Annotated in this window: 104 protein-coding genes and 2 tRNA genes (2 of these 106 only partly in view); 54 read left to right on the top strand and 52 right to left on the bottom strand. The window is 63.0% G+C overall.

Going from position 1 to position 113,726, the window contains the following annotated elements:
• The 5 genes from ACTXGA_RS15845 to ACTXGA_RS15825 all read right to left on the bottom strand — a co-directional run.
• Positions 1-67: the 5' end (the start) of a TRAP transporter small permease gene (locus tag ACTXGA_RS15845; RefSeq protein ID WP_443395294.1), read on the bottom strand. Its footprint begins 461 nt before the window's first position; the window shows 67 of its 528 coding nt (coding positions 1-67); its start codon is at positions 65-67; the stop codon falls past the left edge of the window.
• Positions 68-121: 54 nt separating this feature from the next.
• A complete protein-coding gene (locus tag ACTXGA_RS15840) occupies positions 122-1,096 on the bottom strand; it encodes a TRAP transporter substrate-binding protein (RefSeq protein ID WP_443395292.1) in 975 nt (324 codons plus the stop codon).
• A gap of 23 nt (positions 1,097-1,119) precedes the next feature.
• Positions 1,120-2,403, bottom strand: a complete 1,284-nt coding sequence (locus ACTXGA_RS15835; protein WP_443395290.1) for a TRAP transporter large permease — start codon at positions 2,401-2,403, stop codon at positions 1,120-1,122.
• 4 nt (positions 2,404-2,407) lie between these two features.
• Positions 2,408-3,937 carry an amidase gene (locus ACTXGA_RS15830; protein WP_443395288.1) on the bottom strand — a complete coding sequence of 510 codons (1,530 nt, stop codon included), beginning with the start codon at positions 3,935-3,937 and terminating at the stop codon, positions 2,408-2,410.
• Positions 3,938-4,059: 122 nt separating this feature from the next.
• On the bottom strand, positions 4,060-5,094 hold the full coding sequence (locus ACTXGA_RS15825; protein WP_443395286.1) for a LysR substrate-binding domain-containing protein: 1,035 nt from the start codon (positions 5,092-5,094) through the stop codon (positions 4,060-4,062).
• 1,064 nt (positions 5,095-6,158) lie between these two features.
• On the opposite strand from ACTXGA_RS15825, the gene ACTXGA_RS15820 reads away from it, so the two are divergent.
• From ACTXGA_RS15820 to ACTXGA_RS15810, 3 genes are all read left to right on the top strand, one after another.
• Positions 6,159-6,392 (top strand): helix-turn-helix domain-containing protein, encoded by a 234-nt coding sequence (locus ACTXGA_RS15820; protein ID WP_443395284.1) that lies wholly within the window; start codon positions 6,159-6,161, stop codon positions 6,390-6,392.
• A gap of 239 nt (positions 6,393-6,631) precedes the next feature.
• Positions 6,632-8,875 (top strand): hypothetical protein, encoded by a 2,244-nt coding sequence (locus ACTXGA_RS15815; RefSeq protein ID WP_443395282.1) that lies wholly within the window; start codon positions 6,632-6,634, stop codon positions 8,873-8,875.
• A 3-nt stretch (positions 8,876-8,878) separates the two neighbouring features.
• Positions 8,879-10,336, top strand: coding sequence for a hypothetical protein (locus ACTXGA_RS15810; protein ID WP_443395280.1), 1,458 nt, complete (start codon positions 8,879-8,881; stop codon positions 10,334-10,336).
• A gap of 171 nt (positions 10,337-10,507) precedes the next feature.
• Here the strand turns inward: ACTXGA_RS15810 and ACTXGA_RS15805 are convergent, their stop codons facing one another.
• Entirely contained in the window at positions 10,508-10,858 is a 351-nt protein-coding gene (locus ACTXGA_RS15805) for a hypothetical protein (RefSeq protein ID WP_443395278.1), read from the bottom strand.
• A 23-nt stretch (positions 10,859-10,881) separates the two neighbouring features.
• Between ACTXGA_RS15805 and ACTXGA_RS15800 the strand changes: the two genes are divergently transcribed.
• The gene (locus ACTXGA_RS15800; protein ID WP_443395277.1) at positions 10,882-11,310 is read left to right on the top strand and encodes a hypothetical protein; all 429 of its coding nucleotides are present in this window, start codon (positions 10,882-10,884) and stop codon (positions 11,308-11,310) included.
• 65 nt (positions 11,311-11,375) lie between these two features.
• Here ACTXGA_RS15800 and ACTXGA_RS15795 read toward each other — a convergent pair whose 3' ends face one another.
• The 3 genes from ACTXGA_RS15795 to ACTXGA_RS15785 all read right to left on the bottom strand — a co-directional run bounded on the left by ACTXGA_RS15795 (position 11,376) and on the right by ACTXGA_RS15785 (position 14,702).
• Entirely contained in the window at positions 11,376-13,364 is a 1,989-nt protein-coding gene (locus tag ACTXGA_RS15795) for a site-specific integrase (RefSeq protein ID WP_443395275.1), read from the bottom strand.
• Between the two features lie 268 nt (positions 13,365-13,632).
• Positions 13,633-13,707: transfer RNA gene (locus ACTXGA_RS15790), tRNA-Asn, on the bottom strand.
• Between the two features lie 80 nt (positions 13,708-13,787).
• Positions 13,788-14,702 (bottom strand): MBL fold metallo-hydrolase, encoded by a 915-nt coding sequence (locus tag ACTXGA_RS15785; RefSeq protein WP_443395273.1) that lies wholly within the window; start codon positions 14,700-14,702, stop codon positions 13,788-13,790.
• A 54-nt stretch (positions 14,703-14,756) separates the two neighbouring features.
• Here ACTXGA_RS15785 and ACTXGA_RS15780 point away from each other — a divergent pair, with 54 nt between their 5' ends.
• Positions 14,757-16,046 carry an ATP-binding protein gene (locus ACTXGA_RS15780; protein ID WP_443395271.1) on the top strand — a complete coding sequence of 430 codons (1,290 nt, stop codon included), beginning with the start codon at positions 14,757-14,759 and terminating at the stop codon, positions 16,044-16,046.
• A gap of 161 nt (positions 16,047-16,207) precedes the next feature.
• Positions 16,208-16,483, top strand: a complete 276-nt coding sequence (locus ACTXGA_RS15775) for a hypothetical protein (RefSeq protein ID WP_443395269.1) — start codon at positions 16,208-16,210, stop codon at positions 16,481-16,483.
• 68 nt (positions 16,484-16,551) lie between these two features.
• On the opposite strand, the gene ACTXGA_RS15770 is transcribed toward ACTXGA_RS15775, so the two are convergent.
• A complete protein-coding gene (locus tag ACTXGA_RS15770; protein ID WP_443395267.1) occupies positions 16,552-16,665 on the bottom strand; it encodes an entericidin EcnA/B family protein in 114 nt (37 codons plus the stop codon).
• A gap of 143 nt (positions 16,666-16,808) precedes the next feature.
• The gene (locus tag ACTXGA_RS15765; protein ID WP_443395266.1) at positions 16,809-18,626 is read right to left on the bottom strand and encodes an extracellular solute-binding protein; all 1,818 of its coding nucleotides are present in this window, start codon (positions 18,624-18,626) and stop codon (positions 16,809-16,811) included.
• 370 nt (positions 18,627-18,996) lie between these two features.
• On the opposite strand from ACTXGA_RS15765, the gene ACTXGA_RS15760 reads away from it, so the two are divergent.
• Both ACTXGA_RS15760 and ACTXGA_RS15755 read left to right on the top strand, forming a co-directional pair.
• Positions 18,997-19,770, top strand: a complete 774-nt coding sequence (locus ACTXGA_RS15760; RefSeq protein ID WP_443395264.1) for a 3-hydroxybutyrate dehydrogenase — start codon at positions 18,997-18,999, stop codon at positions 19,768-19,770.
• A gap of 89 nt (positions 19,771-19,859) precedes the next feature.
• Positions 19,860-20,900, top strand: a complete 1,041-nt coding sequence (locus ACTXGA_RS15755) for a patatin-like phospholipase family protein (RefSeq protein WP_443395262.1) — start codon at positions 19,860-19,862, stop codon at positions 20,898-20,900.
• A gap of 93 nt (positions 20,901-20,993) precedes the next feature.
• Here the strand turns inward: ACTXGA_RS15755 and ACTXGA_RS15750 are convergent, their stop codons facing one another.
• The 4 genes from ACTXGA_RS15750 to ACTXGA_RS15735 form a co-directional block, all read right to left on the bottom strand.
• Positions 20,994-21,773 (bottom strand): DUF502 domain-containing protein, encoded by a 780-nt coding sequence (locus tag ACTXGA_RS15750; protein WP_443395261.1) that lies wholly within the window; start codon positions 21,771-21,773, stop codon positions 20,994-20,996.
• Between the two features lie 78 nt (positions 21,774-21,851).
• A complete protein-coding gene (locus ACTXGA_RS15745) occupies positions 21,852-22,766 on the bottom strand; it encodes a pseudouridine-5'-phosphate glycosidase (protein WP_443395259.1) in 915 nt (304 codons plus the stop codon).
• Positions 22,763-23,656 carry a PfkB family carbohydrate kinase gene (locus ACTXGA_RS15740; RefSeq protein WP_443395257.1) on the bottom strand — a complete coding sequence of 298 codons (894 nt, stop codon included), beginning with the start codon at positions 23,654-23,656 and terminating at the stop codon, positions 22,763-22,765. The genes ACTXGA_RS15745 and ACTXGA_RS15740 overlap by 4 nt, the downstream gene beginning before the upstream one ends.
• Before the next feature lie 54 nt (positions 23,657-23,710).
• A complete protein-coding gene (locus ACTXGA_RS15735) occupies positions 23,711-24,601 on the bottom strand; it encodes a LysR substrate-binding domain-containing protein (RefSeq protein ID WP_443395256.1) in 891 nt (296 codons plus the stop codon).
• Between the two features lie 100 nt (positions 24,602-24,701).
• On the opposite strand from ACTXGA_RS15735, the gene ACTXGA_RS15730 reads away from it, so the two are divergent.
• From ACTXGA_RS15730 to ACTXGA_RS15715, 4 genes are all read left to right on the top strand, one after another.
• Entirely contained in the window at positions 24,702-25,925 is a 1,224-nt protein-coding gene (locus tag ACTXGA_RS15730) for an acyl-CoA dehydrogenase (protein ID WP_443395310.1), read from the top strand.
• Positions 25,926-26,021: 96 nt separating this feature from the next.
• A complete protein-coding gene (locus ACTXGA_RS15725; protein ID WP_443395254.1) occupies positions 26,022-27,365 on the top strand; it encodes an NAD(P)H-dependent oxidoreductase in 1,344 nt (447 codons plus the stop codon).
• Positions 27,366-27,533: 168 nt separating this feature from the next.
• The gene (aroQ, locus tag ACTXGA_RS15720; RefSeq protein ID WP_443395252.1) at positions 27,534-27,974 is read left to right on the top strand and encodes a type II 3-dehydroquinate dehydratase; all 441 of its coding nucleotides are present in this window, start codon (positions 27,534-27,536) and stop codon (positions 27,972-27,974) included.
• Positions 27,974-28,738, top strand: coding sequence for a helix-turn-helix transcriptional regulator (locus tag ACTXGA_RS15715; protein WP_443395250.1), 765 nt, complete (start codon positions 27,974-27,976; stop codon positions 28,736-28,738). Before aroQ ends, ACTXGA_RS15715 begins: the two co-directional genes overlap by 1 nt.
• 699 nt (positions 28,739-29,437) lie before the next feature.
• On the opposite strand, the gene tsf is transcribed toward ACTXGA_RS15715, so the two are convergent.
• The 14 genes from tsf to ACTXGA_RS15645 form a co-directional block, all read right to left on the bottom strand.
• Positions 29,438-30,313: a translation elongation factor Ts gene (tsf, locus tag ACTXGA_RS15710; RefSeq protein WP_443395248.1), complete on the bottom strand. Its 876-nt coding sequence runs from the start codon at positions 30,311-30,313 to the stop codon at positions 29,438-29,440.
• A gap of 105 nt (positions 30,314-30,418) precedes the next feature.
• Complete coding sequence (rpsB, locus tag ACTXGA_RS15705; RefSeq protein WP_443395246.1) at positions 30,419-31,186, bottom strand: 30S ribosomal protein S2; 768 nt, start codon at positions 31,184-31,186, stop codon at positions 30,419-30,421.
• Positions 31,187-31,374: 188 nt separating this feature from the next.
• Positions 31,375-33,003 carry an FAD-dependent oxidoreductase gene (locus ACTXGA_RS15700; protein ID WP_443395245.1) on the bottom strand — a complete coding sequence of 543 codons (1,629 nt, stop codon included), beginning with the start codon at positions 33,001-33,003 and terminating at the stop codon, positions 31,375-31,377.
• Positions 33,004-33,333: 330 nt separating this feature from the next.
• Positions 33,334-34,635: a HupE/UreJ family protein gene (locus tag ACTXGA_RS15695; protein ID WP_443395243.1), complete on the bottom strand. Its 1,302-nt coding sequence runs from the start codon at positions 34,633-34,635 to the stop codon at positions 33,334-33,336.
• Positions 34,636-34,711: 76 nt separating this feature from the next.
• Positions 34,712-35,305 (bottom strand): rhodanese-like domain-containing protein, encoded by a 594-nt coding sequence (locus ACTXGA_RS15690; RefSeq protein ID WP_443395241.1) that lies wholly within the window; start codon positions 35,303-35,305, stop codon positions 34,712-34,714.
• Positions 35,306-35,581: 276 nt separating this feature from the next.
• The gene (phoB, locus tag ACTXGA_RS15685; RefSeq protein WP_443395240.1) at positions 35,582-36,271 is read right to left on the bottom strand and encodes a phosphate regulon transcriptional regulator PhoB; all 690 of its coding nucleotides are present in this window, start codon (positions 36,269-36,271) and stop codon (positions 35,582-35,584) included.
• 4 nt (positions 36,272-36,275) lie between these two features.
• Entirely contained in the window at positions 36,276-37,025 is a 750-nt protein-coding gene (gene phoU / locus ACTXGA_RS15680; RefSeq protein WP_443395238.1) for a phosphate signaling complex protein PhoU, read from the bottom strand.
• Positions 37,026-37,029: 4 nt separating this feature from the next.
• Positions 37,030-37,827, bottom strand: coding sequence for a phosphate ABC transporter ATP-binding protein PstB (pstB, locus tag ACTXGA_RS15675; RefSeq protein WP_443395236.1), 798 nt, complete (start codon positions 37,825-37,827; stop codon positions 37,030-37,032).
• 33 nt (positions 37,828-37,860) lie between these two features.
• On the bottom strand, positions 37,861-39,189 hold the full coding sequence (gene pstA / locus ACTXGA_RS15670) for a phosphate ABC transporter permease PstA (protein WP_443395234.1): 1,329 nt from the start codon (positions 39,187-39,189) through the stop codon (positions 37,861-37,863).
• Entirely contained in the window at positions 39,189-40,661 is a 1,473-nt protein-coding gene (gene pstC, locus ACTXGA_RS15665; protein WP_443395232.1) for a phosphate ABC transporter permease subunit PstC, read from the bottom strand. The genes pstA and pstC overlap by 1 nt, the downstream gene beginning before the upstream one ends.
• 106 nt (positions 40,662-40,767) lie before the next feature.
• Positions 40,768-41,808: a substrate-binding domain-containing protein gene (locus tag ACTXGA_RS15660; protein WP_443395230.1), complete on the bottom strand. Its 1,041-nt coding sequence runs from the start codon at positions 41,806-41,808 to the stop codon at positions 40,768-40,770.
• A gap of 320 nt (positions 41,809-42,128) precedes the next feature.
• Entirely contained in the window at positions 42,129-43,094 is a 966-nt protein-coding gene (locus tag ACTXGA_RS15655; protein WP_443395228.1) for a sterol desaturase family protein, read from the bottom strand.
• A gap of 102 nt (positions 43,095-43,196) precedes the next feature.
• Positions 43,197-44,237 (bottom strand): sensor histidine kinase, encoded by a 1,041-nt coding sequence (locus ACTXGA_RS15650; RefSeq protein WP_443395308.1) that lies wholly within the window; start codon positions 44,235-44,237, stop codon positions 43,197-43,199.
• Position 44,238: 1 nt separating this feature from the next.
• On the bottom strand, positions 44,239-45,423 hold the full coding sequence (locus tag ACTXGA_RS15645; RefSeq protein ID WP_443395226.1) for a trans-sulfuration enzyme family protein: 1,185 nt from the start codon (positions 45,421-45,423) through the stop codon (positions 44,239-44,241).
• Positions 45,424-45,716: 293 nt separating this feature from the next.
• Between ACTXGA_RS15645 and ACTXGA_RS15640 the strand changes: the two genes are divergently transcribed.
• Positions 45,717-46,190 (top strand): hypothetical protein, encoded by a 474-nt coding sequence (locus ACTXGA_RS15640; protein WP_443395224.1) that lies wholly within the window; start codon positions 45,717-45,719, stop codon positions 46,188-46,190.
• Positions 46,191-46,211: 21 nt separating this feature from the next.
• Here the strand turns inward: ACTXGA_RS15640 and ACTXGA_RS15635 are convergent, their stop codons facing one another.
• Genes ACTXGA_RS15635 through ACTXGA_RS15625 form a run of 3 tightly spaced genes read right to left on the bottom strand, consistent with a single transcriptional unit; the run spans position 46,212 to position 48,278 of the window.
• Positions 46,212-46,733: a gamma carbonic anhydrase family protein gene (locus tag ACTXGA_RS15635; RefSeq protein WP_443395223.1), complete on the bottom strand. Its 522-nt coding sequence runs from the start codon at positions 46,731-46,733 to the stop codon at positions 46,212-46,214.
• Positions 46,730-47,380: a guanylate kinase gene (gene gmk, locus ACTXGA_RS15630; protein ID WP_443395221.1), complete on the bottom strand. Its 651-nt coding sequence runs from the start codon at positions 47,378-47,380 to the stop codon at positions 46,730-46,732. Before gmk ends, ACTXGA_RS15635 begins: the two co-directional genes overlap by 4 nt.
• Before the next feature lie 7 nt (positions 47,381-47,387).
• The gene (locus ACTXGA_RS15625) at positions 47,388-48,278 is read right to left on the bottom strand and encodes a YicC/YloC family endoribonuclease (protein WP_443395219.1); all 891 of its coding nucleotides are present in this window, start codon (positions 48,276-48,278) and stop codon (positions 47,388-47,390) included.
• A 169-nt stretch (positions 48,279-48,447) separates the two neighbouring features.
• Between ACTXGA_RS15625 and ACTXGA_RS15620 the strand changes: the two genes are divergently transcribed.
• Positions 48,448-49,185: a PAS domain-containing protein gene (locus ACTXGA_RS15620; protein ID WP_443395217.1), complete on the top strand. Its 738-nt coding sequence runs from the start codon at positions 48,448-48,450 to the stop codon at positions 49,183-49,185.
• Positions 49,186-49,320: 135 nt separating this feature from the next.
• Here ACTXGA_RS15620 and ACTXGA_RS15615 read toward each other — a convergent pair whose 3' ends face one another.
• Positions 49,321-50,301 carry a LysR family transcriptional regulator gene (locus ACTXGA_RS15615; RefSeq protein ID WP_443395215.1) on the bottom strand — a complete coding sequence of 327 codons (981 nt, stop codon included), beginning with the start codon at positions 50,299-50,301 and terminating at the stop codon, positions 49,321-49,323.
• A 218-nt stretch (positions 50,302-50,519) separates the two neighbouring features.
• Between ACTXGA_RS15615 and ACTXGA_RS15610 the strand changes: the two genes are divergently transcribed.
• From ACTXGA_RS15610 to ACTXGA_RS15595, 4 genes are all read left to right on the top strand, one after another.
• Positions 50,520-51,857: an aminotransferase family protein gene (locus tag ACTXGA_RS15610; protein ID WP_443395213.1), complete on the top strand. Its 1,338-nt coding sequence runs from the start codon at positions 50,520-50,522 to the stop codon at positions 51,855-51,857.
• Between the two features lies 1 nt (position 51,858).
• On the top strand, positions 51,859-52,785 hold the full coding sequence (kce, locus tag ACTXGA_RS15605) for a 3,5-dioxohexanoate:acetyl-CoA acetone transferase (protein WP_443395212.1): 927 nt from the start codon (positions 51,859-51,861) through the stop codon (positions 52,783-52,785).
• Positions 52,786-52,870: 85 nt separating this feature from the next.
• Positions 52,871-53,896, top strand: a complete 1,026-nt coding sequence (locus ACTXGA_RS15600; RefSeq protein ID WP_443395210.1) for a histone deacetylase family protein — start codon at positions 52,871-52,873, stop codon at positions 53,894-53,896.
• Positions 53,893-54,993, top strand: coding sequence for an NAD(P)/FAD-dependent oxidoreductase (locus tag ACTXGA_RS15595; protein ID WP_443395209.1), 1,101 nt, complete (start codon positions 53,893-53,895; stop codon positions 54,991-54,993). Before ACTXGA_RS15600 ends, ACTXGA_RS15595 begins: the two co-directional genes overlap by 4 nt.
• A 92-nt stretch (positions 54,994-55,085) precedes the next feature.
• On the opposite strand, the gene ACTXGA_RS15590 is transcribed toward ACTXGA_RS15595, so the two are convergent.
• On the bottom strand, positions 55,086-56,456 hold the full coding sequence (locus tag ACTXGA_RS15590) for a class II 3-deoxy-7-phosphoheptulonate synthase (RefSeq protein WP_443395207.1): 1,371 nt from the start codon (positions 56,454-56,456) through the stop codon (positions 55,086-55,088).
• A 176-nt stretch (positions 56,457-56,632) separates the two neighbouring features.
• Here ACTXGA_RS15590 and ACTXGA_RS15585 point away from each other — a divergent pair, with 176 nt between their 5' ends.
• Both ACTXGA_RS15585 and ACTXGA_RS15580 read left to right on the top strand, forming a co-directional pair.
• The gene (locus ACTXGA_RS15585) at positions 56,633-57,643 is read left to right on the top strand and encodes a GlxA family transcriptional regulator (protein WP_443395205.1); all 1,011 of its coding nucleotides are present in this window, start codon (positions 56,633-56,635) and stop codon (positions 57,641-57,643) included.
• Complete coding sequence (locus tag ACTXGA_RS15580; protein WP_443395204.1) at positions 57,640-58,137, top strand: GNAT family N-acetyltransferase; 498 nt, start codon at positions 57,640-57,642, stop codon at positions 58,135-58,137. The genes ACTXGA_RS15585 and ACTXGA_RS15580 overlap by 4 nt, the downstream gene beginning before the upstream one ends.
• Before the next feature lie 43 nt (positions 58,138-58,180).
• Here the strand turns inward: ACTXGA_RS15580 and qhpR are convergent, their stop codons facing one another.
• The 7 genes from qhpR to peaA form a co-directional block, all read right to left on the bottom strand.
• Complete coding sequence (gene qhpR, locus ACTXGA_RS15575) at positions 58,181-59,119, bottom strand: AraC-like transcriptional regulator QhpR (protein WP_443395202.1); 939 nt, start codon at positions 59,117-59,119, stop codon at positions 58,181-58,183.
• 156 nt (positions 59,120-59,275) lie between these two features.
• Positions 59,276-60,985 (bottom strand): ABC transporter transmembrane domain-containing protein, encoded by a 1,710-nt coding sequence (locus tag ACTXGA_RS15570; protein WP_443395200.1) that lies wholly within the window; start codon positions 60,983-60,985, stop codon positions 59,276-59,278.
• The gene (gene qhpE, locus ACTXGA_RS15565) at positions 60,982-61,635 is read right to left on the bottom strand and encodes a subtilisin-like serine protease QhpE (RefSeq protein WP_443395198.1); all 654 of its coding nucleotides are present in this window, start codon (positions 61,633-61,635) and stop codon (positions 60,982-60,984) included. The genes ACTXGA_RS15570 and qhpE overlap by 4 nt, the downstream gene beginning before the upstream one ends.
• Entirely contained in the window at positions 61,635-62,717 is a 1,083-nt protein-coding gene (peaD, locus tag ACTXGA_RS15560; protein WP_443395196.1) for a quinohemoprotein amine dehydrogenase subunit beta, read from the bottom strand. The genes qhpE and peaD overlap by 1 nt, the downstream gene beginning before the upstream one ends.
• Before the next feature lie 5 nt (positions 62,718-62,722).
• A complete protein-coding gene (qhpC, locus tag ACTXGA_RS15555; protein WP_420325341.1) occupies positions 62,723-63,049 on the bottom strand; it encodes a quinohemoprotein amine dehydrogenase subunit gamma in 327 nt (108 codons plus the stop codon).
• Positions 63,046-64,527 (bottom strand): quinohemoprotein amine dehydrogenase maturation protein, encoded by a 1,482-nt coding sequence (gene peaB / locus ACTXGA_RS15550; RefSeq protein ID WP_443395194.1) that lies wholly within the window; start codon positions 64,525-64,527, stop codon positions 63,046-63,048. The genes qhpC and peaB overlap by 4 nt, the downstream gene beginning before the upstream one ends.
• 9 nt (positions 64,528-64,536) lie before the next feature.
• A complete protein-coding gene (peaA, locus tag ACTXGA_RS15545) occupies positions 64,537-66,093 on the bottom strand; it encodes a quinohemoprotein amine dehydrogenase subunit alpha (protein ID WP_443395192.1) in 1,557 nt (518 codons plus the stop codon).
• Positions 66,094-66,258: 165 nt separating this feature from the next.
• Between peaA and qhpG the strand changes: the two genes are divergently transcribed.
• On the top strand, positions 66,259-67,551 hold the full coding sequence (qhpG, locus tag ACTXGA_RS15540) for a flavin-dependent monooxygenase QhpG (RefSeq protein ID WP_443395190.1): 1,293 nt from the start codon (positions 66,259-66,261) through the stop codon (positions 67,549-67,551).
• A gap of 21 nt (positions 67,552-67,572) precedes the next feature.
• Here qhpG and ACTXGA_RS15535 read toward each other — a convergent pair whose 3' ends face one another.
• The gene (locus tag ACTXGA_RS15535) at positions 67,573-68,340 is read right to left on the bottom strand and encodes a DeoR/GlpR family DNA-binding transcription regulator (RefSeq protein WP_443395188.1); all 768 of its coding nucleotides are present in this window, start codon (positions 68,338-68,340) and stop codon (positions 67,573-67,575) included.
• A 258-nt stretch (positions 68,341-68,598) separates the two neighbouring features.
• Between ACTXGA_RS15535 and glpD the strand changes: the two genes are divergently transcribed.
• The 13 genes from glpD to ACTXGA_RS15470 all read left to right on the top strand — a co-directional run bounded on the left by glpD (position 68,599) and on the right by ACTXGA_RS15470 (position 81,503).
• Positions 68,599-70,173, top strand: coding sequence for a glycerol-3-phosphate dehydrogenase (gene glpD, locus ACTXGA_RS15530; RefSeq protein WP_443395186.1), 1,575 nt, complete (start codon positions 68,599-68,601; stop codon positions 70,171-70,173).
• 36 nt (positions 70,174-70,209) lie between these two features.
• Positions 70,210-71,298 carry an ABC transporter ATP-binding protein gene (locus ACTXGA_RS15525; protein WP_443395184.1) on the top strand — a complete coding sequence of 363 codons (1,089 nt, stop codon included), beginning with the start codon at positions 70,210-70,212 and terminating at the stop codon, positions 71,296-71,298.
• An 11-nt stretch (positions 71,299-71,309) separates the two neighbouring features.
• The gene (locus tag ACTXGA_RS15520) at positions 71,310-72,386 is read left to right on the top strand and encodes an ABC transporter ATP-binding protein (RefSeq protein ID WP_443395182.1); all 1,077 of its coding nucleotides are present in this window, start codon (positions 71,310-71,312) and stop codon (positions 72,384-72,386) included.
• A complete protein-coding gene (locus ACTXGA_RS15515) occupies positions 72,386-73,255 on the top strand; it encodes a carbohydrate ABC transporter permease (protein WP_443395180.1) in 870 nt (289 codons plus the stop codon). Before ACTXGA_RS15520 ends, ACTXGA_RS15515 begins: the two co-directional genes overlap by 1 nt.
• Positions 73,256-73,258: 3 nt before the next feature.
• Entirely contained in the window at positions 73,259-74,110 is an 852-nt protein-coding gene (locus tag ACTXGA_RS15510; protein WP_443395179.1) for a carbohydrate ABC transporter permease, read from the top strand.
• A 23-nt stretch (positions 74,111-74,133) separates the two neighbouring features.
• Positions 74,134-74,406 carry a DUF2160 domain-containing protein gene (locus tag ACTXGA_RS15505; protein WP_443395177.1) on the top strand — a complete coding sequence of 91 codons (273 nt, stop codon included), beginning with the start codon at positions 74,134-74,136 and terminating at the stop codon, positions 74,404-74,406.
• Between the two features lie 83 nt (positions 74,407-74,489).
• Positions 74,490-76,202 carry an ABC transporter substrate-binding protein gene (locus ACTXGA_RS15500; protein WP_443395175.1) on the top strand — a complete coding sequence of 571 codons (1,713 nt, stop codon included), beginning with the start codon at positions 74,490-74,492 and terminating at the stop codon, positions 76,200-76,202.
• Between the two features lie 101 nt (positions 76,203-76,303).
• The gene (gene glpK, locus ACTXGA_RS15495; protein ID WP_443395173.1) at positions 76,304-77,791 is read left to right on the top strand and encodes a glycerol kinase GlpK; all 1,488 of its coding nucleotides are present in this window, start codon (positions 76,304-76,306) and stop codon (positions 77,789-77,791) included.
• Positions 77,792-77,828: 37 nt separating this feature from the next.
• Entirely contained in the window at positions 77,829-78,995 is a 1,167-nt protein-coding gene (locus tag ACTXGA_RS15490) for an iron-containing alcohol dehydrogenase (RefSeq protein ID WP_443395171.1), read from the top strand.
• Positions 78,996-79,127: 132 nt separating this feature from the next.
• A complete protein-coding gene (locus ACTXGA_RS15485) occupies positions 79,128-79,955 on the top strand; it encodes an NAD(P)H-binding protein (RefSeq protein WP_443395169.1) in 828 nt (275 codons plus the stop codon).
• A 30-nt stretch (positions 79,956-79,985) separates the two neighbouring features.
• Positions 79,986-80,414, top strand: a complete 429-nt coding sequence (locus ACTXGA_RS15480; protein ID WP_443395167.1) for a DUF4345 domain-containing protein — start codon at positions 79,986-79,988, stop codon at positions 80,412-80,414.
• A 58-nt stretch (positions 80,415-80,472) separates the two neighbouring features.
• On the top strand, positions 80,473-80,976 hold the full coding sequence (locus ACTXGA_RS15475; protein ID WP_443395165.1) for an anthrone oxygenase family protein: 504 nt from the start codon (positions 80,473-80,475) through the stop codon (positions 80,974-80,976).
• Positions 80,977-80,993: 17 nt separating this feature from the next.
• Positions 80,994-81,503 carry a P-loop nucleotide/nucleoside kinase family protein gene (locus tag ACTXGA_RS15470; RefSeq protein WP_443395163.1) on the top strand — a complete coding sequence of 170 codons (510 nt, stop codon included), beginning with the start codon at positions 80,994-80,996 and terminating at the stop codon, positions 81,501-81,503.
• Between the two features lie 299 nt (positions 81,504-81,802).
• Here ACTXGA_RS15470 and ACTXGA_RS15465 read toward each other — a convergent pair whose 3' ends face one another.
• Complete coding sequence (locus ACTXGA_RS15465) at positions 81,803-82,909, bottom strand: PQQ-dependent sugar dehydrogenase (RefSeq protein ID WP_443395161.1); 1,107 nt, start codon at positions 82,907-82,909, stop codon at positions 81,803-81,805.
• Between the two features lie 151 nt (positions 82,910-83,060).
• On the opposite strand from ACTXGA_RS15465, the gene ACTXGA_RS15460 reads away from it, so the two are divergent.
• The 8 genes from ACTXGA_RS15460 to ACTXGA_RS15425 all read left to right on the top strand — a co-directional run bounded on the left by ACTXGA_RS15460 (position 83,061) and on the right by ACTXGA_RS15425 (position 89,873).
• Positions 83,061-84,245: an ABC transporter substrate-binding protein gene (locus tag ACTXGA_RS15460; RefSeq protein ID WP_443395159.1), complete on the top strand. Its 1,185-nt coding sequence runs from the start codon at positions 83,061-83,063 to the stop codon at positions 84,243-84,245.
• Positions 84,246-84,340: 95 nt separating this feature from the next.
• The gene (locus ACTXGA_RS15455; protein ID WP_443395157.1) at positions 84,341-85,126 is read left to right on the top strand and encodes an ABC transporter ATP-binding protein; all 786 of its coding nucleotides are present in this window, start codon (positions 84,341-84,343) and stop codon (positions 85,124-85,126) included.
• Positions 85,127-85,268: 142 nt separating this feature from the next.
• On the top strand, positions 85,269-86,096 hold the full coding sequence (locus ACTXGA_RS15450) for an ABC transporter ATP-binding protein (protein ID WP_443395155.1): 828 nt from the start codon (positions 85,269-85,271) through the stop codon (positions 86,094-86,096).
• Between the two features lie 4 nt (positions 86,097-86,100).
• The gene (locus tag ACTXGA_RS15445; RefSeq protein ID WP_443395153.1) at positions 86,101-86,478 is read left to right on the top strand and encodes a hypothetical protein; all 378 of its coding nucleotides are present in this window, start codon (positions 86,101-86,103) and stop codon (positions 86,476-86,478) included.
• A complete protein-coding gene (locus ACTXGA_RS15440) occupies positions 86,475-86,873 on the top strand; it encodes a hypothetical protein (RefSeq protein ID WP_443395152.1) in 399 nt (132 codons plus the stop codon). Before ACTXGA_RS15445 ends, ACTXGA_RS15440 begins: the two co-directional genes overlap by 4 nt.
• A gap of 103 nt (positions 86,874-86,976) precedes the next feature.
• The gene (locus tag ACTXGA_RS15435) at positions 86,977-87,987 is read left to right on the top strand and encodes a branched-chain amino acid ABC transporter permease (protein ID WP_443395150.1); all 1,011 of its coding nucleotides are present in this window, start codon (positions 86,977-86,979) and stop codon (positions 87,985-87,987) included.
• A complete protein-coding gene (locus ACTXGA_RS15430; protein ID WP_443395148.1) occupies positions 87,984-89,276 on the top strand; it encodes a branched-chain amino acid ABC transporter permease in 1,293 nt (430 codons plus the stop codon). Before ACTXGA_RS15435 ends, ACTXGA_RS15430 begins: the two co-directional genes overlap by 4 nt.
• Positions 89,277-89,639: 363 nt before the next feature.
• Complete coding sequence (locus ACTXGA_RS15425) at positions 89,640-89,873, top strand: hypothetical protein (RefSeq protein WP_443395146.1); 234 nt, start codon at positions 89,640-89,642, stop codon at positions 89,871-89,873.
• A 21-nt stretch (positions 89,874-89,894) separates the two neighbouring features.
• Here the strand turns inward: ACTXGA_RS15425 and ACTXGA_RS15420 are convergent, their stop codons facing one another.
• Positions 89,895-90,515, bottom strand: a complete 621-nt coding sequence (locus tag ACTXGA_RS15420; RefSeq protein WP_443395144.1) for a helix-turn-helix domain-containing protein — start codon at positions 90,513-90,515, stop codon at positions 89,895-89,897.
• An 83-nt stretch (positions 90,516-90,598) separates the two neighbouring features.
• Between ACTXGA_RS15420 and ACTXGA_RS15415 the strand changes: the two genes are divergently transcribed.
• From ACTXGA_RS15415 to ACTXGA_RS15400, 4 genes are read left to right on the top strand one after another with little or no spacing between them, the layout of a single operon-like run.
• Complete coding sequence (locus ACTXGA_RS15415; protein ID WP_443395142.1) at positions 90,599-92,134, top strand: class I adenylate-forming enzyme family protein; 1,536 nt, start codon at positions 90,599-90,601, stop codon at positions 92,132-92,134.
• 21 nt (positions 92,135-92,155) lie between these two features.
• Positions 92,156-92,800: a DsbA family oxidoreductase gene (locus ACTXGA_RS15410; RefSeq protein WP_443395140.1), complete on the top strand. Its 645-nt coding sequence runs from the start codon at positions 92,156-92,158 to the stop codon at positions 92,798-92,800.
• Entirely contained in the window at positions 92,797-93,156 is a 360-nt protein-coding gene (locus tag ACTXGA_RS15405) for a potassium channel family protein (RefSeq protein ID WP_443395138.1), read from the top strand. The genes ACTXGA_RS15410 and ACTXGA_RS15405 overlap by 4 nt, the downstream gene beginning before the upstream one ends.
• A 57-nt stretch (positions 93,157-93,213) precedes the next feature.
• Positions 93,214-94,461: a multidrug effflux MFS transporter gene (locus ACTXGA_RS15400; protein WP_443395136.1), complete on the top strand. Its 1,248-nt coding sequence runs from the start codon at positions 93,214-93,216 to the stop codon at positions 94,459-94,461.
• Positions 94,462-94,468: 7 nt separating this feature from the next.
• Here ACTXGA_RS15400 and ACTXGA_RS15395 read toward each other — a convergent pair whose 3' ends face one another.
• Complete coding sequence (locus ACTXGA_RS15395) at positions 94,469-96,019, bottom strand: methyl-accepting chemotaxis protein (RefSeq protein WP_443395134.1); 1,551 nt, start codon at positions 96,017-96,019, stop codon at positions 94,469-94,471.
• A gap of 244 nt (positions 96,020-96,263) precedes the next feature.
• Here ACTXGA_RS15395 and ACTXGA_RS15390 point away from each other — a divergent pair, with 244 nt between their 5' ends.
• Complete coding sequence (locus tag ACTXGA_RS15390) at positions 96,264-97,478, top strand: NADP-dependent isocitrate dehydrogenase (RefSeq protein WP_443395132.1); 1,215 nt, start codon at positions 96,264-96,266, stop codon at positions 97,476-97,478.
• 150 nt (positions 97,479-97,628) lie between these two features.
• A complete protein-coding gene (locus tag ACTXGA_RS15385; protein ID WP_443395131.1) occupies positions 97,629-99,149 on the top strand; it encodes a peptidoglycan-binding protein in 1,521 nt (506 codons plus the stop codon).
• A 61-nt stretch (positions 99,150-99,210) separates the two neighbouring features.
• On the opposite strand, the gene ACTXGA_RS15380 is transcribed toward ACTXGA_RS15385, so the two are convergent.
• The 7 genes from ACTXGA_RS15380 to pdxH all read right to left on the bottom strand — a co-directional run bounded on the left by ACTXGA_RS15380 (position 99,211) and on the right by pdxH (position 106,860).
• Entirely contained in the window at positions 99,211-99,468 is a 258-nt protein-coding gene (locus ACTXGA_RS15380; RefSeq protein WP_443395129.1) for a hypothetical protein, read from the bottom strand.
• Positions 99,469-99,933: 465 nt separating this feature from the next.
• Positions 99,934-100,224, bottom strand: coding sequence for a hypothetical protein (locus ACTXGA_RS15375; RefSeq protein WP_443395128.1), 291 nt, complete (start codon positions 100,222-100,224; stop codon positions 99,934-99,936).
• Between the two features lie 11 nt (positions 100,225-100,235).
• Positions 100,236-103,907: a vitamin B12-dependent ribonucleotide reductase gene (locus ACTXGA_RS15370; protein WP_443395126.1), complete on the bottom strand. Its 3,672-nt coding sequence runs from the start codon at positions 103,905-103,907 to the stop codon at positions 100,236-100,238.
• A gap of 697 nt (positions 103,908-104,604) precedes the next feature.
• Positions 104,605-104,681 (bottom strand) — tRNA-Pro (locus ACTXGA_RS15365).
• Positions 104,682-104,736: 55 nt separating this feature from the next.
• Positions 104,737-105,399 carry a DUF192 domain-containing protein gene (locus ACTXGA_RS15360; RefSeq protein ID WP_443395124.1) on the bottom strand — a complete coding sequence of 221 codons (663 nt, stop codon included), beginning with the start codon at positions 105,397-105,399 and terminating at the stop codon, positions 104,737-104,739.
• Positions 105,400-105,560: 161 nt separating this feature from the next.
• Complete coding sequence (locus ACTXGA_RS15355; protein WP_443395306.1) at positions 105,561-106,094, bottom strand: cold-shock protein; 534 nt, start codon at positions 106,092-106,094, stop codon at positions 105,561-105,563.
• 160 nt (positions 106,095-106,254) lie between these two features.
• On the bottom strand, positions 106,255-106,860 hold the full coding sequence (gene pdxH, locus ACTXGA_RS15350; protein ID WP_443395123.1) for a pyridoxamine 5'-phosphate oxidase: 606 nt from the start codon (positions 106,858-106,860) through the stop codon (positions 106,255-106,257).
• A gap of 115 nt (positions 106,861-106,975) precedes the next feature.
• Here pdxH and fabI point away from each other — a divergent pair, with 115 nt between their 5' ends.
• The 6 genes from fabI to trpE form a co-directional block, all read left to right on the top strand.
• On the top strand, positions 106,976-107,782 hold the full coding sequence (gene fabI, locus ACTXGA_RS15345; RefSeq protein WP_443395121.1) for an enoyl-ACP reductase FabI: 807 nt from the start codon (positions 106,976-106,978) through the stop codon (positions 107,780-107,782).
• Between the two features lie 111 nt (positions 107,783-107,893).
• Complete coding sequence (locus ACTXGA_RS15340; RefSeq protein ID WP_443395119.1) at positions 107,894-108,496, top strand: LysE family translocator; 603 nt, start codon at positions 107,894-107,896, stop codon at positions 108,494-108,496.
• Between the two features lie 68 nt (positions 108,497-108,564).
• Entirely contained in the window at positions 108,565-109,083 is a 519-nt protein-coding gene (gene gpt, locus ACTXGA_RS15335; protein ID WP_443395117.1) for a xanthine phosphoribosyltransferase, read from the top strand.
• A 134-nt stretch (positions 109,084-109,217) separates the two neighbouring features.
• Complete coding sequence (locus ACTXGA_RS15330) at positions 109,218-110,414, top strand: aminotransferase (protein ID WP_443395115.1); 1,197 nt, start codon at positions 109,218-109,220, stop codon at positions 110,412-110,414.
• 30 nt (positions 110,415-110,444) lie between these two features.
• Positions 110,445-112,292: a peptidylprolyl isomerase gene (locus ACTXGA_RS15325; RefSeq protein ID WP_443395113.1), complete on the top strand. Its 1,848-nt coding sequence runs from the start codon at positions 110,445-110,447 to the stop codon at positions 112,290-112,292.
• A 6-nt stretch (positions 112,293-112,298) separates the two neighbouring features.
• Positions 112,299-113,726, top strand: the 5' portion of a protein-coding gene (trpE, locus tag ACTXGA_RS15320) for an anthranilate synthase component I (protein WP_443395111.1). It continues 87 nt past the right edge of the window; the window shows 1,428 of its 1,515 coding nt (coding positions 1-1,428); its start codon is at positions 112,299-112,301; the stop codon falls past the right edge of the window.

The raw sequence follows: 113,726 nt of genomic DNA, 5'->3' as shown, positions 1-113,726 counted from the left end.
CGAAGACGGCGGCCCCTCGTGCGACGCGGTGAACGCTGTTGCTTGCTGCGATGATGGCATTGCGCATGTGTCATATCCTGCCGAAGGAGCCGGACCTCGTCAAAGGTCCGGCGATTGCGGGTCAGCGGTTGGAGTCGGACAATTCGGTCCAGACTTTCACATCCTCGGAAGGCATCAGGCCGGAATCGTAGACCGGCTTGGACGCCTCGCGGAAGACCGCGCGTTCTTCCGGGGTCAAACGCTGGACGGTCACGCCCTTTTCTTCCAGAGCGGCAAGGCCACGTTCAGAGGCTTCTGCCAACCACGCGCGGGCCGCTGCATCGGCCGTTTCGACGGCGCTGTCCACGGTGGCCCTGTCGGCCTCCGACAACCCGTCATACCAGTCCTTCGAGACCAGAACAGCGCGCAGCGGAATGATCACACCGGCATCCGAGAAGTTCTTGACGAAATCGGTCTGGCCGAACATCACCGGCACGAAGGGCGAGTTCAGGTAGCCGTTGATCACGCCGGTTTGCAGACCCGCAGGCACTTCGCCCCACGGCACGATGGTGCCGCTGGACCCCCAAGCCTGGTACATGGCGATCTGCGCATCGTCGAGCGCGCGCATCCGCAGGTCCGACATGTCGGCGGGCGAGCGGACAACCGCGTCGGTGGTGATGATGCCCGACAGCGGCCCAAGCGGCGCCAGCGCCAGCACGACCACATCCTGATCGGCCAGCTTTTCGTTGACTTGGTCTAGGACCTTGCCCGCCTCCAGCACACGGTCCATGTGGTCGATATCGTCGAAGATATACGGCAGACGGACGCCATAGATGAACGGGTCGACCTGCGCGATGGCGCGCACATCCGACAGCGATACTTCAAGCAGCCCGGTCGACACCTGGTCGAACTTCTCGGCTTCGTTGCCGACCGCGCCGCGCGGCAGCTCGCGGACGTCAATCCCGGCTTCGATCAGCGCCGCCCCGAACGCATGCGCCCAGTTGTAAGAGCCGCTGGTGTCCAGATCCGGCGCGCTGTCCAGGGCGATCTTGACTTCCGCGCTGACGGCTGTGGACATCGCCAGCAATGCCGCCAGTGAGAGTGCTTTGAGTTTCATGATTTCCTCCTCCTTTTTCGATTCTAATTGACTGAGAAACCGAGCAGGCGCGGCAATGTGAGGGAAATCGCGGGCCAATAGACCAGCGCCATCAAAAGCATCACCTGAACGACAATGAAGGGCAGGGCTGCATAGGCCAGCCGCCAGTAGTTGAGATTGGTTAGCGCCGAGACGACTACGAGGCACTTGCCCAGCGGCGGCGTGATCAACCCGACACACAGGTTGAAACACAGGACGATACCCAGCTGGATCGGGCTGATGCCCTGTTCCAGCGCTTGCGGCGCGAAAAGCGGAATAAGCAGTGTCAGGGCAACCGGCGTGTCCATGAACATGCCCGCGATCAGGAAGATCGCGACAAGGAAGAAGAGATACTTCGTGCCGGTCAGCCCGAAGCTATCTACCCAATCTGCCAGGGCGCTCGACCACCCCAGTTGCCCGGCCAGGTAGCCAAGCACCGAAATCGCGGCAAGAATGATGAAGATCGTGCCGGTCATCTTGGCCGTTGCTTCGACCGCGTCAAAGATCATGCGCAGGGACAGACCCTTGTAGAACTGGCCCGCCATCAGCGCGACAAGCACCGCGATGGCCGACCCCTCCGTCGGCGTCGCCAGACCAAAGACCAGCGACCCAAGGATCACCACCGGCAGGCAAAGCGCCGGCGCCGCGTTGAGCAGGCTGGGCAGGAACGGCGGCAGATCGTCCGACTTTCCGCCGGGATGTCCTTTGACGGCGGCAATCCCTGCATTCAGCGCCATCAGCGACGCGGCCAGCAGCAGGCCCGGCACCACGCCCGCGATGAACAGTGCGGCCACAGATGCACCGGTCAGGCCGCCATAGATGATCATGATGATCGAGGGCGGAATGATCGGCCCGATCATCGACGAGGCCGCCGTGATGGCCCCCGCATAATAGGGGTCGTATCCGCGCGCTTTCATCTCGGGCACGAAGGTGCGTGACAGGGCCGCGCTGTCCGCGATGGCCGAGCCCGAGATCCCCGCAAAGAACACGCTGGTCAGGATGTTGACATGGCCCAGCCCGCCGCGAAAGCGACCGACGATGGACATGGCAAAGTCGATCAGGCTGCGGGTGACGCCCGCGCGGCCCATGATCTCGGCCGTCAGGATGAACAGCGGCATCGCCATGAAGGCAAAGACGTCGAGTTGTGCAAAGATGCGCTGCGGCAGGATCGACAGGAACTGGCTCTTGTCCAACGCCACAAAGGTCAGCACCGAAACGGCGCCCATCAGATAGGCAAAGGCCGTTCCGCTGATCAGCAGTACGATAAAGATGATCGGGATCAGGTACATGGGTCTACACCGCCGTTCGCATTGTGGCCGTCTCGGTCCGGTCCGTGCCGTTCACGATGGGCGGGTGGGTCACGATGGACCGCAAGTCGATCTCAGGTGGCGCAAGGCCCGCCATGTCAGGGCAGGGTCGCGCGGTTTCCGCGTCGGCGGCAAAGAAGGTCTCGACCGCCTTGGCGGTGGCCAGCATCGCTTCGTCACTGCGGACTGGCCCCAGCAGCTGTAGCCCAAACGGCATACCGTGGGGATCGCGACCGCAAGGCAGCGTGATCGATGGCCCGCCCGCCAGCGATCCGCGATAGGTCAGCGCCAGCCAGCGGTAATAGATGTCCATGCTCTGTCCCTCGATCTCCGTGGCATGGCCTTGGGTCCATGGGAACGGCGACACCGGCGCCGTGGGCAGCAGGATCACGTCGACATCCCGCATCACCGCATTGAACCGGCGCAGGATGCGCGTCTGTTCGGCATGGGCCCAGGCCCGGTCAGCCAGCGACATGGACAGCCCCAGTTCGACATTGGTCGCAATATCGGGACCAAATGCGTCGGGGTCGGATTTGATAACCTCGCCGAAAGCCGAGACAAAGCTTTCGGCCCGCAGGATGTCAAAACAGCGGTCCATGTCTCCAAGCGCCAGATCCACTGCGCGGCAGTCCTGAACATGCGGCGCGATCTTCTCGACACGCGCGCGGAACGTCGCCCGAATGGCGGGGTCCACCGGCGCGCCGCCGAAATCCTCACTGAAACCCACGCGCAGGTTTGAGAGATCGACCGCCGGCAGCGTCGCAAAACGGTCCGGCGCGGCCGGTGAAGACAGCGGATCGTCGGCGTCAAACCCTTGGCAGACCCGCAACATCAGAACCAGATCATCCATCGTGCGCGCCATCGGACCCAGCACCGAAATGCCCGACCATCCCAATGGCCGCGTCGGATGGGCAATGACGTCGACGGACGGGCGATACCCGACGATACCGCACAGTGCGGCAGGCAATCTCAGAGACCCGCCAGTGTCCGACCCAGTGCAGAGCGGCAAAAGGTCCGCTGCAAGGGCCGCCGCCGCCCCCCCCGAGGAACCGCCAGCGATCAAATTGGCGTCAAACGGGTTGCCCGTCGCGCCCCAGACCGGGTTGCGGCTGTTGCCGCCAGCACCGCATTCGGGAACATTGGTCTTGGCCAGAATGATCGCCCCCGCCGCGCGCAGTCGCGCCACCATGGGCATATCGTCCTGTGGACGGTTGGCGCGCATCCGCGGACTTCCATGGGTGGTCAGCAACCCCTTGGTGTCCTGAAGATCCTTCACACCAACCGGCAATCCGTCCAGCGGCCCCTTGGGCGTTCCGGCCCGCCACCGGCCTGTCGCCTGAACCGCCTCTCCGACCGCACGTTCCGCGTCGATTGCGGTCAGGGCGTTCACCTTGGGATTGACCTGTGAAATCCGCTCCAGACAGGCCGCCAGATACTCACTGGGCGTCAGCCTGTGATCCGCGAACCGCTGCAAAACCTCGTGGGCGGACAGGGCCATCAGTGCAGCCGCTCTCATACGCTCACCCACGATGCGCCAAGCGCGATCGAACCTGCCATCGTAATCCCTCCCCAGATAACGATTTCGGTTATGATAAGGCGGATCAAAGACAAGGAATATTGAATATTGGGACTGGAACCTTAACCAAAAGGAATGGTGTGAAGGTCTTCCGTCGCTTTTTGCAGGCATTTCAGGAAGAACGCCAAGGTGGGATTCGTGTCCAGCTGGTCGCCGCGCCAAAAGCAGCGCGCCTCGGACAACAGGCCGCACGTGTCCAGCGGCAGCAAAACGATGTCGCCACGCGCCGCATGCGTCTGGGCAAGCCGTTGCGGCAAGAGCCCCAGCGCGGGTATCGCCTCAAGCAGCGCGAGGTTCAGCGTCAACGACAACGAAGCAATGGTATTGGCTGGCGGCGTCAGCCCATTCTCGGCAAAGAGCGCATCAATCGCGCGCCGTGCAACCGAATTGGCCTGAGGCAGAATCCACGGGAAATCGACCAGATCGCGCCATTCCAGCTCAGACCGATTTGCCAGACTATGGTTGCGCCCGGCCACCACCACGACCGGTTCTGCAAAAAGGCTTAGCTGGTCGATGCCGGGCAATTCCTGAGGCTGCCAAATCCGGGCAATCAGCACATCCAGAGCGCCTGCCTCCAACTCGGGAAGAAGTTCGACGAAATGCCCCTCTTTGATCGAAATGCTGGCCTGCGGCGTGCTGCTTTTGAACAGCGCAATGGCTCCGGGCAACAGGGTTGGCGCAACCGAGCTGACAGCCCCGACCGAAACAGAGCCGGAAACCCCGCTCGCCATGGCCTCGATATCAAAGGCGGCCCGGTCAAGCTGGTTGAGTGCCTGCTTGGCGTGATCCGCCAGCCGTTGCCCGATCGGGGTCAGAAACAGCCGGTTCCGGTCGCGCGTGACAATCGGAGCCCCGACGATCCTTTCCAGTTCCGCAATCTGCTTTGACACCGCAGGCTGGGTGACGTTGAGCGCCTCAGACACCCGCGCAACCAGCTTCAGGTCGGACAGGGCAGTAATGACGCGCAAGTGGCGCAGCGTTATTTTCTTCTGGAAATCATTGTTTGAAATAGCCGCTACTCGCTGGGTGTGGGTGACTGGATGTGACCCAATACCACAACACCTGCGCAAAGATCGATATCGGGAAGGGTCGTTCACGATGGCTGAGATGCACAAACTCGTGGAAATACTGCGCCACGCAGGCATCGCGGATTTGGGCCACCGTCGTTGCAGAAATTCTCGTGCCGTTGATTGTCCACTTCGGTGAAGGATTTCTGATGCGGGCCGTGGCTTGAGGTTGCCCCTGCTGCGGCGGCCCGATGCGCATCGTCGAGATCTTCCGCCGCGGTCAGAAGCCGTCATCTCGCGCACCACCTCGGGAGCACGCCGTATGACGAAGCGCCCGTCCTTGTCGCGAGAATTGTGCCGGCGCCCATTCGAGTTCCAAGCCGAACCCGGCTTGCCCCGTGCCGTGATTGGATCGCAAACATCCGAATACAAGCGCCGCCCGCGCCCAAAGATCATCATTGCCGCCGGTCAAGAAGTCTCTGCTAACCTTCGATTCCGGCCCGATCAGCGGCAAGACACCTCCGTCGCCAAAAAACCTCAGCACACTTTCCCCACAGACAGCGCCAAGCCCCCCGCGGCTTCCTCCTTCCGAGGTTTGTCAACGCGGGCCGAGGCACGCACGACGCCCGCCGTCACGCAGCGGCCCACATCGAAAAACCTTCAGGAAAGTTGAAGTTCACTGCAAACGCGAATGCGTCCCTGTCCGACAGAGGAAGCCGACTTTTTTCCATCCAGGCTCAGTCAGGAGCATGGCGCGAGCGGCGGCAAGTGTGCCCGAGCACTTGAACGTCAAAGATCTGGCCGAGCGCCGACTGTGTAAGATCGTGTTTCCCAATACCCACCTCAGTTTCGACATTGAGTGAACGGGCATGCAAAATTGCCCCCCGTAGCGGGGTAATCGGCGTCCAAAAGTGACCCACTTACACTGATGTGGAAGATGCTCCCGAGGTCATCGGGGAGCGCAGGGTGGGATGTTGGTCATGGAGACGATAGCGAAGATCCGGTGGGCGTATTTTCAGGACAAGAAACCGATCAAGCAGATCTGCCGGGAACTGCGGGTTTCGCGCACCCACTGACGGGAAACAAACCTGAATTTTTGATCCGTCACAAACGTGCGCATCTCCTTTTCGACTGAGGTCGAAAGGAGAACAAAAATGATCGTAAGTCCGGATGACACTTTCTCCGCCCGCGAAGCGGCCGAGTTTTTGCGCAAGTCCGAGCGGCAAATACAGCGGTACCTCGCAGAGGGTCGGTTGCATGGCAAACGCCCCAACGGGCGCTGGCAAATCACCGCGCTGTCACTGTGGAAATTCCAAGGCATCGAGCAGGAAATGCAGTCGATCTGGGTCGATTATTGCGTTCGTATGTCGAAAAAGGACGTTGAATAAAATGACGTATTTTCAATGTGTTATTATTTCCGGGGAAAATGGCCGGTCTCCATTGGGTCGGAATGTAGACCACCCCTTTTGCCCCGATGTCGTCCCGTGTCGCTCCCTGTCAGCCAGCGGCGGGAAGGGGGGCTCTTTGTCTGCCCCTGTCGGCAGTTTCCGGGGTGTTCGCCAGGCGCGTTTTGTTTCGAACGCACCTGGCGAACACCCCGGAGACTTGCCAAGAAAGGACAATTGCTATGTTTGATGATCGCGAATTTCACGGGACGACCACGGACCTCATCGCCGTGTTGCGTCTGACACCGATGAATGCCGCAACGCGGTTCGCGACAATCAGCTCGGTGCGGAAGTTTCGTGAGACGCTGATGCCGGTTGGCGATCCTTCCGTCGAAGAGCTCTTTCACGTCTGCAGCACGATCACGCCTGAGCAGCGGGACGAACTCGGCCCGCGACAAAGCCAGATCATGAGTGATCTCCGCCGCGCGCAGCGCGCCTGGGCGGACTCCGCGCGGCGGTCGCTGGCATTGCGATTGCGTGGTCGCCTGCCCACGCTTTCCGACGCGATTGATGCCGTCGAGAGCGTTTGCCAGCCAGACGCTGCCAAGCGTGCCGTGCAGGCAATCCAACAACTCGCGACCTCGGAAGCCACCGCTCCGGACCAGATCGTTGCAACATCCGTTGTCATCGAACCGATATTGCGCCGGTTGCGCCCCGAAGATCTGCAAGTGCAGTCAGCGAAGTCTCTCGTCAACAAGCTGTCGCAGATCCGCGCCGCGGTGAAGCTCGTCGATCCGAATGCTATCGGCGGGCGAGAAGCCGACGTCAAAGCTCTGCCGCACCAATGGCGGGTGCTGCTCGCCAAGCTTGCTGAGCGCACGCCACCCCATGCGAAATCAGAAGCTGCGATCTTTCGCAGGCTCGCTCTGCGCGCTGATCAGAACAACCTGAGTTCCGAAGACATCGATGCGGCGTTTCTCGCTGAGTTTTCGGCGCAGGAAATCGCGAGCAAATCTGACAGTCATCCCGAGAAACTGCGCCGTGCGGGACGGATCTGGAACAACCTGATTTCGGAAGAAAATCTGCGTGCCGCGCTCTTTCAGCCCTTGGGACGGCAGGATCGCCTACCGGATGTGAGTTGGTCAACTGTGCCGGACGCGATCCGGGCACGGGTCGATGCGCTGACGGACCAGATGGTTGCGCCGCAGGGCGACCTCAATTGGTCCTCATTTGTCGATGAGGACGACGATCTTGGGCTTGGCGAATTGCGCGGCAAAACCGGGACGCAGCCGAAGCTTGCCCGTGAACCGGGAACGCAGCGCAACCTGCGCGATGCCGTCAAGCGGGTCTGGCATGCGGCGGAAAGGGACGCTGTAGTTCGAGACAAACCGCGCACACTGGAGGACCTGTTCCGACCGGAGTGTCTTTTGGCGGCGGTCGCCGCGATCCGTGGCAAGCGTCGGGCGCGCATCGAAGCGCGCGGACAGAACTGGGAGCCTCACAAGAAGGGGCGCTATGAATGCTCTGTCGTTCAGGCGCTCTACAGCGTCGGAAAGTCCTGCGCTCTGCCGGAAGATTTGCTTGAGCCGGTTCGTGCCCTGACACTGAAACTCGATCCCAGTGTCGTTGGCAGCAAGCTGAAAGCGGACGGCTCCGTTGGCTACGTCTACGAAGAGCGCAAGATCGGGCGTCATCACGACGAGATGTTGCGCCAGTTCAACGATGACTCGGCGCTGTCGCGCTGGTTCCATGCGCCGGGCACGCTCTGGCGTGAAGCGGAAAGCTGGGTCAAACGCGGCAAGTCGCGTCCGACCCTGGCGCAGGCCGCGCTGGCGCGATCGGCATTGATCGCGCAGTTGTCACAACGTGTCACGCCGATGCGCCGCACGAATATCGCGCGCCTGCGCGCCTTCGGCGAGCAGTCTCATTTGAGCCTGCCAATCGGTACAGGGGAGGGGCGATTGATCCTGCCAGCCGCCGAAATGAAAAACCTGCGATCGGTGCACGTCACCATCGATCCGGAAACGGTACGGATGCTGAAACGCTTCATCGAAATCTATCATCCGGTGTTCGCCGAAAATGCAGATGTGCATGCCGAGAACGAGCATCTCTTCCCCGGCGCCTGCACGGACCGCAAGGAACGCGGCGAAAATGGCGGTTATGCGGCCGGTTTCGGCTATATGACAAAAGAAAAACTGAGCGGCCGCTTCAGACAGCATGTCTGGAAACATTGCCAGCTCAAGATGGACATGCAGGTGATGCGCCATATCGCAGGAAAAGTGATCCTCGACATGGATCCGAGCGCCATGGGACTTGTGCAAGAAGTCCTCGGTCACAAGAAGATCGAGACGACGCGGGCTTATTACGCCGAAGTCAGCAAGATCGTCGCGCAAAAGAACTACCTGAAATTGCTCGATCAATACAGCCGTCGCGTGATGTCGCACGTCGACTTTCGCATCGATCTTGAACAGCAGATGGAGCGTTGAACGATGCCAAAACACCGGCTTTCCCTCGCCCCGTCAAATTGGCCGGACGACATACGTGCGCGGTTTGACGCGGCTTTTGCCAATGCTTCGAAATACCAAAGGCCGCGGCTCGAGCAAGGCCTCGGCCGCTGGCTTCGGGCCGCTGCACGGGACGATCTGCCGCCGGACTTGATCACGCCAGCGCTGATCGAACGCAGGTGTGAAGATTTACGACCGGAAATGTCATCGGCGATGCGGCAGGCATTGCAGTCCGTATTTCCCGATGCCAATGCATTCGGGCGTGAGACCAGAGTCGAGGTCGAGAGCAAGCGCGCGGCGCTTATCCGAGAGATCGCGCGGAACTGGCACCGCCTGCCGCCGCACTGGCAGAATGCGGCGAAGCCGAAACTGCATTTCTGCCCCGAGGGCTTGAACGACGGGCTTTTGGTTGAGGCGTGGTCTGTCGATACATTGCAGTCGCGATTGGCGTCCACATGGGCATTCTTCGACTTCTGCCGCGCCAATGATCTGACCGAAGACGTGACCCCGGCGACGCTGAAAAAACGGCTGGATAACCGCCAGTCCGCTTTCCGACGCGGCGAGGTTTCGATCGCGACCGTGCATGGCGAGGTTCAGCGTTTGAAACTCCTGGGCCGTGCTTTGTTCGCGGACCGCGATTGGAACTGGATCGATCCGGTGCTGAAGCTGTTGAAGAAGCAAGCTGCACTGCAACCGTCGCGCAACGACGGCCGACTCGTCGATCTCGCCGAATTGCGGTTGGCGGCGCAAAGCTGTTACGATGTTGCCCTGCGCCGTCATCTTGCACATCCGGGACGCAGAGCCCGGGAGTCCGCGAACAAGCTCGCCCGGACCGGGCTTTCGCTCAGTCTGCTCGTGAATTCGCCGATCAGGCTCGAGTCGCTTGCAACGCTCGATCTGAAGGAAAATTTCGATCCGGATCTGACGTCGCTGTATCTTTCCGCGCGTGAGACAAAAGACAAGAAGCGCGACCAGCGTGTGTTGACGCCCGATGTGCGGCGCCAACTGCGGGACTACGTCGCGCACCATCGCACCACCGTCGCTCCCGTGCAGGAAACGGCGCTGTTCGTCGGCAGCCGCGGCAAGCCGGTCGCACCGGGCTATCTGAGCCAATCCGTTGGGGATCAGTGCCTGCGACTGTTTGGAAAACGTGTCACGCCGCAGGTGATCCGAAACATCATCGCAGGTTTCATCGTCTCGCAGGCGCCCGAGCAGGCCGCGCTTGCCAGCGAAGTGCTCAATCACGCTCAGGCCGCAACAACGGAAACCTATCGCGCCAGCGCCGTGCAGGTCCAAGCCGCACGCAAGCTGCGGGAAGCCACCGACGCCGGCCGTGAAAGCCTCGATGCCGGGCCGCCAGCGGCTTCGAAACGCGCTGATCGAGAACGTTCGAGCAGTATAACGCGGAGCCGGCAGACACCCCGGCAAAAAAGAAAGACATAGAAAAGGGGCGTGCCGGTTTGTCGTTTGTTTGTAGCAGCTCTTCTTTGCGAGAGCCGCGACAATCAAACGGCGTCACCGCACAACAAAAGGAGTAAGCAAAACCCGGAAATTACCCAATAAAATCAACAGTCGGAAGCCAAAGTGTTGTCACCGCCCGCATCTCGCGGACGGCTAAGAAGTAAGAAAAATATGTTTGACTTTCCTTCCACACACACAGCCATTCACCGCTTCGCTCATGAGCACGGCGAGGCACTGCAGAATGCTGCGATCCTGCTTGGCGGTCCGGCATGGCTCAAGCGCACGCAACGCTTGATCGACGCACTGTCGCTGGAGCCGCGCATGACGCGGAAAATTCGACAGGAGGCGCAGGCGCTGTAGGGCCTGCGCAGTCTCGAACACGTTCATGATTTCGATCGGCCAGGGTCTTGGTACTTCGGTGAGCTTGATCTGGAAGCGCCTTACATCGCTGAGATCTGCGTGCTGACCGAGGCCTTGGCCCAGGCGATCGAAGCCGTCGAACATGTCAACGGCCAGGAGGGCTGCGCATGAGCAATATTCCGGCAGATGAAAAACTGATCGAACGCATCGAAGATGCGCTTGACGAAGCTGAAAAGCTGAAAACCGGGATCGAAGCCGCGCTTGAAACCGGCTTCTTTCCAAGTGCGATGGCGCGTGCTGCCAAGCAGGTCTCTACCGAGATTGGTCATCAGACCATTTTCGGCACAATTAACGTCAAGACCCTGCGCGACTTCGCAGAGGATCTGGCCAGGGCTGCTGAGTCTGAACGCCGGACCGTCTGCGTCCAGGACGACTACGGCATCGCACCGCCGCGCATCGAGCACGAGTACTCCCAGGCGGGGGCTGAGTTGCTCACTTTGCGCACCACCACCAAGGCGCTGGCTGACCGCATCAATAGTGTTCGCTGGCTTCTCGACGCCCGCCGCATCGCCGCGGAACTGCTCGAAAGCTGCTGAATGCCGCCGCCCCAAAAAAACGCGCTGCTCCCCGTCTTCGAGACAGGGGGGCAGCGCTTTACGTATCATGACGTTTTCGCGGCCCTGGCCTGCCGATGCACATCAAGATCCGAAACTCCGCGTAGCCTGAGGGTCCCGAACGGCCTGCGCACCATCGAGACATCGTAGACCACTGCATCGACACGTTCGCGTAGTCGTGCGATCGGGAAGCCCTCCGGCGCATAGTGCTTGATGCCCGTGTCATTCTCCACATGTCCAAGCATGTACCGCCTCTGACTGTCCAGGCATTCCGTGGAAATCAGGGCTTGGTTGAAAGTCGTTCGGAAGGCATGAAAATCGAGCCCGCGCTGGTAGACCTTTATTTCTTTTCGATACCGCGTGAACTCCTTCGAGAACGGCTCCGTGAAGGTCTCCTTTGCACCGCTCCTCTCAAGCCATGGAAATAGCCGCGGTTCGGCCTCGCGTTTGCGCAGGGCGAACCGCTCCAACAAGCCGAGGTCGATCAAGTTTCGATGGACCGGAACGATGCGCCGCGCTGCGGCGCTCTTCAGACTCTGGCCAAGGCCCTGCTGCAGAACAAGACACGGGATGCCCTCTAACTCACGAATATCGTCCGTTGCCAATTGCAGGATCTCCTCGCTGCGCAACCCGGCGTGCAGGGCAATCAACGGCGCCCAGAACATGGGGTCGCCAGGATCTACTTCCAGTTCCTGTTGGAAGATCCGGCTGCGCAGGAGGATTGGCAATTTCTGGGACCAGGTTTCACGCTTGTTGTCTTCCTGCATCATTTCCCGACGGGCCAGTTCGCGGGAATCCCAGATGTGGTCACTCATGATATTGGTCGCGAGGTAGCCCTTCGCCACCGCGAATTTCATGATTCTCTGTGCGTCTTGCATATGACGGTAGATGGTTCCGACACGCAGGCGCGGCAGCCGTGAGATATGGACGTCGAATTCGGTCTTGCCGGGGCTTGAGCCGAGATTCTTGTGTCGCGCGCGCGTCAAAGCTTCGTTCCTGGCATCCTGCCGGTCGGCTTCATCGGCGATGTCTCGCAGGCTGCGTTTGTCGTCGGTCCTGTCGCCGTAACCGCGGGGCAGGCGAACAACGATGGACCAGAAGTCGGTCAACATCTTGTCAGTCAGCTCCGCAAGGTCTTTGCCACCCAGGCCTTTTTCAAGAAGATTGATCGTGGAGCGCACGTTGGGGGCCGAGTTCCTTTCCCAGCTCTTGCCCGTTTTTGCATTCGGGATCTCGGTTCGCTTGAAAGTGGCGTGCCCTTTGCAACGGAGCGCCACGTATTCCTCGCCGATGCTGCGGAGCCCTCGAGCGGATCTCGACACCTTGGGCTTTTGCTTGGACGCCACCGCTCCTGGCCGTGGCGCCGTGTCCGTTTGCCGAGGCGGCCGTGTTGACGCAGAGATTGGTTCTTCCGGGGCCTCGGCGTCGTTCGAGGCTTCGCCATTCCCCGTCTCATGGATCCCGACAGGTTGTCGGCACGCCTCTGCCGCCATCGGATTTTCCGGCGTGATGCCGATCATTTTCAGCCCTGCCGCCACATCAGTTTGCCGCGTCTCGACAGGGCTGGGCCTTTCATGGGCGGTGTGCAAGATGGCCCCCTGGAACTGTTGGGCAACCGGCCTTGCCGCGGGCAGATAGCGGCCGCCTGTTCCGAACTGCCCCTTGTCCCTGCGCATGTTCTCTTCGCCCGCTTCGATCATGGCTTCAAGGGCCCGCATGGCGAGGCTCTGATAATCCCCGTCGGACAGGTCCAGTTCAATCCCAAGTCGTTGCGCCGTGGCCTGCAGAGGCGCCTTGGCGATGTCGCGATCCCGTAGCAGAACAGCCTGTCGCAGCGTGGACAGAGCGGCCTCGGCACAGGCTTGTTCATAATGGGCGGCTTCCAAGGTGCGGGCGGGCGCCATCTCGCGGGCGAGATCGGCCGCTTCGATCTGAAAACGGCACAGGCTGACAAGCAGGCTTTCCATCTCCGCAGGTGTCATCGACATGGTTTTCTCCGCACAGGCGGCGAAAGCCAGGTCGGTGAGATCTGTCAATCTCCGGGCGATGGCCTCCGCGTCGCGGGGAACATCGGTACGTAGTGGAAAAAGCAGAAACCGGGTTTGATGAAAAAATCCAGGTTCGCAGCGGCAGGACCCCTGGGGCCACCTGCGCCGCCAATAGTAGAGGCGGCCGCGGCGTTCGAGGTATCTGTATCTTGGTTTACACGGCATGACCCGCTCCACTGTGCCAAGCGGAGTGCCAAATCGTCGAACAGCTACTCCCGAAGGAGTTTTCTGTTCTAATACAGGCAGTTGGAAGATTTGGCTCCGGCGGTAGGGATCGAACCTACGACCAATTGATTAACAGTCAACTGCTCTACCGCTGAGCTACGCCGGACCATGCGGGCGATATAGCAATGTCGAATCCGGGCGTCCAGAGGGTTTCGCAACAAAAATGCGGAAAGATGAGTACCGGGGTCAAACGCGGCGAAATTTTGCGGAAGCACTGAGATTTCCCTCTGGCTCCACCCGGGATTTTTCAAAAAGGTCAATGAGATGCGCGAGAACGTTCCGTTCTGCCGCCGGCAAGAGCGCGACTGGTGTCTCGGTGTAGATCTGCCGGGCCAGGGAGCCAGCACTGGCAGGACCACTGGCCAGTGCGGCCAATATTGCGGCTTCGCGCCCGCGCCGGTGCGCCAGCAAAGTGCCGATCCGTGCCATCGGATCGCCCACTGGCGCGCCATGCCCGGCATGGAAGACAGACCATGGCTGTGCCTTTAGTCGCTCCAGTGACGTCATGAAGGCGGTCAAATCCCCATCAGGGGGAGAGACAAGGGATGTGGCCCACCCCATCACCAGATCGCCGGAGAACAGGGCGTTCTCCCAGGCAAAGGAGAGATGATTGGCCATGTGGCCGGGGGTATGCAGCGCTTGGATGCGCCAGCCGTCACCCTCTACGATGTCCTTGTCCGCCAACGGCATGTCGGGTCGGAATGCCCGATCAACGCCTTCGCCTCCGCCGACGACGCCCTCGGCGGCCAGCGTCTGCATCACGGCGCTTCGGCCGGCCTCGGCCGGTCCGAAACCGAACACGAGGGCGCCGGTTTCCTGCGACAAGCGCCGCGCCAGCGGGGAATGATCCAGATGCGCATGGGTGACGAGAATATGGGTCAGTTCCTGTCCCGGCTCGATCGCCGACAGCAATGCGTCGAGGTGGGTGTCATCATCCGGCCCCGGATCGATCACGGCAAGCCCGCGGGTCCCCAGAAGGTAGCTGTTGGTGCCGCGATAGGTCATCGGCGACGGATTGGGCGCCAGAACGCGCCGAAGCCCCGGGGCCAGAACCTCGGGCACGCCCGGCTGAGGGCGAAAATCTGGCTGCGGGTTTTGCATCGGGACAGTCCTTTCGCGATGGCGGGGCAGGGCGGTGCGGGATAGGGTTAGCGCATGTTCTTCCAGTGGCTCAAACGATATATGCCGCGAAGCCTGTATGGGCGGGCGGCGCTGATCCTGGTTCTGCCGGTGGTGACCCTGCAACTGGTGGTGTCGGTTGTGTTTATCCAGCGGCATTTCGAAGACGTGACAGAACAATTGTCGGGGGAGTTGGCGCGGGCAGTGAACCTGGCCGTCGGAACGCTGCCTGACAGCATGGACCGGTCGGTTCTGGGCATCCGCCTGGTGCCCGTGCCGATCTCCCTTCTTCCCGAAAGCAACTCCAGACGCTGGTACGACTTGACCGGTCGTCTGGTGATCCGCGAACTGTCCGAACGAGTGCCCGGGGTCGAACGCATCCTGTTGCCCGACGACCGCGACGTGATCCTCTATGTCAGTCGCGACGATCAGCTTTACCGGATGACGCTGGATCGGCGGCGCGCCTCGGCGTCGAACCCGCACCAGTTGTTCGTGAACATGCTGTTCTTTGGCGCCCTCATGACGCTGATCGCCTTTCTGTACCTGCGCAACCAATTGCGCCCGATCACCCGTCTTTCGGATGCGGCAGAGGCTTTCGGCAAGGGTCGCATCGTGCCGTACAAACCGGCGGGGGCCACCGAGGTCCGCTCTGCCGGGCATGCCTTTCTGGACATGCGCTCGCGGATCGAACGGCATATCGAACAGCGGACAATGATGTTGTCCGGCGTCAGCCACGATCTGCGCACGCCGATCACGCGGTTGCGGCTGGGTCTGTCGTTGCTGGATGATCCCGACCGCGAGCCGCTGGAGCGGGATGTGGAAGAGATGCAAAGGCTGATCGACGCCTTTCTAGACTTTGCGCGCGGCGACGCCGAAACCGCCGAGTCAGAGCCGACGGATCCCTTTTCGATGATCAGGGACATCGTCGAAAATGCTCGCCGGTCCGGTCAGGACGTTTCGGTCGGAGAGATGACGGGCGAGGGGACGGTCATGCTGCGGCCTCGCGCGATGCGCCGGGCGGTCGAAAACCTTGTGGGCAATGCGGGCCGTTATGCCCGGACCTGCCGGGTGTCGGTCGTGCTGACGGACACATCGCTCCGGATCCGGGTAGAGGACGATGGTCCCGGCATCCCGGTCGAGCGGCGCGAGGATGCGCTGCGCCCCTTTGTCCGCCTCGATCCCGCCCGCAATCAGGACCGCGGATCGGGCGTGGGTCTGGGGTTGGCAATCGCGGCCGACATCGCGCGCGCGCATGGCGGAGTACTGAGACTGGGCGAGAGCGAGAGCCTGGGCGGGTTGAAAGCCGAGATCGTGGTCGCGCAGTAACCGCCAGGTTCGACCGCATTTTCAGTCAATCCGCATCATTCGCCACGGATTCGCCACCGCCCGGTCACGGGCTGGAAAGGCCTTTGCGTCACCTTGCACGCAGCATGGCGCCATTGTCCGGCGCCGGGGCCTTTGCAGTCACAAACCGAACGGAGCCTTCCATGTCCCTGATCCCCCTTGCCGCCGCTGCCCTCTCACTTGCCTCGCTGAGCGATGATGGCGCGGAGACACCCAAGCACCTCTACCTTGCACAGGCGCAGCCCTTTGTCGGCACGCAGGGTGTCATGGTTCCGCAGGGCGACTACATGACCACCGCCGATGGATGCACCTATCGCCGTACGCAGGCCCCGGGCCATCCCGTGCGCTGGATCATCGTCCTGAACCCGCACCACATCGGCAAAGGCGTCTCCAGAAAAAACTGCAAGGGCATGCTGTAAGCCGGACAGCAAAAAGGCCCCGGAAGTGGGGCCTTTTCAGATTGCCTGCGGAGAACGGTCGGGTTGGCTCAGAACCAGCCCTGCACCGTGCGCGCACCGGAGGAGATGTCTTGGCCAATACCGTCCACGGTGCCACAGGATGCCAGCCCAAGGGCCAGCCCGATTATCAGAATTGCTCGCATAGTCTGCCTCTTTTGCGGTCTTTTCGCCGTTGATACGGGGCAGTGTAGCGCAAATCGGGGAGAGTTTGAATCCCCCCGGGACTTCGTCGGCACCCATCGCGCCGGACATTGGCGGAAATCGGCGGATGTCTCCCCGGACGGGGTTATTCCTCCCACCACCAGACATCGGGCTGGAAGCCGATCCAGTCGCCGTAGATCGGCAGATACTCTGGGTATTTCAGCTCTTTGGCGTAGGCGATCCGGCTGACAGCATAGCGGTCCTGCACCGGGATCACGTAGCGGCCCGTGGTCAGCACCCGATCCAACGCCCGTGTCGCCGCAAGAAACTCGTCGCGGGTCTGCGCGCCCAGCAATGTCGCTATCATCGCTTCGGCGGCAGGGGACTTGATGCCCATCCAGTTGCGCGATCCTTCCTGATCCGCCGCCTCGGACCCCCAGTATAGGTACTGTTCGTTGCCGGGGCTGAGCGACAGACCGCGCCGGAAGGTCGTCATGTCGAAATCGAACTTGTTGGTGCGTTCGGTATACTGCGCGGGGTCGATGGTGGTGATCGTCGCCGCGATCCCCATGCGTTCCAGAGCGCGCAGGTAGATATCGGCCATCGACACGTTTTCTCCCTGACCCTGCTGGATCAGGATATCGAAGGTGAAGGGCTGGCCTTCGGCGTTTTTCAGAACGCCGTCCTGCACGGTCCAGCCCGCCTCGGCCATCAGGTCCAATGCTTTGGCGATGTTCTTGCGGTTACGGGCCGACCCATCCGAGACCGGCAGTTCATAGCCTTCCAGCGCACCGGGCAGCAGTTCATCCTTGAACGGTTCCAGCAACGTGCGCACCAGCCCCTCTGCCGGACCGGGCCGCATGCCAAGTTGAGAGTTCCCGTAATAGGAGGTGATCCGCGGCTGTGCGCCACCGGTCAACGTGTCGTTGATATACTCAAAGTTGAAGGCATGGATCAGAGCGTCGCGCACGCGCCAATCAGCAAACTGAGGACGGCGTGTGTTCATCACAAAGCCGGAGATGCCGGTGGGACGCGCGTGCGGGATTTCCGTCTTGACGATCCTGCCGGAAGTCACGGCCGGGAAATCGTATTGGGTCTTCCATTTCTCGGCGTTGGTCTCGCGGATGGTATTGATGATCCCGGCCTTGAAGGCCTCGAACAGGGCGGTGTCATCGGCAAAGAATTCCAGCCGGATGGTATCGACATTGTTGGTGCCACGGCGAAACGGCACATCCTTTCCCCAATAATCGTCGTCCCGGGTCAGTTCGACATACCGACCGGCCTCATAATCCCCAATGACGTAGGGAGCAGAGGTGATCGGCACGATGTCGAGGCTGGAGTTTTCGAAATCCAGCCCGTCCCATTGCGCCTTTTTCAGAACCGGCCGCATGCCGACCAACAGCGCCAGTTCCGGGTTGTCCTCGTTGAAGGCAAAGCGGACCGACTGCGGGCCGGTCTGTTCCATGCTTTCGATCTTGTCCCACAGGCCGCGGTAACGCGGGTGGCCCTTGGTCCCCAGCGTCTCATAGGACCACATGACATCCTCGACCGTCACCGGGCTGCCATCCGAAAATTTCGCCTCGGTCCGCAGGGTGAATTCGACCCATTCCCGATTCGGGCCAACCTCTATCGATTCGGCTAATAGGCCGTAAAGGGAAAAGGGTTCATCGTAACTGCGACCCATAAGGCTCTCATAAGCCAAAAAACGCAATTGCCAGGGAGAAGAGCCTTTGAGGATGTGCGGATTGAGGCTGTCGTAGCTGCCCAGTTCGCCTGTGACGACCTTTCCGCCGGTCGGCGCCTCTGGATTGGCATAGGGGAGCGACACAAAATCGGGTGGGAGCTGCGGTGCCCCATACATAGCTATGCCATGCTGCGGTTCCGCCCAGAGTGACCCGGCGGAAAGAATCGCCCCGGCCGCGACGTAATGCGCGGCCAGTTTTCGGAAAAAATTTATGTACATTTTGTGGACGGTCCCTGTCTGCCCTTGTTTTCTTGCGCCTGAGCGTATCGCTCCTTTTACGCCTTTTCAAACTTTTAGCTTGGACTCGGGCGCTGAAACGCTTATACAAAGAGCACTGCTCGATAGGTTTCTTGCCTGTATGAAACCTGCCTCAATGACTTAACCCCGGCTTCGGCCGGGGTTTTTTTCTGCCTGATCTAAAGGCACCCATCACCCGGATTTTCACCCCTTCCTGCGTCCTGTCGACGCCTGCGCGACAAGCCGCCGGCGGCGCGCAGATTTCCTTGCGCCATGTCGATTGTGCAGGTGCAGAACCGGATTGGCCGTTCTATGTTGCGGGTGCAAACACATCTGACATCGGAGGGCAGACATGCCGCTGCAGGGAAAGACCGCCGTCATCACCGGATCCAATTCAGGCATCGGGCTGGGCATCGCGCATGAAATGGCCAAGGCCGGGGCATCGGTTGTGATCAACTCGTTCACCGACCGGGACGAAGACCACGCGCTTGCCGCGGAAATCGCCAAGGAACATGGCGTCGAGGCACGCTATATCAAGGCGGACATGTCCAAGGCCGCGGAGTGCCGCGCCCTGATCGAGCAGGCCGGCGCCTGCGACATCCTGATCAACAATGCGGGCATCCAGCACGTGGCGCCGATCGACCAGTTCCCGACCGAAAAATGGGACGCGATCATCGCGATCAACCTGTCGTCTGCCTTTCACACCACCGCCGCCGCGTTGCCGATGATGCGCTCTGCCGGTTGGGGCCGGGTGGTCAACATCGCCTCTGCCCACGGTCTGACTGCTTCTCCCTATAAAAGTGCCTATATCGCCGCCAAGCACGGCATCGTTGGCCTGACCAAGACCACCGCGCTGGAAACCGCAGAGGAACCGATCACCGCCAATGCGATCTGCCCGGGCTACGTCTTGACCCCGCTGGTTGAGGCGCAGATCCCCGACACCATGAAGGAATACGACATGGACCGCGAAACGGTGATCCGCGAGGTCATGCTGAAGCGGCAGCCGTCCAAGCAATTCGCCACGGTCGAGCAGATGGGCGGCACCGCCGTCTTCCTGTGTTCCGACGCCGCGGCGCAGATCACCGGCACGACGATCAGCGTCGACGGCGGCTGGACCGCGCTTTGATGTGAGACGGGGCAGGGGGCGCTGCCCCCATCCCTTGCGGGACTCCCCCTGAGATATTTTTGAAACCAAAGAAGACAGGGCCCGGTACATTGGCAGAGAAATTGCGGATCAACCTTGCCCTTCAGGGCGGCGGCGCGCACGGGGCCTTTACCTGGGGCGTGCTGGATCGCCTGCTTGAAGACCCGGATATCGAGATCGCGGCAATCTCGGGCACCTCGGCGGGGGCACTGAACGGCGCAGCACTGAAGGCCGGGATGCTGGTTGGCGGGGCCGAGGGCGCGCGGGAGAACCTGGACTGGCTCTGGGGACAGATCGGCGCGCTGGACGATATGGGCGTGCCGGAGTGGCTGGACGCCTGGCTGCCGCATCCCGAGGTCGTCAGCAAGGGCATCGAGTATTCGTGGCCTTATAGCTGGGGTGAGGCTGTGGGACGGATGATTTCGCCCTATTCCTGGGGCCCCCTGTACCGCAACCCTCTGGAACGGATCGTGGAGCGGTTCGATTTCGACCGGGTCTGTGCCCACAGGGGCCCGGATTTCCACGTCTGTGCCACGCAGGTGCGCGATGGAAAGATCCGGGTGTTTTCCGGTGACGCGATCACGCCGCAGGTCATCATGGCCTCTGCCTGTCTGCCGACGCTGTTTCAGGCGGTGGAGTTGGAAGACCCGCAGACCGGCACGATCGAGCCGTTCTGGGACGGCGGCTATACCGGCAATCCGGCGCTGTTCCCTCTGTTTCAGAAACATCTGCCCGACGATCTGGTGGTGGTGAACATCAACCCGCTCAAGCGCAACAAGGTGCCGATCAGCCCGCCGGAGATCCAGAACCGCATCAATGAGATCAGCTTCAATTCGTCGTTGCTGCGGGAATTGCGGGCCATCGATTTCGTGCAGCGGCTGCTGAGTTCGGGCGCGTTGCAGCCCGGGACGATGAAGCGTCCCCTCGTTCACATGATTGCCGATGATGCGCTGATGAACTCGCTGTCCGTGGCGACGAAGATGGTGCCGGTGCCGAGCGTTCTGGCCCAGCTGAAGCAGGCCGGGCGGCGGGCGGCGGGGGTGTTTCTGGACGAGCACAAGGGGGACATCGGGCAGCGTCAGACCGTCGATCTGCGGGCGATGTTTGGCTGACCGAAATGGGGTGTCCACGCGTGGACACCAAGGTGCCCTAACGAAATCAAGGGCTTCCAGAGACGAATTTACACTTTCTTAGGAAAGCGCTGCTCAGGACGCCTTGCGGAATTGTGCCTCAAGCGCCTGTTTGGCGTCTTGACCGTTGGGGTAAACCAGCCCGGCCGAGATCACCAATTTGGCCGCGTCCTCCAGCGACATGTCCAGTTCGATCACGTCTTCCTTGGGGAAGAACAGCAGAAAGCCCGAGGTCGGGTTGGGCGTTGTGGGGATGAAGATCGACAAGAGTTCGCCCGTCACCATGGCCTTTTTCACGATCTCGCCCTTGGCATGGGTCGAGATGAAGCCGATGGCCCAGATCCCCTTGCGCGGGTATTCTATCAGGCAGGCCTTTTCGAAGCTGCGTTCGCTTTGCGCAAAGATCGTCTCTGCCAGTTGCTTGAGACCCGAATAGATCGAGCGCACAACCGGGGTGCGCTGTACGAGGCTTTCGGCGAAGCTGATCATCGAGCGACCGATCAGCCCCTTGGCGATCCAGCCGACGATGATGGTGAACAGCAGGAAGACGACAACGCCAAGGCCGCGCACGTTGATTTCGACCCGGCCATCACCGTTGGCGTCCAGCCAGTCAAACAGCCACGGAATGCGCGGCCCGTCCGGGCCGACCATCCAGCGATTGAGGAGCGCGTTGGGTTGATAGGCGTCCGGCACGAAGGGCCAGACGAAGCCGTCGACCCAGCCGACGACCGTCCAGATCAGCCAGACGGTCAGTCCCACGGGGGCGATGACGACAATGCCGGTCAGAAAGGAGTTGCGCAGGCGGGTAAACAGGCCTGCGCGTTTGGGTGTCTCAGGCTCGAAGGGCGTGGTCATTGATTATCCCGGAACGCGTGCAGCGAAAGTAGGCGCTGCTGCAACGCTCTACAATGGCCCTTTGCGGCTTTCTGAGGCTCAGGCGGGCAGGACGCTCAATTCCTGTGCGACAGCCGCGCCCAGACGGGCGTTGTTGAGAACCAGGGCGATGTTGGATTCCAGCGACCGCCCCTCTGTCAGTTCAAAGATGCGCTGGAGCAGGTAGGGTGTCAGGGACTTACCCGCGATGCCATGCCGTTCGGCGTCACGCGTGGCCTCTGCGATGACCGGGGCAAGGGTTTCGCGCGGGATTTCCGCCTCTGGCGGGATCGGGTTGGCCACCAACTGGCCGCCCGGCAGGCCAAGCTGCGCCCGCATCCGGTGGGCGGCGGCAATCTCGCGCGGGGTGTCGGCGCGCAACGGCGCGCGCAGCCCGGCCTCGCGCGACCAGAAGGCCGGAAGCTGATCCTGCCCATAGGCCATGACCGGCACACCAAGGGTTTCCAGCACTTCCAGCGTCTTGGGCAGGTCGAGGATGGCCTTGGCCCCGGCGGCGATGACGGTCACCGGGGTCTGCGCCAGTTCCTGCAGATCGGCGGAGATGTCGAAAGAGTTTTCGGCACCGCGATGCACGCCGCCGATGCCGCCGGTTGCGAAACATTCGATCCCGGCCAGACGGGCGGCGATCATCGTCGCGGCGACGGTGGTCGATCCGGTGCCGCCGCGCGCCATGCAGACGGCCATATCCGCCCGCGACAGCTTGGCCACATGGCGGGCCTGCGCCAGCGTTTCCAGTTCTGCATCCTCTAGACCCACGTGCAGTTTGCCGTTCAGCACGGCGATGGTGGCGGGCGTCGCACCGCCATCGCGCACCGTCGCCTCGACCCGGCGCGCCACGTCCAGGTTCTGTGGCCAGGGCATGCCGTGGGTGACGATGGTGCTTTCCAGCGCGACGACGGGACGGCCATCTGCCTGAGCCTCGGCCACGGCGGCGGAGCGGTGCAATTCAATCATTCGGTCTCTCCCGAGACATAGGTGGCGGCGATGCGCAGCGCGCGGTTCAGGGCGGCGGGCCGGTCGTGGCCAAGGCGTTCGGCGGCGATATGAGCGGCCATGAAAGTGTCGCCTGCGCCGGTGATCCGGCTGACGCGGACCTGCGGCGGCACCTCTGTCACGAGGCCCGAGGCATCGGCGTCACAGCAGGGCGCGCCGCCGTTGGTCACAAGGACGCGTTTCGCGCCCGCCTGAACCAGTCGGGCGGCGGCCTCTGGCGCGTTGTCGAAATGCGTGCCGCAGAGCAATCCGGCCTCTTCGAGGTTCACGTAGAGCGTGCCGCGCCCCGATGACAGAAAAGCCGAGAGGCGGCGCGCCTTGCCGGGGCTGGCGGGAGCCACGCGAAGATCGGCCTTCGCAAAGGCCGGGTGGCAGGCGATTTCGGCCAGGAGCGCCTCTGTCAGGTTGCCATCCAGCGCGATCTGTCCGGGGTAGGGGCTGTCGGTATTACCCAGCACCCCGCCGATCAGCGGCGCAAGGATGCGGTCGCCTGCGGCCTCCAGCGAATGGGCGTCGGCGATGGCGGCGATCAGCCCGTTCTCGGCCTCGACCGCCATATAGACATCCGTGGGCAGGTCTTCGGCGCGGGTCAGATGCGCGGTTTGCAGTCCCAGCGCCTCACATGCGGCGACCAGTTCATGGCCCTCGGCGTCCTGTCCGACACAGGACAGCAACGCAGGTTTCAGCCCCAGACCGGCCAGTGTCATGGCAATGTTCAGCGCCACGCCGCCGGGGATCCGGGTGATGCGGCCCGGCATGTCATTGCCTTCGCGCATCGGCGCCTCACACCGTCCGATCACGTCCCAGAGGACGGAACCGATGCACAGGATGTCAGGCGCTTGAGCAGTCATGATTGCCGTTTTGACGTGCCGCGCAGTCCGGTGCAAGCGGTGATCTTGCGTCGTCTAGCGCGGCAGCATTTCCTCTTCATCCGTGCAAAGTGACAACCAGTCGCGAAAGGCCCTCACACCGGGACCGGGCGGGCGGTCAGCGGGCCAGACGAGGTAATAGGCGCCAAGGCTGACGGGCGGGGCGTCGTAGGCGCGGCGCAGGGACCCGGAAGCACGTTCCTGATCCGTCAGGTAATCGGGCAAAAGCGCCACGCCCAGCCCGTGCAGGACCGCCTGCTGAATGGCGGTGAACTGGTCGAAGGTGGGGCCGGGCAGGGGTGCGGGATCGGCCCCCTGCAGGGCGAACCAGCGCGCCCATGCCTCTGGCCGGGTCTGGATGTGCAAGAGCGGGAGGCGGCGCAGGGCGTCCAGCGGGACCGGCCCATCGGGCAAGAGACCGGGCGCGGCCAGCGGCTGCACGGTTTCGGTCATCAGCCGCAGGTGATGCGTGTCCGGCCAGTCCGGCGCGCCGAAATGCAACGCCGCATCAAAGGGTTCTGCGGCAAAGCTGAAGGGCCGCAGGCGGGTTGTCATGTTCACCGTCACCTCTGGATGGCGGCGCGTGAAATCCGGCAGGCGCGGCAACAGCCAGCGCATGCCGAAGCTGGGCAGAATGGCCAGGTTCAGCGCGCCGCCCGAGGGGTCCAGCCGAAGCGCCATGGCCGCCTGCGTCAGCCGGTCCAGCGTGTCCCGCACGCTGGCCGCGAATTCCCGCGCCTGAGGTGTCAGCCGCAAGGACCTGTTTTGTCTCAGAAAAAGAGAAACACCGAGGTGATCCTCCAGCGTGCGCAACTGGCGCGAGACCGCGCTTTGCGTCAGGTTCAATTCCTGCGCGGCGGCTGTGGCGCTGCCCAGACGGTCCAGCGCCTCTAGCGCGCGCAGCGCAGGCAAGGGCGGCAGATGCATTCCATTTCCTCATGCTTTGCTGCGGAATTGTCGTTTTTCCATGCGCGAAAGGCAAGCTATGCTGCGGGCAACACAGGATCAGGAGGACGCGATGAACGAGATGCGCGATGTGAAACCCACGCTGAAGGCCAAGGATGCCCCGGACCTTGGCGGGTTCGATTGGGAGGATCCGTTCCGCCTGAACGATCAACTCTCCGAGGAAGAACGGATGCTGGCAGAGGGTGCCCGCGCCTTTGCGCAGGAGAAACTGGCACCAAGGATTGTCGATGCCTTTCAGCAGGAAACCGTGGCGCCCGAGGTATTTGCCGAAATGGGCGGCATGGGCCTGTTGGGCATCACGGTGCCCGAGGAATACGGCGGTCTGGGCAGTTCCTACGTGTCCTACGGCCTTGTGGCGCGCGAAATCGAGCGGGTGGATTCCGGCTATCGGTCCATGATGTCGGTGCAGTCCAGTCTCGTGATGTACCCGATCTACGCCTATGGGTCCGAGGAGCAGCGCAAGAAATATCTGCCGAAACTGGCCAGCGGCGAGTGGATCGGCTGTTTCGGCCTGACCGAACCGGACGCGGGCAGCGATCCGGGCAGCATGAAAACCCGCGCCGAAAAGATCGATGGCGGCTATCGCCTGACCGGGGCCAAGATGTGGATTTCCAACGCGCCGATCGCCGATGTCTTTGTCGTCTGGGCCAAGTCGGATGCGCATGACGGCAAGATCCGCGGCTTTGTGCTGGAAAAGGGCGCCAAGGGGCTGAGCGCGCCCAAGATTGGCAACAAGCTTTCCCTGCGGGCCTCTGTCACCGGTGAAGTGGTGCTGGATGGCGTCGAGGTAGGTGAAGACGCGCTTTTGCCGCATATTCAAGGGCTTAAAGGACCTTTTGGATGTTTGAACCGGGCACGCTACGGAATCGCCTGGGGCGCACTTGGCGCGGCGGAGTTCTGCTGGCACGCGGCGCGGCAATACGGGCTGGACCGCAAGCAGTTCGGCAAACCCATCGCGCAGACCCAGTTGTTCCAGAAGAAACTGGCCGACATGCAGACCGAAATCGCCCTTGGCCTGCAAGGCTGCCTGCGGGTCGGTCGCCTGATAGACGAGGCCCAGGGCGCGCCCGAGATGATCTCGATCCTGAAACGCAACAACTGCGGCAAGGCGCTGGAGATTGCGCGCATGGCCCGTGACATGCATGGCGGCAACGGGATTTCGGCCGAATTCCAAGTGATCCGCCACATGCTGAACCTTGAAACGGTGAACACCTATGAGGGCACACACGATGTGCATGCATTGATCCTTGGCCGTGCGCAGACCGGGTTGCAGGCGTTTTTCTGAAACCCGACTGGCAAGACCGTGAAAAAGGGCAGGGCGCAGGCCTTGCCCTTTTGTATTTTGCGGCGTGTTATCGGCCTGCCACAGGGAGGACAGGCGATGAATTTGCATGCAATGCTGGCCGCGCGCGCGGGTCAGGGAAAACCGGTGCGCGTGGGGTTGATCGGCGCGGGCAAGTTCGGGTCGATGGTGCTGGCACAGGCGCGCAAGATCGACGGCTATCACATTGTTGGCGTTGCAGATCTTGATCCAGGCAAGGCGCGTGCATCGCTGGCGCGCACCGGCTGGGAGGACGAGGAATACGCCGCAACCTCCTTGTCCGACGCGATGGATACCGGACGCACCTTTGTCACGGACGACGCCAAGGCGCTTTGCGATTTCGAAGGGATTGAATGCATCATCGAGGCGACAGGCCATCCGCTGGCTGGTACGCGTCATGCTCTGGCGGCCATCGAGGGGATGAAGCACATCGTCATGGTCAATGTCGAAGCGGACGTGATGGTGGGCCCGATCCTTGGGCGCATGGCTCGTGAGCGGGGGCTGGTCTATTCCATGGCCTACGGCGACCAACCCGCGTTCATCTGCGAGCTTGTGGATTGGGTACGTTCCTGCGGCTTTGAATTAACTTCCGCCGGCAAGGGTATGAATTTTCGCCCGGAATACCGATACAGTACGCCGGATACGGTTTGGGGCTACTTCGGTTGGTCCGAAGAGTTCGTCGCCGAGGGCGACTTTAACCCCAAGATGTATAACTCCTTTACCGATGGCACCAAGGCCGCGATCGAAATGGCGGCAGTGGCCAATGGCACGGGGCTGGATTGTCCGGATGACGGGTTGGCGTTCTATCCCACGGGGCTCCACGACCTCGCGGGCGTGTTCAAACCGGCCAGCGAGGGCGGACGGTTGCCGAAAGCGGGTCTTGTCGACATTGCCGCCAGCATGGAACCGGACGGCCGCCGTGTGGTGAACAACATCCAATACGGGATGTTCGTGACGTTCCGCGCGCCGGATGAGTACACGCGCGGCTGTTTCGAGCAATACGGGCTGCTGACCGATGACAGCGGGTGGTACGGGTCCATGTGGCGGCCATTCCACCTGATCGGGCTGGAAACCAGCGTTTCGGTGCTGTCGGCAATACTGCGGGGGGAACCGACGGGCAGTTCGATGACGTTCCGAGGCGATGCCGTGGCGACCGCAAAGCGCAATCTGAAGGCCGGTGAGTACTTGGACGGCGAAGGCGGGTTTGCCACCTGGGCCAAGGCGATCCCGGCGGCGCAATCTGTGGCGGTGGATGCCTTGCCGATGGGGCTGGCGCATCATGTGGAGTTGGTGCGGGATGTGCCGCAGGATCACATCGTGCGCATGTCGGATGTGCGGTTCACCGACGATCTGGACGTTGTTTCCTTGCGCAAAAGGCAGGTAGAGGAGATGTCGCCAACGTGACGTCCATAACTCTTATAATCTGTATTATGTAAATATTGTCTGTATGGGGAACGGTAGACAAGCGTCCCCCATGCAACGACTTTCCCGAAATCCAGACTTTTGCACGGCGATGCGCTGGACAGACCATAGACCGGACTTTTACCACTCGATCAAAGCCGGAGCACCCATATGACCTCGATCCTTGTCCTGAATGGACCCAACCTGAACCTGCTGGGCACCCGCCAGCCGGAAATCTATGGCCACACCACGCTGGCCGATGTCGAGGACATGAGCCGCGCCCACGGCGCTGCGCGCGGCGTCGATGTGGAATGCGCGCAGTCCAACCACGAAGGCGCTCTGGTCACCCATATCCACGAGGCACGCGGCAAACATGCCGGGATCGTGCTGAACGCCGGTGCCTATACACATACGTCGATTGCCCTGATGGATGCCATCAAGGGCACCGAGGTGCCGACCGTCGAACTACACTTGTCGAACGTGCATGCCCGCGAAAGCTTTCGTCATCACTCTTACATCTCACCTGTCGCAATCGGGGTCATAGCCGGATTTGGTGCAAACGGGTATAAACTGGCAATTGACGCCCTGCTGGGCCATCTGGGGACCACGTGATGAAGGATGATCTGCGCGACTATCTCATCGATCTGACCAATACGGACGATGTTCAGGCCCTCTGGGAGCGGCATTGCGCCAAGATGGACAGCTACGGTTTCGACCGGCTGATCTATGGCTTTACCCGGTTCCTCACCGCCAACAGCTTTGGCGACCCGAATGACCTGATCGTGCTGACCAACCACACGCCGGCCTATCGCAAGGGTTTTGTCGAGGACGGGTTGTACCGTTACGCGCCGATGGTCCGTTGGGCGCTGGAGAATGAGGGGCATTGCAGCTGGCGCGCGCTGGCCGATCAGATCAGTGAAGGCACGCTGGACGATCGCGCGGCCAAGGTCGTGGCCTTCAACCTGCAGCACAAGGTTCACGCAGGCTACACGATCAGTTTCCAATCGGTCTCACACCGGGCCAAGGGCGCGATTTCCCTGACCACGCGTGAGGACATGAGCCAGGACGACGCTGACAAGGTCTGGGCCCAGCATGGCCAGGACATCGTGCTGCTGAACAACCTCACGCATCTCAAGATCCTCACCCTGCCCTTGCCGCTGGCCGGTCAGAACCTGACGCCGCGCCAGCGCGAGGCACTGGAATGGGTTGGCGACGGCAAGACCATGCAGGACATTGCCACGATCATGGGCCTGACGCAGGCGACGATCGAAAAGCATCTGCGCCTTGCGCGTGAAACGCTGAACGTCGAAACCACGGCGCAGGCCGTGGCCAAGGCCGCGTTCCACAACCAGATGTACATCCTCGAAGCGCAGTAAATCGCAATACATGTCATTTGACACAGATTCTCTCAAGCCACCGGTTTGGGGTGCGAAACCTATACGAAAGTAAACATTTCCAGGGTGACGCCCCCAATTGTCCCTTCACGCGGGCCCATTCCGCCGCAATTGCACCGGTCGTCGATCGAAATTTTCGGGGGTGCCATAAGTTTCGCCGTCCCAAGGGTTTAGCGATCTTTCACCGCGTAATTTAAGCGTGAATTTTTCGATTTTACTCTTCGGTCAGGAAAACCGTACTTCCTTTACGGAGGGTAAATTGCGATTGTTCAGATGTTCCGTGAGTGGTGGCTTTGGCCATGGAACATTGGCAACGCAACCCGCGTATTTCCGGGCTCTGCAGAGCCTACGGTGCAAGCCGACGCTGGTCCGGCGGTGCAATTAACGCATCGTCGGCCAGCACTCTTCGGGGTCCCCGGATCTCATCCCCAATGTCTCACCGGGGGCCCCGATCCTTTCATGATGGCAGGCAGAGCCCTATCGCGAAACCAGAAATTGGTTTTCGCCGCTCAACCTGCGGAAATTAGCCTATCGAAGTGATAAAAGCCGCGACTTACCGCCAAGCCGTGGCCAAGCGCCACGCTTTTTGCGGGCGGAAGAGGTAAAGCTGCCCCCTGCCCCGCAAAAGAAAACGGCGCGGGAAATCCCGCGCCGTTCCGATTCGTAGCGTCCGGGAAAGGATCAGCCCTGAGCGGCCTTGGCCACCTCGGCTGCGAAATCCTCTTCCTTCTTCTCGATGCCTTCACCGACCTGCATCCGGATAAAGCCGAGGATCTCGGCGCCGGCGTCATCAGCGGCCTGCTGCACGGTCTTGTCGGTGTCGAGCGCGAACTGCTGGTTCACCAGCGTCACTTCGGCCATGAATTTCTTCATGCGGCCGACGATCATCTTCTCGATCACGGCGTCGGGCTTGCCCGATTCCTTGGCGATGTCGATCTGGACCTGCTTTTCCTTCTCGACAACGGCCGGATCGAGGTCCGCTTCGTTCAGAGCGGCCGGGTTCGCGGCGGCGATGTGCATCGCAACCTGCTTGCCGAACTCTTCGGAGCCGCCCTTCAGCGCGACCAGCACGCCGATCTGGCCCATGCCCGCGGTGGCAGCGTTGTGCACATAGGCTGCAACGATCTCGCCTTCGATCTTCGCCATGCGGCGCAGCGACATGTTCTCGCCGATGGTGGCGATTTTGTCGGTGATCAGCGTCTCGACAGTTTTGCCGCCAACTTCGGCCGCTTTCAGCGCCTCGACGTCATCGACCTTCAGCGCGGCGCCGGCAATGCCTGCGACCATGCTCTGGAAGTCGGCGTTCTTGGCGACGAAGTCGGTTTCCGAGTTCACCTCGACAGCAACACCGGTGCCGCCGTCGATCTGAACGGCCACAAGGCCCTCTGCCGCGGTGCGGCCCGATTTCTTGGCGGCCTTGGCGAGACCCTTGGTCCGCAGCCAGTCAACGGCTGCTTCCATGTCGCCATCGGTCTCGACCAACGCTTTCTTGGCATCCATCATGCCCGCGCCGGTCATTTCGCGCAGTTCTTTCACCTGTGCAGCAGTGATCGCCATGATTTGGCTCTCCTCATATCTAACTTGGCTTGGGGCGCGCATGCGGGCGGCCTGTCAGCCACCCGCCTATTGTCACGCGCACATGTCGCTATTGCGACAGTAAGATCAGGCTTCGCCGGACTCGGCCAGCAGCTCTTCTGCCGGGGCATCTTCGAGCGCGCCCAGGTCAACGCCGGCTGCTTCCATCTGGCCGGTCATGCCGTCCAGAGCCGCGCGGCTGACCAGATCGCAGTACAGCGCAATGGCGCGGGCCGCGTCGTCGTTGCCGGGGATGATGTAATCGATGCCGTCGGGCGAGCAGTTGGTGTCGACGATCGCAACAACCGGGATGCCCAGCTTGTTGGCTTCGGCAACGGCCAGTGCTTCTTTCTTGACGTCGATGACGAACAGCATGTCCGGCACGCCGCCCATTTCACGGATCCCGCCCAGCGATGCCTGCAGCTTCGTCTGGTCACGCTCCATGTTCAGGCGCTCTTTCTTGGTCAGGCCCTCGGCGCCGGATTCCATCTGCTCGTCGATGGTCCGCAGGCGGTCGATGGACTGCTTGACGGTCTGCCAGTTGGTCAGCGTGCCGCCCAGCCAGCGGTGGTTCATGTAGTACTGGGCGCATTTCTCGGCTGCTTCGGCGATCGGCTGAGCCGCCTGACGCTTGGTGCCGACGAACAGCACGCGGCCGCCCTTGGCGACACATTCGCGGATCGCGTTCAGAGCAGCGTCCAGCATCGGGACGGTCTGCGTCAGGTCCATGATGTGGATGCCGTTGCGCGCACCGTAGATGAACTCGCCCATGCGGGGGTTCCAGCGCTGCGTCTGGTGGCCAAAGTGAACGCCAGCTTCAAGCAGCTGACGCATGGTGAACTCAGGAAGAGCCATGCCTTGTATCCTTTCCGGTTTCTATCCTCGGCGGGGGATCAAGGCATCTGCCTCAACCGGTGGACCATTGGGGATGTCTGTCCAAGTGGCCCGCCCCCGCCTGCGGGGTTCGTGGCGCTGCCCTTACAGCGGTTTGGCGGGGGGTTCAACCCCCCCGCCGTTCTGCTGGGCCTTCTAACTTTGTCGCGTCAGGCAGCGCGTCCGGTTTCCGGCGTCCAGTCGATGCCATAGACCCGCTGCATCCGGTCCTGGAAATAGTCGCGCAGCACCGGGAAGCCCTCTGCCAGTTTCAGGAATTCATCCCGGTCCAGCACCAGAACCTTGGTGTCTTCCAACGCCCGCACTGTGCCCGCGCGGCGGTTGTGACCAAGGATCAGACGTTCTCCGAAATGCCCACCTGCGCCCAGCGTCCATGTCCTGGGTTCGCCGGTCGTCTCGTCCTCGTAGTTCAACTGCACGCTGCCGGACAGAACGGTGTATACGCCATCGGCGCGATTGCCCTTTTCGAACACACGGTCACCGGCCCGAAAGTGAACATAGCGCGCGGCGCTCGGGCGGTCTGCCCGGATCTGCACAACCGAACGCGGGCTGAGCGCGTCCAGCAGCCAGTTCAGCAGGACCCGCACCTTGGTGCCCACACCCGGCAGGAACGCCGCGTAATAGGCCCGCCACAGCAGCCATGCCGGAAATCCGGAAAAGTTCATTCCCCAGACCTGTGCCACGCCGCGTCGCGCCCCCAGCGAAGCCAAGGCCCCCTGCGAGACATACTGGAACGGCGCAAGGGGTTTGCCCTTGATCGCGGCCTCGATATTGGCCGCCACAGTGCGCGCTTCGCGCACGGCGAATTGTGCGGTTGGCGGTGCGAAATCACCGCGTTCCGTCGCGCCGTCCTTCATCGGGATCATGGCGCAGTCTCCCAGCGACCACACGTTGTCATGGCCTTTGACGCGCAGGCTACGCTCGACATCGATCCGTCCCTGGACCTTGGGCAGGTCCATCGCGGAAACCACCGGAGACGGCGCATTGCCGATGGTGGCCACGATGGTGCGCGTCGGAATTTCCTCGCCGGTGGTAGTGATAAGCCGCGTGCCGGTGGCCGAGGCGACACCGGTGTTCAGCAACACCTCGATCCCGCGCTCCTGCAGCTTCTTCGCTGCGTAGGTTCCCAGCTTTTCCGGCAGTTCGCCCAGAACGCGCCCGGCGAATTCCACCACTTTCACGCGCACTTCCTCTGGCGAGATATTGGGATAGTATTTCAGCGATCGGTCGATGAGTTCCTTCATCTCGCCAACTGTCTCGACACCTGAGAACCCTGCCCCGACGACGCAGAAGGTCAGTGCTTCTTGCTTGACCTCGGGCAGTTGCGTGATCTCGGCATGTTCCAGTCTTTCGATCACATGCGCCCGCAGACACCGCGCGTCTTCAAGGGTTTTCATGGTCAGCGCGTGATCGCTCAGGCCCTGCGTCCGGCTGAGATCAACACGCTGTCCCATCGCCACAACAAGGTGATCGTAGGGCACCTCGGTCGGGCGGCGCTGAACGCCCTGAAAGACCGTCACGATCCGGCGCTCAAAATCCACATTGTCGACCCGCGCCTTGCGGACGAAGATATTGCGCAACAAAAAGCGCAGCGGTGACACGGCGTGCGGCGCGGCAATCGACCCGGCGGCCACCTCCGGCAGCAGCGGCTGGAAAACAAAATAATTTTCGTCATTGATCAGCTCGACCTCGGCACTGTCACCAAGGCGCTTCTTGATCTCGCGCGCCGCGAACATGCCGGCGAAACCGCCCCCCAAAATCAGAATACGTTGCGGCATATCCAATCCTCCTTCGAGATTGCGGTGCTATGGACGCTGCGCGATTGCTGCGCCGCAGCATGTGCGCGGTTTAATGAACTTCGTGACGTCAGGCAAGAAAATTGAGCGTTTTCAATTGCATACGATGGAATACCGCGGGCGCCCGGAAATAAATCACGGAAAGTTACGTTTTATGCCAAAGGGCTAGCGACCAAGGCGGCATCCCGCAAATCCGCGCGGTGTTGCAAGAAATGTTAGCGCCCAAACAAGAACCGCCCCGAAGGGCGGCTCTGGCTGTCGCGAAGACAGCCGGTGATTCGAAGCTCGGGCTTCATGGCGGGCCGTCGCAGGTTACAGAAACACCCGCTCCACGAACCAGTAGGCCCCTACGGCGGCAATCGCCAGCGACGCAGGAACCGCGACGAAGTGGCGATAGGCTCGCACGTCATCCACGAAGGTCGCCGCCAGCAGACACAAGAGGCACAGCCCCGCCACCGGCCAGAGGAACACCGGGGCGCTTGCACCCATCATGCCGGTGAAGCCGGGACCGTTCAGCAGGAACCCACCCGCGACGAAAGCCAGAGCAAGTATGCCATAGACGATTTGCCCGGTGCGCAGATCTGTGCGCCCGCTGTCCACTCGCTGCGCGAGATAGACCAGCAGAAAGGCCGCCGCGATCACCGACAGTTGGCCCAGTTCCACACCCACGTTGAACCCGATCAGTGCCGGGATGAATTGTTCGGCGGGCAGGCCGAATTCGCCCAGCACGGAGGCAAAGCCAAGCCCATGCAGCAGCCCAAAGGCAAAGATCACCGCCGGGCGCCATTTGTGCAGCTTGTCGGAGATGATGTTCTCGACGGCCACATAGACAATGGAGGCGGCAATGATCGGCTCGACGATGCTGCCGGGAATGTTCACATACCCCAGCGCGCCAAGCGCCAGAGTGACCGTATGCGCCAGCGTAAAGGCCGAGATCTGCCACAGCAGCGGACCCAGTCGTGTGGACAGGAAGAACAGGCCCAGCACGAACAGGATATGGTCCAGCCCCATCGGAACGATATGTTCGAACCCGACCGGGATGTAATAGGCAAAGGCGCCCAGACCCGACATGGCATTGCCGCCTGCGATGGCGATGGGGTCCGAAGTGCCGCCGGTCAGATAGCCGGTGAACCCGTCCTCCACATCCATCTGGCGCAGGATCAGCGTCCCGTATTCCGAGGGCCAGCTGACGGTCAGCGTTTCGGCACCGCCAGGCAGGTCGCCATTCAGGAACAGCCGCGATTCACGCGGCAAAGTCACGTCCGGCACGCTGTCGACCTGAATATCCGCAGCGCTCAGCGGCACCGCCTGCCCCTCTGCGCTGATTGTCACCTGCGACAGCACTTGGCCCAGGCTCGCCTCGATCTCGGACTTCAGCGTATCCGGCTCCAGTGCCCGCAGCGTGTCGACCTTGTCGGCATCGTCGGACTCGTTGGTATCGTCCAGCCCCTCCAGATCGACACCGGCCAGAACCGGTTCCATGCTCAGACGCAGAACCAGAGACACCCGGCCGTCCTCGGTGGTCAGATCGCCAATCGCGGGACGGACTTCATGCGCCACCGCGCTGCCCATCCAAAGCAGCATCGCCACGACGGCCAGCCAGAATCGTGTCATGTGGTTCTCCTTCACTTGCAACGGAGAATGACGCGCCGCAGTCTCAATTCAAGCCCGTTCCCGAGCTTTCCCGGCGTTAGCCGGAGGGGTCGGTCACGGTCAGACCAAGCACGCGCCAGCTTTGCATCCCGCCGCGGTAGTAGAAGATCCGTTCCGCCGGATAGCCTGCTTCGATCATGTTGCGGATCGCGGTTGGCGACTGGCCGCACCACAGCCCGTTGCAGAACAGCGCCACCGGGCGCGCCTCGGCGCAGTCCCAGCCTTCGAAATCCACCTCGCAGCCCAGCTGGCCCATTTCGTCGATGATGTAGGTATAGGGAATGTTGATCGCGCCGGGGATGCTGCCGGAGCTGAACCAGTCGGAGGTTCGGCTGTCGATCACCACGGCCTCCGGATCCTGCAGCATGGCGATCAGTTCCAATTCACCGATCGTGGTCACCCCCTCGGCGGGTGTCATGGGCTGAATGCAGAAATTGGGACAGGGGCGCGAGGTCCGGGCCCATTCGCCGGTGATCTGGTGGTCCGTGTCCTGAATGCGTTTAATGACCACGGGGCCGGATGGGGTCTGAATCTCGACCTCTGCGAGGCCCTTGCCGATCCCAACCTCATCGGCGGCCAGTGATGTGGCTTGCAGAAAGGCGGCGGTGAATATCAGGGGTACTATGCGCATGGCGGCCTCCGGTCTGGATCATGTCCGTCCAGCCTACACATTCCGGAGAGACGATGCGACCGGTGAGCATGGGGAGACGTGTAGTTTGCCGAAGCGGTCATGAGCCGGGAAACCGGGGGCACAGAAACTGCCCCCCGGGGCTCCGTCCGTGCGAGACTTGAAAGGTTCACTGGACTTTTCATCCGGCTGCGCCGGAACCGTCCACCCCGGGGCTCTGCCCGTTCGAGACTTGAAAGGCCCACTGGACCTTTCATCCGGCTGCGCCGGAACCGTCTCTCACCCCAGCGCGTAGCCGGCGCCGCGCACCGTGCGCAAAGGATCGTCGCCCCCATTCTGGCACAGCGCCTTGCGCAGCCGTCCAATGTGGACGTCCACGGTGCGGGTATCGACATAGATGTCGCGCCCCCAGACCCGGTCCAACAGTTGTTCACGCGACCAGACGCGGCCCGGCTTTTCCATGAAGGTGGTCAGCAGGCGAAACTCGGTCGGGCCCAGTTTCAGACCCTTGCCGCCGCGCGTCACGCGATGCGTCTCTGAATCGAGCACGATGTCCTCATACTCCAGTTGCAGACCCGCCGCCGCCGGACGTGTACGCCGCAACTGCGCCCGCACCCGAGCCATCAGTTCGATCACCGAATAGGGTTTGACGACATAATCATCCGCCCCGGTTTCCAGCCCGCGCACGCGGTCGACCTCTTCGGACCGCGCCGAAAGCATGATGATCGGCACGTTGCGCGTATCGGGGCGCGTCTTTATCTGGCGGCAGACCTCGATTCCCGAGACATTGGGCAGCATCCAGTCCAGAACGATGATATCCGGCGATTCCTCTTCCAGAAGCACCAGAGCCTCTTCGCCGTTTTCGGCGCGGGCAACGCGAAACCCCTCCGCTTCGAGATTGTAGGTCAGGACTTCGCGTTGGGCAGCCTCATCCTCGACCACCAGAACCGTCGGCTGATCTGCAGACATGTGCTCAGTCCCCGTCCTCATCCCCAAGCGGCGCATCCGGTGCAAGGCTGGCATCCGTCGAGGTACGGTCCGCCTTGACCCGGACATCTTCGGGTTTGTGGCCCGAGGTCAGGAAAATCACCTGCTCGCAGATCGAGGTCACGTGGTCGCCCATGCGTTCGATGTTCTTGGCGATGAAATGCAGATGCATGCAGGCAGTGATGTTGCGCGGATCTTCCAGCATGAAGGTCAGGAATTCGCGGAACAGCGTGTTGTACATCTGGTCGACGTCGCGGTCGCGTTCGATCACGTCCTCGGCCAGTGCCTGATCGCGCTGAATATAGGCGTCCAGCGCGTCCTTGAGCATCAGTTCCACCTCGCGCGCCATGCGGCGCAGCGACGTGGCGGTGCCGCCGACGGGCTGCATCTGCACAAGGACGGAGGTCCGTTTGGCGATGTTTTTCGACAGGTCACCAATGCGTTCAAGGTTGGCCGACATGCGCATGACCGACAGCACGACCCGCAGGTCCGATGCGATGGGCGCGCGCAGGGCGATCACCCGGGCGGCCTCTTCGTTCAGCGCCTCTTCCATGGCGTCGATGGCGGCATCGCCGTGACGCACCTGTTCGGCCAGATCCTCGTCGCGGGTTTCCAGAGATTTGGCGGACCGGATGATCGCGGCCTCCACAAGGCCGCCCATCTTCATGATCTGCGCCTGAATCCCTTCAAGGTCCCGGTCAAAGGCGCTTGCGATATGCTGTTTCAGTTCAGACATTTTCTTATCCGATCCGTCCGGTGATGTAGGATTCCGTCCGGGGATCCACCGGGTTGGTGAAGATCTTGCCGGTTTCGCCAAATTCCACGAGGTTGCCGAGGTGGAAAAAGGCGGTTTTCTGGCTGACGCGCGCGGCCTGCTGCATCGAGTGGGTCACGATGACCACCGAATACTGCGAACGCAACTCGTCGATCAGTTCCTCGACCTGGCTAGTTGCGATCGGGTCCAGCGCCGAGCAGGGCTCATCCATCAACAGGACCTCCGGCTCGGTGGCGATGGCGCGGGCGATGCACAGGCGCTGTTGCTGGCCCCCGGACAGGCCGGTGCCCGGCGCGTCCAGGCGATCCTTGACCTCATCCCAGATGGCGCCACGGCGCAGGGACTTTTCAACGATCTCGTCCAGATCGGCCTTGGACCGGGCCAGACCGTGGATGCGGGGGCCGTAGGCGACGTTGTCATAGATCGACTTGGGAAAGGGGTTCGGTTTCTGGAACACCATGCCGACCTTGGCGCGCAGTTGCACCGGATCGACGCGCTTGTCGTAGATGTTTTCGCCGTCGATCTGGATGTCACCTTCGACACGGCAGATGTCGATGGTGTCGTTCATCCGGTTCAGGCAACGCAGGAATGTGGACTTGCCGCAGCCCGACGGGCCGATGAAGGCGGTTACGGTCTTGTCTTCGATGTCGACGTCCACGTCCTTGATGGCGTGGTTCGTGCCGTAATACACCTGAACCTTGCGGGCGCTGATCTTGGTTTCCTTCTGGTCCACGTGTCTCTCCGTGTGCGGTGCGTCGTACATTGTCTTATTCTCCTTATCCGCGGCGCTTCGGCCTTACCAGCGGCGCTCGAAGCGGCGGCGCAGAATGATGGCGATGATATTCATGGTCAGGAGGAAGATGAGAAGGATGATGATCCCGCCCCAGGCCTTTTCATAGAACGCCTGATCGGCGCGGGCGGCCCAGGTGTAGATCTGCGCCGGCATGGCCGAGTTCGCCTCGGTAAAGCCCGCGATCAGGCCGTCCGGATAGGCGCGGGCGACAAAGCCCACCATGCCGATCAGCAAGAGCGGAGCGGTTTCCCCCAGCGCCTGCGCCAGACCGATGATGGTGCCGGTCAGGATGCCCGGCATGGCCAGCGGCAGGACGTGGTGGAACACCGACTGCATCTTCGAGGCCCCTACCCCCAGTGCGGCATCGCGGATCGACGGCGGCACCGCCTTCAGCGAGGCACGGGTCGAGATGATGATCGTCGGCAGCGTCATCAGCGTCAGCACCAGCCCACCGACCAGCGGCGCGGATTGCGGCAGGTGGGCAAACTGGATGAACACCGCAAGGCCAAGGATACCGAAGACGATCGACGGCACCGCGGCGAGGTTCGAGATGTTCACCTCGATCAGGTCGGTCCATCGGTTCTGCGGTGCGAATTCCTCAAGGTAGATGGAGGCGGCGACGCCGATGGGCAGCGACAGGAACAGCACCACCAGCATCATGAAGAAGGACCCCACGACAGAGACGCCGATCCCGGCGCCGCCGGGGTTGTCCACACCCGAGTCCGCCCCGGTGATGAACCCCCAGTCAAAAGTCGTGGTGATGATGCCCGCCTCGGCCAGGGCGTCGACAAGATCCAGATCGGCCAGCGTCAGGAACCGGCTGTCGGTGAACCCGTCACGTTTGACCCGGCCCTTGAAATAGCCGTCGACCCGCGAAGATGCGTTCAGCTTGAACTGCACCGGTTCGCCCAGTTGGTTCTCGTTCGCGCGATAGTATTCACGCAGGGTGCCGCCGGCCTTGCCCATGATCCGTTCGATAGAGTCCTCGTCGAAATCGACCTGGATGTTCCGGGCATTCAGCTCTTTGTTCAGGGCCGAAATGAAAATCTCCGAATAGGCCTTGGTCTTGAACATCTGCTTTTCGGCAGCGTCATATTCGTCCTGCGTCAGGGTAAAGTTCAGGCTGACCACCGTCGTCGTGAAGGCGGGCGCACCGGAGCGCACGATAGAAACCGCCAGAATGGCGAGAAACAGAAGGCCGGTTGCAATGGCGGCGATGCCATAGGCCTTGAACCGCTTTTCGGCTGCGTTGCGCTTTTTCGTGTGCACATCCTCGGCCGTGAGCGAGATCTTCCGGCGCGGTGCGGGGCTGTCCATGCTTGCGTCGGTCATTAGTCGTACTGCTCCCGGTATTTGCGCACGATGTAGAGGGCGAAGACGTTCAGCCCCAGCGTCAGGATGAAGAGGGTCATGCCAAGGGCGAAGGCAACCAGCGCCTCGGGCGAGGCAAAGTCGCTGTCGCCGGTCAGCTGGGACACGATCTTGGCGGTCACCGTGGTCATCGCCTCGAAGGGGTTGAGGCTAAGCCGCGCGGCAGCGCCGGCGCCCAGAACCACGATCATGGTCTCGCCGATGGCGCGGCTGGCGGCCAGAAGAACGGCGCCCACAATGCCCGGCAGGGCGGCGGGCAGGATCACCTGCTTGATGGTTTCCGATTTGGTGGCACCAAGGCCATACGACCCGTCGCGCATCGCCTGCGGCACCGCGTTGATGATGTCATCAGACAGCGAGCTGACGAAGGGTATCAGCATGATGCCCATTGTGATGCCTGCGGTGATGACCGCACGCTGACCGGCCATCCAGCCAAGGCTGTCGGGACCAAAGACCGTCAGCAGCAGCGGTCCGACCGTCAGCAGCGCAAACAGGCCGTAAACGATGGTCGGGATACCGGCCAGAACCTCCAACATCGGTTTGGCAATCCCGCGCACGGTGGGCGTGGCGTATTCGGACAGGTAGATCGCCGCGAAGAGCCCGATCGGAACCGCGACCAGCAGCGCCACGAGGGAGATGTAGAAGGTGCCCCAGAGCAGCGGCAGAATTCCAAGGCTGGACGATCCGCCACGGCCGGAAAAGCTGGGCGCCCATTCCAGCAGCGTAAAGAACTCTGCCGCAGGATAGAGGCGGAAGAACTCGATGGTGTTGAACAGCAGCGAAAAGATGATGCCGATGGTCGTCAGAACGGCGATGGAGGCCGCCGCGATCAAGAGCGCCAGCACCCCCTGCTCGACCACGTTGCGGGCGCGGAATTCCTTGTTGGTTTCCCTTATCCCCCAGAACGCACCGAACAGCGACAGCAGAATGACGACACCGGCCATCAGCATGTTGCCGGTCGCGTTCAGCTGCCGGTATTCCTGCGCCGCCACCAGCATCGGCTTGGTCACAGTCGAGGTGACGATCTGACCGGCGTCTTTCAGCCGTGTGGTCATATCCTCAAGATCGGCATCCGGGTTGCGGGCAAAACTGTCACTCATCGCGCCCTGCGCGACGGAGTTTTCCAGCCCCTCGGCGGTGCGGCGAACCTCTGACAGCACCAGTCCGAGGCTGGAGCCTTCCTTGATCGCCGTGTCCGGGATCATGCCGGAGATCACGCTGTTGACGTAGAAGGGTTGCGCGATCAGCCAGACGACCAGCGCCAGCATGGCCGGGACCAGCGACTTCAGCGCCACGTTCGAGCCATAGTAGGACGGCAGCGAATGCAGGTCGCGCCTGTCGCCCCCGGCGCTTTGCATCGCGCGGCGCGACCCGAGGATATACCCCAAGGCCGCCAGCGCGAGCACGATCACGATGAGCCAGATAACAGGCATATGCCCCCCGAGTTCCGAAGTTGAGAAAAGGTCGTAAAAGGAAGGGGGGCGGCGGAATATGCCGCCCCCGTACAGGTCAGGCGAAATCGAACCCTTGCGGGCTGGATTACATGCCGCCGCCCATGACAACCTCGTCAGCGATCATCTGCTGGGTCTTGGCCAGCTCGGGATCGGCAACCAGACCGTATTGGGCCAGCGGGCCGTCGGGGCCTGCGATCTGTTCGTGGGTGAAGAACTGGGCGTATTCCTTCAGGCCGGGGATCACGCCGATGTGCGCTTTCTTGACGTAGAAATACAGCGGGCGCGACACCGGGTATTCACCGGTCGAGATGGTCTCGGTCGAGGGGGTGACACCGGCCATGGTGGCAACCTTCAGCTTGTCGGTGTTGTTCTCGTAGAACGCCAGACCGAAGACGCCGATGCCGTGCTGGTTGGCGTCGATGGACGCCAGCGTCTCGGTATAATCGCCGTCGATGTCGACAGACCGGCCGTCGGTGCGCACCTCAAGGCAGGCGTCTTCGGCGTCGTCTTCGGACATGCCGCCGTCGATCATTGCCTGCATCGCGCCGGTTTCTTCACAACCAACCGCGATCACTTTTTCTTCAAAGACTTCGCGGGTGCCGTGCTTGGTGCCCGGGATGAAGGCGAGGATTTCGGCGTCCGGCAGATCGGCGTTGAAATCGGACCACTTGGTGTAGGGGTTGTCGACCAGTTCGCCGTCAACCATGACCTTCGGCGCCAGAGCGTTGAAGATGTCGGACTGGCTGAAGGCGGTGTAGGCCGGGCCGTCGGTCTGCGAGGCAAAGACGATGCCGTCATAGCCGATGCGGACTTCGATGATGTCGGTCACGCCGTTTTCGGCACAGGCCTTGATTTCCTTTTCGCGGATCTTGCGCGACGCGTTTGCAATGTCGGTGTGCTCGGTGCCGACGCCCTGGCAGAAACGCTTGAGGCCAGCGGAGGAACCGCCCGATTCAACAACCGGCGTCGGGAAGTCGGTGTTGTCACCGAACAGTTCCGCCACGATGGAGGCATAGGGCAGAACGGTCGACGAACCGGCAACCTGAACGTTGTCACGTGCGGCAGCCGAAGTGGCTGCGACAGCAGCGATCGCCAGAGCGGAGGCGGACAGTTTAGCGAATTTCATAGGGTGCTCCCTGAGCTTAGGAATCGATCATCCCCACGATGACCTCTGTGCCGGAGCGCTAAAGGTTGCGCGCAATGCTTTTGTGACAGGTATGTAACGGTTTTATGACAACGCGCGGAAACGGCGGATTTGTCTGAAATCAGCCCTGAAAAAAGTGGGGAAACCCATCCGTGCGCGAGGGAAGGCAGGCCATAAAGAGCCGTATTTTCCGTCACTTCCACAACGTGGGCGGGTGGCGCCCCATGGCCGACAGCATGGGCGGGAGTTCACGTAGGGTAACGCCCCTCCACCGCCTGTTAGAGGGCGAATCGATACCGCGATCACCGCCGTCTTGCGGCCAGACGTTCCTTCATCCGGGTCTTCGCGGTCTCGGTTCCGTCATGAAAGGTTCCAAAGAACCGGTCCCACGGAACTTCCAGCGTGCCGTAATTCACTTCGAAATAGCGGTGGTGCATCTGGTGGTGAAAGTTGCCCAGGTGCAGCCGCTTGCGCCCGGCGGACCACAGACCTTCGAAGCCCGTGTGCGTCGTCACGGCGTAGAGCGCGTAGAACATCAGGTGAAAGATCAGATGCACCGGATGGGTCGGCACGACGAAATGGATCATTGCGGTCCCGAAATAGAACAGATGCTCGACCGGATGCATCGACAAGCCCGACCACGGGCCGACATCGGTGTTGCGGTGGTGCAGGGCGTGAAACCGGTAGAACAGCCCCGTGTGCAGCAACCGGTGCATCCAGTAGAAGTAAAAGCTTTCCCAGATCGGGATCAGAAAAAACACCGCAACGAACCAGAGCCGCCCGTCCTGCCATGACCAGAGCGGCGCATAGCCGTTGGCCATCGCCCACCAGATCAGCGCCTCCCACGCAGTCCAGATCGGCACGCCGGAGGCCAGCGTCCAGAACATGTTGTCCCGCAACTGGTCGCCAAAGGTGAACATCCGGCCCATGCGCGGAAACGGGCGCGGGTCATACTTGTGCGCCCTGCCCTGCATATCCCGCGCATGAAAAACAGTGTGCAAGCCATGGGCCAGCAGCGCGATCAGGACCAGATTGCGCAGCCCGATCGCCACGATCCACAGGCCCGGGGTGGCCGCCTGTTCCAGTGTCGGCGCGGTCAGCGCCCATGCGGCACAGGCCAAGGCAACGATGCACAGGTTGATGCTCAGCGGAAACCAGCTGGACCAGTACCAGTGCAGCACCGCCCCGGGACGTGGCGGCCAGTTGAACAGCGGGTTCACCTGCAGGGGCAGATGCTCGGGGACGTGGTTCCATTCGGCGCGGGCCATCAGGGCATCCTTTCCACAGATTGCCCCAGCCTATCCAGCGCCCGGAGCCCAAGGCAATACCGTCAACGACACCCCAGGGCGACGCAGCGCCGCCCTTTGCCCTTAACTGACGGGCAGTGTGATGGTGAAATGCAGCCCCTGCCCCGGCTCGCTTTCGACCCGCATCCGCCCGCGGTGCCGGTTCACGATGTGCTTGACGATGGCAAGGCCCAGCCCGGTGCCGCCCATCTCACGTGAGCGGTGACTGTCGACCCGGTAGAACCTTTCGGTCAGGCGCGGCAGGTGAAAAGGGTCTATGCCGGGGCCGGTATCCTCGACCTTCAGGACCACCGCGCGGGTCCGCAGACGCGGCGCATAGTCCGGCGGGCTGAGGCGGACCGTGACGCGCGTTCCCGCACCGCTGTACTTGATGCCGTTCTCGACGAGGTTTGTCAGAACCTGCCGTAACTGGTCATTGTCACCGGCAATCACAACCGGACCTTCGGGCAGGTCATGCTCCAGCGTCACTTCCCTGTCGCGCGCCATCGGCGCAAGGGCGTGCAGGACGGATTGGATCAACTCGCTCAGATCCAGCCGCTCGGTCGGACGCACCCGCTCTTCGGCCTCGACCCGGCTCAGCGACAGCAGATCACCGACAAGGCGGTTCATCCGGTGCGCTTCGGAGTGCATGATGTTCAGGAACCGCGCCTGCCCATCGGGGTCGTTGCGGGCCGGGCCTTTCAGGGTCTCGATAAAGCCGATCAGCGCAGTCAGTGGAGTCTTCAGCTCGTGGCTGACGTTGGCGATGAAATCGCGCCGCATCTGGACCAGTTGCTGCGCGTTCGAAATATCATCGAAACAGACCAGAACCCCGGCCCCGTCGGGCAGGTCGACCGGCCGGACAGAGACCCGGAAGGTGGTGTCCTGTCGGCCGTCATTGGTCAGGTAATCCGCCTCGCGCGCGGCACGGTCGCGCAAGGAGCTTTCGATGGCGTCCAGCAGTTGCGGCTGGCGCAGGGCGGTGATGAAATGCCGCCCCGCGATGCCATCGCCCAACAGCCTGCGCGCCTCATCGTTGGCGGCCTCGATCCGTTCATCGCGGCGGATCACCAGCGCCGGCAGGGGCACGGCCTCGACAAAACCATCGACGAAGCGGTCCACCAGATCAGGCCTTTCGTGCCGCAGCCAGACCATCGGCAAAGGTCGCGATCAGTGCCTCGGGGTCTTCCAACCCGACCGAGACCCGGAAAAACCCTTCCGTGATGCCGATCTCTGCCCGCGCCTCTGGCGTCAGCGCCCGGTGAGAGGAGGAGGCGGGATGCGACAGCGTCGTGCCCACATCGCCCAGCGTGGGCGCAAAGGCGATGCCCTGGGCGGCCTCGGCAAAGGCATTGGCCTGCGCCCGCCCTCCGTTAAGGATAAAGCTGACCATGTTGCCGCCCTGACCGCGCAGCAGCCCCTGCGCCCGCGCCGCGTCCGGGTGATCGGGCCGTGTTGGATAAAGCACCTGTTTCACACCCTCGGCGCTGCCCAGATACTCTGCCAGACGCAGCGCGTTTTCCTGAGCGCGATCAAACCGCAGCGGAAAGGTCGCCAGCCCGCGCTCGGCCAGCCAGCAGTCAAAGGGGCTGGCGGTCAGGCCGGTGGTGACGGCGAAAACGCGCATCCGCTCGGCGATGGCCGGATCCTTGGCCGCGACCCAGCCCAGCGTCGTATCCGAATGGCCCGACAGCAGCTTGGTCACCGAATGCAGGACGATGTCGGCGCCCCGCTCAAAGGGTTTCAGCGCCAGCGGCGTGGTAAAGGTGTTGTCCACGGCCAGCAGAAGGCCACGCGCCTTGCACAGCGCCGCGATGCCATCCAGATCGGCCAGCCGCAGCGTCGGGTTCGACACGACCTCGATCAGGATCAGCTTGGTCTCGGGGCGGATCGCCGCCTCGACCGAAGACACATCGCAGACATCCGCCAGCGAGGTTTCGATCCCCAGCCGTGGCAGATCTTCGGTCATCATGCGCAGCGACCGGCCATAGAGCTGATCCGCGCCAATCACATGATCGCCCGCCTTGAACAGACCCAAGAGAACCGCCGACACCGCCGCCATGCCGGACCCGGTGACGATACCGCCTTCGACGCCTTCCAGCGCGTCGATCCGGCGGGCAAGAACATCGGCGTTAGGATGCCCTTCGCGGGCATAGGTGTAGCCTTCGGCCCGGCCTTCGTACTGCGAATCCAATTCATCCGGCGTGGTCGAGGCATAGACCACGGAGGGCATGATCGGCGTCACGACCGGGGTCGAAAGCGAAGCGGGCAAGCCGCCCGGGCGCTGCAATGTCGGTTTCATGTCGCACATCCTTTCCCTGAACCCGCCTGCCCCATCAGGGCCACAAGGGGTCTGTTTCCCTGGTATTTTCGGCTGTTCGCCCAACAGGGGGCGCCCGCTGCGGCGCAACCACCCCTGTCGGGGCGCGGCCGCTATGACCCCGCTTTAGCCCATCGCCCCGGTGTCGTCGATAGGGGCCGCGGCCCCCTGCGGCGATCTATTCTGTTGCCATTAATTGGTTGACGATGCATCTAAAAACCAATTCGCGAGCCGCCCGGGAACCGGATCGTGGGATACGGTAAGAGTTGAAAACGGGTCGGACGATGTACAATAGCCAAGCTGACGACGCCGAGGCGCAAGAGATATATCAAGACCTCCTCGACAAGATCGCACAGCATTTCTGGGCGCGGGACTGGGTGGGGCTGGAACCCTGTTTCATGATTCCCAACCGTGTCAGCAGCAAAGACGCCGAACGGGTCTTTGACGATTACACCACCTGGACTCCGGTGCTGAACGCGGCGCGCGACAGCTATGACCGGATCGGCGCAAAGGAGTACCACAGGCTCTGTCGCGGCGCCCATTTCACCAACGACAACCGGACATCCCTGACCGGGCAACACATCACCTACATCATGCGCGATGCGCAATTCGTCATTCCGCCCTACATGGCCTACCTCACGGCCGTCTATCATGACGGCCACTGGCGGGCGGCCAGCTTGCACACGGACAAGAGGGACGCCGACCTGCCGACGATTCACCCCGAACTGCGCAGCCCGCCGGAGCCCCGCCCGGACTGAGCACGATGCGCAGGCTGCGCGTCAGACGGCTTTCAGTCCGGCGGCAAACCGGGCCGCGTTCGCCTGATAGCCAAGCGCGGATTTCCGCAACCCTTCGATCGCGGCCTCGTCCAGTGCGCGGACCACTTTTCCCGGCATGCCCATGACAAGGCTGCCGTCGGGGATCTCCTTGCCTTCGGTGATCAGGGCCCCCGCGCCGATCAGGCAATTCTTGCCGATCTTCGCGCCGTTCAGAATCGTCGCGCCCATGCCGATCAGGCTGTTTTCGCCGATGGTGCAGCCGTGCAGCATGACCTTGTGGCCGATGGTACAGCCCGGTCCGATGTGTAGCGGATAGCCCATGTCCGTGTGACAGACCACGTTCTCCTGCACGTTCGATCCGGCGCCCACGCGGATTTCCTCGTTGTCGCCACGCAGGGTGCAGCCGAACCAGACAGAGGCGCGCGCCTCCAGCACCACCTTGCCGATCAGGTTGGCATCCGGCGCGGCCCACGCGTCCGCAGCCAGTTCCGGGGCAATTCCGTCCAGTGCATAAAGGGTCATGACAGTTCCTCGAATTCCTGTTGCAGTTTGCGGACGTGATCCACCAATGCGGGCTGTTGCAACCGGCGCAGGCGGGTGGCTGTCACGATGGTCTGCAGATCGGCAAAGGTGCGGTCCAGATCGTCATTGATCAGCACGTAGTCATAGCTGCCCCAATGGCTGATCTCGTCCCAGCTTTTCTGCATCCGCTTGGCGATCACATCCGCTGCGTCCTGTCCCCGGCTGATCAGACGGCGGCGCAGTTCGGCGATAGAGGGCGGCAGGATGAAGACTGACAGCGTGTGCCGCCCCAGCCCAGAGTTCACGATCTGCTGCGCGCCCTGCCAGTCGATGTCGAAAAGCACGTCGCGCCCCTGCCCGATCGCCTCTTCGACCGGCGCGCGGGGCGAGCCGTAGAAATGGCCAAAGACGTGCGCATGTTCCAGCATCCCGTCCTCGCGCACGCTGCGCTTGAAATCGTCTTCGCTGAGGAAATGGTAGTGATCGCCATCCACCTCGCCCGGGCGCGGCGCGCGCGTCGTGGCTGAAACGGAAAAGCTGAGAGACGAGTCCCATTGCAGCAGGCGGCGGGACAGGGTCGATTTGCCTGCACCGGAAGGTGAGGACAGGATGATCAGCAATCCACGGCGGGTCTTTGAGTCGGTCATTGCCGGGTCACTCCACGTTCTGAACCTGTTCGCGCATCTGGTCGATCACCGTCTTCAGCGCCAGCCCGGCCTGCGTCAAGCGCGTGTCGCCGGATTTGGAACACAGGGTATTGGCCTCGCGGTTGAACTCCTGCATCAGAAAATCGAACTTGCGGCCGATGGCCCCCGGCGTGGCCAGCAGTTGATGCGCAGCGGCGATATGGGCGTGCAGACGGTCGATTTCCTCGGTCACGTCGGATTTGACCGCGATCATGGCCAGTTCCTGCGAAACCCGGACGTCATCAACGCCGTCCGCATTGTCTATCACCCGTTGCAAATGAGCCTGCAGACGCTCTGCCTGTTGCGGCTGCCGTTCGACCACCGCCGCTTCGGCCTCGGCCAGCAGGTCGGTGATTTCGGTCATCTGGCGGGTCAGCACCTCGGTCAGGGCTGCGCCTTCGGCGCCTCGCATGGCGGCAAAAGCCTCCAGCGCCTTGTCGAAATCGGCAAGAATGGCGGCGCGCAGGACCGCCGGATCCGCCTCTGGGGCCTCGGCTGTCAGAACACCACGCAGCGCCACGATATCGGCAGAGGTCGAAGGCGCCAGCGATATGCCCTGCGACATGGCCTCAGCCTCGATCCGCGCCATTGCCGCCAGAACAGAGGCCAGGTGCGCCTCGTCCAGACGCATGCCGCCATCGCCCTCATCGGCGGCGAGCTTCAGCGAGATCTGCACGTTGCCCCGTGCCAGCCGATCGGCACAGCGCTTGCGCACCTCGGCCTCCAGCCCCTCGATCCAGTCCGGCAGGCGAAGACGCAGGTCCAGCCCCTTGCCGTTCACGCCCCGCAATTCCCAAATCCAGTTGCGCCCAAGCCCCTGCCCGGACTGGCTGGCGAACCCCGTCATGGATTGCCGCATCTCTCATCTCCCGCTTTGCGTCAAACGGGCCTACCCATTGCAGCGCGATGGTGCAAGTATTGCCGGATCGTTAACCTTGGAAAGAGAATTGGGGCGAAATTTAGGCGAATAGCTGCTAGTAAGGTTTTCGTAACTTTGATTAAACAGGCTTGGTGGACGGGGGCCCGCCATGTTTCTGAACGAACAGGAGAGAAACATGCTGGGTAAGGGCGGAAGCGGACGGGATGTCGTATCCATGACGGAACGCGAAAAGATGCGAAGGCTGGCCCCGCTTCGGCAGGTCGAAGCCTATTGGAACGGCCTTTGCGAAAAGGACGCCGTCCCGCTGCGCAGCCAGATCGACCCGCGCGGCATGGAAGACGCCCTTGAAAACGCCTTTCTGATGGAACGCATCGCGCCGACAATGGCCAAGGTTCGCGTTGCCGGCACGCATCTCAATGACCTGATGGGCATGCAGGTGGCTGGAATGCCGCTGTCCTCGCTCATCGCGCCCGCCGAACGGGAACGTTTCGGCGAGGCTGTCTCACATCTGTTTGCCGACCCGGCCATCGTGCGCATCGACCTTCGGGCCGAAGGCGGCTTTGGCAAACCGGATCTTGAGGCCAACATGGTCCTGTTGCCGTTGCGCTCGGATTTCGGTGATCAGAGCCGCGCATTGGGCGCGTTGGTCAGCCACGGCCGGATCGGACGCACCCCGCGCCGTTTCGTGATCCGCAGCATCGACGTCACGTCGGCTCTGGGCGGCACGAAGGTCTTTTCTCGCGAAACCGTCGACGTGGAGAGCCGCAAACCCGAACGTCTGTTCCGCGAAGAGACCGCCGCTTTTGCGCCAGGCACACAACCCGAAAAAGCGTCGCGCCCGGAACCGGGTACGGGGCATCTGCGCCTGATCGTCAGCAACGACTGACGCGCCAGTCCTGACAGGGACAAATGGAAAACAGGCCCCGGCACCCTGCCGGGGCCTTTGCTTTTGCAGGCAAGGCTGGCGGTCAACCTCCACCGGGGTTTGGTTCTGCGAGCTGCGCGGATCGACGGTCTGGGATCACCTGTAGGTCCGTTCCTCCATCGGTGTCTCTTCGATGGCGCGCAGCACGCTGTTCAGCAACAGCGTCTCTGCCCGGTTCTTGGCCGCGTTGGTGTTCCAGACCACATGCACGTCGATCGCGGGCAAATCGGTATAGGGCGGCAATTGCCACAACAGACCGTCCCGCACATCCCGCGCCGCAACATGGACCGGCAAGGGGCCGATCCCCATACCGGCCACGATCATGCGCCGCACCTCTTCGAGGTTCGACGACACGCCGGTGATCCGGTGCCCCAGATCCGCCTGCGCCCGCATCAGCGTCACAGGCCGCAAGACATCCTGCAGGCGGTCGGTTTCAAAGCTGACCGTGCCCTGCCCCGCCAGATCGGTGAGGCTCAGATCCTCGCGCCCGAACAGCGGATGCGGCGGTCCGCAGAACAGGCCGAAAAATTCGCGGTACAGCCTGCGGTACTCCAACCGTGGGCTGTGTTCCTGCACGAGGCAAATCGCAAAGGATGCCCGCTTGGCCATGACCTCAGCAATCGCCTCGGCGCTGGAGCGTACTTCGATCGACAGGCTGGCGCGCGGGTGGTCCTGATGGAAGCTGGTGAGAACTTGATCGAAGAGCGGACAGACCACATGGCTGGCGACCTCGATCTTGACGTGACCTTGAATCTCTTCGGTCATGTCACGCATGAGGGTCGACAGCCGCAGGACAGAGCCGTTGATCTCTACCGCCTCGCGGTACAGCAACTGGCCCGCCTCCGTCAGCGCGAAATGCCCCGGCGACCTGTTGATCAGCTTGCGCCCCAAACGGTCCTCCAACCGCAACAAGGCCGCGGAAACAGAGGGTTGCTTCAACCGCAGCCGATTGGCCGCTTCGGTGATCGAATGGCTGTCCGCCAGCACAACAAAGGTCCGCAGCAGATTCCAGTCCAGTTCGCGCGCCACGCGTTCCGGATCGAAGCGCGGCTCGCGCGCAGAGTCCTCAGGCGGCATAGATTTCATCGATAACCACAATTCTCATTATCTATTTGATCTATGAATGGCCGCTCCGCATGGTCTGCACAAGTCACGATCTAGCCCGGACAGATTTCTCCGGGCTGCCCGGCGACTGGTTCAGACCATCAACACCAACGGACGCCCCTTTGCGCAGGACGCGACCGTCACCGCGGCTTTCAGGGCCAAAGATCGCGCAGGTTTGCAAGGGTGAGGACATGAGCAACCTTTTTTATCAGGGACGGGGCCGCAAGCCGGTGCTGGATCAGGCGCGCGGCGTCTACATGTGGGACAAGAACGGGCGGCGCTATCTGGATGGCTCCTCTGGCGCCATGGTCTGCAACATCGGTCATTCAAACACCCACGTTCTGGCCGCGATGCAGCGCCAGATGGAGAAATCCACCTTCGGCTATCGCCTGCACTTCGAGACGGAAGCCTCTGAAAACCTTGCGTCAAAGCTGGTCGACAAGATGCCGGAGGGGCTGGAAAAGGTCTTTTTCGTTTCCGGCGGGTCCGAGGCGGTGGAAAGCGCGATGAAAATGGCGCGCCAACATGCGCTGGCCACGGGTCAGGGCAGCCGGTGGAAGATCATCTCGCGCACGCCGTCGTATCATGGCTGCACGCTGGGCGCCCTGGCCACCACGGGGTATACACCGCTGACCGCGCCCTTTGCGCCGATGCTGCGCGACATGCCCAAGATACCCGCCCCCCGCGCCTATCTGGACGGGCTGAACCCGGACGATCCCGCCACAGGCCATCACTACGCCGATATGCTGGCGCAACGGATCGAGGCAGAGGGGCCGGAAACCGTGCTGGCCTTTATTGTCGAACCCATCGGCGGCGCCTCGACCGGCGCCTTGGTGCCGCCTGCGGGTTACATGGCTCGAGTGCGTGAGATCTGCGATCGCTACGGGATCCTGATGATCATGGATGAGGTCATGACCGGCGCAGGCCGCACCGGCACCTTCCTTGGCGGCGAGCATTGGGGCGTGAAGCCCGATATCGTGGTCATGTCCAAGGGACTTGGCTCCGGCTATGCGCCTCTTGGCGCAATGGTTGTCGCCAAACGGCTGGTAGAGCCGGTGCTGGATGCGGGCGGCTTTGCACATGGGTTCACCTATGCCGGCAACCCGCTGGCCTGCGCCGCCGGGCTGGCGGTGCTGGAAGAGATTGATCGGCTGGACCTCTGCGCCAATGCCGCCGCGATGGGGGAGAAGCTGTTGGCACGGCTGCAGGGGTTGATGCAGAGGCATGAGATCATCGGCGACGTGCGCGGTAAGGGCCTGCTGACCGCTTTCGAATTCATGTCAGACCGCAGCACCAAGGCACCGCTGCCCAAGGCGTTGAACGCGCACCAACGCTTTGTCGATATTGCCTATGAGCGTGGGTTGATCGTCTATTCCCGCCGCACGCGCGACGGCATCGAAGGCGACCATATCCTTGTCTGCCCGCCACTGATCCTGAACGAAACCCATCTGGACGAGATCATCGAGGGGCTGGATGCCTCCCTGACGCACTTCAGCGATGAGATCGCCCCCGCGATGAAGGCCCTCTGACATGTCAAAGATCATCATCACCTGCGCCGTCACCGGGTCCATCCACACGCCGTCGATGTCACCGCATCTGCCGGTCACGGCGGATCAGATCACCGAACAGGCGCTGGGCGCGGCAGAGGCCGGGGCCGCCATCCTGCACCTGCACGCCCGTGTTCCCGACACCGGGCAGCCCTCTGCCGATCCGGCGCATTACATGGCTTTCCTGCCGCGCATCAAACAGGCCAGCGACGCTGTGCTGAACATCACCACCGGCGGCAGCGCCGTGATGACGCTGGATCAGCGTCTGGCCGCCCCAAAACTGGCCGAACCGGAGATGTGCAGCCTGAACATGGGGTCGATGAACTTCGCGCTGTATCCGGCGGCGGACAGGATCAGCGACTGGAAACACGATTGGGAAAAGCCCTTTCTGGAAAACTCCGACGATCTGGTGTTCAAGAACACGCCGCGCGACATCGCCGGGATCCTGCGAATGATGGGCCAGGAACGCGGCGCGCGGTTCGAGTTCGAATGCTATGATCTCAGCCACCTCTACATGCTGCGCCATTTCGCCGACCGCGGCATGGTTCAGGCGCCGTTCTTCATTCAGTTCGTGTTCGGCGTGTTGGGCGGGGTCGGCCCGGACCCCGAGAACCTGACCCATATGAAGACAATCGCCGACAAGCTGTTCGGACAGGATTACATGTTTTCTGTTCTGGCGGCGGGTCGTCACCAGATCCCGCTGACGACGATGGCCGCCGCGATGGGCGGGCATGTGCGCGTCGGACTGGAGGACAGCCTCATGATTGCCCGGGGTCAGCTGGCCCGCAACAATGCCGAACAAGTGTCCAAGATCCGCCAGATCGTCGAGGCGATGGGCCGCGAGGTGGCCTCACCCGACGATGCCCGGCAGATGTTGGGGCTGAAAGGCGCGGACAGGACGGAGATCTGAGAAACATGAACATCCACCCACAGCCCCTTGAAGTAGATTGCTTTTGTTTCCACAATGCCGATCATACTGCCCCGGAGGAAGATGAATGAAAGCCGTTTTTGACGACCGCCAATGGCGGCATGATCCGAAACATTTCATGGCCAACGGGGCCATCCTGCCGAACCCCGAACAGCCGCGCCGGATCGAGGTTCTGAAGGCCGCCGCCGAAGAGGCCGGCTGCGCCTTTCAGGCCCCTAAGGACGCGGGCTTTGGCCCCATCGCGGCGGTGCACACGCCCGAGTATCTGAGTTTTCTGGAAAACATCTACACCCGCTGGCGGCGGATCGACGGTGCGGGCGAAGAGGTCATTCCCAACATCCACCCGGCCAGCCGCACGGACGGTTATCCAAAATCCGCCGTGGGACAGGCGGGCTATCATCAGGCCGACACCGCCTGCCCCATCGCCGAAGGCACATGGGAGGCCGCCTATTGGTCCGCGCAGAGCGCCGTGGCCGGGGCCGACCTGCTGTCGGCAGGCGACCGTGCCGCCTATGTCCTGTCGCGCCCGCCCGGGCATCACGCCTTTGCCGATCTGGCCGGCGGGTTCTGTTTCCTCAACAATTCCGGCATCGCCGCCGAGCGGTTGCGCGCCAAGGGCTATCGCCCGGCGATTTTGGACGTGGACGTGCACCACGGCAACGGGACACAGGGCATGTTCTATGACCGCGATGACGTGCTGACGGTCTCGATCCACGCCGATCCGGCGCGGTTCTATCCGTTCTTCTGGGGCCATGCGCAGGAACGCGGTGCGGGTCGCGGGCTGGGCTGCAACCTGAACCTGCCGCTGCCGCGCGGAACCGCGGATGATGCGTTTCTGTCAACGCTGAACACCGCGCTGCATCGGGTGCGCAGCTTTGGCACCGACGCGCTTGTAGTGGCCTTGGGACTCGACGCCTCGATCGACGATCCGTTTCAGGGGCTGGCGGTCACGCAGGACGGGTTCGCCCGCATCGGCTCAGCCATCGCAAAATTGGGCCTGCCGACATTGTTCGTGCAGGAAGGCGGATACCTGTCGGACACTTTGGGGACCAACCTGACCCGCACCCTGACCGGCTTTCAGGAGGGCGCATGACGACCTTGGATGTGGTGGTGATCGGCGGCGGGATCGCCGGGATCAGCGCCGCGGCGGAATTGTCGGCAGAGATGTCCGTCACCGTGTTGGAGGCGGAGCCGCAGCTTGGCTATCACTCGACCGGGCGCTCTGCGGCGATCTTCATCCGCAACTACGGCAACGCCACGCTGCGCGCGCTGAATGCCGTGGCAGCGGAATTGCTCGAAGCGCCCGAGGGTGTATCCGACCACAGCCTTTTGTCGCCACGCGGTGAATTGATGGTCGCCACAGAGGCGGAACTGGACACGCTGGAGGCCTATGCCGAGGGCGCCGAGGGGCTGGAACGCCTGAGTGCCGCGCAGGCGGTGGAGCTTGTGCCGATCCTGCGTCCGGACCTGATCGCGGCGGCGATGATCGAATGGGATGCGCAGGACATCGACGTTGACCGGATGCTGACCGGCTACGCGCGCCTTCTGCGCCAGCGTGGCGGGCGGATCGAGACCGGCGCGCGGGTTTCGGGCCTGCGGCGTGCGTCCGGTGTCTGGCAGGTCACGACGGCAACGCAGACCTATAGCGCGCCGCTTATCGTCAACGCCGCCGGAGCATGGGCCGCCGAGTTGGCAAAGATGGCGGGCGTCCCCGTGATCCCATTGCAGCCGATGCGGCGGTCAGCCGCGATACTGCCCGCGCCGGAGGGGCATGACGTCAGCAAATGGCCACTGACCGTTTCCGCCTCTGAACAGTGGTATGCCAAACCGGAGGCTGGCAAGCTGATGGTCAGCCCGGCGGATGAGGACCCGGTGGATCCGCACGATGCATGGCCCGATGACATGGTGCTGGCCGAGGGGCTGCACCGGTTCGAACAGGCGGTGACTATGCCCGTCACCCGGGTCGAACACAGCTGGGCGGGCCTGCGCAGTTTCACGCCGGACCGTACACCGGTCGCCGGCTTTGCGCCCGGGGCCGAAGGGTTCTTCTGGCTGGCCGGTCAGGGCGGCTATGGCGTGCAGACCGCCCCTGCCCTGTCGCGCCTGACTGCGGCGATGATCACCGGCGCACCGCCTCAGATGTCCGAATCTGTTCTGGCGGCCTTGTCCCCGGCGCGGTTCCCCTCCTGACGCCAAGGAGCGCCTTACCGTATCCACGAAACGAAAAACGCCCCCCCAATTCCTGCGGGGGCGTTCTCTATTTCCGGCCTTCGCGCGTTATGTCAGGCGCTGGCGGCTTCCTTGGCCTGTTCGCGCCGCGCAACCAGCTCCTCGGCCACGAGGAAGGCCAGTTCCAGCGACTGCGAGGCGTTCAGGCGCGGGTCGCAGGCGGTGTGGTAACGGTCCGACAGATCCTCTTCGGTCACATCGCGCACGCCGCCGGTGCATTCCGTGACATCCAGACCGGTCATCTCGAAATGCACGCCGCCGGGGATGCTACGCTCTGCCTCGTGCACGGCAAAGAACTCACGCACCTCACGCAGGATCGAATCGAAGGGACGCGTCTTGTAGCCGGTGGCCGACTTGATGACGTTGCCGTGCATCGGGTCGCAGACCCATGTCACCTTGGCGCCCTCTTCCTGAACTGCCTTGATGAGGCGCGGCAGGTTTTCGGCCACCTTGCCCGCACCGAAGCGCGCAATCAGGGTCAGCTTGCCCTCTTCGTTCTTCGGGTTCAGCTTTTGCATAAGGACCTTGAGATCCTCGGCGGTGGTGGTCGGGCCGCACTTGAGCCCCACGGGGTTCAGCACGCCGCGTGCAAATTCCACATGCGCGCCGTCGGGCTGGCGCGTGCGATCACCGATCCAGATCATGTGCCCCGATCCTGCCAGCCAGTTGCCCGAGGTCGAATCCTGGCGGCAGAGCGCCTCTTCGTATTCCAAGAGCAGCGACTCGTGGCTGGTGTAGAATTCGACGGTCTGCAGACTGTGCGCCTGATCGCCGGTCACGCCCGCCGCGTTGATGAAATCCAGGGCATCCTGAATGCGGGTCGACATTTCGCGGTACTGCGCGGCCTTTTCGGATTCGGTAAAGCCCAGCGTCCAGGCGTGCACCTGATGCACGTCCGCATAGCCGCCGGTCGAAAAGGCGCGCAAAAGGTTCAGCGTCGCCGCCGCCTGCGTGTAGGCGCGCAGCATGTTCGCCGGATCGGGAATCCGTGCCTCTGCGGTGAAGGGCAGCTGGTTGATGATGTCGCCACGGTAGCTGGGCAGTTCCACACCATCCTTGACCTCTGTCGGGGCAGAGCGCGGCTTGGCGAACTGGCCCGCCATGCGGCCGACCTTCACCACCGGCACCTTGGCGCCATAGGTCAGCACCATCGCCATCTGCAGCATCACCTTGAAGGTGTCGCGGATCGCGTCGGCGGAAAACTGTTCAAAACTTTCGGCGCAATCACCGCCCTGCAGCAAAAACGCCTCGCCACGCCCGGCGGCGGCAAGGTGGTCCTTCAGACGCCGCGCTTCGCCGGCAAAGACGAGCGGCGGATACTTGGCAAGCTGCGCCTCGACGGCGGTCAGGGCCTCTGCGTCCGTATACTCGGGCATCTGAACCCGCGGTTTCGCACGCCAGTTCGATTTCTGCCACTCGGTCATCTTTTCTCTCCGGTATATCGTTTCGAGCGCTAACGGAGCCGCTGTATACTTAACGTCAAGCGGCAAGGCCACAGTGTTTTTTGCGACATGCCTTGACGCTGCCGATCACATCTGCCCATCTGCTTCGATACCCTCGCGGACCCCGCGCAAGCCCCCGTGTCAGAAGGAACGCCCCGATGTTTCCGCCGCCGCAGCGCCAGGTTGTCGAACTGGACACTGTTCCGGCCAAGCCGCGCCGCTTTGTCTTTGTTCTGCAGGACAATTTCACCCTTCTCTCGTTTGCTGCAGCGCTGGATTGCCTGCGTCTGGCCAACCGGATGTCGCAAAAAGAATTGTATGAATGGCGGGTGATCGGCGAAGGCGGCGAAACCGCCCGCTGTTCGACCGGCACGGTGTTCAACCTCGACGGAGATCTGGACGAATTGCACCGCGACGACACGGTCGTGGTCTGCGGCGGCGCCGAGGTGCAGAAGGCCACAACCAAACGCCTGCTGTCATGGCTGCGGCGCGAGGCGCGCAAGGGGCTGACCATGGGCGGACTCTGCACGGCGACCTACACGCTGGCCAAGGCCGGATTGATGGACGGCAAGCGCGCCACCATCCACTGGGAGAACCAGGACAGTTTTTCCGAGGAATTCGAAGATGTGGACCTGACCAAGTCGGTATTTACCATCGACGGCAACCGCATCAGCACGGCGGGCGGCACCTCCTCGATCGATCTTTTTCTGCAGATCATCGCCAATGACCACGGCGAAGAACTGGCCACTGCAGTCGCCGATCAACAGATCTATTCCTCGATCCGCACCGATCAGGACACCCAGCGTCTGTCGGTGCCCACCCGGATCGGCGTGCGCCATCCGAAACTCAGCCAGGTCATCCAGATGATGGAGGCCAATATCGAAGAGCCGATCTCGCCATCCGTTCTGGCCAAGGACGTGGGCATGTCGACCCGACAGCTGGAACGGCTGTTCCGGCGCTACCTGAACCGCTCTCCCAAACGCTATTACATGGAACTGCGCCTGCAAAAGGCGCGTAACCTGCTGATGCAAACGGAAATGAGCGTGATCAACGTGGCGCTGGCCTGCGGTTTTGCCTCTCCCTCGCATTTCTCGAAATGCTACCGGGCGCATTACAAGACGACGCCTTACCGCGAACGCGGCGCACAGGCGACGCGCCTGTCGGTATGATCCGAACGGCGCGCCTGTTGCTGCGTCCGGCGCGCCCCACGGACCTCGAAGCGCTGCATGCGGTCTTCTCCGATCCGCGCGCGATGCGTTACTGGGACCGCCCCGCCTATGAGGATATTGCCCTGACCCGCCGTTTTCTGCGCGGTTTCATGGCCACGGGTGACGGGCGGGTCGAGTACATCCTCGACCGGGAGGGGCGTTGCATCGGCAAGGCGGGCATGTGGCGAGACCGGGAAATCGGTTATATCCTGCACCCGGACCACTGGCGTCAGGGCCTTGCCTATGAGGCACTCAGCGCCATTCTGCCTGAAATCCCGCGCCAGCGGCCGGATATCACCGAACTCACCGCCGAACTGGACCCGCGCAACATCGCCTCGGCACGGCTGCTGGAAAAACTGGGTTTCCTCCACCAGCGGACGGAGGAAAAGAGCTTCCTCTATGGCGGCACAGAATGGTGCGACACCGCCTATTACACGCGCGCCCTGCCCATTTGATCTGGCCCCGTTCCCTGGTGGAACCCACAGCGCCGCAGACGCGTCACAAGGCCGGGCAGTGACGGCTGGGAGGCTCCCCGTACCAACGGGAAAACGCCCGGGAAAACGCCGTCTGGTCGGAATAGCCCAGCGAAAAGGCCACATCGCTCAGCGACAAACCCGATCGCTTCAGCAGGGCCAGCGCCATCGACCGGCGACACTCATCGCGAATATCGTGGAAAGAGGTCTCTTCCGCCGCAAGCGTCCGGCGTAGCGTCCGCTCCGACATCCCCAACTCGCTGGCGATCTCCATCTGCCCGATGGAGCCCAGACCGATGCGCTGCAATATCTTCTGACGCACCCGACGCGAAACCGGCAAATGCCGCAAGTGGCTGGTCAGCTGCTGGTCCGGGGCGCGCAGATCGCCCGTCCCTCCGGCATCGGGTCGCGTCAACGACAGGCATCGCACCGGAAAGACAAGGTAATTCTCGCTCTCGTCACAGAGCGTATCGGCGCGATTGTAACGCGAGATCGACTGCGTGCCGTCATCCGCCCCATGTTCGAACCCCACGTCCAGCAGCGCATGCCGATCCATGCCGTAGCGCATGCAGACCGCGTGGATAATCGCCAGCGTCAGTTCCGCATCCGCCCGCCGGGGCCAGATATCGGGATCCAGAATGCGGTATCCCACCCGCACCCGGTCCTCGGCGATCTCCATCGACAGGGCCGTATTGCTCTGCACCAGGGGGATGCCATGCACGAAACACCGCAGCGCAGAGCCCAGCGTCGGCGCCCGCAGGATCGCGTCGCCCAACACGCCAAGGCTCTCCAGCGGCAGTTGTTCCCCGATGCACCAGGCCGATTGCGCCTCTCCCGGCTTTGCGCGCTGGCGTTCCAGCCCGGCTACGAAAAAGGATAGCGGCACATCCGCAACCTCCGCAGCCGGGGACAGCCCATCAAAGACGGACCGGGCTATGGACGAGGATATGACAGACGTCTCCATGACGTGGCTCCAAATCTTGCTGCGCCGTTCATAGAACTTTCACACTATCACATTTTCCGAAGGGGCGAGGAAAATGCACCGTCGCCAACCCTGCCCAAAAAAACGCTGAAAGTTCAGCGCACGGCAGTCTTGCCCATTATTCCGGCGCACCGTGGATCACCCTGTCCGGATCAGCCGCGCCGGTGGTTCGGGGCTCATCTGGCCGGGTGAGTCGCCCGCCAGATCGACGATCCGGTCAAAGGTCAGTGCCCGTACCGGCCCCGCATGGGCAGTGAAGATGCACAAGGCTTCGGGCAGATGCGCCTTTAGGCCCGACAGGATGCGGGTGCAGGTCGCCGCGTCGATCTCGGAAAAGCTTTCGTCGAAGACGTAGACCTGCGCGGACCGCAGCAGCGCCCGCGCCAGCGTGATCCGCTGTTGCATCCCGCCAGACAGGTTGGCCCCGGTCTCTTGCAGGTTGGTGTCCAGCCGCTGCAACCCGCGCGCCCAGTCGCAAAGATCCACGAGATCCAGCACCCGCCACAGCGCCTCCTCCTCCGGGTTGCCGTTGCCCAGCCGCAGGTTGTCGCGCAGCGTGCCGCGGATCAGGCATGGCCGCTGCGGCACGAATGTCACCGCCCGGCGACGGCTGGACAGGCTGAACCCGGCGGCATCCGTGCTGTCGATCTCGATCCGCCCCTCGGCCAGCGGCGTTTCCCCGATCAGGGCGGACAACAGGCGGGATTTCCCGATGCCGGACCGCCCGTCCACCAGCACCCATTGACCTGCCTCCAGATCAGCGCTCAGCGGCGCATGTGTGCCGCCCTGCCCCCGCGCGTCCACAAAGGCAATCCGACCAACGTGCGCCGGGCAGACCGCACCCGCCTCCGGGTCGGCGCTGTCGCCCACCACCTGATCCAACCGTTTCAGCGCCACCTCGGCCCGCGCCTGCGCATGGTACAGCCCCAACAGGTTGCGCAGCGGCCCGGACATCATCGTCGCATAGGCAAGGAAGGCCACCAGAGACCCGATCTGCCAGTCGCCGCGAATGACCAGCCAGCCTCCCACCAGCAGGACCGCCGACCGCATCACAGCCGTCAAGAGTTGGCTGACCGCGCCCACGCCTTCGCTCCACAGCCGCTGCCGCGCCTGCGCATCGAACAGCGCGCCCTGTTGGCGGCCAAAGCCCTCGGCCCGCGTGGTCAGCGCCCCTAGCGCGCGTAGCCCGCTCATCTGCATGAAGGTTTCGGCCAGTTGCCCGTTCAGCCCGCCACGTTCGGCGCGCACCTCCTCGGCCCGCGCCTGCGTGCCGGGGCGCGCCCATTTCAGGAACCTCAGCTCGAACGGCGCCGCCAGCAGAGGCAATAGCGCCAGCCGCCAGTCCAGCAGCAGCATCAGCACTGTCCCGCCCGCCAGCCGGAACAAAGCCGTCACCGCGACCAGCACGGAATCGAACAGGAATTTTTGAATCTCGGCGGTGTCGCCGTCGATGCGGGTCTGGATCTCTCCCACGGTCATCGGCTGCATCGCCGGGTTGCGGTTCAGCGCAGCACCCAGCACCGTCATCCGCAGATCGCCCAGCATCCGCATCGAGGCGCGCAGGTGCTGCATCCCGTTAAAGATCCCCAGCGCGACCACCGCCAGCCCCATGGCAAAACTGACCGCCGCCCAGAACAGCAGCGCGTTCATGTCACCGCCCATGATGCCCTGATCGATCACCGCCTTGGTGATCATCGGCGCGGCCAGCCCCGCCGCCGCTGCCACCAAAGACAGCATCAGCACCATCGCGGCACCGGGCAACGCACGGGCCATGACCGGCACCAGCCAGTCCGCACCGTGAAAGACGCGGGCGATCATTGCCTTGGCCGTGCGGGTGCGAAAGGTCATGCGCAGCGCCTTTCGCGGCCTTTATAGGCGGCCCGGTCCGACAATGTCGCCATGATCGCCTGCGGATCCCGCGCATGGCCCTGCGCCATCAGCGCCGCCAAGTGACCGGTCAGCCGCGCGGCGCCAAGGCTGGCCCCCGCCATCCCCTGCCCGCCGCGTTCCGGCGAATTGCACCAAGCGCCGAACAGCCTGCCGCGCAGGTGCGATACCTGATCCCAGGTACAGCGCGCATCGCCCGTGGCGGCGATGACACCGGGATAACCGGCGGGAAAGGGCGATGGCCCCTGCGCCGGATGCGCGGCGACCAGTACCACGCCCGCCGCAACGGCGCGCGCCACCGCCTCGGCCAGAACAGCCCGATCGGCGGCAAGCCCAAGGCTGAGGCCGACGACATCCACATCCCCTGCCCCAACAAGCCACTCCAAAGCCGCGGCCACCCGAAGCGCGGAGGTCACGGCGCGATCATCAAAGACCTGCGCATGGCGCAGCGCGGCCTCCGGGCAGGCCCGCGCGATCATGCATTCCACCGCCGTGCCGTGGCCCAACCGGTCAGGCCGGGCGGCAACCGCCCGGCCATCGGCGTCAAACGCCATCGCGTCGGCCCCGCGCAGATCTGCGGGGCCACTGTCGATGATGCCAACCCGCACCATCACTCGTGGCGCTGAAAGATCCGGATGCTGGCCAGCGACATGGCGGCACCGCCAGGCATGTCCACCTGTCCCTTCTTCTCCAGCGTCTCGGCGTCATAGGCCGCAAGGTCCGACAGCGCCCCGCCCAGCCAGACAATCTGCCCGTCGGAGCTGACGTTGACCGAGTAATAGCTGTGCGGCAGAGGCACCCGCTTCAGCGGCTCGCCGGTTTCAAGGTCAAAGCTTTCCAGCACGTTATAGGCCCCGTATGCGCGGGTCCGGTCCGGGTTCGCGGCGGTCGAGAAATAGAAAACGTCCAGCGTACGCACGTCCCGCATTTCCATCTCGCCGCTGCGCAGATCCATGGTCAGCAACCCGGTGCGATAGGCCTCGGGATCGTCAAGGCTCATGTCGCTGCGCGCGGTGTAGAACGGCGTCACCAGCATGTCCGAGGTTTCGAACTGGCTCCACGCGTCCAGCACATCCGAGGGGTAATAGCCCGCATCGGTCTTCCAGTCCTGGATGGGGTAGTCGTCCACATGTTCGCCCGTGGCCACGTCAAAGACATGCATCTGACGGCCCAGTCCGTAGACCTTGCTGCCATCGGTCGAGAACATGACAACCGTGATCTGGCGCGGCACCTCGAAACTCTTGATCGTCTCCAGCGTGCCGGTGTCGATCAGCGACATGCGCGTTGGCAGCACCTCGAAATGCGACAGGTGCTTTTTCATCGGCGTCTCGAACACCGCCAGCATCGACCCATCGGGGGAGAGGTCCATGCCAAACATGGTCTTGACCTGTTCGGTCGGCGTGCTCAGGTCGCGCCGCGCCACGGTCTCACCCGTTTGCAGGTTCACCTTCACGATGCTTTCGGACTTGTTCACCGTGACATAGGCAAATTCGCCCGCCGCATCGATGACCGGGATCATCGGCGTCGGCCCGGCGTTTTCCAGCGTGATGACCTTGTCGACGGCCATCGCCTCGGCATCCACGATCACCAGCTTGTCGGGACGCGCGGGCGCAAGGATGTAGTCCTTGGCGGCGACCGGCGCCGACATCAGCAGGCTGGCCGCAACACACAACAGGGGGAGTTTCGTCAGCATCGGGCTCATCCTTTCGGCTCGGGGAAGACGGATTGCAGGTTCCGCCAGTCCTCGCCGACATTGTCGGCGCCCGCGCTCCAGTCCGGGTAGGTGTTCAGCGTGTCGGCCACCTGCGCGGGCCACCAGCAGGGATCGGCGCAGCCGTAGAGGTCCGCCTCCATCGGCTGGCACAGGTTGGACACCGCACCAAAGGCGTCGACTTCCCAACCGGGGTCAAAGGAAGTGGTACAGCCCACGAGGCTGTTCATCGCCACAACCTCTTCTTCGCGGCCCTCGGCTTGCGCCTCGACAAAGGCCTTGGCCTTGGAATTTGCGGGGGTGAGATGTTTCATTGGGCAATCTCCTGAACGGTATCAGTGGCTTGGGCACGCGCTGGCCCCGGTTTCGAAAGGCGCGGCTCCAGTTGCGTGCGGAAGAAATCCGGATTGGCCTGCATGATGCGCACGTAGGATTCGATGCCGAAATCCACCCAGTCGCGCATCAGGTCGCAGTAGTGATAGACCGGCGCAAAGGCATCGCCCTGCCGGGCATAGCTTTCGTGGTAACAGCCGCCCGCACAGATCGACCGGATGCGACAGGTCTTGCAGCCAAAGGCCGACCGGTCCTGCGCCTTTTCGATGAACCCGGCCAGCTTTGGCACGTCGATGCCGGTGTCCACATTGCCATAGGTCGGCTCATCCGAGCCCACGAACCGGTGACACAGGTGCAGGTCGCCCTCCTTGTCCACGGCTAGCATCCCCAGACCCGCGCCGCAGGGGACCGCCTTTTTCGTGCCTTGGGCAATGTCTGTCAGCAGCTGGTGCATGTTGGAAAAGCCGATATTTTCGCCCCGGCAGGCGGCCTCGGTATAGCGGCGGCCAAGTGCCTTCATGTCGTCGAAGACCCGCTTCAGCGCGCCGTCATCCAGGTTGAACACCGCAATCGGGCCGGATGTGGCGGGGCCAAAACCGACCTCGGCAAAGCCTAGGTCGTTCTTAAGGTGGTCATGGATGCCGATCACGTCTGTTACGCCCCGCGTCAGCGTCACGCGCACGCCCACGGGCCGCGCGGTATAACGTTCCAACAGCATCCGCACCTTGCGCTGCACCACGTCATAGGTGCCCTTGCCGCCCACGGTCTTGCGATTCTTGTCGTGCAGCGCCTTTGGCCCGTCCATCGACACCGTCAGGGCAAAGCGATGCGCGTTGAACCAGTCGACCATTTCCTCTGTCAGCAGGGTGGCGTTGGTGGTCAGGCTGAAATCCACCACCTTGCCCTCTTGGGCGGCGCGCGGCACGGCATAGTCCACCACGGCGCGGATCAGTGGCATGTTGGACAGCGGCTCGCCGCCAAAGAACACCACGTTCACCCGGTCCCGGTCATGCGCCTGCCGCAGCAGCATCTCGAAGCTCTGCCGCGCGGTCTCGAACCCCATCTTTTCGCCCTTGGACGGGACGGCGAGATCTTCCTTGTAGCAGTAGGTGCAGGCCAGGTTGCAGCCGGTGTTAACGTTCAGGATGATCGTGGACAGGGGGATTTCCTCGACCTTGACGATCTTGCGCGGCACTTCGGGGTCTGCCGCGTCGCGCAGGATGTCGAGATCCAGAAAGCTTTGGACGCAGTCCGACAGATCGGACGGGGTATGCAGCGTGCCCAGCGACGTGCGCATCGCCTCGGCATCCACCGCCGCGCTGCGCTGAAACAGGTCATAGACGTCTTGCGACACCCGGTCGAGTTCGAACAGCGACGAGCTGGGCACATGCATCAGCATCGCGTGGCCATCCACGTCGACCCGGTGCGCGTTGTGCTTGATAAGGGTCAGTTCTCCCATGATGCCTCCTCAGCGGATCGGTGTGTCGACAAAGCGCTGCACGGTTGCGTACAGATGCGCCTCGGCGGTCAGGGGGGTGGCACCACCGTCATAGGTGGCGATGACCTTCAGGTTGCCGGTGTTGTTGGTGCCCATGAAGCGTTCGGGATTCGGCCCCGCGCCCGCCGGGGTGAACAGCCCGGTCGGGTCGATGGAGCCTGCGTATTTCGCATCCTCGATGGCGGCGGCGGCCTCGTCCCAGTTGTCCACGGCCCAATTGACCTTGACCACGCCAAGCGGCAGGTCATCATCGGTTCCGGCCTCGCCGTCCGGGCCATCGGCCCAGCCCATCGCCTCGAATTGCGCCGGGACCTTGGGGATGGGGCCGCCATTGCCGCCGACCCGCGCGATGGACACGTCAGGCACGATGGTGATGCGGTCAACGCCGTCATGAGCGACCAATTCGGCGGGGGCGGAAAGATCGCCCAGCCCGATGGTCAGCGGGCCCTCGGCCTGCGCGGTGATGGACAGCACCATCTTGTTCGGCCCACTTTCGACCACCTCTGCCGTCACGCCGTCGGGCAGGACGGGATCGCCGCTCAGCCCGCTACCGATCAGCGTCACCTCGGTGGCCTCCCCCACGGGGACGGAGGCCGGGCTCATGGCAAGGATCTGCGGCGCGGCCCCTGCGGGCAACGCGGTCAGACGCCCGCCCACCGGGTCCTGATCGGCCACGAACCAGCGGCCCGACAGCGCGCCGTCCTTCAGCGCCATCACCTGCCGGATCATCACGTCCCCGGATGTCAGCGTCGCGCGCCATTCGCCCGCGCCGTAGAGGATACCGCTACCGGTATAGGTTTCGGATCCATCGGCGAAATCCAGCACCATGCTGACATCATAGCCGCCCTCAGCCGCCGTCAGATCCAGCGTCCCGGAATAATCGCCGCGCCCCGGTTCATGCCCTGCGACCACATAACTGCCCGACAGATCACCGGCAAAGACCTCTGGCGCGTCGCTCATCGGGTAGGTTTCGGCGAGGTAAGGAATGATCTGCTCATTGGCGATGCCCCACCAATCGCGGTCCCGCGCCAGCGCCTGGTATTCAAGCGAGGGAAACTGGCCGAGGTGGAAGTTGATCAGGTGGTCCCAATCCTCTGCCGTGCGCCGCTGCAGCGCGACCCGCGCGTAGGAATGGCAGCGCCCGCAGGTTTCGGTCATCAGCTGATCCGGCCCCGCATCGCTGGCCACCGGCTCTTTCTCAAGGATATAGCGCCACCCTTCGGTCTCAGCGATGGACAGGCCGCGCGTATTGGCCAGATAGGTGACGATGCTGCGCCGCTCATCCGCCGTCAGCGACACACCGTGGTTGCGCATCATCCGCACCACCGTCATGTCCCAGGCCTCCGGCGTCTTGCGCACCGCGTCGATCCGCACGATGGACCCGTCCTCTGCCTTTGCGTGGCAGGCGGAACATACGTTGGATAGGATCTCCTCGCCGGACTGGGCAAAGGCGGGCATGGCCGCACCTGTCCCCAGCACGACGCAGGCGGTCGAGACTGACAGGGCAAAACGCGTTCTGGATGTCATACTTGGGGTCCTCCGGCGGATCGACAGGCCGTGTGCCTTCGATGTGGCTGTGATCTGAACAGGCTGACGAAAAGACCGGCAGCGCGTCCTGACATTTCCGGCCACGGCGCGATTTTGGCCGGAAATGTCAGGACGGGTGCCCGGGTGCGCCGGTTGAGTGATCATATGGCAGGCAATCCCGACATGGCCGCGCAGACGCGGCCCGACATGATCGTGCTTGGCGGTGGTCCGGCGGGCGCGGTGTCCGCATGGCTGGCCGCCCGTGACGGACTGCGCGTTCTGCTGATCGACCCGGCAAAACCGTCGGGCCGGATCGAGGGGCTCAGCCCGCGTCTCCACCGCTGGCTGCAGGCCACCGGGATCGGCGATGGCGGCACCACCATCGGGCCGTTTCCGCGCCGCGTGCACTGGGCCAATCAACCGCAATCCGTGAATGCCGAACACGCAGTGGACCGGGACCGGTTCGACGCCCACCTGCGCCGCGCGGCAGAGACCGCAGGCGCGCATTTGCTGACAGGAACGGCGCGCTTGTCGGACCGGAATGTGACGCTGCAGGACGGAAGCCGCCTGACCGCGCGCTGGATCATCGACGCACGCGGACGGCAGGCGCGCCATGGCGAGCGCGGCGCCCTGCCCTTTTCAACGCTGTCGATCTGCGGCTGGTATCGGCAGGACCACCCCGGCCCGCCCGGGTTCGACATCACCGCCCTGCCCGAAGGCTGGCTCTGGCGCACCGCCCTGCCCGATGGATGGACATGGGCGCAGCTGACCACCGACGCCCGCAGCCCCGCAACGATGGAGGCGCGACTGACGCAGGCGCTGACCCGCGCGGGGACAACGGGGTTCACCCTGCAAATGCCGCTATTGGCCCGCGCCTCGGCCCCGCTGCTGCCAGCGCCGATTGATGATCTCAGCTGCCTGCCCGTGGGCGATGCGCTGGCCGCGATGGACCCACTGTCCGGGCATGGCCTGTTCTGGGCGGTGTCCAGCGCGCTGTCTGCCGCCGCCGCGCGCCGCACCCTGACCGCCCGACCGGGCGCAGAGACAGAGGCCCTGTGCCGCCGCTACCTGCAGGACCGAGCGCGAGAGACCTATCTGCGAAACGCCCGGATCGGGCGCGATTTCCTACGGCTGGAAACCCGCTTCGCGGATCAGCCCTTCTGGACCGCGCGCGCAGGCTTTCCCGATGACCTGCCGGCTCATCAACCGGTTACCCGGCCAGAAATCCGACCCGGCATGGTGCTCCGCAACGGGTTGATCGAGGAAATGGACCTTCTTTTCACGCCACAGGAAACCGAAGGCGTCGGCTGGTTCGGAACCATCCCCGCCGCGCCGCTCTGGCGGGCGATTTGCGCCGGGCAACCGCGCGAGCAACTGGTGGCGGACTGGGGACCGTTGGCCTCGGGCCTGTACGACCGGTTGTCCAATCTCTGCACCACGCCCGAAACCGCGGGCTGAAGGACGACGGAATATGCCCGCTCAGTTCTCGCCCACAATCCGCACGTTCACACCCCAATCGGCGCAGCGTGCGGACAGATCGCCGGGCAGGGCCTGATCCGTAAAGAAGGTATCGATCCGCGCAAGCGAGCCGATCCGTGCGGGCGCGTTGCGGCTGAACTTGGAATGATCCGCCGCGAGAAAAACCTTGCGCGATTGCGCCATGATCGTCTGGCTGACGGCCACTTCCTGAATGTCGTAGTCCAAGAGATCGCCATCCGCATCCAGCGCCGAACAGCCGATCACCGCCAGATCGAACTTGAACTGGCTTATGGTGTCCGCCGCCAGATTGCCAATCAACCCACCATCGGACCGGCGCAGATGCCCGCCAGTCACGATGATCTCGCATTCGGAATTGGCCACAAGGATATTGGCCACGTTCATGTTGTTCGTCACCACCATCAGCTTGCGATGGTGCAATAGCTCCCGCGCCACCGCCTCTGTCGAGGTTCCGATGTTCAGGAACAGGGAAATGTCGTTCGGGATGCTGGCGGCACAGGCACGGGCAATGGCCGTCTTGGCGTCGGGGTTCAGGGTACGGCGTTCTTCGTAACCGATGTTGGTGATGTTCGACGGCAGCACCGCCCCGCCGTGCACCCGTTCCAGACGTCCGGCCTGCGCCAGATCGCTCAGGTCCCGCCGGATGGTCTGCAGGGTGACACCAAAGTGTTCCGCAAGACCTTCGACCGTCACCTTCCCCTCGCGCCGAGCGATATCGAGGATTTCCGGATGGCGGAAGGTTTGCGACATGTTCGTTTCCTTTCGGATCTCTCCGAAACCGGCTCCGGACCGAAGAATTAGGCAAAACTAGCCTTTCGCGGGCGCAGCAAGCAAGAGCGTTTCGCCGCGACACTCTGGTTCGAAAGATGTGAAAAGCCTGTGGAAAAGAAATCTGGAAGGCAGATCAGCGATTTGCGCGAAAACGAACAAAACCGAAAACAAACCTGTTGAATCCGCCGCGCGCTTTTGAGAGAGTTCGGCAAGTTTCGCGAGCAGGGGGAGAATCGCGTGGCGCGTTCTGACGATACCACCACAACCGATCTGTTCATTATCGGTGGCGGCATCAACGGCTGCGGGATCGCGCGTGATGCGGCGGGGCGCGGGCTGTCGGTCGCCCTGGCCGAGATGAACGACCTTGCATGGGCCACATCCTCCTCTTCGACCAAGCTGTTCCACGGCGGGCTGCGCTACCTCGAATATTTCGAATTCCGCCTTGTGCGTGAGGCGCTGATCGAGCGGGAAACCCTGCTGCGCGCCATGCCGCACATCAGTTGGCCGATGCGCTTTGTCCTGCCCTACCACAAGGATATGCGGTTCGAGTCCGAGACGCCCACCTCCAAGCTGCTCAGCTTTGTCATGCCCTGGATGAAAGGCCGCCGCCCGGCCTGGCTGATCCGTCTGGGCCTGTTCATGTATGACCACCTGGGTGGCCGCAAGATCCTGCCCGGCACAAAAACCCTGTCGCTGAAGGGCACGCCCGAAGGCGGGCCGCTGCAGGACCGCTTTGAAAAGGCGTATGAATATTCGGATTGCTGGATCGAGGATTCGCGCCTTGTGGTGCTGAACGCCCGCGATGCAGAGGCGCGCGGCGCCAAGATCATGACCCGCACCAAGGTCCTGTCGGCCAGCCGTGAGGGCGATCTCTGGCGCATCGAAACACAGGCCGAGGGCAGCGACCAGGTGCGGGTTCATCACGCCCGGATGCTGGTCAACGCGGGTGGACCATGGGTCGGCGACATCATCCAGAAAAAGGTGCGCATCAACTCTCAGGAAGGCGTGCGGCTGGTGCGCGGCTCGCACATCGTCACGCGCAAGCTGTATGACCACGACAAGTGCTACTTCTTTCAGGGCACCGACGGGCGCATCATCTTCTCCATTCCCTATGAGACCGATTTCACCCTGATCGGCACCACCGACGCCGAACACGACGACCCCTCGCACCTGCCCGTCTGCACGCCCGAGGAACAGAGCTATCTGATCAGTTTCGCGAACCAGTATTTCGCGCAGGACCTGTCGGACGAGGATGTGGTCTGGACCTATTCCGGGGTGCGCCCGCTGTATGACGATGGCGCCTCCAGCGCGACGGCGGCGACGCGGGATTACACGTTGAAGGTCGACACGCAGGGCGGCGCGCCGCTCTTGAACATCTTTGGCGGCAAGATCACCACCTACCGCCGTCTGGCCGAAAGCGCGCTGGAAAAAATCGCCGATCATTTGCCGATTAAAAAGGGGCCGTGGACCGCAGGCGTCCCCCTGCCCGGCGGCGATTTCCCGGTGGACGGGGTTCCGGCGCTGATCTCGGACCTGCGGGCGCACTATGCCTTTCTGAGTGACACTTGGGCGCGCCGTCTGATCCGCGCCTATGGCACAGAGGCCGCCGCGATCCTGGGCAAGGCCAAGAGCGCCGCCGATCTGGGTCACGACTTTGGCGCCACGCTGACAGAGGCCGAAATCATCTGGCTGATGACCCACGAATACGCCCGGACCGCCGAAGACGTGGTCTGGCGCCGCAACAAACTCGGTCTCCGCATGACCGAGCAACAAATACAAGAATTGAACGCATGGATGGCGCAACGCCGCTGATCCATCACCGCTTCGGCGGAAAAAGGAGGAAACCCGATGACGCTTGAACTCAAAGGCGTGTCGAAATCTGTGGATGGACAGGTTCACATCCACCCCACCGACCTGACCCTGCAGAACGGCACGATGAACGTACTGCTGGGGCCGACCCTGTCCGGAAAGACCTCTCTGATGCGGCTGATGGCGGGGCTGGACGTGCCCAACACCGGCCAGATCTTTTGGGAAGGTCAGGACGTGACCGGCGTCCGCGTGCAGGACCGCAAGGTGGCGATGGTCTACCAGCAGTTCATCAACTATCCGTCGATGAGCGTTTACGACAACATCGCCTCTCCGATGAAGCTGATGGGCGTGAACGCCAAGGAAGTTGACCGCCGCGTGCGCGAAAGCGCCGAGCTGATGAAGCTGACCCCGATGCTGGACCGCAAGCCGTTGGAACTGTCCGGCGGGCAGCAGCAGCGCTGCGCGCTGGCCCGTGCGCTGGTCAAGAACGCCGGGCTGGTGCTGCTGGACGAACCGCTGGCCAACCTTGATTACAAGCTGCGCGAGGAACTGCGCGTCGAGATCCCCAAGATCTTCGAGGCCTCGGGCAGCATCTTTGTCTATGCCACCACCGAACCCGAAGAGGCGCTGCTGCTGGGCGGCCACACCGCCGCCCTTTGGCAAGGCCGCGTCACCCAGTTCGACGAGACCCCCAAGGTCTACCGCCAGCCGGTGAACGCCACGACGGCGCGGGTGTTCAGCGATCCGCCGATGAACTTTCTGCAGATATCCAAGACCGGCAACCTGATCATGTTCGGCGACGGGCAAAAGGCCGAGGCGACCGGCAAACTGGCCGAGCTGGCCGATGGCCGCTACACCGCAGGCTTCCGTCCGAACCACCTGGAGATCGGCAAGCACACCGCCGACGCGATGGAATTCAGGACCACGCTGAATGTCACCGAACTGACCGGCTCGGAAACCTTCGTGCACCTCGATCACCACGGCGAACGCTGGGTCGGGCTGATCCACGGGGTGCATGACCTGACGCTGGATGCGGCGCTGTCGGTCTGGCTGGACCCGCGCCATGTCTACATTTTCGGCGAAGACGGCAGTCTGGTTGCACCGGCTGCCTACGCGCTGGCCGCCTGAGGGAGATACCGATGGCCAAGATCACACTCGACAACCTTGCGCATTCCTACCTGCCCAACCCGAAATCCGAAGACGATTTCGCGCTGAAGGAGCTGAACCACGATTGGGACGATGGCGCCGCCTATGCGCTGCTGGGCTCCTCCGGTTGCGGCAAGTCCACGCTCTTGAACATCATCTCCGGACTGTTGCAGCCCAGCCAGGGCCGCATCCTGTTCGATGGCAAGGACGTGACCCACGCGCCCACGGCGGAACGCAACATCGCGCAGGTGTTCCAGTTCCCGGTGGTCTACGACACGATGACCGTGCGCGACAACCTTGCCTTCCCGCTGCGCAACCGTGGCCGGGATGAACAATACGTGGCCGAACGCGTGCAGGAAATCGCCCGCATGATCGGCATGGAGGACATGCTGAGCAAGAAGGCGCGTGGCCTGACGGCGGATGCCAAGCAGAAAATCAGCCTTGGCCGCGGCATGGTCCGCAAGGACGTGAACGCGCTGCTGTTTGATGAGCCGCTGACCGTGATCGACCCCCACATGAAATGGGAGTTGCGCACGCAGTTGAAAAAGCTGCACCATGATTTCGGCCACACCATGATCTACGTGACCCACGACCAGACAGAGGCGCTGACCTTCGCGGACAAGGTTGTGGTGATGTACGATGGTCGCGTCGTGCAGATCGGTACGCCGGAGGAACTGTTCGAACGCCCCGAACACACCTTTGTCGGCTATTTCATCGGCTCTCCCGGCATGAACGTCATCCCGGCGCGCATCGACGGCAACAAGGCCTATATCAACGGCTCTCACGTCGATCTGGCCAACGGCTATGCCCCGCTGGAGGGCAAGGTGGAAATCGGAGTGCGGCCCGAGTTCGCCCGCCTTAGTCAGTCCGAGGGCCTGCCGGTCAAGGTGCGCCGGGTCGAGGACGTGGGCCGGCACAAGATCATCCGCGCCGAATTCTTTGGCCATGACATCAACATCATCGCCGGTGAAGACGAACACGTGAGCGCGGACATGAACCGCGTCACCTTCGACACCGCGCATGTGAACGTCTACGCCAACGACTGGCGTGTGCAGGGGAGCGCCGCCTGATGGAAAAGACAGTCAACCAAAAGGCATGGTTCCTTGTCCTGCCGGTCCTTCTGCTGGTGGCCTTCTCTGCGGTGATCCCGCTGATGACCGTGGTCAACTATTCGGTTCAGGACACTTTCGGGAACAACCAGTTCTTCTGGGCCGGGCTCGAATGGTTCAAGGAAATGCTTGAATCCGAACGGATGTGGGATGCGCTGGGACGGCAGTTGATGTTCTCGCTCATCATTCTGGCGATCGAGGTGCCGCTGGGCATCTTCGTTGCGCTGAACATGCCCAAGTCGGGCTTCTGGTCGTCGGTCTGCCTTGTGCTGATGTCGTTGCCGCTGCTGATCCCCTGGAACGTGGTCGGCACCATCTGGCAGATCTTTGGCCGGGTCGATATCGGCCTCTTGGGCTACACGCTGGACGCGCTGGGCATCAACTACAACTATACGCAGGACACCCTGGCCGCGTGGATCACCATTGTTGTCATGGACGTCTGGCACTGGACCTCGCTGGTGGCGCTTCTGGCCTTTGCCGGGCTGAAATCCATCCCCGAGGCCTATTACCAGGCGGCCAAGATCGATCAGGCCAGCCGCTGGAAAGTGTTCCGCTACATCGAACTGCCCAAGATGGCGGGCGTGTTGATGATCGCCGTGCTGCTGCGCTTCATGGACAGCTTCATGATCTATACCGAACCCTTCGTCGTCACCGGCGGTGGCCCCGGCAACGCCACCACCCTGCTGTCCATCGACCTTGTGAAGATGGCGCTGGGACAGTTCGACCTTGGACCGGCGGCAGCCTTTTCGCTGATGTACTTCCTGGTGATCCTGCTGGTGAGCTGGGTGTTCTACACCGTGATGACCAACCTTGAAAAGCGGGAGTCCTGAGCCATGGCGGACACCACCCTCAACCAACCAAACACGCGCCGGATGAGCCTGCCCAAGGTCAACGGCCGCGCCGTGGTGATGACGTTGTACCTGTTGTTCCTGCTGCTGCCGATCTACTGGCTCTTGAACATGAGCCTGAAGACCAACACGGAGATCCTGAATTCCTTCACGCTCTGGCCGCGCGATCTGACCTTTGCGAACTACGCCACCATCCTCACCGATCCGGCGTGGTACATGGGCTATGTGAACTCGCTGATCTATGTGGTGATGAACACGGTGATTTCGCTGGCTGTGGCCCTGCCGGCAGCCTATGCCTTCTCGCGCTATCACTTCATGGGCGACAAGCACCTGTTCTTCTGGCTGCTGACCAACCGCATGGCGCCGCCTGCCGTCTTTGCCCTGCCCTTCTTTCAGCTCTATTCGTCGGTCGGCCTCTTCGACACGCATATCGCCGTGGCGCTGGCACACTGCCTGTTCAACGTGCCGCTGGCGGTCTGGATCCTCGAAGGCTTCATGCGCGGCGTGCCCAAGGAAATCGACGAGACGGCCTATATCGACGGCTACTCGTTCGGGCGCTTCTTCGTAAAGATCTTCATGCCGCTGATCGCCAGCGGCATCGGGGTCGCGGCCTTCTTCTGCTTCATGTTCTCATGGGTGGAACTGTTGCTGAGCCGCACGCTGACCACGGTTGACGCAAAGCCCATCGCCGCGATCATGACCCGCACCCAAGGTGCCAGCGGCATCGACTGGGGCGTGCTGGCCGCCGCCGGGGTGCTGACCATCGTTCCGGGGGCGCTCGTGATCTACTTCGTCCGCAACTACATCGCCAAGGGCTTTGCCCTGGGCCGCGTCTGAACCGGGAAAAGGGAGGACCTCCAATGGACTGGATGGCATGGACATGGCCGACCGCGATCTTCTTCGCCGTCATCGCCACGCTGCTGATCACCTTCACCTTTCTGGCGATCAAATTCCCGGAAACGCCCCGCATGGGCATCCTGCGGATCGAAACCACGCGCGGTGATCGCTTGTTCATCACGCTTCTGGGCTCGGCCTTCATCAACCTGGCCTGGCTTGGCCTTGTGGGTGTGCAACAGCCGCTGGCCCTTGTTGTTTGCCTGATCTACGCCGCTGCGGTGTTCCGCTGGGTGTAGATCGGGCCGCCTGCCCGGGATTCGAGGAGCCCGGGCAATGCTCTGACTTTCCTCGATAAAAATGGTACCATGGGAGGATACCAATGAACCTTAAGCTTAGATCCACAACAGCGGCGCTGCTGATCCTTGCGGGTCCGGCATTCGCCGACATGGACGCGGCCCGCGCGTTCCTGGATGCAGAGATCGGCGATCTCTCATCCCTGCCGCGCGACGCCCAAGAGGCGGAGATGCAATTCTTCGTCGACGCGGCCAAGCCGTTCGAAGGCATGGAAATCAAGGTCGTCTCGGAAACGATCACCACGCATGAATACGAATCGCAGGTGCTGGCGCCCGCCTTCACCGCGATCACCGGCATCAAGGTCACCCATGACCTGATCGGCGAAGGCGACGTGGTCGAAAAGCTGCAGACGCAAATGCAGTCCGGCCAGAACATCTATGACGCCTATGTCAACGACTCCGACCTGATCGGCACCCACTGGCGCTATCAGCAGGTGCGCAACCTGACCGACTGGATCGAGGGTGAAGGCGCGGACGTTACCCTGCCGACGCTGGACCTCGACGATTTCATCGGCCTCAGCTTTACCACCGGGCCGGATGGCAAGGTCTACCAGATGCCGACCCAGCAGTTCGCGAACCTCTACTGGTTCCGCTACGACTGGTTCAACGACGAGAAGAACAAGGCCGACTTCATGGACCAGTTCGGCTATGAACTGGGCGTTCCGGTCAACTGGTCTGCCTATGAGGACATCGCCGAATTCTTTACCGGGCGTGACCTCAGCCACATGGGCGTGGATGGCGACATCTTCGGCAACATGGACTACGGCAAGAAAGACCCCAGCCTTGGCTGGCGCTACACCGACGCGTGGATGTCGATGGCTGGAATGGGCGACGTGGGTGAACCCAACGGCCTGCCGGTCGACGAATGGGGCATCCGCGTGAACGACCAGTCGCAGCCGACCGGGTCCTGCGTGGCACGCGGCGGGGCGACCAACTCTCCCGCGGCGGTCTATGCCGTGACCAAGGCGATCGAGTGGCTGAACAAGTACTCGCCCCCCGCCGCCGCAGGCATGACCTTCTCCGAGGCAGGCCCGATCCCGGCGCAAGGCAACGTGGCCCAGCAGATGTTCTGGTACACCGCCTTTACCGCGGACACGGTCAAGCCCGGCCTGCCGGTCATGAACGAGGACGGCACGCCCAAGTGGCGCATGGCCCCCTCGCCGCATGGTGTCTACTGGAAAGAAGGCCAGAAGGTCGGCTATCAGGATGCCGGTTCCTGGACCCTGATGAAATCCACGCCCGAGGACCGCGCCAAGGCGGCCTGGCTCTACGCCCAGTTCGTCACCTCCAAGACCGTGGATGTGAAGAAGTCCCATGTGGGCCTGACCTTCATCCGCGAATCCACCGTGCAGCACGACAGCTTTACCGAGCGCGCGGACAAGCTGGGCGGTCTGGTCGAGTTCTATCGCTCGCCGGCCCGCGTGGCATGGTCGCCGACCGGCACCAACGTGCCTGACTACCCCAAGCTGGCACAGCTGTGGTGGCAGAACATCGGTGACGCCATGTCCGGCGCCAAGACCCCGCAAGAGGCGCTGGACGCCCTCTGCGCGGATCAGGAAAAGGTGCTGGAGCGTCTGGAACGCGCCGGTATCCAGGGCGACATCGGCCCCAAGCTGAACGAAGAGCGTGACGCCCAGTACTGGTTCGACCAGCCCGGCGCGCCCTACGCCAAGCTGGCCGAAGAAGACGAAGAGCCCCAGACCGTCAGCTACGATGAGCTGATCAAGTCCTGGCAATAAGCCTTCCTCCCGCCGGGGCCCTTCGGGGCCTCGGCACCTCTTTACTTCCCAAAAAACACCACGGGTGGCCCACCCGACACACACCTTGAGGAGCCGCGCCCATGACGCATGTTCTTGCCATCGATCAGGGAACCACATCCACGCGGGCCATCCTGTTTGACGGCGCCCTGTCGGTCATCGCCAGCGCGCAGGAAGAATTCACACAGCATTTCCCGGCCAGCGGCTGGGTCGAACACGATGCCGTCGACCTGTGGTCGACCACCGCCGCCACCTGCCGCGCCGCCATCGAAAAGGCGGGCGTAGGGGTCGAGGATATCGCCGCCATCGGCATCACCAACCAGCGCGAAACCACCCTGGTCTGGGACCGCAAAACCGGCAAACCGATTCACAACGCCATCGTCTGGCAGGACCGCCGCACCTCCGACATGTGCCGCGCGCTGAAAGAGGACGGCTTTGAGGAGGTCGTGACCGAACGCACCGGCCTGTTGCTGGACCCCTATTTCAGCGGCACCAAATTGGCCTGGCTCTTGGACAACGTCGAGGGCGCGCGCGCCCGCGCAGAGGCCGAGGAACTGGTGTTCGGCACCGTGGACAGCTGGCTGGTCTGGAACCTGACCGGCGGCGCGCTGCATGTGACCGACGCGACCAATGCCGCGCGGACCATGCTCTATGACATCCGCAAAGGCCGCTGGTCGCAGACCATCTGCGACCGTCTGAACATCCCCATGTCCATGCTGCCAGAGGTCCGCGACAGCGCCGATGATTTCGGCCAGACCCGCCCCGATCTCTTTGGCCGCCCGATCCCGATCCGGGGCATCGCGGGCGATCAGCAGGCCGCCACCGTGGGTCAGGCCTGCTTTCAGCCCGGCATGCTGAAATCCACCTATGGCACCGGCTGTTTTGCCCTTCTCAACACCGGCGACACGCCAGTTCGGTCGAACAACCGCCTGTTGACCACCATCGCCTACCAGTTGGACGGCGAGCCGACCTACGCGCTCGAAGGCTCGATCTTTATCGCGGGCGCGGTGGTCCAATGGCTGCGCGACGGGCTGAAGATCATTCGCGACGCCAAGGAAACACAGCCGCTGGCCGAACGGGCGGACCCGGCGCAGGACGTGGTTCTGGTCCCCGCCTTCACCGGCCTCGGCGCGCCCTACTGGAACGCCGATTGTCGCGGCGCGGTCTTTGGTCTGACGCGCAATTCCGGGCCAGAGGAGTTCGCCAAGGCCGCGCTGGAAAGCGTCGGTTTTCAGACCCGCGATTTGTTGGAGGCGATGAAATCCGACTGGAACGCCGAGGCAGAGGCCGCCACCCTGCGCGTCGACGGCGGGATGAGCGCGTCGGACTACGCGATGCAATTCCTGTCCGACATCATCGGCGCACAGGTCGACCGGCCCAAGGTGCTGGAAACCACCGCCATGGGCGCGGCCTGGCTGGCCGGACAAAAGGCGGGAATCTACCCTTCGCAGACGGAATTCGCTGCAAGCTGGGCGCTGGAACGCAGCTTTGAGCCGCAGATGCAGGATGACACGCGAAGCGCGAAATACGCCGCCTGGAAACGCGCCGTCGACGCGACGATGCGCTTCTAAGCCCAAACCATCACGCCCTGACCACAGGAGTTCCGGCATGACCCCATTTGGTCTGACCACCCCGCGCCAGATGCTGTTCGGGCGCGATTGCCGACTTGACGCCGCGCAGCACGTCGCGGCGCTTGGCCAGCGTGTTCTGCTGGTGCGCGGCCGCTCTGTCGCTTGGGTCGATACCCTCGCCGCCGAGCTCCGCGCCAAGGGCCTGACGGTGACTGAACATTTCTCGAACGGCGAACCCACGCTGGACCTGCTGCGGGATGGGCTGACGCAGGCGCGCGCAGCGGCGCCGGATTGTGTGGTGGCCGTGGGCGGCGGCGCGACCATCGACTATGGCAAGGCGCTGTCGGCGCTGATCCGGTCAGACAGCGATCCGGCCACGCATCTTGAGGTGGTCGGAGAGGGCCGGCCCATCGGCCCGGACCCCCTGCCCCTTGTCGCCCTGCCCACCACCGCAGGCACCGGCGCGGAGGCCACGAGAAACGCCGTCATCACCGTGCCGGAGGCCGCGGTAAAGGTCAGCCTGCGCGACAACCGCATGGTGCCCGACTTGGCAATCGTGGACCCGGCGCTGACCGATGGCGCACCGAAGGGCCTGACGCTGGCCACCGGGCTGGATGCCATTACGCAACTGATCGAAAGCTATCTCAGCATCCGTGCGAACCCGCTGAGCTATGCGCTTTGCGCGGGCATGATCCCCGATGCCATCGCCGCCCTCGCCCGTCTGATGCAGGAGGAGGACGCCGATGCCCGCGACACGCTGGCCAAGGCCAGCTTTCTCAGCGGCATCGCGCTGGCCAACGTGGGGCTGGGCATCGTCCACGGACTTGCGGCGGTCATCGGCGGCCACGGCGGCGCGCATGGCGCGATCTGCGGCCGTTTGCTGCCCGCGGCGCTGGAGGTGAACCAGCGCGCCCTGCGAGACCGGGGACAGGACGCTGCGCGCGTGGCACAGGTCGATGACTGGCTGAAGACGCTGGACCCGGAGGCAGCAACGGGCACCCTCGCCCTGCGCCGCTTCATGGACCGTAACGGGCTGGAGACGCTGGAGGCCCTTGGCTGCCCCAAGGACAGCCATCCCGACACCGCCCGGGACGCGCTAAAGGCCTCTTCAACAAAATCCAACCCGGTCGTTCTGACCCTCGAAGAGGTGCTTGACCTGCTGACCCGCACCGCAGCGCCACTGGCCAACCTGCGCAGCCGCTGATCAAGGGGCCGACGAGGCCCTGACCGCTGCGGGCCAGCTTGGCGGCCTCGGTCAAAACCATGGCAGGCGCGGTCAAGAACGCGACAGGCGGCAGAGGCTATCCCTTGGGGACCAATCCCAAGGAGAGATCCCATGTCCGACAAACCCATCCTCGTCATCGGCGCAAGCGGCAAGACCGGCAGCCGCGTCGCCCGCAAACTCGAAGCCAAGGGCTTGCCCCTGCGCCGTGGTACGCGCCGGTCCGCCACGCCCTTCGACTGGGACGCGCCCGAAACTTGGGCCCCGGCCCTGCGCGGGACCCGCGCCGCCTATGTCACCTACTTCCCCGACCTCGCCTTTCCGGGTGCCGTGGACAAGCTGGAATCGCTCTGTGAAACGACCCATGACGCAGGGGTCGAGCACCTTGTCCTGCTGTCCGGCCGGGGGGAGCATCATGCCCGCTTGGGTGAGCAGGTTGTCCGCGACTCCGGCGTCGATTTCACCATCGTCCGCGCCGCGTGGTTCGCGCAGAACTTTTCCGAAGGCTACCTGCGCGATCCGATCCTTGCCGGTGTGCTGCCCATGCCGGGCGGCGATATCGCGGAACCGATCATCGACATAGAGGACATCGCCGACGTGGCCGTTGCGGCCCTGACCGAGGATGGCCACAAAGGCGCGCTCTATGAGGTGACCGGACCACGCCTGATGACATTTGCCGAGATGGCAGCCGACCTGTCGCAGGCCACCGGGCGCGAGATCCGGCACATCCCGATCACCTTTGACGACTTCCACGCCAATATCGCGCAGGCGGGCGGTGATTTCGTGGCCGATGTCTTTACCGCCATCGCCCGCGAAACACTGGACGGGCGCAATGCCCGCACCAGTGACGGAGTGATGCGCGCGCTGGGCCGCCCACCGCGCGACTTTGCCGATTTTGCTCAGGACGCCGCCCGCGCCAATGCCTGGGCCGACGCGGCCTGATCCGCGCCTTGCACATCGAAAGGAGATACCATGACCCTTACCCTGCTTGAAAAAACCGCGCTGGGCCTGTCCGGCGTCACGGCGCTTGGCATCGGCGCCTTCATCCTTGCCGCCCCGCAGGCGTTTTACGCCAGCTACGGCATCACGCTGGGCGATGGTGCCAGCCTGCTGAGCGAGTTGCGCGCCCCGGCGGCCGGTCTCGCCGTCTTTGGCGCGCTGATGCTGGCCGGTATCTGGCGCGCAGCCCTGACCCCTGTGGCCATCACGGCTGCCCTGACGGTGTTTCTTGCCTTTCCGGCTGGGCGGATTGTCGGGCTGGCTGTCGACGGGATGCCATCGGGTGGCATCATCGGTGCCCTTGGCATCGAATTGGCCATCGCCGCGCTATGCCTCACCGCCTTTCGCCGCCGCCTATGGCGGACGGACAGAGGTCACGCCACGGCGCGTCCTGCGCACTGACACGCTGGCGGCGGCATCCCCCGGCCGCCGCCATTCACAAATCCCAAAGGAAATCCCCATGTCACCGTTTTTCAATGTCCTGATGCCCTTCGCCGTTCTTGCCTACGCGCTGGTCGGGGGCGTCTTTCTCGCCTTTTCGGACTTCATCATGCGCGCCCTGTCGCTGACGGGTGGCGCAGGCGGGGTCGAGGCCATGCAGGTCATCAACCGCGAGGTGTTCCGCTGGGTCTTCATGGCCCTCTTTCTCGGCCTTGCCGGTCTGTCGCTGTTCCTGACCGGTTACGCCGCGATCAGCCTTGGCGGGTCTGCGGCCATCCTCATCGGCATGGCCGGACTGGTCTACCTGCTGGGGTGCTTTGGCGTCACCATCGTCTTCAACGTGCCGATGAACGAAGCGCTGGCGGGCATGGACCTGTCGCAGAAGACGACTCGCGCCTATTGGACAGGCACCTACCTGCCGCGCTGGACCTTCTGGAACACGGTCCGGACGGTTGCCTGTGCGCTCTCTGCCGCGCTGTTGCTTTTGGGGCTGCTGTCGCTGACACAAGCGCAGACCGCTTGACGAAGGAGAGTTCCGGTATGTCCAGAACCCCCGCCCCCGCGACGCTTCATCTGCTTTGCGGCAAGATCGCGTCGGGCAAATCCACCCTAGCCACTGATCTGGGCAGGGCCAAAGGCACCGTGATCATCCGGGAAGACGACTGGCTGAGCGGGCTATTCGGCCCCGAGATGACCTCTGTTGCCGATTACGTCCGTTACACGGCGCGTTTGCGGGATGTCATCGGCCCGCATGTCGCCGCGCTGTTGAATGCGGGCGTCTCCGTGGTGCTCGACTTTCAGGCCAACACAGTCGAGGCGCGAAGCTGGATGCGGGGGATTGTCGATCAAACCGGCGCGGCGCATGTGCTGCATTTCATGGACGTGCCAGAGGAGGTCTGCCTGCGCCGCCTGCGGACGCGCAATGCGGGTGGGAAGCATCCCTTCGCGGTAACAGAGGCGCAGTTCCACCAGATCTCGCGACACTTCGTGCCCCCCTCACCCGAGGAAGGATTCACCCTGCGGATTCACCGACCGGACGAAGCGCCGTGAACGGTCCCGCGCCTCACACTCGATGCCGCAGCAGAAGCGCCCGCCACGGAGCCAAATCTCCGGGCGGGACGCATCTATTATTCTGGCTGATCTTCAGCCAATTTACCGAAGAACGGCGGCCGCCGGTCGGATCATGTCGCCGGGGTGTCAAACCCGGCGCTCTCGGGGCGTCGCCCCCTCGTTCCGCGGAGATCGAAAGGCCCCCGAGAGGGGCGTTGATCCGGTTTTCGGTGGTACCGCGGGCAAAGATGCAGCGCAGGTCTTAACCAATCCCGACCGCACCGCGCGCCCCGTCCGTTTCAGCCGTTTTCCGCAGGCACCAGACGGTAGAGCGTCCCGTTGCCGACGCTGAGGAACCACAGGGCGCCATCCGGCCCCTGCGCCACGTCGCGCACGCGGATCGTCTCATCGCTCTTGATCTGTTCGACCTCGGTCAGGGGATCGCCCGCCATGCGCGAGATATAGTCGAACTTCAGCGACCCGACGAAGGCGTTGCCCTGCCATTCAGGCACGCTGCCATCGTAGAAGGTCATGCCAGAGGGCGCGATGGAGGGATCCCAGTAGTAGACCGGCTGCGCCATGCCTTCCTTTTCGGTGCCTTCGCCGATCTTGGAGCCGTTGTAATTCACTCCGTAGGAGATCACCGGCCAGCCATAGTTCACCCCGGCCTTGATCCGGTTGACCTCATCGCCACCCTTGGCGCCATGTTCCACGGTCCACAACTGCCCCGATCCGTCCAGCGCCGCGCCCTGCGGGTTGCGGTGGCCCCAGCTCCAGATCTCGGGCAGGGCATTGTCGCGGTCGACAAAGGGATTGCCCGGCACCGGCTCGCCATCGCGCGAGATACGCAGGACCGACCCGTTGTGCATCGAAAGATCCTGCGCCTTGTCGCCGTCGCCCCTGTCGCCGACCGTCACATATAGATGTCCGTCCGGCGCTTCGACGAGGCGCGAGCCGAAGTGAAAGCCGCCGCCTGTTCCGCGCGCGATCTCGAAAATCGTGCGCCCGCTTTCCAGCCTGTCGCCATCCTCGTTCAGGCGGGCGCGGTAAACCGCCGTTCCGGAGCCGCGAAAGCCCTGCCGCTTGGCATAGGTAAAGAAGACCTCGCGAGACTGGGCAAAGTCGCGCGGCACCATCACGTCCAACAGACCGCCCTGCCCCTGATCGACCACGCGCGGCGTGCCCCGCACCTCGACCCGTTCACCGTCCCGAACCAGAAGCAGACGCCCGTCCCGTTCAGTCACGAGGATGCCGCCGTCCGGCAAAAAATCGAACGCCCAAGGTATATCCAGCCCCTCGACGACCGGATCGGCTGTCATTGGTCCGGCGCCGGTGGGAACCGAGTCGGCCATCAGCGGCTGGGCCAGACCCAACGCAAGAAAGATTGTTGCAAAATCGCGGACCATGACAACACCTCCTGTCTTTCCAGCCATATGGCGGCGCAACCTTCTGCGACAAGGGGTTGACGCAACTGGAAGCCACAGGATCGGTCTTTTCTTTTCCAAAAAGCCTGAATAGGCTCCGGCCAGGACGTCAGATCCACCTAGGGAGTTACAAATGAAGAAACTGTTGATGGCCACCACGGCCTGCGCCCTGACTGCATCCGCAGCTTTTGCCGGCAGCCATGCCAGCGAAGCGAAGATCGGCATCATTCTGGGGTTCACCGGCCCCATCGAATCCATCACCCCCGCCATGGCCGAAGCCGCCGAATTGGCGATCGCCGAGATCAACGACTCCGGCAAGTTCCTGGACGGCGTGACGCTGACCGGGTCGCGCGCGGATTCGACCTGCATCGACGCCGCAGCAGCAACCGCCGCTGCCGAACGTCTGGTCTCTGAGGGGATCGTCGGCATTATGGGCGCCGACTGCTCTGGTGTGACCGGCGCGATCCTGTCGAACGTGGCATTGGCCAACGGCATCCCGATGGTGTCGCCCTCCGCCACCTCGCCCGCGCTGTCGACCGCCGAAGACAACGGCCTGTTCTTCCGCACCGCACCGTCTGACGCGCGTCAGGGTGCCGTTCTGGCAGAAATCCTGCAGGAAAAGGGCATCAGCGAAGTTGCTGTGACCTATACCAACAACGACTACGGCAAGGGCTTTGCAGATGCCTTTGCATCGTCGTTCGAAGGCACCGTCACCCTGTCGGCCCCGCATGACGACGGCAAGGCAGACTACTCGGCCGAAATCGGCGCTCTGGCGTCGGCTGGCGGCGAGGCGCTGCTCGTTCTGGGCTATACCGACCAGGGCGGCAAGGGCATCATTCAGGCGTCCTACGACACCGGTGCCTTTGACCTCTACGTGATGGGCGACGGCATGTACGGCGACACGCTGTTCTCGGAACTGGCGGACGCGCTTGAAGGCTCGATCGGCACGGTTCCGTGGGCACAGGGCGCTGGCGCAGATGCGTTTGCCTCGATCACGGCAGCGGCAGGCATCAACGGTGACAGCTCTTACACCCGCGAATCCTATGACGCGGCAGCCCTGATGGCGATGGCCATGATGAAGGGCGGCGCAGCAACCCCCGAGGCAATCGCCGCCAACCTGCTGGATGTGGCCAACGCTCCGGGCGAACCGATCCTGCCGGGTGAACTGGGCAAGGCGCTGGAAATCCTCGCAGCCGGTGGCGACGTGGACTATGTCGGCGCATCTGGCGTCGAGCTGATCGGACCGGGTGAAGCGGCGGGCAGCTACCGTCACTACACCATCACCGGTGGCGCAGCCGAAACCGTCGAGTTCAAGTAAACCGACACATCGCACAAGAGCAGCCCGGAACCCCCGGGCTGCTTTTGCGCATTTCGGGTGACGCCCTTCGGGGCGGCATTCATGGGGGTATATCCTTGATCAAGGTGGAAAACCTGCACCGTCACTTCGGTGCCTTCCGGGCCGTCGACGGCGCCTCACTGGAAATCGCGACGGGCTCGATCACCGGGCTGGTCGGACCGAACGGCGCCGGCAAGACGACACTCTTCAACGTGATTGCGGGCGAACTGCCGCCGACCAGCGGCAAGGTGACGATGGACGGTGAGGACATCACCGGCCTGCCGCCGCACGAGCTGTTCCACAAGGGACTGCTGCGCACCTTTCAGATCGCGCATGAATTCAGTTCCATGACCTGCCGGGAAAACCTGATGATGGTGCCCGGCGGCCAGTCGGGCGAAACGCTGTGGAACACGTGGTTCGGTCGCAAACGTATCGCCGAGGAGGAACGCACCCTGCGCGCCAAGGCCGACGAAGTCCTTGAATTCCTGACCATCTCTCATCTGGCGGATCACCCCGCCGGGGCCGTTTCCGGCGGTCAGAAAAAGCTGCTGGAACTTGGGCGGACGATGATGGTCGACGCCAAGATCGTCTTTCTGGACGAGGTCGGCGCCGGTGTGAACCGCACCCTTTTGATGACCATCGCCGACACCATCGTGCGCCTGAACAAGGAGCGCGGCTATACCTTCTGCGTGATCGAGCACGACATGGATTTCATTGGCAAGATCTGCGACCCGGTGATCGTCATGGCCGAGGGCAAGAAGCTGGCCGAAGGCACGCTGGACCAGATCAAGGCCAACGAGCAGGTCATCGAGGCCTATCTTGGCACGGGTCTGAAGAACAAGGATCAGGTGGCCACGGTATGAGCGACGTGCAGAACATCCCGCCCCGGAGCGTACCCGGACATCGGGGGCTCTGCCCCCGTCTCCCTTTGGTCGACTCCCCCGAGGTATTTGAAAACCCAAAGAAACACGACCTGCGGTCCCGTCCATTCCAGGGAGGGCGGACATGAGCGGCAATCCCTATCAGAACGACCGCGGCAACAAGGATGCCTCGATCACCAAGCGCGGCGGCGAAGGCACGGTGGATCCCACCCGCCGGTCGGGCAAGGTCACGGAGGCGCCGGGCGGCCCCTACCTGATCGGTGACACCATGACCGGTGGCTATGGCAAGGGGCCCGACATCCTGCACGACTGCACCATCGCCGTGGACAAGGGCGAGATCGCGGTCATCGTCGGCCCCAACGGCGCGGGCAAATCGACCGCGATGAAGGCTGTCTTCGGGATGCTGGACGTGCGGTCCGGCGCGGTGCGGCTGGATGGCAAGGACATCACCGCGCTGACGCCACAGGACCGCGTGGCGCAGGGCATGGGATTTGTCCCGCAGACCTCCAACATCTTCACCTCGATGACCGTCGAGGAAAACCTGGAGATGGGGGCGTTCATCCGGCTGGACGATTTCCGCAGCACGATGGAGCAGGTCTATGAACTGTTCCCGATCCTCAAGGAAAAGCGCCGCCAGCCGGCGGGCGAATTGTCAGGCGGTCAGCGTCAGCAGGTGGCCGTGGGCCGCGCGCTGATGACCCAGCCCAAGGTTCTGATGCTGGACGAACCCACCGCCGGGGTATCCCCCATCGTGATGGACGAACTTTTTGACCGGATCATCGAGGTGGCGCGCACGGGCATTTCCATTCTGATGGTGGAACAGAACGCCCGGCAGGCGCTGGAGATCGCGGACAAGGGCTATGTGCTGGTTCAGGGCCGCAATGCCTATACCGGCACGGGCAAGGAACTGCTGGCCGATCCCGAAGTCCGCAAATCCTTTCTGGGGGGCTGAGCGGATGCGGGCCGCCGAGGGAACGGTTCTGGGCGCGGCTGCCGCGCTCAGCGCGCTGGCCGGTGCGGTGCGCGCCGCGTCGTTGGAGTATGACTGCCTGTTGACGCGCGACGATGCCAACCTGCGGCTGAGTTTCACCTTTGAGCCTGCGTCTTTTGCCCCGGCACTGGATCCCGCCGACCCGCCCAGGCGGCAGGTCAGCCGGGTCACGGTCGAGGGGGCGACATTCGAGGCAGAGGCCCTGCTGACCGGCGACGGCACGCGCGGTTTCTGGGCCGCCGGGCGTGGCCTGATGTTGACGCGGGCACCGGATGGCGCGGCGCGCCTGACCGATGATGCGCACGCGGCCCCGTGGCATGGCCATTGTGAGGAGGCCCCATGAGACAGCGGATGTTCTCTTTCGCCGTGGTCCTTTTGCTGGCGGCGCAGGCCGGTGTCGCCGAGGGCGTCGACATCATCGAGGAACCGGGCGAGGCCCGGATGCTGTGCGAATACACGGTGGAATGCCTTGATGAAGAGGAGTGCACCTTTGCGCAGTTCGGCCATGAACTGGACCTGCCCAAGACCTTTCCCGGAGAGGCCACCATGCTGCTGGGGACCGGCGATGCCAAAGGTCAGGTGGGCGAGGCGAACGGCGCGCTGGTGCTGACGGCGACCGATCAATACGGCAGCTACATGTTGACTCAGAAGATGGACGGGCAGGCCCGCCTGAGCGTCCATTTTGTCGAGCCGCTGACCGTTGTGACCTATCACGGCAGCTGCGAGTTCATCGAATGAAGCGTGCGGTGCGTTTCCCCAACGCGGGCAAGACCGCCGCACGGACCAACACAACAAGAGCGCCCGGAGTAACCGGGCGCCGTCAGGACGAGGACAACGACTGATGGATTTCCTCAACGCCATCGTGGCGCTATCCAACTTCGTGATCATCCCCGCGATGGCCTACGGCAGCCAGCTGGCTCTGGGCGCGCTGGGGGTCACGCTGATCTACGGGATCCTGCGGTTCTCGAACTTTGCCCATGGCGACACCATGGCGTTCGGGACCATGGTGACGATCCTGTTCACTTGGCTGTTCCAGTCCTGGGGCATCAGCCTTGGGCCGCTGCCGACGGCGCTTCTGGCCATTCCCTTCGGGATTGCCGGGACCGCCGCGCTGGTGCTGCTGACGGACAGAGCCGTCTATCGGTTCTACCGGGCACAACGGGCGAAACCCGTGGTTCTGGTGATCGTCTCCATCGGGGTGATGTTCATCTACAACGGGGTGACGCGCTTTATCCTCGGGGCCGATGACCAGCGGTTTGACGATGGGGAACGCTTCATCATCAATGCGCGCGAATTCAAGACAATGACCGGGCTGGACGAAGGGCTGGGGATCAAGACGACCCAGGGCCTGACGGTGATCACGGCGGTGATCGTCGTGGCGGCGCTGTTCTGGTTCCTTGGCAAGACCCGCACCGGCAAGTCCATGCGCGCCTATTCCGACAACGAGGATCTGGCGCTGTTGTCCGGGATCAACCCCGAACGCGTGGTCATGGTGACATGGGTGATCGTCGCCGCGCTGATCACCGTGGCGGGCGTTCTTTACGGCCTCGACAAGTCGTACAAGCCCTTCACCTACTTCCAGCTGCTGCTGCCGATCTTTGCCGCTGCCATCGTCGGCGGGCTGGGCAGTCCGCTGGGGGCGATTGCGGGCGGGTTCACCATCGCCTTTTCCGAGGTGGCGATCACCTATGCGTGGAAAAAGGTGCTGGTCTACCTGATGCCCGAAGGGCTGGAGCCTTCCGGCCTGGTCCAACTGATGGCCACAGAATACAAATTCGCGGTCAGCTTCATGATCCTCGTGGTGGTGCTGCTGTTCAAGCCCACAGGTCTGTTCAAGGGGAAATCGGTATGAGCCATCATTTCCGTACCTTCGCGCTGTTCGCCCTGGTTGCCGTGCTGATCCTTGGCACCGGTGTCTTGCAAAGCTGGGACCTCGCGCTTGTCATTCTGAACATGGGCCTGATCAGCGCGATCATGGCGCTGGGGGTGAACCTGCAATGGGGCATCGCCGGTCTGTTCAACGTCGGCATCATGGGATTTGTCGCCGTCGGCGGCATGGCGGTGATGCTGACCTCCTATGCCCCTGTGCCAGAGGCATGGGCCGCGGGCGGCGCGCGGGCGCTGCTGGCGCTGGTCATTGGCGCGGGCACAATCATCGGCGCGGTGGTCCTGTGGAAGAAGACCGGCAACCGCTGGCTGGTGGCGGCCGCGATCGTCATCGGGTTCATCGTCTACCGTCTGGTGCGGGACCCTGCAGTAGACGCCATCGAGGCGGTCAACCCGGCCGGCACCGGTTTCCTTGGCGGGCTTGGCCTGCCTGTGGTGATCGGCTGGATGGCGGGTGGTCTGGTGGCTGCGGGGGCGGCGTGGATCATCGGCAAGACCGCTCTGGGCCTGCGCTCTGACTACCTTGCCATCGCGACGCTGGGCATCTCCGAAATCCTGCTGGCGGTGATGAAGAACGAGGAATGGTTGACCCGGGGCGTCAAGAACGTCACCGGCCTGCCCCGCCCCGTTCCCGATCCGCTGGAACTGCAGAACGATCCCGGCTTTGTGGAATCCGCCGCCGGTTGGGGGCTGGATGCCACCGCCGCCTCGACCCTCTATATCAAGCTGGGCTACACGCTGTATTTCACCGCCGCGCTGATCTTGCTTCTGGTGCTGGCGCAGCTTGCGCTGAATTCGCCCTGGGGCCGGATGATGCGCGCGATCCGCGACAATGAAACCTCGTCGCGGGCGATGGGCAAGGATGTCACCTTCCGCCACTTGCAGGTCTTTGTGCTGGGTTCTGCCATCTGCGGCATTGCCGGCGCCATGATGACCACGCTGGACGGCCAGTTGATCCCAACCAGCTACCAGCCGCTGCGCTACACCTTCCTGATCTGGGTGATGGTGATTGTCGGCGGATCGGGCAACAACCTTGGGGCGGTGCTTGGCGGGTTCCTGATCTGGTTCCTCTGGGTGCAGGTGGAAACCGTCGGCCCGGCCTTCATGACGTGGATCACAAGCTGGATGGCGGATGATTCCATGCTGAAGGCCCACCTGCTGGACAGCGTGCAGCACATGCGCCTGCTGACCATGGGGGTCATCCTGCTGGTGGTCTTGCGGTTCTCGCCGCGCGGGCTGTTGCCGGAACGTTGAGGTGAAACCCCGTGCCGCCGGTTCCGTGAAGCGCTGGCGGCACGGGACGCCGAAGCGCGCCCCCAAGAACCAACCGATTCTCTCCACAAACCCCATTCGCCGCATGACACCGCGTTCCGATCCCGGATCGCGGTGTTATTCGTGATGCCCGCAGAATGGGCAACAAGCCGCCTGAACTTGCGCATTGGAAATAGATCGACCGCATTTATCAATCAAAGGTTTAGTGAGCTTGGGACCGCCAACAACCCAGACTGGAACGCCTCCTACTTTGGCACATGCGGCAGACTGACGCTTTATTGAGCGTCGTGGAAAAGATACATTTCAAATCTGACGGAGGGGGAGTCCGTGCAGAAGGAGCGCAACATGGACTGGCATGAGCTATCCGCGAACTGGGACAACATGGTATCCCGGCTTGAGGGACACTTTCCCCGCATTGATCGAAGCCGTCTGGCGGAACGCCCCCGCGACAGCCGCGCATTGACGCATCACATCGCGGACATGCACGAACTGACAGTGAGCGAAGCCCGCGAAGCGCTGCAGGATTTCATCGAGATCGAAGGTCTGGCGCGGCGCGCCACCGAACTGACAGAGGACTGAGCGCGCGGCGCTCAGCCCAGCTCAACCCAGCGAAGTGACCCAGAGGATTGTGGCGTCTTCGGGAGAGACCGAGATCACGTTGTGCCCCATGGTCGCGTCGTAATAGGCGCTGTCGCCGCGCTTCATCTCGACCGGTTCGTAGAATTCCGTGTACAACTTGATGACGCCGGTAAGGACGTAGAGGAACTCCTCGCCGTCGTGGCGCACCCAACCGTCGAATTCATCCATGCTGCGTGCACGAACTCGCGCGCGATAAGGCAGCATCTTCTTGCGGGTCAGGGTTTCCGCCAGAAGGTCATGTTCGTAGGTAGTGGTCGCCTGATGCTGGCCTTCGCCGCCGCGCGTCACCGCCATACGTCCGTTGACCTGTTCACGCTGTGGCGGGGTGAACAGCTGCGGCACCGAGATTTCCAGCCCGACGGCCAGCTTTTTCAGCGCGTCATAGGTGGGTGACATCTGCCCATTCTCGATCTTGGACAGGGTCGACCGCGCAAGCCCGGCCTGCCGGGCGGCCTGTTCCAGCGTCCAGTCCTTCTCCTTGCGCAGTTCCCGGACACGCTGGCCAAGGTCCAGCGGTTCGGTATGCGTGGTATCGCCGTTTTCACGCGCGATGCGGATCAGGGATTTTGGATCGTTCGCCATGGGAAAGTGCTATAGGCTCCGTCGTGGGACCTTGCAAGCGCAGGCCCTTGCACGCAGAGGCCGCGCGGCCTAAGCCAAACGCCATGTCCAAGGAACTCTCTCTTTTCGACGAGGGGCGGTTTGCCCCCTGCCCCGCGCCCTTCAACCTTGCCGCGCATGTGTTGGCCGCCGGAGAGAAGACGCCGGAAAAGATCGCCCTGTCGGTGGTGAAACCCACGGGCGCGCAGCGCTGGTCCTATGACCGCCTGATCGCCGCCGTGCGCGGCACCGCGACGGGTTTGCTGCAGGCCGGGTTGACTCCCGGGGACATCCTGCTGATGCGGCTGGGCAATACGGTGGATTTCCCGATTGCCTATCTGGGCGCCATCGCGGCGGGCGTGGTGCCGGTGCCGACCTCATCGCAACTGACCGAACCGGAAGTGGCCCGGATCATCGACACGCTGGCCCCCAAGGCGGTGCTGCGCGCCGACGGTGTGGCCTGCCCGGACACGCAGGTGCCGGTTTTCGGGCCGGAGATCTTTGAGGCCTGGCACGCCCTGCCGCCCGCCGATTTCCAGATGGGAGATCCCGAACGGCTCGCCTATATCATCTACACCTCCGGCACTTCCGGCACGCCGCGCGCTGTGGGCCATGCCCATCGTGCGATCTGGGCCCGCCAGATGATGATGGACGGATGGTACGGACTGACGCCCGAGGATCGGCTGCTGCACGCGGGGGCATTCAACTGGACCTACACGCTGGGCACCGGGCTGATGGATCCCTGGACACGGGGGGCAACGGCGCTGATCCCGGCGGCGGGCACTGATCCGGCGCAGATGGGCCTGCTGATGAACCGGTTCGAGGCGACGATCTTTGCCGCCGCCCCCGGTGTCTATCGCCAGATCCTGAAATTCCCGGTCCCCGCCATGCCCAAACTGCGACATGGGTTGGCGGCGGGCGAAAAGCTGTCGGAGGCGCTGCGCGCCCAGTGGCAAGAGGTCACCGGCACCTCGATCTTCGAAGCCTACGGCATGTCGGAATGCTCCACCTTCATCTCTGCCGCGCCGGGCCTTCCGGCGGCGGCCGGCACCCTTGGGCGTCCGCAGCCCGGGCGGCGCATCGCCATTCTTGGCGAGGACGGTCAACCCGTGCCGCGCGGCGATGAAGGCGTGATCGCCGTGGACCGAAACGACCCCGGTTTGATGCGCGAATACATCGGCGCCCCAGAAGCCACGGCGGCGAAATTCAGCGGCGACTGGTATCTGACCGGCGACCGCGGCGCGATGACGGCGGACGACAGCATCACCTATCTTGGCCGCGATGACGACATGATGAACGCGGGCGGCTATCGCGTTTCACCGCTGGAGGTCGAGGCCGCGCTTGCCGGTCTGCCCGGCGTGCAGGATCTGGCCGTGACCGATATCGCAGTCAAACAGGACGTGCGCATCGTCGCCGCCTTTTACACCGCAGAGGCAGAGCTGGACGAAGCCACGCTGAAGGCAGAGGCCGCAACCCGGCTGGCGCGCTACAAATGCCCACGCACCTTTGTCCGTATCGACGCGCTGCCGCGCAATCCAAATGGCAAGCTCCTCCGCAAGGCGCTGAAGGATCACGTGATCGATCCGTCTGGCGCTACATGACCGGAGGCACAGGGAGGCCCCATGATCCAACTCGACATCTTTTCCGATCCGATCTGCCCATGGTGTTACATCGGCAAAAGCTATCTTGACCGCGCGCTGGAGGCGAACCCGGATCATCCGTTCAACATCCGCTGGCTGCCCTTCATGCTGAACCCAGAAATGCCCGCCGAAGGTATGGACCGCCGTGCCTACCTTGAGGGCAAGTTTGGCGGCAAAGCGGGCGCGGTGCAGGCCTATCTACCGGTCGAAGAGCACGCCAAGAAGGCTGGGCTGGACATGCGGCTGGACCAGATCAAGCGCACGCCCAGCACCATCGACGCACACCGGCTGATCCACTGGGCCGGGATCGAGGGCCAGCAGACGCCGGTGGTCTCCGGCCTGTTCCGCGCCTATTTCACCGAAGGGCGTGACATTGGCGACCATGAGGTGTTGGCCGATGTCGCGGACATGAGCGGCATGGACGCCAGCGTGGTCCTGCGTCTGCTGTCCAGCGACGAGGACCGCCGCGAAATCGTCGAACGCGATGCGGCGGGGCGCGGCATGGGCATCACCTCGGTCCCCACCTTCATCGTCGCGGGCAAACACGCTGTTCCCGGCGCGCAGCCGCCGGAACTGTGGACACGTGTGATCGAAGAGCTCCGGACAGGGGCCGACCCGGAGGCATGAACCCGATGCGCCTGTTCACTCTGTTGATGACGGTGGCGGTGCTGATCGCGCTTGGCACGGTGTTCTTTCGCCACGTCGAGGGCTGGTCTTGGCTCGATTCCTATTTTTTCACGGTCGTGACCCTGTCGACCGTGGGCTATGGGGAACTGGTCCCGGCGACGCCGATGGGCAAGATCGGAACCACGGTGTTCATCCTTGTGGGGCTGGGCATCTTCGCGGTCGCGGTGCAGCAATTCGGCAGCTTTGCCATGCGCAAGCGTGAAGAGCACACCGAATGGTTGGTCGCGCGGCTGGGCCATCATCAGGAAGCCCGCAAGGTCGCCAATGAGGACGACGAGCCGGAAAAACCAGACTGACCTGTTCACTTCTGCAAGTCCGTGTTACAGGCGCGGAGTTTGTAGCCAGAGGTTGTCATGTCCTCCCCCCGTCCCGAACAGATGAGACCCGCGCCCGAGGGGCTGCCGGAGCGCGCGGAACTGATCGCGCTGATGGCCATGCTGGCCGCCATCATCGCCTTTTCCATCGACGCCATGCTGCCCGCCCTGCCCGACATGGCAGAGGCGCTGACACCGGATGCGCCGAACCGCGCGCAGCTGGTTGTGACGGTCTTTGTCTTCGGCATGGGGCTGGGCACCTTGTTCACCGGAGCGCTGTCGGACAGCTTTGGGCGCAAGCCGGTGATGTTGGCAGGATCGGCGCTGTATATCGTCTCCGCCGCGCTGGCGGCGCAGGCAGAAAGCCTTGAGATGCTGCTGCTCGCGCGGGCCTGTCAGGGGCTTGGCGCCGCCGGGCCGCGCGTGGTTGCGATGGCGGTCATCCGCGATCTCTTTGCCGGGCGGCAGATGGCGCAGATCGTCTCGCTGGTGATGATGGTGTTCACGCTGGTTCCGGCGGTGGCGCCCTCCATCGGGGCGCTGATGCTGCGGCACGGCGGCTGGCCGATGATCTTCTGGGCCTTTGTCGTTTTTGCCCTGCTTGCCGGTTTCTGGCTATGGTGGCGGCTGCCGGAAACCCTGCCAATCGAGGCGCGCCGTCCATTTCGGATCATGACCCTGCGGGCGGCAGCGATGGAGATGTCGGCGCATCCCGTGGTGCGTCTGTCCATCGTGGCGCAAAGCCTTGTCTTTGCGATGCTCTTTGCGACCATTTCAAGCGTGCAGCCCATCTACGAAGGGCTGTTCGACAAGGCAGACAGCTTTCCCCTGTGGATGGGGGCGACCGCCCTGCTGGCGGCCTCGGGCAGTCTGATCAACGCCTTGTTGGTCGTCCGGCTGGGGATGCGGCGGCTGGTATCGCTGATGTTGCAGGTTCAGATCGCCGTCAGCGGCCTGCTGCTTGGCCTGCAACTGGCGGGGCTGCAGGGCGATGCGCTGTTCGCGGGCTTTTTCTTCTGGCAGTTCCTCGCCTTCTTTCAGGCGGGTCTGACCATCGGCAACCTGAATGCCATCGCGATGGAACCGATGGGGCATATCGCGGGCATGGCGGCCTCGATCACCGGGGCGATTGCAACGGTCGCCGGGGTTCTGCTGGCCGTCCCGATCGGGTTGATGTTCGACGGCACCGCCATGCCGTTGGCCTTTGGCGTGATGCTGTTGGCCACTGCCGGGGTTGTGGTGATGCGCGCCATGCGACGGGCGGAAAGCGGGCTGGAACCGGCCTGACGGCGGTTCAGCGGGATGCTTCCGACATTCCGCGCATCAGGTCTTCCTCGGTAAAGGTAAAGGCCTCCAGATCGCAGGAGAGTTTCTTGGACGCGATGGTCATCCTGCGGGAGCGCGCCGCCAGCGACTCCCCCAGCTTGGCGGTTCCTTGCGTTTCCCGGTCCGCCTCGCAGACCTGGGTGTGCAGCTGGTTCAGCGCGGCGGCCTGTTCTGCATTGCTGGCGGAGATGGCATCGGCCTCATCGCTGGCGCGTGATATCTGGGACTGGATTTCCGCCAGGCGTTGCCCCACTGCGTCGACCAGTTCGGAACCGGATTTGACCTGATCGGAACTGCGCGAAATCAGTTTCTTGATCCCGGCCGCGGCCTCCGAGGTGCTTTGCGCAAGGTGGCGTACCTCTGCCGCGACCACGGCGAAGCCCTTGCCGGACTGACCGGCGCGCGCGGCCTCAACCCCTGCATTCAGCGCCAGCAGGTTGGTCTGAAAGGCCACGTCGTCGATCAGGTCAACGATCTGCGATATCTCGTAAGAGCTGTCCTCGATCCCGCGCATGGCCTGTATCGCCTCGGCGGTGACCTTGCCGCCGTCCACGGCGCTGGTGCGCGCCTGCCCGGCAGCCTTGGCCGCATGTTTGGCCTGTTCCGCCGTCGCGCCAACGGTCTGAAGCAGCTGGGTCGTCGCGGCGGTCATCTCGCTCAACCGTTTGACATGGGTCCCATTGGTGGCGGAAAGCCCGGTCATTTCCTGTGCAATGTCCTGCGCGTCCCGGGTAAAGCTCTCGGCGACATCATTTGCGTTGAGAAACGCCTCTCTGAGGGTTTCCACGGTCGAATTGAAATCCTGCCGCAGGAATTCGTAGGCGGGCGGAAACTCCCTGTCGATCGAACAGGTCATGTCGCGACCGGCCAGCCGCGCCAGCGCCACGCGCATGTTTTCGATCACCTGCTGGGCCTTTTCGCCATTTTCCACTGCCTCTGCACGGGCGTCGGTCGCCATCTCACGTTCGGTCTGCAGGCGCTGGATCACCCTGTCCCGTTCGTCCTGCGCCGCGCGTCGTTGCAGGATCGCAACCGACAGCACAAGGGTTTCCAACAGCAACACCATCACCAGGAGCCCACCGTGCAGCATGGCCGTCCCTTGGGTTTCCGGCGGCCAGACCAGCGCGGGCCAGTAGAGCCCAACGCCGATCAGATGCACGACCGACAGCGCGCAGGCCAGAACCAGCGGCCCGGTCCGCCGCATCGTCGCGATGATCGCAAGCATTGCAAAAGAGATGACATGGGTATCGGCCTGCCACGGATGGCCCGCAAATTGCGCGGTCACCAGCGCGGATTGGGCAATCAGGATGGCCGCCAGCACCTCCTCGCTCTTACCGAACCGAAACCGGAAGGTCAGCGCCGCCCCCGCCGCCAGCACCGCCATGCCCGCCACCCCCGGCAGCGGGTTGTTCCCCGAGGCAAAGCCCACCGCCGGCGCCAGGGGTACGAACAACAGGCTGACGAGGGTCGCCAGAAACCGGCCATCAAGCCGCTGCAAGCCGCTGACAAGCGCATTCATCACAAAATACTCCGCTATGCCCGGCGCACGAGGCGCGTGCCGGTCACGTCCACCTCCTTGCCTACAATCACGACCCTTACCTGAGATTTAAGGCGACAATTTTAGTGCTTAAAAACAGCGCAGCGACAGGGGCGATGTCCCCCTTCAAGGTCAGAAATTTCGGTATACATTTGCATACCACATTTGCGGCACCGAATAACTGCGCTACAAGTTGACCGAGTCAGCCAAGCCAAAGGGGCGTATCATGACAAAGATCAAGGTCGACAACCCGATGGTCGAGATGGACGGGGATGAGATGACCCGCATCATGTGGGATTTCATCAAGCAAAAGCTGATCCTGCCCTATCTCGATATCGACCTGCTGTATTACGACCTCGGGATCGAGGAACGCGACCGCACCGAGGATCAGATCACCATCGATGCCGCCGAAAAGACCAAGGAAGTCGGCGTCGCGGTCAAATGCGCCACCATCACGCCGGATGAGGCACGGGTTGAGGAATTCGGCCTTAAAAAGATGTGGCGCAGCCCGAACGGCACCATCCGCAACATCCTTGGCGGCGTGGTCTTTCGGCAGCCGATCATCTGCAAGAACGTGCCGCGCCTTGTGCCCGGCTGGACCTCTCCGATCGTCGTCGGGCGGCACGCCTTCGGCGATCAGTACAAGGCCACGGATTTCACCTTTCCCGGCAAGGGCAAGCTGACCATGAAGTTCGAAGGCGAAGATGGCAACGTGATCGAGCGCGAGGTCTACGACGCCCCATCCGCAGGCGTCTACATGGGGATGTACAACCTCGACTCCTCCATCCGCGATTTTGCCCGCGCGTCGCTGAACTACGGTCTCAACATCGGCTGGCCGGTCTACCTGTCGACCAAGAACACCATCCTCAAGGCCTATGACGGCCGCTTCAAGGACCTGTTCGAAGAGATCTACGAGGCCGAGTTCGCCGACAAATTCAAGGCGGCCGGGATCTGGTACGAACACCGGCTGATCGACGACATGGTTGCCTGCGCGCTGAAGTGGAACGGCAAGTTTGTCTGGGCCTGCAAGAACTACGATGGCGATGTGCAGTCCGACACCGTGGCGCAGGGCTTTGGCTCTCTGGGCATGATGGCCAGCCAATTGATGACCCCCGACGGCAAGATCGTCGAGGCCGAAGCGGCCCATGGCACCGTGACCCGCCATTACCGCCAGCATCAGGCGGGTCAGGCGACCTCCACCAACTCCATCGCGTCGATTTATGCTTGGACCGGTGGGTTGAAGCACCGCGCCAAGCTGGACAACAACACGCCGCTGCAGGAGTTCGCGGAAACGCTGGAGCGGGTCATCGTCGATACCGTCGAATCGGGTCACATGACCAAGGACCTTGCGCTGCTGGTTGGCCCGGATCAGGGCTGGCTGACGACGATGGGTTTCCTCGAAAAGATCGACGAGAACCTGAACAAGGCACTGGCCGGCTGAGCCATGCCCCCCCGGCGCGCGCCCGACGCGCCGCGCGCCGGGGGGATTCCAAGTCACAGAGACGTGTCGCCTGAACCCCGGTCTAGGAAGAACCTGCCGGCGCGGCTATACATGTCCGGGCCGTCGCGGCAACAGGTACGGAGGATCAGAATGCTGAAAGCCATCTCACCCGCCCGCAGCTTTGCAGCGCTGCTTTGCGCAACGATGCTGGCCGCCCCGGCCGCCCATGCCGCTGATTTGCTTACCACCCCGGGAACGACCTTCGATTGCGGGGCCACGCTGAGCGGCGTCATCGCCGCTGGCGATCTGGACCAGATTCGCCGCATCAACAGCCAGCGCCGGTTTTCCGGCGACCGTCCGCTGTGCCTGAACAGCGAGGGCGGGTCCTTTGACGAGGCGATCCGCATCGCCGATTACCTGTACGATCAGGGCATTTCCACTGCCATCGATGAAGGGGCACGTTGCCTTGGGTCCTGCGCCTTTGCCTTTCTGGGCGGCTCGAACCGGGATGGCGGCGCGCCGCCCCTGCCCGCCAAGACGCTGCACCTGAACGCCGAACTGGGCTTTTCCACGCCACGCCTGAGTGCAGAGGGCGAAACCACGCAGGACATCGTCGCCGTGGCCATGAAGGCGGCGGGCCAAATCCTGTCGCGGGCCGATAAATTCGACATGTCGCCGGATTTCGCGGCCAAGGTCCTGTCCGTGCCCGCCAGCGATGTGCTGTACGTGCGCCGCATCGACGAGGCGCGCGCCCTTGGCCTGACGCTGCAGGGCTATCAGCCGCCCAGCAGCCTGACCGACGAGATGGTCACCCGCGCCTGCATCCTGGAAGACGCGGAATTCGATCCCGGCAATACAAGCGCCGAAAAGGCCGTCTACGACAATCGGGTTCTGCGTGAGAGCGGCGCGATGGCGCATCGCAAGGCCACCTACCTGGTGGAGGCGATCATCGACGGCGTGCCGTCGTGGCGCGCCTGCCTTGTGGAGTTGAACAATGCCGGGCGGTCGGCAATCGACCCGACGCCCTTCATCCGGTTCCGCACCAGCCCGGAATGGACCGAAGGTGGTAACCCGCCGCTGCGGCAGGTGCAAACCGCCCTGGTGTCAGAGTCGTGGAAGGAAATCGCCTATCAGGATATCTGGAAGCTGTTCCCGGCCTCGCAGACGCTGGCCGACTCGGTCAAGCAGCCCTCGCCCGAAGCGACCGACGCCATCCTCGTGGCGGCGGTCGGGGAACTGCCGCCGACGACGCGGGGCACAGAGGAAAAGCTGGACCTGCGGTTTGACGACCGGCAGGAAATCCAGAACCGGCTGACGCTGCTCGGCTTCGATACGCGCGGGGCCGACGGCATCTTTGGTCCCGGCTCTCGCGCGGCATTGCAGGAATGGCAGGAAAGCATTGGCACACAGCCGACCGGTTTCCTGGACGCGGCGCAGCGCGATCAGCTGTTCCGCCAGAGCGAGGCGCTGTACCAGGATTTCCTTGCAGAACAGGCGCGCGAAGAGGCGGAACGGGAACGTCTGGCCAATCAGGCTCCGGCCTTTACTCCCCGGCCGCGCCGGACGGCACCCGCCCCGGCCCCGGCGCCAGAGCCGCAGCGCCAGCGCGTGCGCGTTTGCCAGCGCGGATTGTTCGGAGAACTGGTCAACTGCCGGATCGAATTCCGCTGACCCGGCTCAGGGGTGGCGCGCCCCGCGGTTAGTAGGGGACGGCGGGGCGCGCCAGAGCGCCTTAGCCCTCTTCGTCCGCGGGCAGCAGCCCCTCGGCACGGGCCATGGCAACTTCGTCGGCGTTCAGCATGCCATCCGCATCCTTGTCCGCCGCCGAGTAAACATCTTCGCTGACCTCCGGATAGACAGCCTGCACCTCTTCGATGGTGACAAAGCCGTCGGCATCCGCATCCAGCACCGGCCCGGTCTGGGCCTCCTGCGCAAAGGCAGGCAGGGTGAATGCGGCCAGTGCTGCGGTGGTGATCAAAGTGGTCTTCATGTTTTCCTCCGTGAGTGGTTGTTGAAAACACGGCTAACATGGCGACGATTTCGGCGCTGTGCAGGGGGTGCCGGCACAGCGGGCCGATCCGTGCAAATCCTTGCCATATCAGGGGTATAGCGCAGGCGGACCAAAGCCTATTATACGGCACCGGCGGCGCTATGCGGATAGTCGTGGCATGAACCGGCACGCGCCCGCCGAAACCGGCGCACAGCCGCGTCGGCGGGAACCTGCAGGACCGGACTCGGGGCAAGAAAAAAGGCGCCCCCGGGGGAGGGACGCCTAGTTTCGCCGACAAGGCTCATCTGTTAACCGCCCGTGTTTTTCTGCCTGCGGCCTTGTCTGCGTCAGGAACCAGCGCACCGGTTCCGGGATCGGATGTCGGGACGGGACTCCCGGACCACCCTAACCACGCGGGGCCAATGGCAACCGGCCCCGCCTCACCCCCCCCCCAGGAGTGTCTTTTCAGGCCCGTTTCCGGACCAGGAATTCCAACGCACCAAGCGTTTGGAAATATGCGATGCCCGTGCGCATGTCGAACCGCGTCACCTCGATGTCAAAGCCTGTACCGTCATGAAAGACGACCTTGGGCGAGGTGCCGCTGCGCTTGGCCGGTCCGACAAAGCGCGCGGGCATTGCGAAGGATCCGCTGCCGCCAACTGCATGCCCTGCCCCGGTCACATTGACCGTGAGGCTCATGGGATCGCTGAGGATGCCATCCCATTCGAGCACGCAGTCGAGGCGGTGGACCTCCATTCTCACAGTCCTCAGCTACAGCCGCTCGTCGCGCCGCAGGTGTTGCACTTCATGCAGGTGCCGTTGCGCACCAGAGTGTAGTTGCCGCACTCGCCGCAGGCCTCGCCCTCGTAGCCCTGCATCTTGGCCTTGGTGACCGCCGTCATGGCCATCGCCGAGACTGAGACCGAGGTTGAGGTTCCGCCTGATTTCGGCCCGGCCGCGGTGGCGGGCACCAGTGTGCGCAGCACATCGTCGGCGTTGGTCCCGGCCTCCAGAGCGACAGTTGCCTGACCGCCCTGCAGCACCACCAGTTCCTGCGGCAGACGCTTTCGCAGGTAGCCGGTGGAGCTGATCTGCTTCAGCACCTCAAGGCTACGCGACGCGGCGCTTTCCGACAGTTCCTTGACGTTGCTGACGCCCTCTTCCTCGCCACGGCCAATGTCATCAAAGGTGGCACCTTCGGGTTTGACGTGCGCCAGATCGGTCCGGTCGAGGTAGCTGACGGCCAATTCGCGGAAGATGTAGTCAAGGATCGAGGTGGCGTTCTTGATGCTGTCGTTGCCCTGCACCATGCCCGCCGGTTCGAACTTGGTGAAGGTGAAGGCGTCGACGAACTCCTCAAGCGGAACACCGTATTGCAGGCCAACCGACACCGCGATGGCGAAGTTGTTCATCATCGCACGGAAGCCAGCGCCTTCCTTGTGCATGTCGATGAAGATCTCACCAAGGCTGCCGTCCGAGTATTCGCCCGTCCGCAGATAGACCTTGTGGCCACCCACGATCGCCTTTTGGGTATAGCCCTTGCGGCGCTCCGGCATCTTCTCGCGTTCGGACTTGACGATTTCCTTGACCACGATCTTTTCGACGATTTTTTCGGCCAGCACCTGCGCCTTTTCATGCGGTGTGCCGGTTTCCAGCGTCTCGGCGGCCTCGTCGTCATCCTCGACCAGCGCGGCGGCCAGCGGCTGCGACAGTTTCGAACCGTCACGGTACAGCGCGTTGGCCTTCACACCCAGCGACCAGCTGAGTTCATAGGCCTTCTGGCAGTCCTCGATGGTGGCGTCATTGGCCATGTTGATCGTCTTGGAGATGGCGCCCGAGATGAAGCTTTGCGCCGCCGCCATCATGGTGATGTGGCTGTTGACAGACAGGTAACGCTTGCCCTTCTTGCCGCAGGGGTTGGCGCAATCGAAGACTTTGAGGTGCTCTTCTTTCAGGAAGGGCGCGCCTTCGAGCGTCATGGTCCCGCAGACGTGGTCGTTGGCCGCCTCGACATCGGCCTTGGAGAAGCCAAGGTGCCGCAGCATGTCAAAGGACGGGTCGTTCAGCTTTTCCGCCGGGATGCCCAGAACATCGGTGCAGAACTCTTCGCCCAGCGTCCACTGGTTGAAGACAAAGCGGATGTCAAAGGCCGACGGCAGCGCGCTTTCGATCTTGTCGATCTGCGAGGGGCCGAAGCCGTGACCGATCAGGGCGGTGTGGTTGATGCCCGGCGCATTGCCCAGCGTCTGGTGGCCCACTGCGTAAGAGATGATCTCTTCGATCTGGCTGGAGCTGTAGCCCAGGTTGTCCAGCGCCGCCGGAACCGAGCGGTTGATGATCTTGAAGTAGCCGCCGCCGGCCAGCTTCTTGAACTTCACCAGGGCGAAGTCCGGCTCGATGCCGGTGGTATCGCAATCCATGACAAGGCCGATGGTGCCGGTGGGCGCAATGACGGAAACCTGCGCGTTGCGGTAACCGTTCTTTTCGCCAAGGCTCAGCGCCTCATCCCAGGCCGAGGTCGCCAGATGCACCAGCGTTTCGTCGGGGCAGTTTACAATGTCCAGCGGCACCGGCTTGACCGCCAGTTTCTCATAACCTTCGGTCGCGCCGTAAGAGGCGTTGCGGTGGTTGCGGATGACCCGCAGCATGTGCTCGCGGTTGCGGGTGTAGCCCTTGAAGGCACCCAGTTCGCCGGCAATCTCTGCCGAGGTCGCATAGGCGGTGCCGGTCATGATCGCGGTCAGCGCGGCGCAGAGTGCGCGGCCCTCGTCCGAGTCATAGCCAAAGCCCATGTTCATCAGCAGGCCACCGATGTTGGCATAGCCAAGTCCCAGCGTGCGGAAGTCATAGCTGAGCTGCGCGATTTCCTTCGACGGGAACTGCGCCATCGTGACGGAGATTTCCAGCGTCAGCGTCCACAGACGCGTGGCGTGCATGTAACCTTCTGCGTCGAACTTGCCGTCCTTGAGGAAGGTCAGCAGGTTCATCGAGGCAAGGTTACAGGCCGTGTCATCAAGGAACATGTACTCGGAACAGGGGTTCGAGCCACGGATCGCGCCGTCTTCGGGGCAGGTGTGCCATGCGTTGACGGTGTCGTGGAACTGGATGCCCGGATCAGCACAGGCCCAGGCCGCGTGGCCCACCTGTTCCCACAGGTCGCGCGCCTTGATGGTCTTGGCGACGCTGCCGTCGGTGCGGCGGATCAATTCCCAATCCTTGTCTTCTTTGACGGCCTTGAGGAAGGCGTCGGTGACGCGGATCGAGTTGTTGGAATTCTGGCCCGAGACCGACGCGTAAGCCTCTGAGTCCCAATCCGTATCGTAGGTCGGGAACTCGATCGAGGCATAGCCCTGACGGGCGTAGTCCAGAACGCGCTTGATATAGGTCTCGGGGATCATAGCGCCCTTGGCTGCACGGATGGCCGCCTTCAGGGTCTCGTTCTTTTTGGGATCATATGCGTCCGCTTCATCGCCGTCCCAGACACCGATTGCCTCGAAGATGCCATTCAGCATCTTCTCATGCATTTTCGAGCCAGCGACGATAGACGCCACCTTTTGCTCTTCCTTCACCTTCCAGTTGATGAATTCTTCGATGTCCGGGTGATCGGCGTCGCAAATCACCATCTTCGCTGCTCGACGGGTCGTACCGCCCGACTTGATCGCACCGGCGGCACGATCACCAATCTTCAGGAACCCCATCAGGCCGGAGGATTTTCCCCCGCCTGACAGAGCCTCTCCTTCGGCACGCAGGGAGGAGAAATTCGTGCCGGTCCCGGAGCCGTATTTGAACAGGCGCGCCTCACGCACCCACAGATCCATGATACCGCCTTCGCTGACCAGATCGTCAGCAACCGACTGGATAAAGCAGGCGTGCGGCTGGGGATGCTCATATGCCGATTTCGACCGGGTCAGTTTGCCGGTTTTATAATCGACATAGTGATGGCCCTGACCGGGGCCATCGATGCCATAGGCCCAGTGCAGGCCGGTGTTGAACCACTGCGGGCTGTTCGGGGCGGCCATCTGGGTGGCCAGCATGACGCGCATCTCGTCGAAATAGGCGCGGGCGTCTTCCTCGGTCGAGAAATAGCCGCCTTTCCAGCCCCAGTAGCACCAAGCACCGGCCAGACGGTCAAAGACCTGACGCGCGCTGGTTTCACCTGTCCGGGGCGTGTCCTTGGACGCCGGGACCGAGCGCCACAGGAATTCAGGCACACCCTCTTCGGGGACGCGCTTCAACTCGACCGGGACACCGGCCTTGCGGAAGTATTTCTGCGCGATCACGTCGCTTGCCACCTGGCTCCAGCCCGCCGGAACCTCCAGATTGTCGAGCGAGAACACGGCTTTTCCGTCCGGGTTCCGAATCTCCGACTTGGTGGTGACAAAGGCGATCTCCGCATATGCGTCCTGCCCTGCCTTGGTGTACTTTCTTTCGATTTTCATCCCTGCTGCCCCTGAGCGCTGTCCCGTGTGTTCGTGCCAGCGAGAGAGCAAGAAAGAAAAAGCCACCTGCCCGCGGTTGCCGCGCGGTCCGAGGCTATGCGCCCCGAAGTTCAGTTTGCTGTGTTTTCTGTCCCTTGCCACCGACCACTATATGTTGTGGTTCTCTCGACCGGCCTACACAAAATGCACTTTGGATCGGAGAGTCGTCAACGGGTTTTTCAAGTTTCTTACATATATTTTGTGTTGACTGGGCGTCAGTCCACTAGGGGCGGTAGGCCCGTCCCGACTCGTCCACAGTTGTTAAGGATTTGCACAGTGCGGCCAGACGCAGAAATACAAGGGGGGAGCGGTATTTATCCCCACGTTTGTGTGGATAACTTTAGGTTTGGCAGGCTGAATCGTTAATAATACTTAACTTCTCTGCGCGGCCGTCGATGTTGCAGAGCGACAACGATCAACCCCTCACTTCGGGCGAATTTCGATGCGCGCCACTACATCTGGTGGCCGAACCGATTCTCATGCCCCTACCCTATCTTGTGGTTCACCAGTCAGAGACAACCGCCAGGAACGTCCACGCCGGACCACGTCCACGTCCTTGGTTCGCGCCAAAATGATGGAGGGGTTTAAAAGACGATCCGGTCACCACGCCCGCCGCCGCGTGCGGCGCGGTGATGTGGTCAGCGATCTTTCTGGAAAGTGGTCGGGGCGGCGAGATTCGAACTCACGACCTTCTGTACCCAAAACAGACGCGCTACCAGGCTGCGCCACGCCCCGACTTTCGATGCGGTCTAGCCGCACCGACGCGCGTTGAAAAGCCCGAATCGTAAGTTCAGCACGGCCATGCGGCGCGACGGATTTCCGGGTGACGCAATTCAGAGCCTTCGCGGATGCCCAGCATCCTGGCCAAACCGCCGTTGATCTCCAGCACGTATTGCACGTCATCGCCTCCGGGGATCGAGGTTTCGTCCCCCGGCACCGCGCTGTCATGCACCTTGACCACGACGCCGCGGCTGTCGGCAAAGATCATGTCCAGCGGGATCAGAGTGTTCTTCATCCAGAAGGCCACCGGCTGCGGCACCGGGTAGACAAAGAGCATCCCCTTGCTGGTGGGCATGTTTTTCACATTCATCAGACCCTGCGCGCGTTCATCCGCCGTCTTGGCCACATCCACGGAAAAGCGCGCCTTGCCGAACAGCCCGCGCACAAAGATCGTGTCGTCACGGCACGCCCCGATCGTATTGTCGGGATCGGCCAGCACGTCTTTCTGGGGTTCGGTATCGGGAATGACCTCATCGCCGATGGGCAGGATCGGCGCGATGACCGGCGGTTCCTTGACTGGCGGTTCCGTGACCGGATCGGGCTGGTCCGTCGGGGCCTTGGCCACGGGGGCCTGTGCGGCGGGCGGTCCGATGACGGGCGCCGAAGCGGCGGGCGGTGTTGCCCCCGGTGTCGCAGATGGCGCAGCGGCTGTCGGCGGGATTGTTGTTGGCACCTTTTCTGCCGGCGCCGTGACCAACGGGGCCTCGGATGCGGGCGGTGTCAAAACGGGCGTTTTCACCACCGATGGTGGCGGAGGCAGTTCCTTGCTCGGCTCGGTCTGCGGGCCGTCTTCCTGTCCAAATGCAGGCCACGCAACAAGCGTGACAACAATACTCAACGCGGCAAAGCGTTTTCCCATGCGTTTACTTCCATCGCCATACGTCCCCGCTCACCCTCGACCACGCGGATGGCAAGGGCTTCGCCCGGCTGCAAATCCGCGAGGCCCGAGCGGCGCAGGACCTCGATATGAATAAACACATCTTCGGGTTTTCCGAACACATTTGCAAACCCGAAACCCTTTGCCTTGTCGAACCATTTCACCCGCGCTGGTTCCAGCGGTGCCCGGGCCAGAACCTCGGGATCGATCCGGTCGAAATCCGCAAGCGGCGCATTTTCTGTCTGCTCTGGCGGTTCGATGGTCAGGACCTGCGTCGCCTGAACGCCACGGTCGGTGCGCTGCACATTGATGTCGATGCGCGCGCCGTCCGCGACGGAACTCTGTCCGAAATTCCGCAGCACATTCGCATGAAGAAGGATGTCCGGCCCCCCCTCATCCGAAATCACGAAACCGAACCCCTTGACCGGATCGAACCATTTCACGCGGCCCGAGACCGCAGTCTGCGCCTTGTCTTCCTCTTGTGTCACCATGATTTCCAAGTGTACTAACTTATCCCCGCCCCGAGTCTTGGAACAAAGCCCACCTTCAAAGCAAGACCGGGTTATTGTGCTATTTTGTGTCAGCCCTTTCCACTATCTGTCGGCTGCGCATTTGGCGTCGCGTGAAATGCGCCTTAGATTTCAGGGGATTTCACGGGTTCAGACGATCAATTGACCATTCGGCATCCAGCCCCGCACGGCGCCAGCGAAAACGGTCATGCAGGCGAAATGCGCCGTCGGCCCAGAATTCTATCTCGACCGGGCGCAGCCGATATCCCCCCCAATAAGGCGGCCGCGGCGGGTTTGTGCCGTGCCGTGCGGTCATTTTCGCGACCTCCGCCATCAGCGCCGCGCGTGAGGACAGCGGCTGGCTCTGGCGGCTGGACCAGGCCCCCAGACGGCTTTTCAGCGAGCGGCTTTCGAAATAGGCATCGGCCAGCGGGCCGTCCTCCTTTTCGATCAGCCCGCGCACGCGCACCTGACGCCGCAGCGATTTCCAGTGCATGACAAAGGCCGCCTTACCCGCCTGATCCAACTCCCGCGCCTTGGCGCTTTCGTAATTGGTATAAAAGACAAAGGCGTCGGCCTCGATTTCCTTCAGCAGGACCATGCGCGCGTTGGGCAGGCCATCCGCGTCCACGGTCGACAGCGCAATCGCGTTCGGATCGTTGATCTCCTGCTCTTCCGCCTCCCCCAGCCAGCGGCGCGCGATCTGAAACGGGTCGTCCCCGGCAAAGAGTCCGGTGCGGTCGCTCATCTGTCATGCTCCTTTTTCGCTGATCCGCCGGTATTTTGCGAATTTTGCAGGCTTGATGGCTGTTAACCGATCGCCTAAACCTCGCTCAATCGGCTATCTGGTGGAAGAGGCAAAGATGTCAAACGGGTTGATGGCAGGAAAACGTGGCCTGATCATGGGGCTGGCCAATGACAAGTCCATCGCCTGGGGCATCGCGAAGGCTTGCGCAGATGCCGGCGCGGAACTGGCATTCTCATATCAGGGCGAGGCGCTGAAAAAGCGTGTCGATCCGCTGGCCGCACAGCTGGGATCGGACATTGTGCTGCCCTGCGACGTCGGTGACGAGGCGTCGATTGACGGGTTGTTCGACGCGCTGAAGGAGAAGTGGGACAACCTCGACTTCATCGTTCACGCCATCGGGTTTTCCGACAAGAACGAATTGCGCGGCCGCTACGTGGACACGTCCAAGGCCAATTTCACCATGACGATGGATATCTCGGTCTACAGCTTCACCTCCGTGATGCAGCGCGCCGAGAAGATGATGACAAACGGCGGCAGCGCCGTGACGCTGACCTATTACGGGGCCGAGCGCATCATGCCGCATTACAACGTGATGGGCGTGGCCAAGGCCGCGCTGGAGGCATCGGTGCGCTATCTGGCCGAGGATCTGGGCAAGGACGGCATCCGCGTTAACGCGATTTCCGCCGGTCCGATCAAGACGCTGGCCGCCAGCGGCATCGGCGATTTCCGCTACATCATGAAGTGGAACGAATACAACTCTCCGCTGCGCCGCAACGTGACCATTCAGGACGTTGGCAATTCGGCGCTCTACCTGCTGTCGGATCTGGGCGCGGGTGTCACCGGTGAGACGCATCATGTGGACGCGGGATATCATGTGGTCGGCATGAAGGCGGTGGATGCGCCGGATATCTCAAAGGGCTGACAGCGCCGAAAATTGGATCGCGACGCGCCCCGGCCGGATTGGTCGGGGCGTTTTCGTTTGACAGCGGACGGGCTGGCCCGCTTGCTGATGGAACCGGAAAGGATGCGCGGCATGACGTGGACACATCTTCTGGCCTTCAACCTGACCCTGCTGGCGGCCATGGCCGCACCCGGCCCAGCCCTGCTTTTTGCGCTTCGGCAGTCGATTGCCGGCGGGTTTCGCGTGGGCGCGGCCACCGGCGCGGGGCTTGGCCTGATGGCGGCGGGCTGGACAGGTGCCGCGCTGTTGGGGCTGGAGGTTCTGTTCACGCTGTTTCCCTTTGCCTATGGCGCCATGAAACTGGCGGGCGCGGCCTACCTGCTGTGGATCGCCTACGGCCTGTGGCGGGACGCATCCAAACCGGTCGCTGACAGCGCCCATCCCGGAGCGCGGGCCTTTCTGGGCGGTCTGATGGTCAACCTGCTGAACCCGAAATCGGTGCTTTTTGCCGCCTCTGTCCTTGTGGTGATCTTTCCGGCGGGGATGACATTGGCGGACAAGGCCCTGATCGTTGGCAATCATTTCGCGGTGGAATTGACGGTCTACAGCCTATTCGCGGCGCTTTTGTCCACGCCGCCCGCCCTCGCCGGATACCTGCGCGCAAAACCCGTCATCGACCGGTGCGCCGCCGCCATCCTGACCGCGCTTGGCCTGCGCCTTCTGCTTTCGCGGTAACGGCTCTTGCCCGAGGCGCGGGCGCTGGCGTATAGCCTCTGCCCACACCGCCTGCCAAGGAGAGCGCAATGGACAACCGCCTGCCGCATGAAAAGGGCTTTCACGTCAGCTGGGACCAGCTGCACCGCGATGCACGGGCGCTGGCCTGGCGTTTGCAGGGACAGGGACCGGACAACGGCCTTTGGAAAGCGGTTGTGGCCATCACGCGCGGCGGTATGGCGCCCGCGATGATCGTGGCACGGGAACTGGACATCCGCACCGTCGATACGATCAGCGTGAAAAGCTATCACTCCGGCGGCGGCAAGGCCGATGACCGGCGCGAGGCGGAAGTGCTGAAATCGCCCGACCCCGAGCTTGTCGGCGACGGCGAGGGCATCCTGATCATCGACGACCTTGTGGACAGCGGCAAAACACTGGAACTGGTGCGCAGCCTGTACCCAAAGGCGCATGTGGCGACGGTCTATGCCAAACCGCAGGGCCGCCCGCAGGTCGAAACCTTCATCACCGAGGTCAGCCAGGATACCTGGATTTTCTTCCCGTGGGACATGGCGTTGCAATACGTCAAACCCTATCGCGGCGACGACTGAAGGCGTGATCCAAAGGCACGCCTTGCGGCGGAAACTTTCTTGTGGGGGCCCGGCCCCCTCCCAGTGCGAGGGCGCTGCCTTCGCGCTCCCGAGGTATTTTTCGGCCCAAAGAAACAGCAGGATGGAGTGATCCGATGGCGACGCGCACCGAGGCGACATTCTTTCCGCCGATCCCAGAGGCGCAGCGCTGGCTGCGCGGGGTGGTGTTTACGCCCGACCGGCCACTGATCAACCTCAGTCAGGCCGCCCCGGCGGATCCACCCCCGCCCGCGATGCGCGCCGCCATGGCGGACATGATGGAGGAGCCGTCCAGCCATCTGTACGGCCCGGTTCTGGGCTTGCCGGATCTGCGCGCGGCACTGGCCGAAGAGTGGTCAGGCCATTACGGCGGCACCGTGAGAGCGGATCAGGTGGCGATCACCGCCGGATGCAATCAGGCCTTTGCCGCCACCATCGCAGCGATCTGCGGCGAGGGCGACGAGGTGATCCTGCCGGTGCCTTGGTACTTTAACCACAAGATGTGGCTGGACATGTCGGGTGTACGGGCCGTGCCCCTGCCCTGTGGCCCCGACCTGATCCCCGATCCCGCAGCGGCGCGGGCACTGATCACGCCGCGCACACGTGCCATCGTGCTGGTGACACCAAACAATCCCTGCGGCGTGGAATACCCGGCTGACGTTCTGGACGGGTTCTTTGATCTTTGCGCAGAGACCGGGCTGCGGCTGATCGTGGATGAAACCTATCGCGACTTCGACTCGCGCAGCGGGGAGCCGCACGGCCTGCTGCAGCGCGACGGTTGGGACCGGACGCTGATCCAGCTTTACAGCTTTTCCAAGGCGTACCGCCTGACAGGGCATCGCGTCGGGGCCGTGCTGACCGATCCCGACCTCCTGCACGAGTTGGAAAAGTTTCAGGATACGGTGGCCATCTGCGCCCCGTCCCTTGGCCAGAAAGCCGCCCTATGGGGGTTGCGCAACCTGGCGCAGTGGAAGGCGGAACAGCGCGATGAGATTCTGGACCGGCGCGCGGCAATCGAAGAGCATTTCGCCGTTCTGGAAGCCAAGGGATGGCGTCTGTTGGGCTGCGGCGCCTATTTTGCCTATATCGAACACCCCTTTGCCGAAAGCGCGGCAGAGCTGGCCCCGCGTCTGGTCCGCGACGCCGGGGTGCTGATCCTGCCCGCCACCATGTTCACACCCAAAGGCGATGAAAGCGGCGACCGCAAGTTCCGTGTCGCCTTTGCAAATACCGACCGGGCGGGGATCGCCGAATTCGCCCGCAGGCTTGCCGAGGTCGATGGGCCTCTTGCAGCGCCGGGAGGCGCGGCATAGACAAGGGCAAACGCGGTACGGGAGGTCATCATGGCGAAGAAAAAAGGCGGGACGGGTCGGATCCTTGTCTGGGGTTTGCTGGGCCTCCTGTTGCTGGCGCTTGGTGGCTTTGGCGCCACCAACTTTTCGGGCTCTGTCCGCTCCGTCGGCGCAGTCGGCGAGGCGCAAATCTCGACCAACGATTATTTCCGCGCCCTGCAGACCGAAATCCGCAATTTTCAACAGCAAAGCGGCCAGCCGCTGACGCTGCAACAGGCCGAGGCGCTTGGTCTGACCCAGCAGGTGTTAAGCCAGATGGTCGTGACGGCGGCGCTGGAACATGAGGCCGGGCAGCTGGGCATCTCCGTCGGCGATGAACGTCTGGCTCGCGATCTGCGCCAGATCCGCGCTTTTCAGGGCGTCGATGGCAGTTTCAACCGCGAGGCTTACAAGCTGACGCTGGAAAATGTTGGCCTGACGGAGCGCGAGTTCGAAGAGAAACTGCGCGACGAAGGGGCCAGCAACCTGCTGCAGGGCGCGGTTCTGGCGGGGGTGCGCCTGCCCGACGTCTACGTCGACACCCTGATCGCCTACACCGGCGAACGCCGTGCCTTTACCTGGGCCGAGGTTGACGACAGCACGCTTGAGCTGGGTGCGCCGGTTCCGACAGAGGACGACCTCAAGGCGCATTACGATGCCAACATCGACAAGTTCACGCGGCCGGAAACGCGCCGGATCACCTATACGTGGCTGACGCCGGAAATGCTGGTGGACACTGTGGAAGTGCCCGAAGACAGCCTGCGCGAAGCCTATGAAGAACGTTCGGCAGAGTTCAACCTGCCTGAACGGCGGCTTGTGGAACGGCTGGTGTTCAACGACAGCGCGGCAGCAGAGGCCGCTCTGGCACGGATCGACGCTGGTGAGGCCGCGTTCGAGGATCTGGTCACCGAACGCGGTCTGGATCTGGCCGATACGGACCTGGGCGACGTGACCCGCGAGGATCTGGACGATGCCGCCGAGGTTGTCTTTGGCGCAGAGGTCGGACAGGTCGTCGGCCCCGCACCCTCGACGCTTGGCCCGGCCCTGTTCCGCGTCAACGCCTTTCTGCCCGCGCAGACCACGCCGTTTGAAGAGGCGGAACCTGCCCTGCGCGGCGAGTTGGCGCTGGACCGCGCGCGCCGCGTGATCGACACGCAGGCGCAGGGCTTTGACGATGAACTGGCCGGGGGCGTCACACTGGAAGAACTGGCCGAGGGGACGGATATGGTGCTGGGCGAGATTGCCTGGACCGGAGACGAAGATGCCGACATTGCCGGATACCCGGCCTTCCGCGAGGCCGCCGAGGCGGTTCAGGAAAGCGACTATCCCTCCATTCAGCAACTGGGCGACGGAGGTCTCTTTGCCCTGCGCCTGAACGAGATTGTGCCCCCTGCCCCGATCCCCTTCGAAGAGGTCAAGCTGCGGGTCGAGGCCGACTGGCTGGAGGCTCAAAAGCTGGACGAGCGGTTCCGCCGCGCCGAGGCTTTGGCCGGGCAACTGGGCGAAGGCCTGACCTTTGAAGGGTTGGAACTGGATGCACAGACCGAAGAGGGCCTGACCCGGACCGCCTTTGGCGCGGACCTGCCCGCAGGCGTCCTTGAGGCCGTGTTCGAGATGGAGGCGGGCGATGTCCGCGCGATCCGCACCGATGACGGCGCCGTGGTGCTGCGGCTGGACGACGTCCTTGAGGTCGACAAGGAGGCCGACGAGGCGCTGCAACTGGCCCAATTGTTCCGCAACCAGGCGGCGCAGGACGTGGCGCAGGACCTGTTCCGCGCCCTTTCCACCGATATCCAGACCCGCGCGGGCGTCGAGATTGACCAGGCGGCGATCAACGCCGTGCATGCGAACTTCCAGTAGAGACCGATGGCCATTCTGACTCCTTCCTTCGACGGCTTTGCCGACGCCTATGAGGCAGGCCGCAACCAGGTGGTCTATACCCGCCTTGCCGCGGATCTGGACACGCCGGTGTCCCTGATGCTGAAGCTGACGGGCGCGGCCAAGGATGCGTTCGTTCTGGAATCCGTGACCGGCGGAGAGGTGCGCGGTCGCTACTCCATCATCGGGATGAAACCGGACCTGATCTGGCAATGTCACGGCACAAGCAGCCGGCTGAACCGCATGGCGCGGTTCGATCCGGATGCCTTCGAGCAACAGGATCAGGATCCCCTGACCGCCCTGCGCGCCTTGCTTGCCGAAAGCCGCATCGACCTGCCCGAGGACCTTCCGCAAGCGGCAGCCGGACTGTTCGGCTATCTCGGCTATGACATGATCCGTCTGGTCGAACGCCTGCCGGACGTGAACCCGGACCCGCTTGGCCTGCCCGATGCGCAACTGATGCGCCCCTCGGTCATCGCCGTGCTGGATGGTGTAAAGGGAGAGGTCACCGTCGTCTCACCCGCTTGGGTGCAGGACGGGCTGTCGGCCAAGGCAGCCTATGCACAGGCCGCGGAACGCGTGATGGACGCGGTGCGCGATCTGGAACGCGCTCTGCCGCAGGCCAGCCGCGATCTGGGCGATGCGGCCGATCTGGGGGAGCCAGTCTCCAACTTTTCCCATGCCGAGTATCTGGCCGCGGTCGAGAAGGCAAAGGAATACATCAAGGCCGGCGATATCTTTCAGGTGGTGCCCTCGCAGCGCTGGACGCAGGATTTCCCGCTGCCGCCCTTCGCGCTTTATCGTTCGCTACGCCGCACCAATCCCTCGCCCTTCATGTTCTACTTTAACTTCGGCGGTTTTCAGGTCATCGGCGCCAGCCCCGAAATCCTTGTCCGGGTCTTTGGCAAAGAGGTGACCATCCGCCCGATCGCAGGCACCCGTCCGCGCGGCGCCACCCCCGCCGAGGACAAGGCGCTGGAAGAGGATCTGCTGGCCGACAAGAAAGAACTGGCCGAGCATCTGATGCTGCTGGACCTTGGCCGCAACGATACCGGCCGGGTGTCCAAGATCGGCACCGTGAAACCAACAGAGCAGTTCATCATCGAACGCTACAGCCACGTCATGCACATCGTGTCCAACGTGGTGGGTGAACTGTCAGAGGATCACGACGCGCTGTCCGCCCTGCTGGCCGGTCTGCCCGCAGGCACGGTTTCCGGCGCGCCCAAGGTGCGCGCGATGGAGATCATCGACGAGTTGGAACCGGAAAAGCGCGGCGTCTATGGCGGCGGCGTGGGCTATTTCAGTGCGGGTGGTGACATGGATATGTGCATCGCTCTGCGCACCGCGATCGTGAAGGATCACAAGCTCTACATTCAGGCTGGCGGCGGCGTTGTCTATGACAGCGACCCCGAGGCC

This window comes from Antarctobacter jejuensis, from assembly GCF_052266595.1.
Classification (GTDB): Bacteria; Pseudomonadota; Alphaproteobacteria; order Rhodobacterales; family Rhodobacteraceae; genus Antarctobacter; species Antarctobacter jejuensis.
This window is presented reverse-complemented; position numbering and strand designations above follow the sequence as displayed.

What these genes read in the sequence shown, in the direction of transcription:
- ACTXGA_RS15840 (WP_443395292.1), bottom strand. Translation starts at nt 1,096, where the DNA reads ATGAAACTCAAAGCACTCTCACTGGCGGCATTGCTGGCGATGTCCACA.
- ACTXGA_RS15835 (WP_443395290.1), bottom strand. Translation starts at nt 2,403, where the DNA reads ATGTACCTGATCCCGATCATCTTTATCGTACTGCTGATCAGCGGAACG.
- ACTXGA_RS15830 (WP_443395288.1), bottom strand. Translation starts at nt 3,937, where the DNA reads ATGAGAGCGGCTGCACTGATGGCCCTGTCCGCCCACGAGGTTTTGCAG.
- ACTXGA_RS15820 (WP_443395284.1), top strand. Translation starts at nt 6,159, where the DNA reads ATGATCGTAAGTCCGGATGACACTTTCTCCGCCCGCGAAGCGGCCGAG.
- ACTXGA_RS15815 (WP_443395282.1), top strand. Translation starts at nt 6,632, where the DNA reads ATGTTTGATGATCGCGAATTTCACGGGACGACCACGGACCTCATCGCC.
- ACTXGA_RS15810 (WP_443395280.1), top strand. Translation starts at nt 8,879, where the DNA reads ATGCCAAAACACCGGCTTTCCCTCGCCCCGTCAAATTGGCCGGACGAC.
- ACTXGA_RS15805 (WP_443395278.1), bottom strand. Translation starts at nt 10,858, where the DNA reads ATGTTCGACGGCTTCGATCGCCTGGGCCAAGGCCTCGGTCAGCACGCA.
- ACTXGA_RS15800 (WP_443395277.1), top strand. Translation starts at nt 10,882, where the DNA reads ATGAGCAATATTCCGGCAGATGAAAAACTGATCGAACGCATCGAAGAT.
- ACTXGA_RS15785 (WP_443395273.1), bottom strand. Translation starts at nt 14,702, where the DNA reads ATGCAAAACCCGCAGCCAGATTTTCGCCCTCAGCCGGGCGTGCCCGAG.
- ACTXGA_RS15780 (WP_443395271.1), top strand. Translation starts at nt 14,757, where the DNA reads ATGTTCTTCCAGTGGCTCAAACGATATATGCCGCGAAGCCTGTATGGG.
- ACTXGA_RS15775 (WP_443395269.1), top strand. Translation starts at nt 16,208, where the DNA reads ATGTCCCTGATCCCCCTTGCCGCCGCTGCCCTCTCACTTGCCTCGCTG.
- ACTXGA_RS15770 (WP_443395267.1), bottom strand. Translation starts at nt 16,665, where the DNA reads ATGCGAGCAATTCTGATAATCGGGCTGGCCCTTGGGCTGGCATCCTGT.
- ACTXGA_RS15765 (WP_443395266.1), bottom strand. Translation starts at nt 18,626, where the DNA reads ATGTACATAAATTTTTTCCGAAAACTGGCCGCGCATTACGTCGCGGCC.
- ACTXGA_RS15760 (WP_443395264.1), top strand. Translation starts at nt 18,997, where the DNA reads ATGCCGCTGCAGGGAAAGACCGCCGTCATCACCGGATCCAATTCAGGC.
- ACTXGA_RS15750 (WP_443395261.1), bottom strand. Translation starts at nt 21,773, where the DNA reads ATGACCACGCCCTTCGAGCCTGAGACACCCAAACGCGCAGGCCTGTTT.
- ACTXGA_RS15745 (WP_443395259.1), bottom strand. Translation starts at nt 22,766, where the DNA reads ATGATTGAATTGCACCGCTCCGCCGCCGTGGCCGAGGCTCAGGCAGAT.
- ACTXGA_RS15740 (WP_443395257.1), bottom strand. Translation starts at nt 23,656, where the DNA reads ATGACTGCTCAAGCGCCTGACATCCTGTGCATCGGTTCCGTCCTCTGG.
- ACTXGA_RS15735 (WP_443395256.1), bottom strand. Translation starts at nt 24,601, where the DNA reads ATGCATCTGCCGCCCTTGCCTGCGCTGCGCGCGCTAGAGGCGCTGGAC.
- ACTXGA_RS15730 (WP_443395310.1), top strand. Translation starts at nt 24,702, where the DNA reads ATGCGCGATGTGAAACCCACGCTGAAGGCCAAGGATGCCCCGGACCTT.
- ACTXGA_RS15725 (WP_443395254.1), top strand. Translation starts at nt 26,022, where the DNA reads ATGAATTTGCATGCAATGCTGGCCGCGCGCGCGGGTCAGGGAAAACCG.
- aroQ (WP_443395252.1), top strand. Translation starts at nt 27,534, where the DNA reads ATGACCTCGATCCTTGTCCTGAATGGACCCAACCTGAACCTGCTGGGC.
- ACTXGA_RS15715 (WP_443395250.1), top strand. Translation starts at nt 27,974, where the DNA reads ATGAAGGATGATCTGCGCGACTATCTCATCGATCTGACCAATACGGAC.
- tsf (WP_443395248.1), bottom strand. Translation starts at nt 30,313, where the DNA reads ATGGCGATCACTGCTGCACAGGTGAAAGAACTGCGCGAAATGACCGGC.
- rpsB (WP_443395246.1), bottom strand. Translation starts at nt 31,186, where the DNA reads ATGGCTCTTCCTGAGTTCACCATGCGTCAGCTGCTTGAAGCTGGCGTT.
- ACTXGA_RS15700 (WP_443395245.1), bottom strand. Translation starts at nt 33,003, where the DNA reads ATGCCGCAACGTATTCTGATTTTGGGGGGCGGTTTCGCCGGCATGTTC.
- ACTXGA_RS15695 (WP_443395243.1), bottom strand. Translation starts at nt 34,635, where the DNA reads ATGACACGATTCTGGCTGGCCGTCGTGGCGATGCTGCTTTGGATGGGC.
- ACTXGA_RS15690 (WP_443395241.1), bottom strand. Translation starts at nt 35,305, where the DNA reads ATGCGCATAGTACCCCTGATATTCACCGCCGCCTTTCTGCAAGCCACA.
- phoB (WP_443395240.1), bottom strand. Translation starts at nt 36,271, where the DNA reads ATGTCTGCAGATCAGCCGACGGTTCTGGTGGTCGAGGATGAGGCTGCC.
- phoU (WP_443395238.1), bottom strand. Translation starts at nt 37,025, where the DNA reads ATGTCTGAACTGAAACAGCATATCGCAAGCGCCTTTGACCGGGACCTT.
- pstB (WP_443395236.1), bottom strand. Translation starts at nt 37,827, where the DNA reads ATGTACGACGCACCGCACACGGAGAGACACGTGGACCAGAAGGAAACC.
- pstA (WP_443395234.1), bottom strand. Translation starts at nt 39,189, where the DNA reads ATGACCGACGCAAGCATGGACAGCCCCGCACCGCGCCGGAAGATCTCG.
- pstC (WP_443395232.1), bottom strand. Translation starts at nt 40,661, where the DNA reads ATGCCTGTTATCTGGCTCATCGTGATCGTGCTCGCGCTGGCGGCCTTG.
- ACTXGA_RS15660 (WP_443395230.1), bottom strand. Translation starts at nt 41,808, where the DNA reads ATGAAATTCGCTAAACTGTCCGCCTCCGCTCTGGCGATCGCTGCTGTC.
- ACTXGA_RS15655 (WP_443395228.1), bottom strand. Translation starts at nt 43,094, where the DNA reads ATGGCCCGCGCCGAATGGAACCACGTCCCCGAGCATCTGCCCCTGCAG.
- ACTXGA_RS15645 (WP_443395226.1), bottom strand. Translation starts at nt 45,423, where the DNA reads ATGTGCGACATGAAACCGACATTGCAGCGCCCGGGCGGCTTGCCCGCT.
- ACTXGA_RS15640 (WP_443395224.1), top strand. Translation starts at nt 45,717, where the DNA reads ATGTACAATAGCCAAGCTGACGACGCCGAGGCGCAAGAGATATATCAA.
- ACTXGA_RS15635 (WP_443395223.1), bottom strand. Translation starts at nt 46,733, where the DNA reads ATGACCCTTTATGCACTGGACGGAATTGCCCCGGAACTGGCTGCGGAC.
- gmk (WP_443395221.1), bottom strand. Translation starts at nt 47,380, where the DNA reads ATGACCGACTCAAAGACCCGCCGTGGATTGCTGATCATCCTGTCCTCA.
- ACTXGA_RS15625 (WP_443395219.1), bottom strand. Translation starts at nt 48,278, where the DNA reads ATGCGGCAATCCATGACGGGGTTCGCCAGCCAGTCCGGGCAGGGGCTT.
- ACTXGA_RS15620 (WP_443395217.1), top strand. Translation starts at nt 48,448, where the DNA reads ATGTTTCTGAACGAACAGGAGAGAAACATGCTGGGTAAGGGCGGAAGC.
- ACTXGA_RS15615 (WP_443395215.1), bottom strand. Translation starts at nt 50,301, where the DNA reads ATGCCGCCTGAGGACTCTGCGCGCGAGCCGCGCTTCGATCCGGAACGC.
- ACTXGA_RS15610 (WP_443395213.1), top strand. Translation starts at nt 50,520, where the DNA reads ATGAGCAACCTTTTTTATCAGGGACGGGGCCGCAAGCCGGTGCTGGAT.
- kce (WP_443395212.1), top strand. Translation starts at nt 51,859, where the DNA reads ATGTCAAAGATCATCATCACCTGCGCCGTCACCGGGTCCATCCACACG.
- ACTXGA_RS15600 (WP_443395210.1), top strand. Translation starts at nt 52,871, where the DNA reads ATGAAAGCCGTTTTTGACGACCGCCAATGGCGGCATGATCCGAAACAT.
- ACTXGA_RS15595 (WP_443395209.1), top strand. Translation starts at nt 53,893, where the DNA reads ATGACGACCTTGGATGTGGTGGTGATCGGCGGCGGGATCGCCGGGATC.
- ACTXGA_RS15590 (WP_443395207.1), bottom strand. Translation starts at nt 56,456, where the DNA reads ATGACCGAGTGGCAGAAATCGAACTGGCGTGCGAAACCGCGGGTTCAG.
- ACTXGA_RS15585 (WP_443395205.1), top strand. Translation starts at nt 56,633, where the DNA reads ATGTTTCCGCCGCCGCAGCGCCAGGTTGTCGAACTGGACACTGTTCCG.
- ACTXGA_RS15580 (WP_443395204.1), top strand. Translation starts at nt 57,640, where the DNA reads ATGATCCGAACGGCGCGCCTGTTGCTGCGTCCGGCGCGCCCCACGGAC.
- qhpR (WP_443395202.1), bottom strand. Translation starts at nt 59,119, where the DNA reads ATGGAGACGTCTGTCATATCCTCGTCCATAGCCCGGTCCGTCTTTGAT.
- ACTXGA_RS15570 (WP_443395200.1), bottom strand. Translation starts at nt 60,985, where the DNA reads ATGACCTTTCGCACCCGCACGGCCAAGGCAATGATCGCCCGCGTCTTT.
- qhpE (WP_443395198.1), bottom strand. Translation starts at nt 61,635, where the DNA reads ATGGTGCGGGTTGGCATCATCGACAGTGGCCCCGCAGATCTGCGCGGG.
- peaD (WP_443395196.1), bottom strand. Translation starts at nt 62,717, where the DNA reads ATGCTGACGAAACTCCCCCTGTTGTGTGTTGCGGCCAGCCTGCTGATG.
- qhpC (WP_420325341.1), bottom strand. Translation starts at nt 63,049, where the DNA reads ATGAAACATCTCACCCCCGCAAATTCCAAGGCCAAGGCCTTTGTCGAG.
- peaB (WP_443395194.1), bottom strand. Translation starts at nt 64,527, where the DNA reads ATGGGAGAACTGACCCTTATCAAGCACAACGCGCACCGGGTCGACGTG.
- peaA (WP_443395192.1), bottom strand. Translation starts at nt 66,093, where the DNA reads ATGACATCCAGAACGCGTTTTGCCCTGTCAGTCTCGACCGCCTGCGTC.
- qhpG (WP_443395190.1), top strand. Translation starts at nt 66,259, where the DNA reads ATGGCAGGCAATCCCGACATGGCCGCGCAGACGCGGCCCGACATGATC.
- ACTXGA_RS15535 (WP_443395188.1), bottom strand. Translation starts at nt 68,340, where the DNA reads ATGTCGCAAACCTTCCGCCATCCGGAAATCCTCGATATCGCTCGGCGC.
- ACTXGA_RS15525 (WP_443395184.1), top strand. Translation starts at nt 70,210, where the DNA reads ATGACGCTTGAACTCAAAGGCGTGTCGAAATCTGTGGATGGACAGGTT.
- ACTXGA_RS15520 (WP_443395182.1), top strand. Translation starts at nt 71,310, where the DNA reads ATGGCCAAGATCACACTCGACAACCTTGCGCATTCCTACCTGCCCAAC.
- ACTXGA_RS15515 (WP_443395180.1), top strand. Translation starts at nt 72,386, where the DNA reads ATGGAAAAGACAGTCAACCAAAAGGCATGGTTCCTTGTCCTGCCGGTC.
- ACTXGA_RS15510 (WP_443395179.1), top strand. Translation starts at nt 73,259, where the DNA reads ATGGCGGACACCACCCTCAACCAACCAAACACGCGCCGGATGAGCCTG.
- ACTXGA_RS15505 (WP_443395177.1), top strand. Translation starts at nt 74,134, where the DNA reads ATGGACTGGATGGCATGGACATGGCCGACCGCGATCTTCTTCGCCGTC.
- ACTXGA_RS15500 (WP_443395175.1), top strand. Translation starts at nt 74,490, where the DNA reads ATGAACCTTAAGCTTAGATCCACAACAGCGGCGCTGCTGATCCTTGCG.
- glpK (WP_443395173.1), top strand. Translation starts at nt 76,304, where the DNA reads ATGACGCATGTTCTTGCCATCGATCAGGGAACCACATCCACGCGGGCC.
- ACTXGA_RS15490 (WP_443395171.1), top strand. Translation starts at nt 77,829, where the DNA reads ATGACCCCATTTGGTCTGACCACCCCGCGCCAGATGCTGTTCGGGCGC.
- ACTXGA_RS15485 (WP_443395169.1), top strand. Translation starts at nt 79,128, where the DNA reads ATGTCCGACAAACCCATCCTCGTCATCGGCGCAAGCGGCAAGACCGGC.
- ACTXGA_RS15480 (WP_443395167.1), top strand. Translation starts at nt 79,986, where the DNA reads ATGACCCTTACCCTGCTTGAAAAAACCGCGCTGGGCCTGTCCGGCGTC.
- ACTXGA_RS15475 (WP_443395165.1), top strand. Translation starts at nt 80,473, where the DNA reads ATGTCACCGTTTTTCAATGTCCTGATGCCCTTCGCCGTTCTTGCCTAC.
- ACTXGA_RS15470 (WP_443395163.1), top strand. Translation starts at nt 80,994, where the DNA reads ATGTCCAGAACCCCCGCCCCCGCGACGCTTCATCTGCTTTGCGGCAAG.
- ACTXGA_RS15465 (WP_443395161.1), bottom strand. Translation starts at nt 82,909, where the DNA reads ATGGTCCGCGATTTTGCAACAATCTTTCTTGCGTTGGGTCTGGCCCAG.
- ACTXGA_RS15460 (WP_443395159.1), top strand. Translation starts at nt 83,061, where the DNA reads ATGAAGAAACTGTTGATGGCCACCACGGCCTGCGCCCTGACTGCATCC.
- ACTXGA_RS15450 (WP_443395155.1), top strand. Translation starts at nt 85,269, where the DNA reads ATGAGCGGCAATCCCTATCAGAACGACCGCGGCAACAAGGATGCCTCG.
- ACTXGA_RS15445 (WP_443395153.1), top strand. Translation starts at nt 86,101, where the DNA reads ATGCGGGCCGCCGAGGGAACGGTTCTGGGCGCGGCTGCCGCGCTCAGC.
- ACTXGA_RS15440 (WP_443395152.1), top strand. Translation starts at nt 86,475, where the DNA reads ATGAGACAGCGGATGTTCTCTTTCGCCGTGGTCCTTTTGCTGGCGGCG.
- ACTXGA_RS15435 (WP_443395150.1), top strand. Translation starts at nt 86,977, where the DNA reads ATGGATTTCCTCAACGCCATCGTGGCGCTATCCAACTTCGTGATCATC.
- ACTXGA_RS15430 (WP_443395148.1), top strand. Translation starts at nt 87,984, where the DNA reads ATGAGCCATCATTTCCGTACCTTCGCGCTGTTCGCCCTGGTTGCCGTG.
- ACTXGA_RS15425 (WP_443395146.1), top strand. Translation starts at nt 89,640, where the DNA reads ATGGACTGGCATGAGCTATCCGCGAACTGGGACAACATGGTATCCCGG.
- ACTXGA_RS15420 (WP_443395144.1), bottom strand. Translation starts at nt 90,515, where the DNA reads ATGGCGAACGATCCAAAATCCCTGATCCGCATCGCGCGTGAAAACGGC.
- ACTXGA_RS15415 (WP_443395142.1), top strand. Translation starts at nt 90,599, where the DNA reads ATGTCCAAGGAACTCTCTCTTTTCGACGAGGGGCGGTTTGCCCCCTGC.
- ACTXGA_RS15410 (WP_443395140.1), top strand. Translation starts at nt 92,156, where the DNA reads ATGATCCAACTCGACATCTTTTCCGATCCGATCTGCCCATGGTGTTAC.
- ACTXGA_RS15405 (WP_443395138.1), top strand. Translation starts at nt 92,797, where the DNA reads ATGAACCCGATGCGCCTGTTCACTCTGTTGATGACGGTGGCGGTGCTG.
- ACTXGA_RS15400 (WP_443395136.1), top strand. Translation starts at nt 93,214, where the DNA reads ATGTCCTCCCCCCGTCCCGAACAGATGAGACCCGCGCCCGAGGGGCTG.
- ACTXGA_RS15395 (WP_443395134.1), bottom strand. Translation starts at nt 96,019, where the DNA reads ATGAATGCGCTTGTCAGCGGCTTGCAGCGGCTTGATGGCCGGTTTCTG.
- ACTXGA_RS15390 (WP_443395132.1), top strand. Translation starts at nt 96,264, where the DNA reads ATGACAAAGATCAAGGTCGACAACCCGATGGTCGAGATGGACGGGGAT.
- ACTXGA_RS15385 (WP_443395131.1), top strand. Translation starts at nt 97,629, where the DNA reads ATGCTGAAAGCCATCTCACCCGCCCGCAGCTTTGCAGCGCTGCTTTGC.
- ACTXGA_RS15380 (WP_443395129.1), bottom strand. Translation starts at nt 99,468, where the DNA reads ATGAAGACCACTTTGATCACCACCGCAGCACTGGCCGCATTCACCCTG.
- ACTXGA_RS15375 (WP_443395128.1), bottom strand. Translation starts at nt 100,224, where the DNA reads ATGGAGGTCCACCGCCTCGACTGCGTGCTCGAATGGGATGGCATCCTC.
- ACTXGA_RS15370 (WP_443395126.1), bottom strand. Translation starts at nt 103,907, where the DNA reads ATGAAAATCGAAAGAAAGTACACCAAGGCAGGGCAGGACGCATATGCG.
- ACTXGA_RS15355 (WP_443395306.1), bottom strand. Translation starts at nt 106,094, where the DNA reads ATGGTGACACAAGAGGAAGACAAGGCGCAGACTGCGGTCTCGGGCCGC.
- pdxH (WP_443395123.1), bottom strand. Translation starts at nt 106,860, where the DNA reads ATGAGCGACCGCACCGGACTCTTTGCCGGGGACGACCCGTTTCAGATC.
- fabI (WP_443395121.1), top strand. Translation starts at nt 106,976, where the DNA reads ATGTCAAACGGGTTGATGGCAGGAAAACGTGGCCTGATCATGGGGCTG.
- ACTXGA_RS15340 (WP_443395119.1), top strand. Translation starts at nt 107,894, where the DNA reads ATGACGTGGACACATCTTCTGGCCTTCAACCTGACCCTGCTGGCGGCC.
- gpt (WP_443395117.1), top strand. Translation starts at nt 108,565, where the DNA reads ATGGACAACCGCCTGCCGCATGAAAAGGGCTTTCACGTCAGCTGGGAC.
- ACTXGA_RS15330 (WP_443395115.1), top strand. Translation starts at nt 109,218, where the DNA reads ATGGCGACGCGCACCGAGGCGACATTCTTTCCGCCGATCCCAGAGGCG.
- ACTXGA_RS15325 (WP_443395113.1), top strand. Translation starts at nt 110,445, where the DNA reads ATGGCGAAGAAAAAAGGCGGGACGGGTCGGATCCTTGTCTGGGGTTTG.